Source organism: Paraburkholderia sp. SECH4, from assembly GCF_030511745.1.
Taxonomy (GTDB): Bacteria; Pseudomonadota; Gammaproteobacteria; order Burkholderiales; family Burkholderiaceae; genus Paraburkholderia; species Paraburkholderia madseniana.
The window spans coordinates 1-112,671 of the sequence record NZ_JALOCP010000025.1 but is presented as its reverse complement, the minus strand read 5'-3'; the positions used below and the strand labels follow the sequence as shown (position 1 = coordinate 112,671).

111 protein-coding genes and 2 pseudogenes (1 of these 113 only partly in view) are annotated in these 112,671 nt (G+C 60.7%); 62 read left to right on the top strand and 51 right to left on the bottom strand.

Features of this window, described 5'->3' with window-relative positions:
- Nucleotides 1-477, bottom strand: partial view of a LysR family transcriptional regulator gene (locus M0D67_RS28415; RefSeq protein WP_266240592.1) — the start only. The gene continues 477 nt to the left of window position 1, outside the view; 477 of the gene's 954 nt are visible here — the first part of the coding sequence; the start codon lies at nt 475-477; its stop codon lies off the left edge, out of view.
- Between the two features lie 99 nt (nt 478-576).
- On the opposite strand from M0D67_RS28415, the gene M0D67_RS28410 reads away from it, so the two are divergent.
- The 4 genes from M0D67_RS28410 (at nt 577) to wrbA (ending at nt 3,303) form a co-directional block, all read left to right on the top strand.
- Complete coding sequence (locus M0D67_RS28410) at nt 577-1,332, top strand: SDR family oxidoreductase (RefSeq protein ID WP_266240591.1); 756 nt, start codon at nt 577-579, stop codon at nt 1,330-1,332.
- Between the two features lie 102 nt (nt 1,333-1,434).
- Nucleotides 1,435-2,073, top strand: coding sequence for a glutathione S-transferase family protein (locus M0D67_RS28405; protein ID WP_266240590.1), 639 nt, complete (start codon nt 1,435-1,437; stop codon nt 2,071-2,073).
- Between the two features lie 81 nt (nt 2,074-2,154).
- Nucleotides 2,155-2,520 carry a nuclear transport factor 2 family protein gene (locus M0D67_RS28400; RefSeq protein WP_266240589.1) on the top strand — a complete coding sequence of 122 codons (366 nt, stop codon included), beginning with the start codon at nt 2,155-2,157 and terminating at the stop codon, nt 2,518-2,520.
- Nucleotides 2,521-2,703: 183 nt separating this feature from the next.
- A complete protein-coding gene (gene wrbA / locus M0D67_RS28395) occupies nt 2,704-3,303 on the top strand; it encodes an NAD(P)H:quinone oxidoreductase (protein WP_266240588.1) in 600 nt (199 codons plus the stop codon).
- Between the two features lie 100 nt (nt 3,304-3,403).
- On the opposite strand, the gene M0D67_RS28390 is transcribed toward wrbA, so the two are convergent.
- Nucleotides 3,404-4,756, bottom strand: coding sequence for an MFS transporter (locus tag M0D67_RS28390; RefSeq protein ID WP_266240587.1), 1,353 nt, complete (start codon nt 4,754-4,756; stop codon nt 3,404-3,406).
- Nucleotides 4,757-5,022: 266 nt separating this feature from the next.
- Between M0D67_RS28390 and M0D67_RS28385 the strand changes: the two genes are divergently transcribed.
- From M0D67_RS28385 to M0D67_RS28355, 7 genes are all read left to right on the top strand, one after another.
- Nucleotides 5,023-5,484 carry a MaoC/PaaZ C-terminal domain-containing protein gene (locus M0D67_RS28385; protein ID WP_266240586.1) on the top strand — a complete coding sequence of 154 codons (462 nt, stop codon included), beginning with the start codon at nt 5,023-5,025 and terminating at the stop codon, nt 5,482-5,484.
- An 18-nt stretch (nt 5,485-5,502) separates the two neighbouring features.
- Nucleotides 5,503-7,080, top strand: a complete 1,578-nt coding sequence (locus tag M0D67_RS28380; protein ID WP_266240585.1) for a class I adenylate-forming enzyme family protein — start codon at nt 5,503-5,505, stop codon at nt 7,078-7,080.
- A 29-nt stretch (nt 7,081-7,109) separates the two neighbouring features.
- On the top strand, nt 7,110-7,523 hold the full coding sequence (locus M0D67_RS28375) for a Zn-ribbon domain-containing OB-fold protein (protein WP_308112605.1): 414 nt from the start codon (nt 7,110-7,112) through the stop codon (nt 7,521-7,523).
- Between the two features lie 48 nt (nt 7,524-7,571).
- Nucleotides 7,572-8,669 (top strand): thiolase, encoded by a 1,098-nt coding sequence (locus tag M0D67_RS28370; protein ID WP_266240584.1) that lies wholly within the window; start codon nt 7,572-7,574, stop codon nt 8,667-8,669.
- A 19-nt stretch (nt 8,670-8,688) separates the two neighbouring features.
- Nucleotides 8,689-9,798 (top strand): CaiB/BaiF CoA-transferase family protein, encoded by a 1,110-nt coding sequence (locus tag M0D67_RS28365; protein ID WP_266240583.1) that lies wholly within the window; start codon nt 8,689-8,691, stop codon nt 9,796-9,798.
- A 141-nt stretch (nt 9,799-9,939) separates the two neighbouring features.
- Complete coding sequence (locus M0D67_RS28360; RefSeq protein ID WP_266240582.1) at nt 9,940-10,632, top strand: TetR/AcrR family transcriptional regulator; 693 nt, start codon at nt 9,940-9,942, stop codon at nt 10,630-10,632.
- Nucleotides 10,633-10,716: 84 nt separating this feature from the next.
- On the top strand, nt 10,717-11,421 hold the full coding sequence (locus M0D67_RS28355) for a nitroreductase (RefSeq protein WP_266240581.1): 705 nt from the start codon (nt 10,717-10,719) through the stop codon (nt 11,419-11,421).
- A 112-nt stretch (nt 11,422-11,533) separates the two neighbouring features.
- Here the strand turns inward: M0D67_RS28355 and M0D67_RS28350 are convergent, their stop codons facing one another.
- The 5 genes from M0D67_RS28350 to M0D67_RS28330 form a co-directional block, all read right to left on the bottom strand.
- The gene (locus M0D67_RS28350) at nt 11,534-12,625 is read right to left on the bottom strand and encodes a fatty acid desaturase (protein WP_266240580.1); all 1,092 of its coding nucleotides are present in this window, start codon (nt 12,623-12,625) and stop codon (nt 11,534-11,536) included.
- Nucleotides 12,626-12,837: 212 nt separating this feature from the next.
- Nucleotides 12,838-13,614, bottom strand: a complete 777-nt coding sequence (locus tag M0D67_RS28345; RefSeq protein ID WP_266240579.1) for a CDP-diacylglycerol diphosphatase — start codon at nt 13,612-13,614, stop codon at nt 12,838-12,840.
- A gap of 79 nt (nt 13,615-13,693) precedes the next feature.
- Nucleotides 13,694-15,148 (bottom strand): indoleacetamide hydrolase, encoded by a 1,455-nt coding sequence (gene iaaH, locus M0D67_RS28340; protein ID WP_266240578.1) that lies wholly within the window; start codon nt 15,146-15,148, stop codon nt 13,694-13,696.
- 175 nt (nt 15,149-15,323) lie between these two features.
- Nucleotides 15,324-15,539, bottom strand: a complete 216-nt coding sequence (locus M0D67_RS28335) for a transcriptional regulator (RefSeq protein WP_154558403.1) — start codon at nt 15,537-15,539, stop codon at nt 15,324-15,326.
- Between the two features lie 483 nt (nt 15,540-16,022).
- On the bottom strand, nt 16,023-16,682 hold the full coding sequence (locus M0D67_RS28330; protein ID WP_266240577.1) for an NADPH-dependent FMN reductase: 660 nt from the start codon (nt 16,680-16,682) through the stop codon (nt 16,023-16,025).
- 468 nt (nt 16,683-17,150) lie between these two features.
- Between M0D67_RS28330 and M0D67_RS28325 the strand changes: the two genes are divergently transcribed.
- From M0D67_RS28325 to M0D67_RS28315, 3 genes are all read left to right on the top strand, one after another.
- Nucleotides 17,151-17,828 (top strand): J domain-containing protein, encoded by a 678-nt coding sequence (locus M0D67_RS28325; RefSeq protein ID WP_266240576.1) that lies wholly within the window; start codon nt 17,151-17,153, stop codon nt 17,826-17,828.
- Between the two features lie 297 nt (nt 17,829-18,125).
- A complete protein-coding gene (locus M0D67_RS28320) occupies nt 18,126-18,326 on the top strand; it encodes a hypothetical protein (protein ID WP_266240575.1) in 201 nt (66 codons plus the stop codon).
- A gap of 211 nt (nt 18,327-18,537) precedes the next feature.
- Nucleotides 18,538-19,059 (top strand): low molecular weight phosphatase family protein, encoded by a 522-nt coding sequence (locus tag M0D67_RS28315; protein ID WP_266240574.1) that lies wholly within the window; start codon nt 18,538-18,540, stop codon nt 19,057-19,059.
- Between the two features lie 79 nt (nt 19,060-19,138).
- Here the strand turns inward: M0D67_RS28315 and M0D67_RS28310 are convergent, their stop codons facing one another.
- From M0D67_RS28310 to M0D67_RS28300, 3 genes are all read right to left on the bottom strand, one after another.
- On the bottom strand, nt 19,139-19,465 hold the full coding sequence (locus M0D67_RS28310) for an H-NS family nucleoid-associated regulatory protein (protein WP_093636065.1): 327 nt from the start codon (nt 19,463-19,465) through the stop codon (nt 19,139-19,141).
- A 137-nt stretch (nt 19,466-19,602) separates the two neighbouring features.
- Complete coding sequence (locus tag M0D67_RS28305) at nt 19,603-19,788, bottom strand: hypothetical protein (protein WP_154558406.1); 186 nt, start codon at nt 19,786-19,788, stop codon at nt 19,603-19,605.
- Between the two features lie 62 nt (nt 19,789-19,850).
- Nucleotides 19,851-20,042, bottom strand: a complete 192-nt coding sequence (locus tag M0D67_RS28300; protein WP_266240573.1) for a hypothetical protein — start codon at nt 20,040-20,042, stop codon at nt 19,851-19,853.
- Between the two features lie 204 nt (nt 20,043-20,246).
- On the opposite strand from M0D67_RS28300, the gene M0D67_RS28295 reads away from it, so the two are divergent.
- From M0D67_RS28295 to M0D67_RS28270, 6 genes are all read left to right on the top strand, one after another.
- Entirely contained in the window at nt 20,247-20,555 is a 309-nt protein-coding gene (locus tag M0D67_RS28295; protein WP_154558408.1) for a hypothetical protein, read from the top strand.
- 301 nt (nt 20,556-20,856) lie between these two features.
- Entirely contained in the window at nt 20,857-22,104 is a 1,248-nt protein-coding gene (locus M0D67_RS28290; RefSeq protein WP_266240572.1) for an MFS transporter, read from the top strand.
- Between the two features lie 170 nt (nt 22,105-22,274).
- Entirely contained in the window at nt 22,275-23,027 is a 753-nt protein-coding gene (locus M0D67_RS28285; protein ID WP_266240571.1) for an SDR family NAD(P)-dependent oxidoreductase, read from the top strand.
- A 107-nt stretch (nt 23,028-23,134) separates the two neighbouring features.
- Nucleotides 23,135-24,463: an MFS transporter gene (locus M0D67_RS28280; protein WP_266240570.1), complete on the top strand. Its 1,329-nt coding sequence runs from the start codon at nt 23,135-23,137 to the stop codon at nt 24,461-24,463.
- A gap of 49 nt (nt 24,464-24,512) precedes the next feature.
- Nucleotides 24,513-25,691: an L-rhamnonate dehydratase gene (gene rhmD, locus M0D67_RS28275; RefSeq protein WP_171928829.1), complete on the top strand. Its 1,179-nt coding sequence runs from the start codon at nt 24,513-24,515 to the stop codon at nt 25,689-25,691.
- Nucleotides 25,692-25,766: 75 nt separating this feature from the next.
- Nucleotides 25,767-26,549 (top strand): SDR family NAD(P)-dependent oxidoreductase, encoded by a 783-nt coding sequence (locus tag M0D67_RS28270; RefSeq protein ID WP_266240569.1) that lies wholly within the window; start codon nt 25,767-25,769, stop codon nt 26,547-26,549.
- 15 nt (nt 26,550-26,564) lie between these two features.
- On the opposite strand, the gene M0D67_RS28265 is transcribed toward M0D67_RS28270, so the two are convergent.
- Nucleotides 26,565-27,563, bottom strand: a complete 999-nt coding sequence (locus M0D67_RS28265) for a LysR family transcriptional regulator (RefSeq protein WP_154558413.1) — start codon at nt 27,561-27,563, stop codon at nt 26,565-26,567.
- 140 nt (nt 27,564-27,703) lie between these two features.
- On the opposite strand from M0D67_RS28265, the gene rhaM reads away from it, so the two are divergent.
- The 7 genes from rhaM to M0D67_RS28230 all read left to right on the top strand — a co-directional run bounded on the left by rhaM (nt 27,704) and on the right by M0D67_RS28230 (nt 34,361).
- Nucleotides 27,704-28,027 (top strand): L-rhamnose mutarotase, encoded by a 324-nt coding sequence (rhaM, locus tag M0D67_RS28260; protein ID WP_266240568.1) that lies wholly within the window; start codon nt 27,704-27,706, stop codon nt 28,025-28,027.
- Between the two features lie 41 nt (nt 28,028-28,068).
- Nucleotides 28,069-28,962: an amidohydrolase gene (locus M0D67_RS28255; protein WP_266240567.1), complete on the top strand. Its 894-nt coding sequence runs from the start codon at nt 28,069-28,071 to the stop codon at nt 28,960-28,962.
- Nucleotides 28,963-29,015: 53 nt separating this feature from the next.
- A complete protein-coding gene (locus M0D67_RS28250; RefSeq protein WP_266240566.1) occupies nt 29,016-30,545 on the top strand; it encodes a sugar ABC transporter ATP-binding protein in 1,530 nt (509 codons plus the stop codon).
- A complete protein-coding gene (locus M0D67_RS28245) occupies nt 30,542-31,600 on the top strand; it encodes an ABC transporter permease (RefSeq protein WP_200561909.1) in 1,059 nt (352 codons plus the stop codon). The genes M0D67_RS28250 and M0D67_RS28245 overlap by 4 nt, the downstream gene beginning before the upstream one ends.
- Nucleotides 31,593-32,609, top strand: a complete 1,017-nt coding sequence (locus M0D67_RS28240) for an ABC transporter permease (protein ID WP_093636042.1) — start codon at nt 31,593-31,595, stop codon at nt 32,607-32,609. The genes M0D67_RS28245 and M0D67_RS28240 overlap by 8 nt, the downstream gene beginning before the upstream one ends.
- Before the next feature lie 94 nt (nt 32,610-32,703).
- On the top strand, nt 32,704-33,711 hold the full coding sequence (gene rhaS / locus M0D67_RS28235) for a rhamnose ABC transporter substrate-binding protein (RefSeq protein WP_266240565.1): 1,008 nt from the start codon (nt 32,704-32,706) through the stop codon (nt 33,709-33,711).
- Nucleotides 33,712-34,013: 302 nt separating this feature from the next.
- The gene (locus tag M0D67_RS28230) at nt 34,014-34,361 is read left to right on the top strand and encodes a host attachment protein (RefSeq protein ID WP_266240564.1); all 348 of its coding nucleotides are present in this window, start codon (nt 34,014-34,016) and stop codon (nt 34,359-34,361) included.
- A 92-nt stretch (nt 34,362-34,453) separates the two neighbouring features.
- On the opposite strand, the gene M0D67_RS28225 is transcribed toward M0D67_RS28230, so the two are convergent.
- Nucleotides 34,454-34,792: a DUF6566 family protein gene (locus tag M0D67_RS28225; RefSeq protein WP_233464730.1), complete on the bottom strand. Its 339-nt coding sequence runs from the start codon at nt 34,790-34,792 to the stop codon at nt 34,454-34,456.
- Nucleotides 34,793-35,021: 229 nt separating this feature from the next.
- Here M0D67_RS28225 and M0D67_RS28220 point away from each other — a divergent pair, with 229 nt between their 5' ends.
- From M0D67_RS28220 to M0D67_RS28170, 11 genes are all read left to right on the top strand, one after another.
- On the top strand, nt 35,022-35,273 hold the full coding sequence (locus M0D67_RS28220) for a hypothetical protein (protein WP_154558420.1): 252 nt from the start codon (nt 35,022-35,024) through the stop codon (nt 35,271-35,273).
- Between the two features lie 28 nt (nt 35,274-35,301).
- Nucleotides 35,302-35,502, top strand: coding sequence for a hypothetical protein (locus tag M0D67_RS28215; protein WP_171928835.1), 201 nt, complete (start codon nt 35,302-35,304; stop codon nt 35,500-35,502).
- A 144-nt stretch (nt 35,503-35,646) separates the two neighbouring features.
- Entirely contained in the window at nt 35,647-36,027 is a 381-nt protein-coding gene (locus tag M0D67_RS28210) for a TraR/DksA family transcriptional regulator (protein WP_171928836.1), read from the top strand.
- 450 nt (nt 36,028-36,477) lie between these two features.
- On the top strand, nt 36,478-39,267 hold the full coding sequence (locus M0D67_RS28205) for an ATP-dependent Clp protease ATP-binding subunit (RefSeq protein WP_266240563.1): 2,790 nt from the start codon (nt 36,478-36,480) through the stop codon (nt 39,265-39,267).
- 251 nt (nt 39,268-39,518) lie between these two features.
- Nucleotides 39,519-41,801 (top strand): FdhF/YdeP family oxidoreductase, encoded by a 2,283-nt coding sequence (locus tag M0D67_RS28200; RefSeq protein WP_266240562.1) that lies wholly within the window; start codon nt 39,519-39,521, stop codon nt 41,799-41,801.
- Between the two features lie 120 nt (nt 41,802-41,921).
- Complete coding sequence (locus tag M0D67_RS28195; protein ID WP_171928839.1) at nt 41,922-43,310, top strand: cytochrome ubiquinol oxidase subunit I; 1,389 nt, start codon at nt 41,922-41,924, stop codon at nt 43,308-43,310.
- 4 nt (nt 43,311-43,314) lie between these two features.
- Entirely contained in the window at nt 43,315-44,322 is a 1,008-nt protein-coding gene (gene cydB, locus M0D67_RS28190) for a cytochrome d ubiquinol oxidase subunit II (RefSeq protein WP_154558426.1), read from the top strand.
- 37 nt (nt 44,323-44,359) lie between these two features.
- Complete coding sequence (locus M0D67_RS28185) at nt 44,360-45,271, top strand: bestrophin family protein (RefSeq protein ID WP_171928849.1); 912 nt, start codon at nt 44,360-44,362, stop codon at nt 45,269-45,271.
- 257 nt (nt 45,272-45,528) lie between these two features.
- Nucleotides 45,529-46,611, top strand: a complete 1,083-nt coding sequence (gene moaA, locus M0D67_RS28180; protein ID WP_266240610.1) for a GTP 3',8-cyclase MoaA — start codon at nt 45,529-45,531, stop codon at nt 46,609-46,611.
- A 45-nt stretch (nt 46,612-46,656) separates the two neighbouring features.
- The gene (locus M0D67_RS28175; RefSeq protein ID WP_171928841.1) at nt 46,657-47,208 is read left to right on the top strand and encodes a molybdenum cofactor biosynthesis protein MoaE; all 552 of its coding nucleotides are present in this window, start codon (nt 46,657-46,659) and stop codon (nt 47,206-47,208) included.
- A gap of 55 nt (nt 47,209-47,263) precedes the next feature.
- A complete protein-coding gene (locus M0D67_RS28170; protein ID WP_171928842.1) occupies nt 47,264-47,521 on the top strand; it encodes a MoaD/ThiS family protein in 258 nt (85 codons plus the stop codon).
- Nucleotides 47,522-47,611: 90 nt separating this feature from the next.
- Here M0D67_RS28170 and M0D67_RS28165 read toward each other — a convergent pair whose 3' ends face one another.
- Nucleotides 47,612-49,039 carry a PLP-dependent aminotransferase family protein gene (locus M0D67_RS28165; RefSeq protein WP_266240561.1) on the bottom strand — a complete coding sequence of 476 codons (1,428 nt, stop codon included), beginning with the start codon at nt 49,037-49,039 and terminating at the stop codon, nt 47,612-47,614.
- Between the two features lie 273 nt (nt 49,040-49,312).
- Between M0D67_RS28165 and M0D67_RS28160 the strand changes: the two genes are divergently transcribed.
- Entirely contained in the window at nt 49,313-50,302 is a 990-nt protein-coding gene (locus tag M0D67_RS28160) for a LysR family transcriptional regulator (RefSeq protein ID WP_266240560.1), read from the top strand.
- Nucleotides 50,303-50,372: 70 nt separating this feature from the next.
- Here M0D67_RS28160 and M0D67_RS28155 read toward each other — a convergent pair whose 3' ends face one another.
- On the bottom strand, nt 50,373-51,176 hold the full coding sequence (locus M0D67_RS28155; RefSeq protein WP_154558431.1) for a family 1 encapsulin nanocompartment shell protein: 804 nt from the start codon (nt 51,174-51,176) through the stop codon (nt 50,373-50,375).
- Nucleotides 51,169-52,227 (bottom strand): Dyp-type peroxidase, encoded by a 1,059-nt coding sequence (locus tag M0D67_RS28150; RefSeq protein WP_171928845.1) that lies wholly within the window; start codon nt 52,225-52,227, stop codon nt 51,169-51,171. Before M0D67_RS28150 ends, M0D67_RS28155 begins: the two co-directional genes overlap by 8 nt.
- Nucleotides 52,228-52,769: 542 nt before the next feature.
- Between M0D67_RS28150 and M0D67_RS28145 the strand changes: the two are divergent.
- The 3 genes and pseudogenes from M0D67_RS28145 to M0D67_RS28135 all read left to right on the top strand — a co-directional run.
- Nucleotides 52,770-53,636 (top strand): annotated as a pseudogene (locus M0D67_RS28145) (LysR family transcriptional regulator); the annotation flags it as partial.
- The gene (locus M0D67_RS28140; protein ID WP_308112606.1) at nt 53,631-54,239 is read left to right on the top strand and encodes a DUF1269 domain-containing protein; all 609 of its coding nucleotides are present in this window, start codon (nt 53,631-53,633) and stop codon (nt 54,237-54,239) included. The pseudogene M0D67_RS28145 and the gene M0D67_RS28140, both read left to right, overlap by 6 nt.
- A 29-nt stretch (nt 54,240-54,268) precedes the next feature.
- Nucleotides 54,269-54,709, top strand: a complete 441-nt coding sequence (locus M0D67_RS28135; protein ID WP_171928846.1) for an ester cyclase — start codon at nt 54,269-54,271, stop codon at nt 54,707-54,709.
- A 44-nt stretch (nt 54,710-54,753) separates the two neighbouring features.
- Here the strand turns inward: M0D67_RS28135 and M0D67_RS28130 are convergent, their stop codons facing one another.
- The 5 genes from M0D67_RS28130 to M0D67_RS28110 form a co-directional block, all read right to left on the bottom strand.
- A complete protein-coding gene (locus M0D67_RS28130) occupies nt 54,754-54,897 on the bottom strand; it encodes a hypothetical protein (protein WP_166618143.1) in 144 nt (47 codons plus the stop codon).
- Nucleotides 54,898-55,070: 173 nt separating this feature from the next.
- Entirely contained in the window at nt 55,071-56,147 is a 1,077-nt protein-coding gene (locus tag M0D67_RS28125; protein WP_171928778.1) for a porin, read from the bottom strand.
- Nucleotides 56,148-56,227: 80 nt separating this feature from the next.
- Nucleotides 56,228-57,295, bottom strand: coding sequence for an ABC transporter ATP-binding protein (locus M0D67_RS28120; RefSeq protein WP_154558435.1), 1,068 nt, complete (start codon nt 57,293-57,295; stop codon nt 56,228-56,230).
- On the bottom strand, nt 57,288-59,057 hold the full coding sequence (locus tag M0D67_RS28115; protein WP_171928777.1) for an iron ABC transporter permease: 1,770 nt from the start codon (nt 59,055-59,057) through the stop codon (nt 57,288-57,290). Before M0D67_RS28115 ends, M0D67_RS28120 begins: the two co-directional genes overlap by 8 nt.
- A gap of 100 nt (nt 59,058-59,157) precedes the next feature.
- Nucleotides 59,158-60,246, bottom strand: coding sequence for an ABC transporter substrate-binding protein (locus tag M0D67_RS28110; protein ID WP_171928776.1), 1,089 nt, complete (start codon nt 60,244-60,246; stop codon nt 59,158-59,160).
- A gap of 139 nt (nt 60,247-60,385) precedes the next feature.
- On the opposite strand from M0D67_RS28110, the gene M0D67_RS28105 reads away from it, so the two are divergent.
- Nucleotides 60,386-61,057 (top strand): response regulator, encoded by a 672-nt coding sequence (locus M0D67_RS28105; RefSeq protein WP_093635997.1) that lies wholly within the window; start codon nt 60,386-60,388, stop codon nt 61,055-61,057.
- On the top strand, nt 61,054-62,472 hold the full coding sequence (locus M0D67_RS28100) for a sensor histidine kinase (protein ID WP_171928775.1): 1,419 nt from the start codon (nt 61,054-61,056) through the stop codon (nt 62,470-62,472). The genes M0D67_RS28105 and M0D67_RS28100 overlap by 4 nt, the downstream gene beginning before the upstream one ends.
- Nucleotides 62,473-62,501: 29 nt before the next feature.
- Here the strand turns inward: M0D67_RS28100 and M0D67_RS28095 are convergent, their stop codons facing one another.
- From M0D67_RS28095 to M0D67_RS28075, 5 genes are all read right to left on the bottom strand, one after another.
- Nucleotides 62,502-63,653 (bottom strand): CmpA/NrtA family ABC transporter substrate-binding protein, encoded by a 1,152-nt coding sequence (locus M0D67_RS28095; RefSeq protein ID WP_171928774.1) that lies wholly within the window; start codon nt 63,651-63,653, stop codon nt 62,502-62,504.
- Between the two features lie 10 nt (nt 63,654-63,663).
- Nucleotides 63,664-64,239 carry an ANTAR domain-containing response regulator gene (locus tag M0D67_RS28090; protein ID WP_054036012.1) on the bottom strand — a complete coding sequence of 192 codons (576 nt, stop codon included), beginning with the start codon at nt 64,237-64,239 and terminating at the stop codon, nt 63,664-63,666.
- A gap of 178 nt (nt 64,240-64,417) precedes the next feature.
- Nucleotides 64,418-66,253 carry a tetratricopeptide repeat protein gene (locus M0D67_RS28085; RefSeq protein ID WP_266240559.1) on the bottom strand — a complete coding sequence of 612 codons (1,836 nt, stop codon included), beginning with the start codon at nt 66,251-66,253 and terminating at the stop codon, nt 64,418-64,420.
- A 91-nt stretch (nt 66,254-66,344) separates the two neighbouring features.
- Entirely contained in the window at nt 66,345-68,201 is a 1,857-nt protein-coding gene (locus tag M0D67_RS28080; RefSeq protein ID WP_266240558.1) for a S8 family serine peptidase, read from the bottom strand.
- A gap of 607 nt (nt 68,202-68,808) precedes the next feature.
- A complete protein-coding gene (locus M0D67_RS28075) occupies nt 68,809-70,047 on the bottom strand; it encodes a cyanate transporter (protein ID WP_266240557.1) in 1,239 nt (412 codons plus the stop codon).
- 270 nt (nt 70,048-70,317) lie between these two features.
- Between M0D67_RS28075 and M0D67_RS28070 the strand changes: the two genes are divergently transcribed.
- Nucleotides 70,318-71,061 (top strand): GntR family transcriptional regulator, encoded by a 744-nt coding sequence (locus M0D67_RS28070; RefSeq protein ID WP_171928770.1) that lies wholly within the window; start codon nt 70,318-70,320, stop codon nt 71,059-71,061.
- A gap of 244 nt (nt 71,062-71,305) precedes the next feature.
- On the opposite strand, the gene infA is transcribed toward M0D67_RS28070, so the two are convergent.
- The 3 genes from infA to M0D67_RS28055 all read right to left on the bottom strand — a co-directional run bounded on the left by infA (nt 71,306) and on the right by M0D67_RS28055 (nt 72,775).
- Complete coding sequence (infA, locus tag M0D67_RS28065) at nt 71,306-71,578, bottom strand: translation initiation factor IF-1 (protein ID WP_012427521.1); 273 nt, start codon at nt 71,576-71,578, stop codon at nt 71,306-71,308.
- Nucleotides 71,579-71,708: 130 nt separating this feature from the next.
- Nucleotides 71,709-71,990: a hypothetical protein gene (locus tag M0D67_RS28060; RefSeq protein WP_093635985.1), complete on the bottom strand. Its 282-nt coding sequence runs from the start codon at nt 71,988-71,990 to the stop codon at nt 71,709-71,711.
- A gap of 566 nt (nt 71,991-72,556) precedes the next feature.
- Nucleotides 72,557-72,775, bottom strand: coding sequence for a hypothetical protein (locus M0D67_RS28055; RefSeq protein WP_028194708.1), 219 nt, complete (start codon nt 72,773-72,775; stop codon nt 72,557-72,559).
- Between the two features lie 349 nt (nt 72,776-73,124).
- Here M0D67_RS28055 and M0D67_RS28050 point away from each other — a divergent pair, with 349 nt between their 5' ends.
- Nucleotides 73,125-73,769, top strand: a complete 645-nt coding sequence (locus tag M0D67_RS28050; RefSeq protein ID WP_266240556.1) for a transcriptional regulator — start codon at nt 73,125-73,127, stop codon at nt 73,767-73,769.
- Nucleotides 73,770-73,897: 128 nt separating this feature from the next.
- Here the strand turns inward: M0D67_RS28050 and M0D67_RS28045 are convergent, their stop codons facing one another.
- The gene (locus tag M0D67_RS28045) at nt 73,898-74,692 is read right to left on the bottom strand and encodes an SDR family oxidoreductase (RefSeq protein WP_266240555.1); all 795 of its coding nucleotides are present in this window, start codon (nt 74,690-74,692) and stop codon (nt 73,898-73,900) included.
- 197 nt (nt 74,693-74,889) lie between these two features.
- A complete protein-coding gene (locus M0D67_RS28040; protein ID WP_171928768.1) occupies nt 74,890-75,294 on the bottom strand; it encodes an OsmC family protein in 405 nt (134 codons plus the stop codon).
- A 244-nt stretch (nt 75,295-75,538) separates the two neighbouring features.
- Here M0D67_RS28040 and M0D67_RS28035 point away from each other — a divergent pair, with 244 nt between their 5' ends.
- Entirely contained in the window at nt 75,539-75,733 is a 195-nt protein-coding gene (locus tag M0D67_RS28035) for a DUF1653 domain-containing protein (protein ID WP_171928767.1), read from the top strand.
- 86 nt (nt 75,734-75,819) lie between these two features.
- Nucleotides 75,820-76,014: a YqaE/Pmp3 family membrane protein gene (locus M0D67_RS28030; RefSeq protein WP_028194701.1), complete on the top strand. Its 195-nt coding sequence runs from the start codon at nt 75,820-75,822 to the stop codon at nt 76,012-76,014.
- A 44-nt stretch (nt 76,015-76,058) separates the two neighbouring features.
- Here M0D67_RS28030 and M0D67_RS28025 read toward each other — a convergent pair whose 3' ends face one another.
- Nucleotides 76,059-76,358, bottom strand: coding sequence for a 2Fe-2S iron-sulfur cluster-binding protein (locus M0D67_RS28025; RefSeq protein ID WP_266240554.1), 300 nt, complete (start codon nt 76,356-76,358; stop codon nt 76,059-76,061).
- A 90-nt stretch (nt 76,359-76,448) separates the two neighbouring features.
- The gene (locus M0D67_RS28020; RefSeq protein WP_266240553.1) at nt 76,449-78,440 is read right to left on the bottom strand and encodes a sigma-54-dependent Fis family transcriptional regulator; all 1,992 of its coding nucleotides are present in this window, start codon (nt 78,438-78,440) and stop codon (nt 76,449-76,451) included.
- Between the two features lie 420 nt (nt 78,441-78,860).
- Here M0D67_RS28020 and M0D67_RS28015 point away from each other — a divergent pair, with 420 nt between their 5' ends.
- Nucleotides 78,861-79,151, top strand: coding sequence for a DUF1488 domain-containing protein (locus M0D67_RS28015; RefSeq protein ID WP_028194698.1), 291 nt, complete (start codon nt 78,861-78,863; stop codon nt 79,149-79,151).
- A 267-nt stretch (nt 79,152-79,418) separates the two neighbouring features.
- Here the strand turns inward: M0D67_RS28015 and M0D67_RS28010 are convergent, their stop codons facing one another.
- From M0D67_RS28010 to M0D67_RS27985, 6 genes are all read right to left on the bottom strand, one after another.
- Entirely contained in the window at nt 79,419-79,955 is a 537-nt protein-coding gene (locus tag M0D67_RS28010; protein WP_154567863.1) for a cytochrome b, read from the bottom strand.
- Nucleotides 79,956-80,231: 276 nt separating this feature from the next.
- Entirely contained in the window at nt 80,232-81,533 is a 1,302-nt protein-coding gene (locus M0D67_RS28005; protein ID WP_266240552.1) for an NCS2 family permease, read from the bottom strand.
- Nucleotides 81,534-82,025: 492 nt separating this feature from the next.
- Nucleotides 82,026-82,283 carry a DUF4148 domain-containing protein gene (locus tag M0D67_RS28000; protein ID WP_154567470.1) on the bottom strand — a complete coding sequence of 86 codons (258 nt, stop codon included), beginning with the start codon at nt 82,281-82,283 and terminating at the stop codon, nt 82,026-82,028.
- A gap of 139 nt (nt 82,284-82,422) precedes the next feature.
- On the bottom strand, nt 82,423-83,196 hold the full coding sequence (locus M0D67_RS27995; RefSeq protein ID WP_054036028.1) for a slipin family protein: 774 nt from the start codon (nt 83,194-83,196) through the stop codon (nt 82,423-82,425).
- On the bottom strand, nt 83,193-84,872 hold the full coding sequence (locus tag M0D67_RS27990; protein ID WP_266240551.1) for a nodulation protein NfeD: 1,680 nt from the start codon (nt 84,870-84,872) through the stop codon (nt 83,193-83,195). The genes M0D67_RS27995 and M0D67_RS27990 overlap by 4 nt, the downstream gene beginning before the upstream one ends.
- An 82-nt stretch (nt 84,873-84,954) precedes the next feature.
- Nucleotides 84,955-86,001 carry an AraC family transcriptional regulator gene (locus M0D67_RS27985; protein ID WP_266240609.1) on the bottom strand — a complete coding sequence of 349 codons (1,047 nt, stop codon included), beginning with the start codon at nt 85,999-86,001 and terminating at the stop codon, nt 84,955-84,957.
- Between the two features lie 298 nt (nt 86,002-86,299).
- On the opposite strand from M0D67_RS27985, the gene M0D67_RS27980 reads away from it, so the two are divergent.
- The 6 genes from M0D67_RS27980 (at nt 86,300) to M0D67_RS27955 (ending at nt 93,723) form a co-directional block, all read left to right on the top strand.
- The gene (locus tag M0D67_RS27980) at nt 86,300-87,433 is read left to right on the top strand and encodes an acyl-CoA dehydrogenase (RefSeq protein WP_171928760.1); all 1,134 of its coding nucleotides are present in this window, start codon (nt 86,300-86,302) and stop codon (nt 87,431-87,433) included.
- A gap of 107 nt (nt 87,434-87,540) precedes the next feature.
- Nucleotides 87,541-89,232 carry an AMP-binding protein gene (locus M0D67_RS27975; RefSeq protein ID WP_266240550.1) on the top strand — a complete coding sequence of 564 codons (1,692 nt, stop codon included), beginning with the start codon at nt 87,541-87,543 and terminating at the stop codon, nt 89,230-89,232.
- A gap of 70 nt (nt 89,233-89,302) precedes the next feature.
- On the top strand, nt 89,303-90,820 hold the full coding sequence (locus tag M0D67_RS27970; protein WP_266240549.1) for a CoA-acylating methylmalonate-semialdehyde dehydrogenase: 1,518 nt from the start codon (nt 89,303-89,305) through the stop codon (nt 90,818-90,820).
- A 37-nt stretch (nt 90,821-90,857) separates the two neighbouring features.
- Entirely contained in the window at nt 90,858-91,760 is a 903-nt protein-coding gene (mmsB, locus tag M0D67_RS27965; RefSeq protein ID WP_266240548.1) for a 3-hydroxyisobutyrate dehydrogenase, read from the top strand.
- The gene (locus tag M0D67_RS27960) at nt 91,760-92,578 is read left to right on the top strand and encodes an enoyl-CoA hydratase (RefSeq protein ID WP_266240547.1); all 819 of its coding nucleotides are present in this window, start codon (nt 91,760-91,762) and stop codon (nt 92,576-92,578) included. The genes mmsB and M0D67_RS27960 overlap by 1 nt, the downstream gene beginning before the upstream one ends.
- Nucleotides 92,575-93,723, top strand: a complete 1,149-nt coding sequence (locus M0D67_RS27955) for an enoyl-CoA hydratase/isomerase family protein (RefSeq protein ID WP_266240546.1) — start codon at nt 92,575-92,577, stop codon at nt 93,721-93,723. The genes M0D67_RS27960 and M0D67_RS27955 overlap by 4 nt, the downstream gene beginning before the upstream one ends.
- Nucleotides 93,724-93,774: 51 nt before the next feature.
- Here the strand turns inward: M0D67_RS27955 and M0D67_RS27950 are convergent, their stop codons facing one another.
- From M0D67_RS27950 to M0D67_RS27940, 3 genes are all read right to left on the bottom strand, one after another.
- Nucleotides 93,775-95,031 carry an MFS transporter gene (locus tag M0D67_RS27950; RefSeq protein WP_266240545.1) on the bottom strand — a complete coding sequence of 419 codons (1,257 nt, stop codon included), beginning with the start codon at nt 95,029-95,031 and terminating at the stop codon, nt 93,775-93,777.
- Nucleotides 95,032-95,108: 77 nt separating this feature from the next.
- Nucleotides 95,109-95,936, bottom strand: a complete 828-nt coding sequence (locus tag M0D67_RS27945) for a siderophore-interacting protein (RefSeq protein WP_266240544.1) — start codon at nt 95,934-95,936, stop codon at nt 95,109-95,111.
- 82 nt (nt 95,937-96,018) lie between these two features.
- The gene (locus M0D67_RS27940; protein WP_266240543.1) at nt 96,019-97,029 is read right to left on the bottom strand and encodes a PadR family transcriptional regulator; all 1,011 of its coding nucleotides are present in this window, start codon (nt 97,027-97,029) and stop codon (nt 96,019-96,021) included.
- Between the two features lie 596 nt (nt 97,030-97,625).
- On the opposite strand from M0D67_RS27940, the pseudogene M0D67_RS27935 reads away from it, so the two are divergent.
- Nucleotides 97,626-98,321, top strand: a pseudogene (locus tag M0D67_RS27935) (tyrosine-type recombinase/integrase); the annotation flags it as partial.
- 1,152 nt (nt 98,322-99,473) lie between these two features.
- On the opposite strand, the gene M0D67_RS27930 reads toward M0D67_RS27935, so the two are convergent.
- From M0D67_RS27930 to M0D67_RS27885, 10 genes are all read right to left on the bottom strand, one after another.
- The gene (locus M0D67_RS27930) at nt 99,474-99,683 is read right to left on the bottom strand and encodes a hypothetical protein (RefSeq protein ID WP_266240542.1); all 210 of its coding nucleotides are present in this window, start codon (nt 99,681-99,683) and stop codon (nt 99,474-99,476) included.
- Between the two features lie 34 nt (nt 99,684-99,717).
- The gene (locus tag M0D67_RS27925) at nt 99,718-99,882 is read right to left on the bottom strand and encodes a hypothetical protein (RefSeq protein ID WP_169490123.1); all 165 of its coding nucleotides are present in this window, start codon (nt 99,880-99,882) and stop codon (nt 99,718-99,720) included.
- Between the two features lie 54 nt (nt 99,883-99,936).
- A complete protein-coding gene (locus M0D67_RS27920) occupies nt 99,937-100,557 on the bottom strand; it encodes a plasmid pRiA4b ORF-3 family protein (protein WP_266240541.1) in 621 nt (206 codons plus the stop codon).
- 12 nt (nt 100,558-100,569) lie between these two features.
- A complete protein-coding gene (locus M0D67_RS27915) occupies nt 100,570-102,114 on the bottom strand; it encodes an IS66 family transposase (RefSeq protein ID WP_266240540.1) in 1,545 nt (514 codons plus the stop codon).
- A 54-nt stretch (nt 102,115-102,168) separates the two neighbouring features.
- Nucleotides 102,169-102,516: an IS66 family insertion sequence element accessory protein TnpB gene (gene tnpB / locus M0D67_RS27910; RefSeq protein ID WP_062093208.1), complete on the bottom strand. Its 348-nt coding sequence runs from the start codon at nt 102,514-102,516 to the stop codon at nt 102,169-102,171.
- Entirely contained in the window at nt 102,513-102,920 is a 408-nt protein-coding gene (locus tag M0D67_RS27905; RefSeq protein ID WP_266240539.1) for a transposase, read from the bottom strand. Before M0D67_RS27905 ends, tnpB begins: the two co-directional genes overlap by 4 nt.
- A gap of 497 nt (nt 102,921-103,417) precedes the next feature.
- On the bottom strand, nt 103,418-103,978 hold the full coding sequence (locus M0D67_RS27900) for an alpha/beta hydrolase (protein ID WP_266240538.1): 561 nt from the start codon (nt 103,976-103,978) through the stop codon (nt 103,418-103,420).
- A gap of 215 nt (nt 103,979-104,193) precedes the next feature.
- The gene (locus M0D67_RS27895) at nt 104,194-105,174 is read right to left on the bottom strand and encodes a quinone oxidoreductase (RefSeq protein WP_266240537.1); all 981 of its coding nucleotides are present in this window, start codon (nt 105,172-105,174) and stop codon (nt 104,194-104,196) included.
- A gap of 91 nt (nt 105,175-105,265) precedes the next feature.
- Entirely contained in the window at nt 105,266-106,324 is a 1,059-nt protein-coding gene (locus M0D67_RS27890; RefSeq protein ID WP_266240536.1) for a 3-keto-5-aminohexanoate cleavage protein, read from the bottom strand.
- A gap of 358 nt (nt 106,325-106,682) precedes the next feature.
- Nucleotides 106,683-106,955 carry a hypothetical protein gene (locus M0D67_RS27885; RefSeq protein ID WP_266240535.1) on the bottom strand — a complete coding sequence of 91 codons (273 nt, stop codon included), beginning with the start codon at nt 106,953-106,955 and terminating at the stop codon, nt 106,683-106,685.
- 498 nt (nt 106,956-107,453) lie between these two features.
- On the opposite strand from M0D67_RS27885, the gene M0D67_RS27880 reads away from it, so the two are divergent.
- The 6 genes from M0D67_RS27880 to M0D67_RS27855 all read left to right on the top strand — a co-directional run.
- Nucleotides 107,454-108,575 carry a porin gene (locus M0D67_RS27880; protein ID WP_266240534.1) on the top strand — a complete coding sequence of 374 codons (1,122 nt, stop codon included), beginning with the start codon at nt 107,454-107,456 and terminating at the stop codon, nt 108,573-108,575.
- Nucleotides 108,576-108,603: 28 nt separating this feature from the next.
- Nucleotides 108,604-108,987 carry a BON domain-containing protein gene (locus M0D67_RS27875; RefSeq protein ID WP_266240533.1) on the top strand — a complete coding sequence of 128 codons (384 nt, stop codon included), beginning with the start codon at nt 108,604-108,606 and terminating at the stop codon, nt 108,985-108,987.
- Nucleotides 108,988-109,029: 42 nt separating this feature from the next.
- Nucleotides 109,030-109,215, top strand: coding sequence for a hypothetical protein (locus tag M0D67_RS27870; RefSeq protein ID WP_266240532.1), 186 nt, complete (start codon nt 109,030-109,032; stop codon nt 109,213-109,215).
- 135 nt (nt 109,216-109,350) lie between these two features.
- Nucleotides 109,351-110,193, top strand: a complete 843-nt coding sequence (locus M0D67_RS27865) for a TauD/TfdA family dioxygenase (protein WP_266240608.1) — start codon at nt 109,351-109,353, stop codon at nt 110,191-110,193.
- A gap of 136 nt (nt 110,194-110,329) precedes the next feature.
- Nucleotides 110,330-111,190 carry a GntR family transcriptional regulator gene (locus M0D67_RS27860; protein WP_266240531.1) on the top strand — a complete coding sequence of 287 codons (861 nt, stop codon included), beginning with the start codon at nt 110,330-110,332 and terminating at the stop codon, nt 111,188-111,190.
- A gap of 916 nt (nt 111,191-112,106) precedes the next feature.
- On the top strand, nt 112,107-112,671 hold a 565-nt coding region (locus M0D67_RS27855), incomplete at its 3' end, for an MFS transporter (RefSeq protein WP_266240607.1).

Genomic DNA, 112,671 nt, shown 5'->3' with positions numbered 1-112,671 from the left:
ACGTGCAGCGAGTGACGAATCTTCCATGATGGCGATACGGAGGGCCGCGTCAAAGCCATCACCGATCAGATCAGCATGGGTGTCCGTGAGATGAAGTTCCACGGAAATATCCGGATAGGTCCGGAAGAACTCCGGCAGCAGTGGGGCAACCCAGCGCGCGCCGAACGACAGTGGCGCAGCGAGCTTGACCAGACCACGCGGCCGGCTTGACGTCTCACGCGCGATATTCTCCGCTTCTTCGGCGTCGGCGTAGATTTTCGCCGCGCGCTCGGCGAGCATATGGCCGTAGTCCGTGAGCGCAAGTCGTCGGGAAGTGCGGTTAAAAAGCCGTCCCCCCAATCGCTCCTCGAGGCGGGTGACGGCCCGGGAAACTGTGGCAACGGAGACGCCCATCGTCGCCGCAGCAGCAGCGAACGAACCTTCTTCGGCGACCTTCGCGAACATCGCGAATCCTTCAAAGTCAGGCAGCTTTGACATCGACAATCCTGCAACGATGGTTTTCAATCATTTCTATTTCGAAAATTAGCATGCTGCCATAGATTTGTCTCATCGCACAGCTGTGCATGGAGATAGATCATGGTACGTAAACTCGAAGGAAAGATAGCCGTCGTCACCGGCGGCACAACCGGTATCGGGCTTGCCACCGCCAGGCGTTTTGTGGGCGAGGGCGCGCGGGTTTTTGTGACCGGCCGTCGCCAGGCTGACCTCGATGCCGCCGTTGCGGCGATCGGGCCGAGGGCGACCGGTGTGCGCGCCGACTCCGCCAATCTTAACGACCTCAACCGGCTCTACGAGCGCGTAAAGACAGAAGCAGGCCGCATCGATGTGCTGTTCGTCAATGCAGGCGGTGGATCGATGTTGCCCTTGGGGGCGATCACTGAAGAGCAGTATGACGATACGTTCGATCGCAACGTGAAGGGCGTGCTCTTTACGGTGCAGAAGGCGTTGCCGCTTCTCGTCGATGGCGCCTCGGTGATACTCACTGCGTCGAACGTCAGCATCAAGGGCACGCCGGCGTTCAGTGTCTATAGCGCCTCGAAAGCCGCGGTGCGCAATTTCGCCCGGAGCTGGACGCTCGACCTGAAGTCTCGCGGCATCCGCGTGAACGTCATCAGCCCGGGCCCGATCAAGACACCAGGCCTTGTCGATCTGGCCGGCCCCGATACCGTGCAGCAGCAGAGCACGCTCGACTACATGGCGTCGACCATCCCGCTCGGGCGTCTCGGCGATCCCGACGAAGTCGCGGGTGTCGCTGTCTTTCTCGCTTCCTCAGATTCGAGCTTCATCGCCGGTACGGAGATCTTCGTCGATGGTGGACAAGCTCAGATTTGACGAGAGGTCCTGAAGCGGTCGGGTGATTCGATACCGGCCACTCAATTCCAACAGTACGCCAGACGCCGACCCAGGCGACCAATCCGCACAAAGGAAATGTTCATGAACACAATGTTCGAAGTTCACGCTTTCGCCACGCCCAACAGTCTCAAAGTCCCCATCGCGCTGGAAGAGATGGGGCTCGACTATCGGCTCGTGCCCGTCAACCTGCGCCAGGGCGAGCAGAAGACCGCAGCCTTCAAGGCAATGAATCCCAATGGGAAAGTACCGGTTCTCATCGATCGTTCTGCTCCCGAAGAAGGCGACCTGGTATTGGGCGAGTCCGCCGCGATTCTGGTTCACCTTGCAGAGAAGACTGGACGACTTCTTCCGAAGGGTGGCCCGCGGCGCGGCAAGGTCTTCGAGCAACTTTTCTTCCACGCGTCCGGCCTCAGCCCGGCGTTCCTGCAGGCCTTCCTGGTCGCGATCCAATCGTCGCCGCAACCCGAGGCGAAGGCGCGCGCGCTAGCGGAGGTTGAACGAACGCTGGGCGTGCTCAACCACGTTCTCGAGCGTCATCCGTACGCTGCAGGCGACGAGTACAGCATTGCGGACATCGCCCATTTTGGCTGGGTGTGGCGTCATCAGGCAATCGGCGCGAGCCTCGACAAGTTTCCGTTCGTCGCTAGTTGGCATGAGGAAATCGCGACGCGACCCGCTGTCGTCACCGCTATCGAACGAACCGTGGCGCTCGCTCAGTAGACCGATGCGACATCCCATCCTTTAAATATTCACCCAACGTAATCTGGCCCAGTTCGTAGTCAATCAGCAAGGAGAATAGTCATGACCGATCGCATCAATGAATTGCTCTATCGCAACCTTCAGGAAGTCTTCGGCGAGGGCGACGCTAAACGTCGTCGCGCGGCCATAGAGGAACTCTATACCGAGGACTGCGTGCTCTACGCGCCTCCGGGTGTATTCGTCGGGCACGATGCTCTCGACACATTCTCCGGGGAACTTCGCGCAACACACCCGCATTTCGCCTACTCGCCGCACGGTGAGCCTCAGGCTCTGCACAACGCTGGCCGCCTGGCGTGGGGGTCTGGCCCGCGGGACGAGGCCCCCCACTATACGGGCGTGGATGTGATCATCGTTCGCGATGGGAAGATTGCTGCGCTCTACGTCTTCCTTGATTCCATGCCTTCATAACCCGATGGTGATCCCCCCGGTCGTTCGATGCGCAGGCACCGTGCGGGTTGCCCGAAAGCGAATTCTCGTACGAACACACGCAGCCAAATGATGTTTGCATCCCGCAGCCGCGAAGTGCGCGCTGTCGGGTATACGCAGTTCCCCAGGGCGGCAACGCCGAATCTATATAAATAGGAATTCAAAATGTCGAAAGTTCTAGTGCTGTATTACTCATCATATGGTCACGTCGAAACACTGGCCGATGCCGTGGCTGAAGGTGCGCGCTCGACGGGCGCCACAGTCGATGTCAAGCGGGTACCGGAAACGGCGCCGGAGGAAGTGGCCAAGGCTGCCTACTTCAAGCTTGACCAGCAAGCGCCGGTTGCGACGGTCGCCGAGTTGGCCGACTACGACGCTATTGTTGTCGGTACGCCGACCCGTTTCGGGCGCATTTCCTCCCAGATGGCCGCATTTCTGGATCAGGCCGGCGGTCTATGGATGAGCGGCGCGTTGAATGGCAAGGTTGGCGGTGCTTTCACGTCGACCGCCAGCCAGCACGGCGGGCAGGAAACGACGCTGTTTTCGGTCATTACCAACCTGCTGCACTTCGGCATGGTCATCGTTGGTCTGCCATACAGCCATCACGGGCAGATGACGCTCGACGAGATTGTCGGCGGTGCTCCCTATGGAGCCACGACCATCGCCGGCGGAAAAGGTGAGCGCCAACCGAGCGCGATCGAGCTCGAGGGCGCACGTCACCAGGGCGAACTGATTGCCCATACGGCAAACAAGTTGTTCAGCTGACCGTCGGTCACTATTCGCGCCGTTGCGTGGACGGTGGGGCCAGGCGGATTCCCGCCTGGCCCATGCCGATCGAAGGCGTGTTCAAGGAGTTCTCCGCATATCAGGTCTTGCGCCAGAAAATGTGATAGGACAGAAGAATCGCCGCACCACAAAGTGAGCCCATTGCCATCATTGTGCTAACTGCGGCGTTACTCAGGTCGGACGCAAACAGAAATCCAGAAATTGCAGGCGAAGCGATACCTCCGAACCGCCCGACACCGGTGACGAACCCGGCGCCAGATGCACGAACTCGCGTGGGAAACGCACGCATCATGTACGCGTACAGGCTCGATTGGCCGCAATACAGTGCTACCCCAACCAGCCCGCTTGCGACAAAAAATTCGTTTGACATGCGATGAATGGTAGCGAGCAGGAGTACTGCGGCGGTGCTTGCAATCAGGGAGAAGGCTATAAGCGACTGGATTCGAATTCGGGTGGCCAGAAATGCGGCGAGCAAGGCGCCAACGAGTCCGCCGCCGCTGCACCACGCGAATGCGTGAGCTGCGCCTGCAGCCGTGTAACCAATGTCCGTTGCAAGCTTGGATAGCCAGTTCAGACAGTAGTAAAAGGTGGCACCATGCAATGCGTACGTCAACGTTACGACAGCGGTGATGACCAACAGATCTTGCTTGAAAAGTTCGACAATCGGCGCTTTCGCAGTGCTTACCTGCTTTGACTCGATCCGTGCAATGGACTCCTTTGCCATTCTGCCGAGCACTGAGTTGATTCGTGCGAGAGCGTTGACTGGGCGAGTGGCGACGATGAATTCAATCGATTCCGGCACAATCAGCGCCGAAATAGCGGCCGCCAGGAAGGTACCGATTGAGCCACACAGGAACACCGACCGCCAGGACCAATGAGATAGAAGCGCGGCTGCGAAGTTGCCGCCCACCAAGCCCCCGACTGAAAAACCGACGGTGATAAGAACCGTTACACGGTTCCGGACTCGATCGTTTGAGTATTCGGCTGCAAGCGCGGTAATACCTGGCAACAGCGCACCGACTCCCAGACCTGTAATAGATCGCCCCAGGACGAGCGCCATGGGACCGTTGGCAATCGTGCATATAGCCATCCCACAGCCGGCAAGGATGAGACTGGCAAGCATGATGGGTCGCCTGCCGAATCGATCACTTAGCGGAGCGATCAGGAAGGCTCCGGCGCCGCTTCCAAAAAGGCCGACAGAGGCAATGACGCCGAGTATGTTCGGTGGGAGCTTGAGGTCAGCTCGAATGCCTGGAAGCGCGAACGCCACGGCAAGGAGATCGTATCCGTCCAGGGCATATAGGCAAAACAATACGACAACCAACGCGACCTGAAATTTCCCCATAGGGCTGGTGCGAATGATGGTTACTGGATCGTTTCGCGAGTGATCCTCCGGCATTGATGCGCCTAGCGTCCTGTCGGTTTCATACATAGGTCTACTCCATTTGCAGCTGCTTATATCGGGTGGCTCATCTCGACGTGGTGCGACTGACCCCACCAGCGAACGAGCCCGAGTGCACACATTCCTACGGATCGGAAAACGATTAAATAGGTATATCTACTTAACAAATAGGTCTATTTGTTTCTTCGGATTTTGACTATGCTGTGTCTTGTCGACGCCTGTTGCGTCGCGAGGCTGACCCTGCTGGTGGTCGTTTGCCGCGAATGCGCGGCTATGGTGAGAAAGGAGAGAGTTAGATGGCTGCAGGACGATTCGCCAAGTACTGGCACGACTTTGAGGTAGGCGAGGTGATCGAAACCGCGCCGCGTACGATTGAGAGTGGTGACGTGGGCCTGTTTGCCGGGCTCTCGGGAGACTTCAATCCCGTGCACGTCAATGCTGTGGCGGCGGGAAAGGGCATCTTTGGTGAGCGAATCGCGCACGGGTTGCTTACCCTGGCTGTCACGTCGGGCCAGATCAATCAGACGGCGCTTTTCGTTGGCACTACGATCGGTTTTCTGGGGCTGGACAAGGTTCGCTTTTCCAATCCGGTGCGCTTCGGCGACACGATCTTTACCTCGGTCAAAGTCACTGAAGCCCGGGCCTCGAGCAAGGGTGACCGAGGTGTCGTCGCGATGGAGATCAAAGTCGTCAACCAGCGTGATGAGGTCGTTCTGACCTATGACCAGGCGTTGCTGATGGCCGGTCGGCCGGTCTGATCGAACGGAGACATGAGAATGAGCGGACTGGAGACATTTGGTACGGTCAGCGATGCGCTTGCGAGGCGCGCCCGGGACGCAGGGCAGTCGCTTGCTGTGTCATTTCCGCTCGAAGGTGAGCGACTTACCTTCGAGGATTGGGATAAGTACGCAACGCAAGTTGGAAAGGGCTTGCTCGAGAGTGGGCTTCAACCGGGTGACCGGTTGGCGCTATGGTCGCAGAATTCCATTGCCTGGCTGATTACCTGCCTTGCTGCGGCTCGCGCGGGGTTGATCCTCGTTCCCGTCAATACGTACTTTGGTGAAGGGGAGCTTGTCTATGCGCTCCGGCAATCGGGTGCAAAGGCGATTGCGCTGTCCAAATCGTTCCGCTCGAAGTCATATTTCGATGTGTTTTCGGCTGCGCGGCAGAAGGTTCCGGACGTTGGCCTTACGGTCGTGCTTGATGGTGAAGAAAGCGCTTGTCTAAGCCTTGCCGCGTTGCGTGATATCGGAAGGTCCAGTGACAGGGCGCTGCCGGACGTGCCGCCAGGTGCCCCGGCGGTCATCATCTACACGTCGGGTACGACCGGTTACCCGAAGGGTGCAACGCTTACGCACGAGGCGGTGATGGCACAGGGCGCGTTGAGCTCCCGGCGCCTTGGAATGCGAAGTGACGATCGGGTCACATGCGTCGTTCCAATGTTCCACAGCGCATCTTATTGCACGGCGGTGCCGGGATGTCTGTTCACTGGCGCCACGTATATCGGACAGGATGCGTTCAATGCTACCAGCATGCTACAGGTCATCGAGTCGGAGAAAGCGACCGTGCACTTTGCCGTACCGACTACCTTAAGCGCGTTGCTTGACCATCCGGATCGAGCTTCGTATGACCTTTCTTCCCTGCGGATCGGAACCTGCGGAGGCATGGATGTTGATGCCGCTGTTCTGCGCCGCTGTGCAGCGGAATTGGTCCCTGGGATCGTCCAGATTTACGGATTATCAGAGATCAGCGCCATTGCCGCGTGCGGCGATCCGAATGATCCAGACAGATTCGACAATTGCGGGCAAAGCCTGAACGGATACCGTATTCGTATCGTTGATCCAAACAGCGGGCTTGAGGTCGCCCGAGGGGTTTCCGGCGAAATCCAGATTAGCTCGCCATATGCGATGCGTGGGTACTTCGATATGCCTGAAGAGACGAAGACTACGTTCTCTGATGACGGCTGGGTCAAGACCGGCGATATCGGCTTCCTGAGAGAAGACGCAAAGCTGGTTGTCAGTGGTGGTCGCCTCAAGGACATGATCATCCGTGGTGGCGAGAACATCTATCCCGCGGAGATTGAACGTGTACTGACTGCATACCCGGGAGTCGAGCAGGTCGCTGTTTTTGGAATCAGGGACGCGTATTACGGTGAAATCGTAGCAGCTGCGATTATCGGAAAGGACGAACTCTCAGTGTCTGACCTGGATCGGCATTGCCGGGAACGACTGTCGAGTTACAAGGTTCCAGTCAAATATTTCCGCATGGAACGTTTTCCGCTTACCGCGAGCGGAAAGGTTCGAAAGGTTGAGTTGAGAGAAATGGCAACAAACGATCAACTTGCTGGCCTGTAAGCAAGGCTGCAGAATTGGATAGGAAACGCATGAACATGGAAACTTCGCGTCCAATGCCGGTCCCCACGCCGGAAACTGCGCACTTTTGGGAAGGTACCCGGCTCGGTGAGTTGCGGCTTCAGATTTGCGACGATTGTGCGCACACCTATTTTCCGCCGCGACCGTTTTGCCCTCATTGCGCGAGTCGTTCGGTATCGTTGAAGCGCGCGAGCGGTCGCGGGACTTTGTACAGCTATGCGATTTCGCATTTGCCAGCTCCGGGCTTCACTCCACCATACTCGATTGCCGTCATTGAACTCGAGGAGGGGCCGCGGCTCATGACGAATATCATTGGGTGTCCGCAGGAACCTGAAGCACTTCGGCTGGATACACCTGTCGAAGTGGTCTTCGTGAAACAGAACGACGACATTACGCTACCTTTGTTCAAGCTCGTGGAGGCATAAATGGCGCGACGTTCTGTAGCCGTCGTAGGAGCGGCGGAAAGTACCCGAATGGGTAAAGTACCCGAGATGTCGCAGATTCAGCTGCATGCAGATGCAGCACTGAATGCACTGGCCGATGCTGGTTTGCGTCCTTCAGACATCGACGGCATTGCAACGGCCGGGGAGCAGCCCGAGACTGTCGCGCATTACCTTGGAATCAAGCCGCGGTGGATTGATGGAACGGGAGTCGGCGGCTGCTCGTTTATGCTCCATCTTCGCCACGCGATGGCAGCGATCGAATCGGGTCTGTGCCGTACTGTCCTCGTAACACACGGTGAAAGCGGGCGCTCGCGAGTTGCGCCGACGGGTTTCCCGATTCCAGTCCCGGGTAGCCTGTTGCAGCAGTTCGAGACACCGTTTGGCACAACTTATCCGCCGACAATGTTTTCAATTCCGGTGCTGCGCTACCTGAAGAGGCACGGTCTCGACGAATCTGCGCTGGCGTCGGTCGCAGTGGTTCAACGACAATGGGCGGCGCTCAACCCGCGCGCGAGCCAGAAGGATCCGATTACGATCGAGGACGTCCTGGGGTCCAAGATGATCGTCTACCCCTTCCGTTTGCTGATGTGCTGTGTTGTGACCGATGGCGGCGGGGCTATTGTATTGACAAGCGCCGACAGAGCTCCAGATTTACATGAACACCCGGTTTACATCATTGGGACCGGTGAGAGCTGCGAGACCCCGATGATCAGCCAGATGGAGGACTTCACGACGTCTGCTGCGTTCCGGCGTGCAGGCCGCGATGCGTTCGCAGAGGCGGGTATCAGCCACGCGGACGTGGATCATCTGATGCTCTACGATGCTTTTGCGCACCTTCCCCTTTATGGACTGGAAGACCTCGGCTTTTGCCAGCCCGGTGAAGCGACAAGCTTCATCAGGGAGGGGAATACTGCTCCTGGCGGGCGGCTTCCCGTCAATACCAACGGTGGTGGATTGAGCTACATGCACTCAGGTATGTATGGGATGTATGCGCTGCAGGAGTCGATTCGCCAGGTCAGAGGTATCGCGGCGGCACAGGTGCCCGACGTGGAAATTTCTGTTGCACACGGGGTGGGCGGCATGTTCTACACGAGTGGCACGGTGGTATTCAGTAGAACGCGGCCTTGAGATGTGGTTGGAGTTGAAGATGAATTCATTTACAGATCAGAATCCACCTTTGGTGGGGCCGCTCAAAGGTATTCGGCTGTTAGAGTTTGCCGGTATGGGCGCAGCACCCTTTGCGTCGATGCTGCTTGCCGATCTAGGTGCGGAGATCATTCGCATCGAACGTCCAGAGTCTACAGAAGAGCCGGCGAGTCCAATTGCGGTGCGCGGTAGGCGCCGAATTCGAGCCAACCTCAAATCTCCGCTCGACGTTGCCCGAGTCATGGAGTTGACGGATCAAGCGGACGGGTTGATCGAGGCGTACCGGCCAGGCGTAATGGAGCGTGTCGGACTTGGTCCTGCGGAATTGCTCGCGCGTAACCCGAAGCTCGTGTATGGAAGACTCACTGGTTGGGGGCAAGGAGGCCCGCTGGCGTACTCTGCAGCGCATGATATCAATTACATCGCGATCACCGGCGCGCTGGCTGCAATCGGGTCGAAAGAGCGGCCGATACCGCCACTTAACGTTTTGGGTGACTTTGCGGGCGGGGCGCTCTATCTGGTTATGGGCATGCTGGCCGCAATTATTGCTGCTCAACGTACCGGCCTTGGTGACGTGATTGATGCAGCGATGTGCGACGGATCCGTGTCGTTGATGACGGCGATAATGGAAAAGACCGCGGAGGGCCAGTGGCGTGAAGAGCGGGAGGCGAACGTGTTCGATGGCGGGGCACCGTACTACCGGACCTACGAGTGTGCGGACGGTCGCCACGTGTCTATCGGTTCCCTTGAACCTGCATTTTTTCAGCAACTCTGTGAACTGACCGGTCTGAAGTCGTCGGTGCCTGCGAGTGAGCGGGAGCGCCCGGAGAACTGGGCGGCACTACACGCAGACATGGAAGAGTTATTTCGACGGAAGACGAGAGATGAGTGGACCGCGATACTCGAAGGCACGGACGTTTGCTACGCACCGGTCCTGACGCTTTCGGAAGCGCAACGGCATCGGCATTTGGTAGCGCGGCGGGTTTTCGTCAAGGAGGGCGGGATTGTCCAGCCGGCTCCGACACCACAGTTTTCGACTGGCGAGTTACCGGTTCGGCCTGTAGATCCGACACCGCTTGACATTGCATCTTTTGAAGGATTTGTCTCGTGACCACGGGTTGTCACGCGATATAGCATGAATCCAGAACGTTGAGACCTGTTGTGCCGTGTTCAGCCTCAGGTAAAGTATTGCGTTCGTGTTGCAAACAGACGAGTTGCAGCCCGTTCCAGACACTTTACAGAGGGGGGCGGCGTGAATCGCAAGCCTGGAAGGAATGTCGGCAAGACAAAGGAAAAGGCTGTCGAGCCGCTTGAGGAGATGGCCCCACGTGATCGGTTGATCGCTGCGGCCGTCGCGCTGTTTGCGCAGCATGGATACGACGCCGTTAGTACAGGAACCGTTGCGACGAAGGCTGGCCTGACGCAGTCGATGGTTCACTATCACTTTGGCAGCAAGCTAAAGCTCTGGGAGGCGACGATCGACCATATCATGAGGAAACGGGGTGCGGTTTTTCCCTTGGGGCAATTCTTGAATCTAGCGGACGTTGATCCCCTAACCCGACTGAAGATCATGATTCGGACGTTTGTTTCGAGTAATGCGGCCGACCCAGACCTCAATCGAATCTTGATACATGAGGGCATGCAAAGCACACCTCGACTGAAATGGCTCGCAAAGACCTATATGTCGCAAGGCTATCAAGTCTTCAATGATGCAATCGAGGAGGCGATGCAGGCAGGTTTGGTCCGCCGACTTCCGGTGCATGAGATAACCAACATCATTGTCGGCGCCTGTGCACTTACATTCAGTATTGGCGCTCTTTTGCAAGCGGTCTATGGCTCGGCAGTAGACGACCCTGCCTCAGTTGCGTCAATGACCGATACCTTGGTCACTGTACTTTTTCGTGGTCTGGAACTGTCTGGCGCCCCAAGCCCGGGGCAGGCCTAGAAGGGACGTGTTCGACGCCCTTCGTTCTGCCTTTTCAAGTCGTATTCATGCCGTACGATTTCAGCTAGTCGCGAGGAATTGGTAATGAAAGAGGCAGTAAACGTAGGCGTCACATCCACATACAGCGTTACCGAGGCAGTCGCGCAACGCCGTTCGATTCGAGCGTTCCGGGCGCAATCGGTAGATAAGGATCTACTGCGAGACATTCTGGTTCAGGCAGCGCGGGCGCCATCGGGTGGCAATCTTCAGCCATGGAAGATTCATCTGGTGGTCGGTCAGCGACTCGTCGATCTGAAGCAGGTGATGACAGCGCGGACACTGGATTCGTTTCAGGAGGATGCCCTTGATTACGATGTTTATCCAAAGTCACTAGGCGAGCCGTATCGCACCCGGCGGTTCAGGGCAGGGGAGGACATGTATCGTCTGCTCGGCATTGGGGCCGAGCAGAAGGCGGCACGGGGGCAGCGCTTTCGCGACAACTTTCAATTTTTTGGAGCACCGGCCGCGCTGTTTTGTTTTATCGACCGTAACATGGGACGCCCACAATGGGTCGACCTGGGAATGTATCTCCAGACTGTGATGCTGCTGCTGAAAGCCAATGGACTGGATAGCTGCCCTCAAGAAAGCTGGAGTCTCTTTCCAAAGACGGTTAGCAGCTTCCTCGGTGTTCCTGATGAGGAGATGTTGTTTTGCGGAATGGCGATAGGTTATGCTGATCCCGACGCACCGGTAAACGCGCTGGTGACAGAACGCGCGGCACCGGATGAATTTATTCGGATTCATGCCTAGGCCTTATGCACTTTTTCATGAATGGTCTGCCGCGTGAGTTGAGTAATGAACTGGGGGAAGACCGATCCGACGAGAGTGCAGTTGCGAATACATGGAGTCGCGGTCGCGGATCTTATAGGACTTGTCTTGCGGTTTGGCGTTCAGCAGTAGCGGGTAGGTTGGCTTCACGGAGTTCTCTTCGACGGACAACTGCCATGAAATTGCCGCGCAACGTACCCGCAAACCAGGCGGAAGCAGGCGGGTTCTTCTGAATGAAATCGGATAGATTGTCGCCGTGCACCGGAGTCGCAACGAGAGCGAATGCGTAAAGCCTCAACCATTCGCTGTAACCGTGTACGAGAAACCCTCCCGAGCGTTCTATATATTGCTGCCGGGACGTTTCATAAACCTCCCGGAGTGCAAACCACGGAACATGCGGCAAGTCGTGGTGAACCAGATGATAGTTGTTGTTCAGGAACAGCAGCCGCCAGAACCACCCCGCCTCATTAATGACGGTGCGATGCTCATAAGCATGTGCCACCCGATGTTCCTGAAACGAGCGGATCGAACCTAACGACAACGATCCATAACCTGCGCCGACGATAAAGGCCCAGGCTGGGATTCCGCAGACGCGTTGAAGCCACACCGTCAGCGCGGCTAACGCAACCAGATGCGCGACCCACATCGGCACATGACGCAAATCACCACGTTTGATACTGCGGAGTTCATCGACACCCGTTGCCGCTATGGCAAAAGCCGGCCCGACTAGCAGGCGGCCGATAAACGTATTGCGGAAGATCAGCAGCGCGCGAATCGTCAAACCCGCACGTTGCCACACGCGCTGACTGACGAAGTAGCTTTCGGGATCGCGCTCAGGAAGCGTCAGATGCGGATCGTCGTGATGCTGAAGATGCGAATCGTGATAGACGCTGTACGGAAACCACACCGCGAGCGGCGCGAATCCTAATAGTGCGTTGACGAACGGCCAACGCGTCGGATGGCCGTGCAGCAACTCATGTTGCAGGGACATGTACCACGCACCCAGCAACGCCAGCAGCACAGTGGTCAGCGGCAGGCCGAGCACACGCGCATGCGTTGCCACACCGAACCATCCACCGTAGATTGTGGCGATCAGCAGCCACGTCGGCCATTGCGTGCGCCATGTCCAGCTTGCAGCCTGTTTGGCGAGTGTTTTACGTTGCGTGTCGTCGAGATAAATCGCCATCGGCTGGATCGGTCGGAATGCAGGTTTAGACCGATCCTACGGACCAATTCACACGACTAGAACCATTTTGTTCAGCAATGCATCTGCGCATATGTGCAAAAGCGGGGGGGCACATCGCTAGCCCTTGCGCAGCGCCAAGCCGCCATTACCCGGCGCGCCGACCGCCGTGCAAGGTCCTCGCGGATCCTGTCCGGGCGATCGGTAACAGACGCTCATTCACCGTCCGCCACGCGGCAAGCGTGATCGAGCAAGCCTTCCGCCGAGCCGCTGCCGTTGCCGACGTCGAGGCCGCTATTCACGACGAGCCAGCCGTCTTTCTCCGCCGACGGCCCCGCACCCGTCACGAGGATGGTTTGCATGGCCATCGCCGCAGCGCCTCTGTTATCACGCGCGACGATGCGAAACGGATTACTCGCCTGAGTGAGCGAGGTGACGCGCATGATCCGGTAGCTCTGGCCGTCGAGCGTATCCCAGCGCCACTCGCCAGGCGTGTCCTTCGCGTGACGCGCCAAGGCGTCGCTCACCTTGCTGTGCATGCAATCGATATGGATATGCAACTGGTTTTGCGTGCGGCGGAATTGCGAGTTGATCTCGATGCCGAGTTGATTGTCGGGCAAGGATCGCTTGACGGACTTATCGACGTAGAGCCGCGACACCCACGCGTCGTCCCAGTAGTCTTGTGCATTCGGCGCAAGCACGAATGGGCTTTCTATGCCGGTGACGCGGTCGGTCGGAATCAGCAGATGCTGCGAGCGGCCGACGATGTCCTTCAGGATCACATAACGTTTGTCGAGATCGACGACCGTGCATTGGCCCGGCGTGCCGGTGGCCTGTTGCGAGGGCACGCAGCGCATATCGACAATTTTCCAGAGCGCGTTCGAATCGACTGCGGCAAGACGCGCGCAGGAGACGGCGGTGAAGGCGACCGCCAATGCGGCGGCGGTGCGCAGAATAGTTTGGCGAAGGCGGGCGGGTTTGGGTACGGTCATCGGCATGCGGATCGGCGGTTTTTTACTGGCGTGTTCAGCGACATCTTCATTGGCACCTTCGACGGCATTTTCAAAGCCGTCAGAGCACCGGCGCTGGCAGCACGCCGAGCAATTGTTCGAAGGCGACGCCGATCGCCAGCAGCCGCCGGTCCTCGCCGAGCGGGCCATCCAGTTCCAGGCCGACCGGCAGGCCGCCGGCAGTCATCCCAGCCGCCAGCGACAAGCCCGGAATGCCGGACGTGCTGGCCGGGTCGGTATTGCGCAGGAACGCGTCCATCGTATCGATTGGCGCGGCGCCATCGATCGATACCGTCGACGAGCCGTGCAGGTCGTCGATCGGCACCGCGGCGAGGCGCGTGGTGGGGAACAGCAGCGCATCGAGACGCTCGTCCGCGAAAGTCGCCGCGACATACTGCTGCAAGCGCGGCCGCCATTGCTTCAGCGCTGCGTCGTAATGAGCGCCGAGTACGTCGGCGAGCACGCCGTCGTAGATCGCGCGCACGTCAGGGCTCGCGATGCGGGCTGCGATTTCAGCGACTGTCTTTACCGGTGCATTATTGGCGACGAGCCAGGCGAGCACGTCCTCGCGCGGCTCGTGGATCGCGATCGGTCCGCCGACGTGGCTGTTCAAGGTCTCCAGTTCGCTCATCGCTACAGGCACGAAGGTGACGCCTGCTGCTTCGAGGCGGCGCAAGGCGGCGCGTGCAACGTCTTCCACCTGGTGTTCGAGCCCTTCCCAGAGCGGCTCGGGCAGGCCGATGCGCAAACCGTTCAGCGTGAGCGCGGGCAACGGTCCCGTTCCGGTGATCACGCCGTCGAGCAAAGCGATATCGGCAACCGTGCGCGCCATCGGCCCCACCGTATCGCGCGTATGGCTGATCGGCACGACCGCATCCGGGTCGTGATAACGCCGTTCGGCCCCACCGTTACCAACCGACGGACGAAACCCCGCAATGCCGGTCAACGCAGCCGGAATGCGAGTCGAGCCGCCAGTGTCGGTGCCAAGACCCGCGGGCACGATGCGCGCGGCGATCGCGGCAGCGGTGCCGCCCGACGAGCCCCCGGGAATCAGCGTGGGGTCGTACGGATTGCGCACCGGCCCGGCGTGCGTGGCGAAGTTCGTGCTGGTGATGCCGAACGCGAGTTCGTGCATGTTGGCTTTGCCGAGGATGATCGCTCCAGCATCGAGAAGCCGTTGTACCGAAGGCGCGTTCGTCGTCGGCACGAAGCCTTCCAACGCGGGCGTGCCCGCCGAGGTCTGCAAACCGGCCGTGTTGATGTTGTCCTTCACGACGATGGGCAAACCGGCGAGCGGCAATTGCGCTTTTGCTTCGGGCGGCAATGCATCGATGCGCTGAGCGGCGGCCAGCGCGCCGTCGAGGTCGAGCGTGGTGAGCGCATTGAGGCTCGAGAGTGACGCCGCGCGCGCCAGCAGCGTGGCCATATAGTCGGCGGCCTTGAGGCGCCCGGACTGGATCGCGGCGACCGCTTCGGTTGCGGTTAGGGCCAACTGTTGATCGACGGTCCATGTCATCGCAGGCGTCTCCTTTAACTGAGGTATCGCCTATTCTGGCACAGCCGCTTAAGAATCGACGCCGGGTGGCGCAAGGTGGCCCGCGTTTGCCGGCTCGCGGGGTGGACGGTCTTCTCCGGCTCTGCGCGCGAGACCGGCGTGACCGCCTGGGTGCTATCGGACGAGTCTGCCGGCGTTACTTGCGGCTGTCGATCCACATGCGTCCCCAACGGAACGCATAGGCGAGCGCGTGCTCTTCGTCGAAGAAGTAGTCGAGTGCGTCGAACGAATAAGCCTGGCCCTGGCTTGCAGACGTTTTCTCGATGGTCAGGTTGGCGGCGAACAGGCCGTTGGGCAGCAGTTGCGCGGCCGGTGCGACTTCGTAGCCCTTGTAGCGGATATTTGAATTCATGGTCGTGGCAGTGAGTGTGCCCGCGTGTATTGCTGAGGAGCCGGCGCGCGGGACGCAACCCTGTGCGTCAGGCAACCGGTGAGTGAGCGGGCAGGATCAAGCGTAGGCCGCGCCGCGCAGCGGGTGAACCAATCTTTCGTCGTAAGCAAATCAGCGAGGTTCGGGAACGGTCTTCAGGAGGCCGGATCGGACGATAGTCGCAGCGTTCGAACACACTATCCGGCGTTGTGGGCGTACGGTCTGTTGTGTGGCGCACGGTTTGGGCGAGCGGAAACACGAGCGCGTTCGAACGCGCATGGCGCGGCTTGTCGGCCTTGAAAGTATCGTTGGAGGATGCTGCGGTTGGCGGGGAGAGGAGGCAAACGCACGCATGCGTCGAATGGTTCGTCGAGGCAGCGGGATGGCCGCCGGTTCAGTGCAAACGCGAGTGCGTCGAGGACCCGCAAGTGCGAGCGTGGATCCTCGACGCCGTACGCAAAGGCGCTAAACCGCGTGCAGCAACCGGGCGGGTTGCGCTTCCTTGACTGCATTGCCGAGCGGCGCGGCCGTCGGCGTGCGATGCGCGTTGAACGCCAGGGCGAATTGCGCGGCCTGCTGGCCGACCGTGGCGAGCTGATCGACGACCTTGGCGTCGGAACAGGTGTCGACGGTGTCGAAGCGCGTTTCCAGCGTGTTGATCCCGGCACCGAACGGCGTCGGCCAGCCGCGCAACGCGTGGACGATCGAGCGCAGCGACGTCAGCACCGAGCCGGCAGCCTGCCAGCCATAAGCGGTGACGATACAGCCGACCGCGCGGCCATCCAGATACGGCCGCTCATCGGCGCGCAGCTCCTCGAGCGTGTCGAGTGCGTTCTTGACGAGGCCCGAAACGCCGCCGTGGTAGCCGGGCGTCGCGATGATCAGCGCGTCCGCATGGCGCACGGCTTCGATCAGCTCGAGCTGTTCGGCCGTGCGTTGAGGGTTTTCCGGAGCGTAGTGGGGCAGGCTATGCAGGAAGGTGCCGCCGAACATGCGGGTATTCGCGCCCGCGGCTTCCGCGCCACGCAGCGCAAAGCCGAGTGCGCGCTCGGTCGACGACGCCGCGCGTGTCGTGCCGCCGATGCCGATGACGAGCGGCCGGCGGTGATGGTCGAAACTGGTCAACGAAATGCTCCTTCGGTAGCGGCTCACGGGACGCTGGCGCGGGGCTGCGCGTAGACGAACCGGGGCGAACCGGACTTTGAAGTGTCATCTTAATGACCGCCGCGAGCCGGGCGAAGCGACTTTTTGTTCTAACGATATAACCGCGCGGGGTTATCGGCGGCTCAGTGGGTCGTCTGACGGATGCGTCGAAGCCGTTTTCGATCCACATACGCCGCCCGGTGCAATGCAGTTGAGGCCGCCCCGGATAAGCATATGGCGAACCATTGTTTGGGGGCGCGATGACACGCGGCTATGATCGAGTCGTCTCCTCCATGACATCTCCTTGACATGGGATTCGGCCTCGCCACTGGCGGGGCCTTTTTTTCGTCTGGCATTTCAGTGGCGCCAGCGCTTGCCGCTTCACGATAAAGCCGTTTTTTGCATGCTACGATGGACCGCAACGCGAATCACGGCGAGGTCGAACAAGCAATGGCAACCCTGTATGACACGCTTGGTGTGCACGCGCACGCCACGGACGAAGAAATCAAGCGGGCTTACCGCAAGGCCGCGATGAAATGGCATCCGGACCGCAACAACGGCGCCGAAGAAGTTGCGCGCGCTACCTTCCAGGAAATCAAGGACGCGTACGCGATCCTCTCCGACGCCGCACAGCGCAAGGTGTATGACGCGGTCTATGCCGAGCAGATGCGCGGCTGGGAAGCGCAGCGCACCCGCCAGCAAAAAGCGCAGGCCGAACGTGAGGCGGCGGCGCGTGCCGCGGACGAAGCAGCGTATGCCGAGATGGTCTCGCTCGCCATGCGTTTCGCCGACGACGGCCACAATCGCGATGTGTTATTCGGCGTGCTGCTAGGACGTCGATGCGAGGCGCAGCGGGCCGCGCAGATCGCGGACAGCGTGTCGGCCTTGCAGGCGGCGCGGCGCGAGGCGGAGAAGGCGGAGGTCGCGGCCGAGGCGGCAGCAAAAGCGAAGGACGTCCCCGACGTTTCAGCCAAAGCGGAGGCAACGACGGTGAACGCCGCCGCCAATCGTGACGCACCAGGTAAGCACGCCAACCCAGGCAAGCACGAAGAAAGTGCCAGCGATGCTCATCCGGCCGGCGTACTGGGTGGACTCTGGTTCCAGTTCCTGAACGGCTTGCGGTTTTGAACAGACAGTTCTGGCCGGTAGACCCGAGACGTAGGCCGAATTGATATGGAGAGCGGCCTTCGGCGTTGGGATATCCGCTTCTAGAATCAAAGACATGTCCGTGACATGTGTCGTTCGAGCGTCGGCGTGAAGCGACGGCTCTTCATTGCCACGCATGCGGGTGGCGGACGCATCAGCACGTCGGGCACAGGTTGTATGTGTGCCCGCTGCTCCTCTCCTTGTTGCTGACTCTATTTCCCCGCGAAAGACCCGCTTCGCTTGACCTCCACGTTGCAGATTCCGAGAGGCACGACGGCCATGGTTACTTTTATTTTTGTCGTTGCGATGGCGGCGTTTATCCCGTACGTCGCAGCGCCCGGCATTGCGAACGGCGTCAAGTCGATCAGCGCGCAGCCTGCGGCGATGCTGTTCGAACCGTCACCGGCGGCGTCTGACGGCGCAAGCGACGCCGCGAACCGGATCGTGTCCGAACAGCGCGACAGCAAGGCTTCCGTCTGAGGAGCCGCCGTCACGCGGTCGAAAGCATGTTGAAAGATTCGGCTTTGAGCAGTTGCACTTCGTCGCCAATGCAGCGCGCGATACCCGTGGGTCGATGGCCCTGGTACAAATTCTTGTGGCGCAACAAATTACGTCATCGTAGTGTCACGAGGACGCAAGACTAGGCCGGCAGAATTGCGCATAGAGAGAGATAAAAAAACACGGGGTGAGCGTGACCAAAAAATACAAGGTGCTGTTTCTCTGTCGCGAGAATTCAGCACGCAGCATCATTGCCGAAGCTTTACTGCGCGAACTGGCTGGGCACCGGTTCGAAGCGTTCAGCGCGGGGCCGGAGCCGGCCACGCGCGTTCATCCCATTGCGATCGCGCAATTGCGGCCCGGTATATCGGACCTCGGCGTACTCTGCCCGAAAAGCTGGCTGGAATTCACCGGCGAATGGGCGCCGCGGATGGACCTCGTCATCGCCATGGACGCGTGCGTCGCTGGGCATCATGCGCCGCGCTTTCCCGGAGAACCTGCGTTGTGTAGCTGGATCTTTGCCGATCCGCTTGCCGATGGCATGCTCGAGCCGGAGCGAGTCCGTTCGTTCGAAAAGGTGTTCTGGCAAATCGTCCGGCAGGTCAGCACGTTTATCGAATTGCCGCAGTACGCGGCGGCGCCGACTCGTGCCGGCGACGCATCGTGTGCATCGAAGAGCGACGCGCCGAGTTCCGCCATTCGGTGCAACGTGTGAACGGCCCCGGCGCGTCAACCAGTACGGGGTTATGCCTCGGGGTTATGCCTTTGCTCCAGCGGATTGGCGATCAGACGGCTTAGCGGTTGTTCGGGCGCGCAAGCGGACTTCCCGCGAATGGGTCGTTTAGCCAATCCACCTGTTTTTTCGGCTGCGGGGCGGGTGCCGGCGTGGCCGATAATTCGAAGTGGTCGATTGATTGACCAGCGCTAATTGCCTGTTTAAGCCATTGGGGCATTTCGCCCTGGCCATCCCAGCTATCTCCCGTTGCGCTGCGGTAGCGTTCAGCCTTTTGCCCCTTCGGTTCGGCCGCCAGCACGGCGGCGAGGTCTTCTGGTTTGATACCAAACTCTTCCATGCGGTGGCGGAGATACGCAATCATGCTATCTCGCTTCCTTTCGTCCATAAGATATTCGTCCTTCTAAAGCGTCCGGCGTTCTGTCAGTTACAGATTGCAAGGGGAAGCCGCGAAAGCATTGAGCCCACGTAGATGGGGTCCGCTCGCGGTAAGGTTATTGATCGAAGGAAATTCCAGCGGCAGCGTCAAAGAACGTCGCCCCATACATTGCGGTACAGCATATGCCCAACAAGCCCGCCTATAAGGCTGACTGTGCCAATCAGTGAATATTCAAGCGCTCCGCCGCGCGGCAGGTACGGCTGGGTAAGCCCTACGGCCGCAATGGAAAAAACGGTGATGACAATGCAATGATTGCGAACAGTCGGTCTCATGTCGACGCTCCGTCTCTCGCCGGTGCCTCGCGCGGGGCCGATTTTTGTGCGTTATGCCAGCATCATAACGCACTGTTCGGGTAACGCACGCGCCGGCCAGCCTGATTTTGTTGTTCCATGTCGCCGATCGAACGGCGGCCGGTGCCGCCAAGGCCGCCTGCACCGCCGGGATTGAAATCCTGAGTGGCCGACCTATAACGAAACAGCGGAGCAACAATCTGCGTTTCCAGCCTGGTGGCGACCGCTTCCGGCAAGCCGCGCGTGCACGCCCGACATCGGTTTCAGGCCTGGCAACTATTTACTCGTTTAGTTCGGTGACTCGCCGCAGCAGTCCCGCATAGGCATTCGCCCCTTTGTCAGTTCGTCAGTTCGATTTGATGACACGACGTTTTTTTCGCGGATTACTTCTTTTTTTGAAGGGGTTAAGCGCTGCTGCGCCGGATTCGAGGAGTCTGGACATGAAACTACGTTTATTGATGGCGTTGGCAAGCGCCGCTCTGTTTCTGGCGCCGAGCACAGCCGGCGCACTGGACAGCCAGCAGGGCGAAGCCGCGTCGGGCCGGGCGCTCATGCAGAACGCAAACGAATCGGTGCAGGACACCACCGACATGTCGTTTGGTGACACTGTGCGGACCGCGATGCCGGCCGGGCAACCGGTGCAGAACGCCTCCTATGGCGGGGTGGCCGCAGGCGCTACGGAAGTGGGAGGCCGACAGGAGCGGCCGTGCGCTTCCGGGCCGCAATGCAGGATCTATTTTGGCCAATAGCAGGCCGGCAGTTCAGGAGGCGGTGGGGGAGCAGAACGCACCGCCTCCAATTCCATTCGCGCACGGCATCCTGATCGGAATACCCACACGCCCGAGTGCAATTTTACGGAGTCGTCAGCGGGCGATTTAATACGATGTTAAGGTGTGTTCCATTCGGGTTTTCGCTCGCTGTCTTTTCCGATCGCAATCATAAGCAGGCCAATACCGCCTGCTTTTTTATTCATGATTTGCAGTCTGCGATTTGATTAGTCCGGTGACTGCTCCAATCCCACCCGTTGTTTAGTTACTCGCAAACAATACTATGTTGATGGAAGATAATCTGCCGGCGAGCATTGCCTCGCCGGACGATGGGGCTTCGTCGTCCCTGCGTTCCTGGCTCGCCGTTGTGGCCGTTGCAATCGGTGCGTTCGCGTTCGTGACCACGGAGTTTTTACCTGTCGGACTACTGCCGCATATAGCGGCGGATCTGGGTGTGCTGCCTGGCACCGCAGGGCTGATGGTCACGGTGCCGGGCGTGATTGCCGCCATCTCGGCGCCCGGTTTGATGCTGGTGGCCGGACGGATGGATCGCCGGCGTGTCTTTCTGTTGCTCACGGCCTTGCTGCTGGCGTCGAATCTGATTTCCGCCTTCGCGCCCGATTTCCTGTTCATGCTGGTCGGACGCGCGTTGCTCGGCGCGGCGCTGGGCGGCTTCTGGACGCTGGCAACGGCGGCATCGGGGCGCCTCGTGCAGCCGAAAGATTCAGCCAAAGCGATGGCGACGATCCTGACCGGCGTGACCTGCGCGACAGTGATCGGTGTGCCGCTCGGCACATTCATCGCCAGCTTCGCGTCGTGGCGTGCTTCGTTTATGGCAACCGGCGTGCTTGTCGCGATCGCGCTCGTGGCGCAGTTCGTTTTCGTGCCGTCGTTGCCGTCGACCACCGCCTTGCGGCTGCGCGATCTGGTGGCGCTGCTGCGCCGGCCGCATCCGCGTAGAAGCATGCTGATGGTGGCGCTCGTATTCGGCGCGCATTTCTCCTCGTACACGTACATCACGCCGTTCCTGCTGCATAACGCGGGTTTCACGATGTCGACGATTACGTGGCTGCTGCTCGGCTTCGGCATTATTGGGTTCTTCTCGAACTTCGCCGTTTCGTCGACGGTGACGCGTAATCTGAAAGTGTCTCTGGGCGTGATGGTTTCTCTGCTCATGTTCGCGCTGCTGGCAATGCCGTTGCTGGAACAATCGCCAATCGGGGTCGCCGCGCTCGTACTCGCGTGGGGTGTTTCGTTCGGCGCACTGCCGCTGTGTTTCAGCATCTGGATTCAGCGCGCCACGCCGGATTCGCCCGAAGCGGGCTCGGCGCTGTTTGTCAGCATCATTCAGGTTGCCATTGCTTTGGGATCGCTCATTGGTGGCGTGGTGGTCGACCATGTCGGTATTTCCGCCGACTTTCTCTTCGGCAGCGGTTTGGCGCTGCTGGGACTCGCGGCGCTCGCGAGCTTCGGACGAAGCAAGCAGGAAGTACCAGCGGAAGCGATGGCGTGTCCGGCGTGTACTGATTAGCCGGTAAGCGTCGAGCGCCACGTCAACCGATCCGATTTTGTTATCGGCCCCTCCAATACACGGATTGTTAGCGCATCGCACCGCTCGTATATTTGCTGGACGAAAGCACAGACAGCAGAAATACAACAACTGAACGGCAGGCCTCTCGGGCCTGCTACAGGAGCACAGCGATGAATCGAATCGATCTGGAGCGGCGTGTTGTCGCCATTACCGGCGGCGCGCGCGGCATCGGCTACGCAGTGGCTCAACGGGCGCTGAACTCGGGCGCGTCGGTCGCGCTATGGGACGTCGACACCGAGCGCCTCGCGCGCAGCGAGCGCGAACTCAGCGAACTCGGCAAAGTCACCGCCGTCACAGTTGAACTCACCCAGGAAGCGTCAGTGGTTCAGGCGGTGGCGCAAACGGTCGCCGCCCATGGCGCGATCGACGTGCTGATCAACTGCGCCGGCATCACCGGCGGCAACGGCACGACGTGGGAGCTGGACCCCGAGGTCTGGCGCCGCGTGATCGACGTGAATCTGATCGGCCCGTATCTCACCTGTCGCGCGGTCGTGCCGCAGATGCTCAAGCAGGGGTATGGCCGGATCGTCAATATCGCGTCCGTTGCCGGCAAAGAGGGCAATCCAAACGCCTCGCACTACAGCGCCTCCAAAGCCGGACTCATCGGCTTGACCAAATCCCTCGGCAAAGAACTCGCGACGAAGAACATCCTCGTCAATGCGGTCACGCCGGCAGCGGCCAAAACGGAGATCTTCGATTCGATGTCGCAACAGCATATCGACTACATGCTCTCGAAGATTCCAATGAACCGCTTCCTGCTGCCGGAAGAAGCGGCGTCGCTGATTCTCTGGCTCTCTTCCGAAGACTGCGCTTTCAGCACCGGCTCGGTATTCGACCTGTCCGGCGGCCGCGCCACTTATTGAGTCGTCTCAGCGTCGCCTAGGCCGTAGCCGTAGTAGTTGCAGTAGCAGTTGCAGTGCAAAAGGAAAAAACGCAGAGCGCGACCCGCATGCTCTGCGAAGGAGACGACATGAATCCGCATTCGCCCGCTTCACTGGAGGCGATCAACAGCAAGGTCATGCGCCGGCTGTTGCCGTTTCTCTTGCTGATGTACGTGCTGGCGTTTCTCGATCGCGCCAATATCGGCTTCGCGCAGAAAGCGTTGCAGCACGATACGGGCTTGTCCAATGAGGCTTTTGCGTTCGGCGCGGGCGTGTTCTTTGTCGGTTATGCATTGTTCGAAGTACCGAGCAATCTTCTGCTGCATAAGGTCGGTGCGCGCGCGTGGATGTGCCGGATCATGGTGACCTGGGGGCTCGTCTCGGCGGCGATGTGTCTTGCGCATACGCCGACTGCTTTCTACTCGCTGCGTTTTCTGCTTGGTGTCGCCGAAGCCGGTTTCTTCCCCGGCGTGATCTATTACCTGACGCATTGGTTTCCGCAAGCGGCGCGAGCGCGTGCGGTGGGCGTGTTTTATTTCGGTGCGCCGCTGGCGTTCATCTTCGGCAGTCCGTTGTCGGGTTCCTTGCTCGAACTGCATGGCGCGATGGGTTTGGCCGGCTGGCAGTGGCTGTTTCTGATCGAGGGGACGCTGGCATCGTTGGTCGGCGTGTGGGCGTTCTGGTATCTCGACAACCGTCCTGAAGACGCCCAGTGGCTCGACGCGCAGGAGCGCACCACCTTGCGCCGCGCGCTTGATGACGATGCGCTCGCCGCATCGGCGCATGGGCCGCGTCATATTCTCGCTGCGCTGGTGGACCGCCGTGTGTTGCTGCTTTCGGCGATCTATCTGCTGATTCAGATGAGCGTCTACGGCGTGATCTTCTATTTGCCGCAGCAGGCGGCGGCTTTGCTCGGCACGACGGTCGGTTTGCGCGTTGGCCTCGTCGGCGCGCTGCCATGGCTGTGTGCGTTGGCTGTCACGTGGTACGTGCCGCGTCGAGCGGATCGTACGGGTGCGCACCGGCGCTGGGCCGTTGCGCTGCTGGTGCTCGCGGGTCTCGGCATCGGCGCCTCGGGGCTCGCGCATAACCCGTCGATCGGCCTGATCGCGCTGTGCTGTGCGGCCAGCGGCTTCATCGCGGCGCAACCGCTGTTCTGGACATTTCCGACACGCTACCTCACGGGTGCCGCAGCGGCGGGCGGGATCGCGTTGATCAATTCGCTCGGCGGCCTCGGCGGATTTATTGCGCCGAGCCTGCGCACTGCGGCGGAACGGGCGTTTTCGTCGACCTCGGCGGGGCTGATCGTATTGGGCGTGTCGAGTCTGCTGGCGGCGCTCATGATCGGCACGCTGTTACGTCGTGACGGCGTCCAATCAAGCGGGTCTCTCCAACAATTACTGCACCGCGCCCGCTAGGCGCATTTTTTGGCTGCACGTTCGACGCACCCATAACGGAGCCCTTTTCATGGCCATGCCTACTATCCGGCACGTGCGTGCCTTCATCGTCCGCGGTGGCGGCGCGGACTATCACGATCAACCCGATGGACACTGGATCGACGATCACATTGCCACGCCGATGGCGCGTTATCCGGAGTATCGCGAGAGCCGGCAGTCATTCGGCATCAATGTGCTCGGCACGTTGGTGGTCGAGATCGAAGCGAGCGACGGCACGGTTGGTTTTGCGGTGACGACGGGTGGTGAGATCGGCGCGTTCATCGTTGAAAAACATCTCGCACGTTTTCTGGAAGGCCAGCTCGTCACCGACATCGAGAAGATTTGGGATCAGATGTATTTCTCGACGCTGTACTACGGCCGCAAAGGCGTGGTGCTGAATACGATCTCGGGCGTCGATCTCGCGTTGTGGGATTTGCTTGCGAAAGTGCGCAAGGAGCCGGTGTACCAACTATTGGGCGGCCCGGTGCGCGACGAACTCGTGTTCTACGCGACTGGTGCGCGTCCGGACTTGGCTAAGGAGATGGGATTCATCGGCGGCAAATTGCCGTTGCAGCATGGTCCTGCTGAAGGCGAGGCGGGTCTCAAGAAGAATCTGGAGAAGCTCGCCGAGATGCGTAGTCGTGTAGGTGATGACTTCTGGCTGATGTACGACTGCTGGATGAGCCTCGACGTACCGTATGCAACGCGGCTCGCGCAGGCCGCGCACGAGTACGGTCTGAAATGGATCGAAGAGTGCCTGCCGCCGGACGACTACTGGGGTTACGCCGAACTGCGCCGCAACGTGCCGCGCGGCATGATGGTGTCGACCGGCGAGCACGAAGCGACGCGTTGGGGTTTTCGCATGCTGCTGGAGATGCAGTGCTGCGATCTGATTCAGCCGGATGTGGGCTGGTGCGGCGGCATCACCGAACTCATCAAGATCTCCGCGCTCGCCGATGCCCACAATGTGATGGTGGTGCCGCACGGTTCATCGGTGTATAGCTATCACTTCGTCGTCACGCGGCACAACTCACCGTTCGCCGAGTTTCTGATGATGGCGCCGAAGGCAGATGAAGTCGTGCCGATGTTCACGCCGCTGCTGCTCGATGAACCGGTCCCCGTGAATGGACGGATGAAAGTGCCCGACACGCCGGGCTTCGGTGTGCGGCTCAATCCGGAGTGCGCGCTGGTGCGGCCTTATCCACGCTGAATGCTTATTGAAGGTGGGTTGGACTAGATTTCAACCCGCAAGACATCTTATCGATCCAGCCAACAGGAGAATGACGTGTTGCTCAAGGACAAGGTCGTGATCGTTACCGGCGGCTCGCGTGGCATCGGCCGCGCGATAGCAGTTGCGTGCGCAACCGAAGGTGCGGACGTGGCGATCAACTACTGGGGCGATAACGACGCATCGTATGGGCGCCGTTCGGCGGTCGCGGAAGTGGTCGGCGAAATTGAAGCCTTGGGGCGGCGCGTGATCGCGATCGAAGGGAATGTCGCCTTACGCGAAACCGGTCAGGAACTCGTGCGCCGCACTGTCGAAGCCTTCGGCAAAGTCGATGTGCTCGCGAGCAACGCCGGCATCTGCCCGTTTCACGCCTTTCTCGACATGCCGCCCGAGGTATTGGAGCCGACGGTGGCAGTCAATCTCAACGGGGCGTTCTACGTCACGCAGGCCGCCGCGCAGCAAATGAAAGCGCAGGGTACGGGGGGTGCGATCGTGGCGACGAGCTCGATCAGCGCGCTGGTGGGCGGCGGCATGCAAACCCACTACACGCCGACCAAAGCCGGTGTGCATTCGCTGATGCAGTCATGCGCGGTAGCGCTGGGGCCGTACGGCATTCGCTGCAATTCGGTGATGCCCGGCACGATCGCGACCGACCTGAACGCGGAAGATCTCGCCGACGAAGCTAAAAGAGCCTACTTCGAAAAGCGTATTCCGCTGGGCAGACTGGGCCGCCCGGAGGATGTCGCCGATTGCGTGGTATTCCTTGCCTCCGACCGCGCGCGTTATGTAACAGGCGCCGCGCTGCTGGTGGACGGCGGCCTGTTTGTCAACTTGCAGTAACGGGCGATGGCGACGTCAATGAATCGGTGCGGATACGATCACAGGCTCAGTCGCGGTCGCGGTGGGATCGTCGCGTGCGAGCTTGCGCGAGAAACCGCGCAGCAAATCGATAAAGCGCAACGCGGGTTCGGCGAGCGCTTCTTCCTTGCGCGTGAGAATGCCGAAGCCGGCGAGGCTCTTGCCGATCTCGAGCGGCAGCGCAACCAGCAGCTTGCCACGCACATGATCGCGCACCACGGACTCGGGCAGCATGGCCACGGCGTCGTAGTTCTCGAGCAATTGCAGCGTGGCGAAGATCGACGCGCACTCGGTCAGGTTGACGGGTGTCGCCAGACCCGCACGCGCGAGTTCCTCTTCGAACAGCACGCGCGCTGGACTGGTGACCGGTTGCGCCACCCACGGCCAGTCGATCAGCTCCCGCAACGTGATGCGCGAGCGCTGCGCCAGCGGATGCACCGAACGCACCACCAGCAGCAACGTCTCGCGCGCGAGCGGTTCGAAACTGAAATCGTTGTGTTGCAACGGACTGGTCAGCCGTCCAAGCGCCAGATCGACTTCGCGGCGATGCAGCAATTGCACGACCTGGTCGCTGGTTTCGCCAAGAATGCGCACGTTCAGCAGAGGGCTTTCGGTTTTCAGGGCGGCGACCGCCATGGCCAGCAGATCGGGCGCGGCGCCCATGATCGCGCCGACGGTCAACTGTCCATGCCCGCCGCGGCGTTTGACGTCGAGGTCTTCGGCGAAACGGGTCAATTCGGCGAGCGCGCGCCGCGCATACGCCAGCGTGACCACGCCGAGCGGCGTGGGCGTCATGCCGCGCGCGTTGCGCTCGAACAGCAGGAAGCCGAACGCTTCCTCGATATCGCCGAGCATGCGGCTCGCGCTGGGTTGCGCGACGTTGATGGCCTCGGCGGCCTGGTGAAGATTGCGCGCGTCATCGAGCGCGACGAGCAGCGCCAGATGCTTGAACTTGAGCCGATTGACGAGTGCGATGGCGGCTGAGTGTTGGCTCATGGTTCCGGGTGCGATTCGGTTTGTGGATCGCCCAATCCCAACAACGGATTGAGATGCTATCGACGCAGGAATTATAGTCGTACCAGACGCTTCTACGCTTCTCAGGGAAAGCGCCCGGATACGACGGGAGACAGGCCGCAATGGAAACAATCGCTTTCCGGATGGTGCTCAACCCCGGCATGCGCAAAGAATACGAGCGACGTCATGCGCAAATCTGGCCTGAACTGGTTGATGCATTGCACAACGCCGGTGTGCGCGACTATCGGATCTTCTTCGACGCAGACTCGGGTTACCTTTTCGCCATTCTGACGCGCAGCACGAATCACACCATGAACGCGCTGCCGCAACTCGACGTGATGCGCAAATGGTGGGATTACATGGCCGACATCATGCAGACGGCCCCTGACCATACGCCGCTTCAACAACCGCTGGAGCCGGTCTTTCATCTGAATTCGCTTAGCTAACGTAGCTGACTGTGCCTGGCCTGAAGGGCGGAGGATGTCGCATGCAGGTTGTCGATTCGCATATCCATCTGTGGGATCTGAAGACGCATCGCTATCCGTGGCTGGAAAACCCGGGCGTGTCGTTCGTGGGTGACGCGCGCGATCTGAAGCACGACTATCTGCTCGATGATCTGCTCGGCGAGGCGGGCGATATCGAGGTGCTGAAACTGGTGCACGTAGAGGCGAATCACGATCCTGCCGATCCGGTCGAGGAAACCCGCTGGTTGCAGTCCATTGCGGATCGTCCGGCCTCGCGTGGCATGCCGGATGCGATTGTCGCCGCCGTGGATCTGTCTGCGGCGAACGCACCCGAAATGCTTGAGGCGCACGCATCGTTTGCCAACACGCGTGGCATCAGGCAGATCCTGAACGTGCACGAGAACAAGTTGTTTGATTACGTGGGCCGTCATTTCATGCGCGAGCCGCAGTGGCGCGAACATTTTGCGTTGCTGAGCCGTTACGACATGTCGTTCGATCTGCAACTGTATCCGTCGCAGATGGAGGAGGCGGCTGGGTTGGCGCGCGCGCATGGGGATACGGTTTTTATCGTCAATCATGCGGGGATGTTCGTGGACCGCAGCAGCGTTGCCGGCTATCGCGCGTGGCGTGAAGGTATGCGGACGCTTGCGAGTTGCAGGAATGTCGCGGTGAAGATCAGCGGACTCGCCATGTTCGATCATCAGTGGACCATCGAAAGCCTGCGGCCTTATGTGCTTGAGACGATCGATACGTTCGGCGTCGAGCGCGCGATGTTCGCATCGAACTTTCCGGTCGATCGGTTGTTCGGCTCTTACCAGGATTTGTGGCACGCGTACGCGTCGATCGTCGACGGCGCGAGCGATGCTGAAAAAGAAGCGCTGTTTTGCCGTAACGCGGAGCGTTTTTATCGTATCTGACGTACCTGCCGCGTCTGACGCATTCCCAAAAGCAAAAGAGAAGGAGACACGTAGTGCAGCAATCCCCATCCGCTGTGCCCAGGCTCGAACTACGGCACGCGAGCAAATCATTCGGCCGGGTCCGTGCGTTATCCGACGGCGATCTCGCGTTGTGGCCGGGCGAAGTGCATGCATTGCTCGGCGAGAATGGCGCGGGCAAATCGACGGTCGTGAAGATTCTCGCGGGTGTGCATCAGCCGGATACCGGTGAACTGCTGGTCGACGGCGTGGCGCGCCGATTTGCAACGCCTGCGGAAGCACGCGACGCGGGTCTCGCGGTGATCTATCAGGAGCCGACGCTGTTCTTCGATCTCTCGATCGCGGAGAACATCTTCATGGGGCGGCAGCCGGTCGACCGGATCGGCCGCATTCAGTACGACGCCATGCGCCGCGAGGTGGATGGTTTGCTGGCCTCGCTCGGGGTCGATCTGCGTGCGGATCAACTGGTGCGTGGGCTCTCGATTGCCGATCAGCAGGTGATCGAAATTGCGAAGGCGTTGTCGTTGAACGCGAACGTGCTGATCATGGACGAGCCGACCGCCGCCTTGTCGCTGCCCGAAGTGGAACGGCTCTTTGCGATCGTACGCAAGCTGCGTGAGCGTGACGTGGCGATTCTGTTCATCACGCACCGACTCGACGAAGTGTTCACGTTGACGCAACGCGTGACGATCATGCGCGACGGCGCGAAGGTATTCGATGGGCTCACCGCCGATCTCACTACCGAATCCATCGTCGCGAAGATGGTGGGCCGTGATCTGGAAACCTTCTATCCGAAGGCCGACCGGCCACCGGGCGAAGTGCGATTGTCAGTGCGTGGACTCACGCGCATCGGCGTATTCAAGGACATTTCCTTCGACGTCCGCGCGGGCGAAATCGTCGCGCTCGCGGGGCTCGTCGGCGCGGGACGCAGCGAAGTGGCACGCGCGATCTTCGGCATCGATCCCCTCGATTCGGGTGAAATTTCGCTTGGCGGCAAACGTCTCACCGCAGGCAGTCCGGCCGCCGCTGTGCGTGCCGGCCTCGCGCTGGTCCCGGAGGACCGTCGTCAGCAAGGGCTGGCACTGGAGTTGAGCATCGCGCGCAATGCCTCGATGACGGTGCTTGGACGTCTCGTCAAACATGGGCTGATTTCCACGCGAAGCGAAACGCAGTTGGCCAATCAGTGGGGCACGCGTTTGCGCCTCAAAGCGGGTGACCCGAATGCGCCGGTCGGCACGCTTTCCGGCGGCAATCAGCAGAAGGTCGTGCTGGGCAAGTGGCTCGCCACGAATCCAAAGGTCCTGATCATCGACGAACCCACGCGCGGCATCGACGTCGGCGCCAAGGCCGAGGTGTATGGCGCGCTGGCGGAACTGGTGCGCGATGGCATGGCCGTGTTGATGATTTCGAGCGAATTGCCGGAAGTACTCGGCATGGCCGATCGCGTACTGGTCATGCACGAGGGACGTATCAGCGCGGACATCGCGCGCGCCGAAGCCGACGAAGAACGCATCATGGGCGCGGCGCTCGGCCAACCGGTTCCACCGTTGGGGAACGCGGCATGATGCGCCATTCGACGACCCATCCCGCGCCGGTTCAGGCGTCAGCCCCCAAGCGCACCGGCAGCGCGCCAGGCGGCTTCATCGCGGGCATTGCGAAGAGCCGCGAAACGACGCTCTTCGTCGTGCTGATTCTGCTGATCGTGGGTACGGGGCTCGCAAAACCGCAGTTTCTGAATCTGCAGAATCTGCGCGACGTGTTGCTCAACGTGTCGATCATCAGCTTGCTGACGGCCGGCATGACCGTGGTCATCCTGATGCGGCATATCGATCTGTCGGTGGGGTCGACGGTCGGTATCAGCGCGTATGCGGTCGGCAGCCTGTACGTTGCGTTTCCGCATATGCCGGTGATCGTCGCGTTGCTGGCTGGACTCGCGATCGGATTGGTGGCGGGCAGTATCAACGCATTGCTCGTTGCCGTGGGGCGCGTGCCGTCGCTGGTAGCGACACTCTCCACGCTCTACATCTTTCGCGGCGCGGATTATGCATGGGTGCACGGCGGCCAGATCAACGCGACCAGTTTGCCTGACGCGTTTTCCCGTCTCGCTACTGGCACTTTCTTCGGCATACCGACGCTCGCGCTGATCGCGATCGTCGTGCTCGCCGGTCTGGCTGTCTATCTAAAGCAGTTTCGCGGCGGACGCGAACACTACGCCATCGGCTCGAATCCGGAGGCGGCGCGGCTTGCCGGCGTGAACGTCGAACGTCGCGTGATGGCGGGTTTTCTGCTGTCCGGCGCGATTGCCGGTTTCGCGGGCGCATTGTGGCTCGCGCGCTTCGGCACCGTCGATGCAAGCACCGCGAAGGGCATCGAGTTGCAGGTCGTTGCCGCCGCCGTGGTGGGTAGCGTGGCGATCACCGGTGGTGTGGGCACCATCCTCGGCGCCACGCTCGGTGCGCTCGTGCTGGGTGTGATCAGCATCGCGCTCGTCGTGCTGCACGTCTCGCCATTCTGGGAGCAGGCGATTCAGGGCGCGCTGATCGTCGCCGCCATTACCGCCGACACCTTGCTGGCCCGCTCCGTCGCCAAACGCATGATGAGGAAACGCGATCATGGCTAAACCCGATTCCGCGCTGCTCACGCGCAAACGCGAAACGCCGTTGCAATGGGAAGTGTTGCTGGTCATCGTGCTGGCCCTGTCGCTCGTGCTCGGGCGCTTGTTGTCGCCGGTGTTTCTCACCGGTGCGAATGTCAGCAACATCCTCGCCGATCTGACCGAGATCGCGTTGATGGCGCTGCCCATGACGCTGATTATCGTCGCCGCGGAAATCGACCTGTCGGTAGCGTCGGTGTTGGGCGCCTCCAGTGCGCTAATGGGCGTGCTGTGGCACATGGGCCTGCCGATGCCGGTCGTGATCGTGCTGGTATTGATTGCCGGCGCGCTGGCAGGCTTGCTGAACGGCCTCGTGATCGTCAAGCTCAATCTGCCTTCGCTTGCGGTCACCATCGGCACGCTCGCGCTGTTTCGTGGCCTCGCGTACGTGCTGCTCGGCGATCAGGCGGTCGCGGATTTTCCCGCAGCTTATACAGCGTTCGGCATGGACACGGTCGGCTCGACTTTCATTCCATTGCCTTTTGCGATCGTAATCGTCGGCGCGGTGCTGTTTACCGTGCTGCTTCAGTCTACGGCGTTTGGCCGCAGCCTCTACGCAATCGGTGCGAATCCGACCGCGGCGGCTTTCTCCGGTATCGAAGTCGCGAAGATCAGGCTGCGTCTATTCGTGCTGTCCGGCGCGATGAGCGCGCTGGCGGGCGTCGTCTATACGCTGCGCTTCACCAGCGCACGCGGCGATAACGGCGAAGGCTTCGAATTGTCCGTGATCGCGGCGGTGCTGTTCGGCGGCGTGAGTATTTTCGGCGGACGCGGCTCGATGTTCGGCGTCCTGCTCTCGCTGCTGATTATCGGCGTGCTGAAAAACGCGCTGACGCTCGACGATGTGTCGAGCGAAACGCTGACGATCGTTACCGGCGTGCTGCTGCTGGCATCGGTTCTGATTCCCAATCTGGTTGCGCGCTGGCGTGCGGCGCGTGACCGGCGTTTCATCGCGAAGTCCGCTTCTTCTTTATAACGTTCTCTTAAAACCGGCTCCACAAGAAATACCCAATACCAAATACCGACAACCCGGACAGCATGTCGTCCAACAACAAAGCAGGAGACAGCTCATGTTCAATCCTCTACGTCACATCGGCAAGACCGCGCTTTGCATTGCGCTAGTCGCGATCAGTTGTGCCGCGTCCGCGGCGGGCCTGAAAAGCGGCCTGAAGATTGCCTTCGTGCCGAAGCAGATCAACAACCCCTATGAAGTGATTGCGGACGACGGCGGCATGGCCGCGATCAAGGAGTTCAGCGGGGTGGGCAAGGTCGTGGGACCGTCGGATGCGGGCGCCTCGTCGCAAGTACAATACATCAACACGCTGATCACGCAGCGGCAGGACGCGATCGTGATCGCGGCCAACGACGCGAACGCGGTCGTGCCGTATCTGAAGAAAGCGATGTCGCAAGGCATCAAGGTCGTGACCTTCGACTCCGACACGGCGCCTGAAGGCCGTCAGCTTTTCGTCAACCAGGCGAACGCGGAGGGTATCGGGCGGGGACAGATCCAACTGGTCGCGAAACTGATGGGCGGCGAGGGTGAGTTTGCCGTGCTGTCGGCCACGCCTAACGCGACGAATCAGAATACGTGGATCAAGTGGATGCAGGAGGAGTTGAAAAAGCCCGAGTACTCGAAGATCAAGCTCGTGAAGATCGCGTATGGCAACGACGACGACCAGAAGTCGTTCGTCGAAACGCAGGGCTTGTTGCAGGCGTATCCGAATCTGAAGGCGATTGTTGCGCCCACCACGGTGGGCATTGCAGCGGCGGCACGTTATATCTCGTCCTCGTCGAGCAAGGGCAAGGTACAGGTGACCGGCTTGGGCACCCCGAATCAGATGCGTGCGTTCGTGAAGAACGGGACCGTCAAGGCGTTCCAGTTGTGGGATCCGAATCAGCTCGGCTATCTGGCGGCTTATGCGGCAGCGGCGCTGTCCTCGGGGACGATTGCCGGCAAGGAAGGCGAATCGTTTGATGCCGGCAAGCTCGGCAAGCGCACGATCGGCCCGCAAGGCGAAATCATTCTCGGACCGCCGACCACGTTCGACGCGAGCAATATCGACAACTTCAATTTCTAGGCAGCGAGCGGGGCGCCGCAATTCGGGTACGGGATATGCGTGCCGGCCGGGCCAACCGGGAGCCGCTGCGGATATGCGCGGGAGGCGTTGGCGTGAACTTTAAGACCTATACTATGAATCGGTAAATCGACCGTGGGCGTAGCGGGTCCGAACTGCTATCTTGAGTGAGCGCCGTTCGGACCACGGATGATCATTGACGCAGCAGTTGGCGGCCGCGGTTTTCGGCGAGGACGAAGACGAGCAGTCTGAACGGATGCCGTACACGCAGATAAATCCCTGCTTAGAGGTGCATGATGATCGGAATGACGTGGCTTGTTGTGGCTGACGGAGGCCGTGCGCGTGTTTTCCAGACGCCGGGACTCACGCTCGACTTGCATGAAAAAGAAAGTCTCATCAACACTGAATATACCGGCACGATGCTGACGGAAAAGGACCGCGAGAAATTCGCGAAGCGCGTTGCCGAGTATCTGGAGGCAGGGCGGCTCCATCAACTCTACAATCGGCTAAGACTTGCCATCGAGCCGAAGTTTCTCGGCATGGTCAAAGCGGATCTCAGCGAGGAAACCCGTCGGTTGATATTCGAGCAAACCAGCGAGGATCTGTCGACGCTCAATGCCCGGCAAATTGAGGCGCACCTGCGGCGACACTGATCGGCTTCCTTCGGTGTGATATAGCCTTCACACAGTCAACCCGACCTGGCCACGGATCGTGGCCTCGCAGGGTTTCTGTGTTGATGTGTTATCTACACGCTGGTTTCCGAGCTACCCGATTCCTCGGCATCACGGAACCAGGTTTCCGCATGAGACCGCTCGGCAACCCATGAGCGAGACGGCGGCGTGTTGAACTCGCGATCGATGAACCGGCATCCCCATTCGACCCCGTCTCTTGCCGCCTCCTCTTCGGTTAGCCACTCGGGTTGAACGGTCATGGGACGAATATCGACGACTGTTCGGGTGCCGTGACTCACACTGACACTTGCGATCCAGGCGCCGAGCTTGTTGCGCTCAGGGCGCACGGCGATTTCGTATTCGCCGTAAGAAACAGTGCGTGTTGGCATCGTTTTCTCCTTTGCAGCGGTCATGATCGATATCCGCCCGCAACGCAGCGTGCGGGCCTCTCTTCTAGCGCCATCATGCCGTAACTCCAGCAGTCCGACACGCGGATTATTGAGGTTCAGTGACAAACCGGTAGGCGTATTTCACCAATATCTAGCATCGAAGAAACCCATGTTCACATGAACATGACTTGCTCATAGACTTCGAGTACAAAAGAATCGTGAGGCTCAAACTTTTCGGTTGACGGGAGGTTTCATGGCACAGAATGAACTTTCGTATCGGCGGTTCCAGATCGCCGCAACGATCTCACCGCTGCAGGGTAACCGGGGGATCGTCACGGTCGATGTCACAACCTCGGATCAGGAACGCATCGCCGATCTGGGAACGGCCCGCTTTCTCCATGTGGAACGATGGGTTGAAAGAAATGAGCCCGCTTTCCTTCAGGTCGTTGTGGACGAGTGCAAGGTCGCTATCGACCACTATGCGGACAACGTCGACGACAGTTGACTCTCCGTATCTCGCATGAGGTGTTGCCATGCAGCAGGAATTCGATTTCTACATCAACCTGAAGAAACCGACACTCGGTCTCTATGTGCGCGCCGGGGCGGGCCTTCCCGACCTCGTCGACACCAGTGACTGGCAACTCAATGGACACGTGTGGCAAAGCGAGCTGACGCCAGACATTCTGAAGGGGCTCGAGGCGAACGGCCATGCGTTTCAGGAACTGGGCGCCTGATCGTTCGTGCCACGGCGAATTGGTGAGTAGAGCACGCCGTTCCGAAACGGCCGAGATAGCACTTTGATCTCTACAAATTAGTACTATTCTTGCCTTAGGCTGGGTTAGCGCGCTGTCGCCTGATATAGGGCGAGGGAGAGAACCATGTCGGAGCAGCAGGGCACGTTGAGTGACGAGTTCATCGCGCAGCAGCGCAAGCGCCTCCTCGCGTTACGCCAGGAACTGTTGGGTGGAGAGGAGAATACGATCGCGGACGAGCGAACAGCCGAGGAGCAGCACGGCGACGAAGCGCACGAGTTCGAGGACGAGGCGCAGGGCATGGCGCAGAACGAGGTCAACCAGGCGCTGCACGACGTGAACGACCAGCGCATCAGCGATATCGAGCGGGCGCTGCAGAAGATCGACGAGGGGACCTACGGTCTCTCCGATGCGAGTGGTGACCCGATACCGAAAGCCCGGCTCGAAGTCGCCCCGGAAGCGATCCTGACTGTTGAAGAGCAGAGCCGTCGCGAGACCGGTAAATGAGGGCGTCCAACGCCGCTGTGCTGTCGGGAATGGCCGTGATGCGGTCCTGAAGCCGGGCCGCGAAATCCTGTTCCATGAGGCCCCGGTGGCAGATTGCGCCAATGCCTATCATCGGAAAAACCAATGTTCCATTATTCACAAACCCCTCATAGAATCCAAGGGCGGATTTGGGGTTTCGTTATGCTAATCATGTTGATATCGACGTTGTAACCGATCCGTATTGTTCAGACAGTGCTCGTCGAGCACGAACACCTGCTCCGCGCCGATGCTTAAACCGCGCTCGATGAGCTATCACTATCACGGGTCCCCGGTTATTGAGCCAGACAAACGGACCATGAACAGAAACTCAGCTGACCTGTTGGCGAAGCCCGCCAAGCCTTCGCAACTCATATGACCGCGCCCCATAACCTTTTACGTAGCCGGATGCCTTAACCGAAAAGGTGACTCCCGATGCCAGCCCTCTGCGAAATCTGTAATGCCCGACCCGCTGTCGCCCGTGTAACCGTTGTGCAAAACGGGGAGCGGAAATCCTTATCGATCTGCGACTACGACTACCGGCAACTAATGCGGCATCAAAGCATGCAGAATCCGTTCGATTCATTGCTGGGGGGCGGCGGCCTGTCGCGCTTCTTCGGCGGCATGGAGGATGGGGCCGAGGACGATGACGCTGGATACGCCGAAGTGCCGCGTGAATCGGTCGATGCCACGGATGCTTTCAGCGAGCAGACGCTCGAATTGTTGCAGCGCGCCGCGGAAAAGGCACACGAACTTGGCCGTAACGAACTCGACACCGAACACCTGCTGTACGTGCTCGCGGACACGGATGTGTGCGCGGCGTTGCTGAAGGAACTCAAGCTGTCGCCGCAGGACATCAAGGCTTACATCGATCAGCATGCGCAGAAGGGAAAGGGCGATCCTGACTCGCCGGTCGACAAGATGACCGTGTCGCCTCGTTTGAAAAAGGCGTTCCAATATGCGTTCCAGGCGTCGCGCGATCTGGGGCATTCATACGTTGGCCCGGAACATCTGCTCATTGGGCTTGCTGCCGTGCCGGACAGTATCGCGGGCACATTGCTGAAGAAATATGGCGTGACGCCGGAAGCGTTGCGGCAGAAAGTCGTGAAAGTCGTCGGTAAAGGGGCGGAGGACGGTCGCGTCGACGCGCCAACCGGCACGCCCAACCTTGACAAGTTCGGGCGCGACCTCACGGCGATGGCACGTCAGGGCAAACTCGACCCGGTGCTCGGCCGCGCGCAGGAAATCGAAAGCACGATCGAGGTGCTCGCGCGGCGCAAGAAGAACAACCCCGTGCTGATCGGCGAGCCGGGTGTCGGCAAGACGGCGATCGTCGAGGGCCTGGCGCAACGCATCATCAACGGCGACGTGCCTGAAGTGCTGCGCGGCAAGCGGCTCGTCGAAGTCAACATCAACTCGATGGTGGCAGGCGCGAAGTATCGCGGCGAATTCGAGGAGCGCGCCAAGCAGTTGATCGATGAGGTCACGGCCAAGAAGGACGAACTGATCCTGTTCATCGATGAACTGCACACGATCGTGGGCGCGGGACAAGGCGGGGGAGAAGGCGGCCTCGACATCGCGAACGTGCTCAAGCCCGCGCTTGCGCGCGGCGAGCTCAGTCTGATCGGCGCAACGACACTCAACGAGTATCAGAAGTACATTGAAAAGGACGCAGCGCTTGAGCGGCGCTTCCAGCCGGTGTTGGTGCCGGAACCGACGGTCGACCAGACCATCGTCATCCTGCGCGGCCTTCGCGACAAGCTCGAGGCACACCACCAGGTGACTTTCGCCGACGATGCGTTCGTTGCGGCGGCCGAACTGTCGGATCGCTACATTACATCGCGCTTTTTGCCTGACAAGGCCATCGACCTGATTGACCAGGCGGCGGCACGCGTGCGCATAGGCGCGACCTCGCGTCCCGCGGCCATCCAGGAGCTCGAAGCCGAAATCGCCCAGATGAAGCGTGAGCAGGATTATGCGTCCTCGCGCAAGCGATTCGATGAAGCGAAGGCTTTCGAGGCAACTATCGGCGAAAAGCAGGCGAAGCTCGACGAGCAGATGGAAGCATGGCAGCGCAAGACCGGTTCGGAGACGCTCGAAGTGACCGTGCAGTCAATCGCCGAAGTGGTGTCGCGTCTTACCGGCATTCCCGTCACGGAACTCACGCAGGAAGAGCGCCAGAAGCTGCTGGATATGGAGAAGAAGCTGCGCGAACGCGTGGTAGGCCAGGACGACGCGGTGATTGCCGTGAGCGATGCTGTACGCCTGTCACGTGCCGGACTCGGCCAGACGAACCGGCCGATCGCGACGTTCCTGTTCCTCGGACCCACGGGCGTCGGCAAGACCGAACTCGCGAAGGCGCTGGCAGAAACCGTGTTCGGCGACGAGCAGGCGGTTGTTCGTATCGACATGTCCGAGTACATGGAGCGTCACGCGGTTGCACGGTTGATCGGCGCTCCTCCGGGCTACGTCGGTTACGACGAGGGCGGGCAACTGACCGAGCGCGTCCGGCGGCGCGCTTACTGCGTGATCCTGCTTGACGAGATCGAGAAGGCGCACCCCGACGTGTACAACGTGCTGCTGCAGGTGTTCGACGACGGGCGGCTGACCGACGGCAAGGGCCGTGTGGTGGACTTCAGCAACACGATCATCATTGCGACGAGCAACCTCGGCGCGTCGATCATCATGGACAACCTAGAGAAACCCGAGGGGGACCGTCAGACCGAGAAAGCAATCCGCGAGGAATTGATGGGGGTGCTCAAGGGGCACTTCCGGCCGGAATTCCTGAACCGGATCGACGAGATCATCGTCTTCCACGGACTCTCGCGCGACAACATCCGCTCGATCGTGCAGATCCAGCTCGAACGGGTCGTGCGCACCGCCGCCGCGCAGGACATTACCCTCAAGATAGACGAATCGGTTGTCGATCACCTCGCCGATGCCGGTTACCGGCCGGAGTTCGGTGCACGCGAGTTGAAGCGCCAGATTCGTCAGGAACTGGAAACGCGGCTTGCGAAGGAGATTCTCAGCGACGCCTTGAAGTCCGGCGACAGCGTCGAGGTCAGTTACGACAAGGACAGCGGCGAAGTGAAGTTCAGCAAGAGCGAGGCGCCGCCTACGCCTAAGGCGACGGGCGCGAAGGGTAGCAACGGACGTGTGAAGAAGAAACCGTCCAAAGAGGTCAGTAGCCCCGAGGCAACGGAAAGCGCCCATTCGAAGGGATGAGGTGCGTAACCCTCTGGGAGACGCCGCTACGTCATTGCCGGTGGTGTGCGGGCTCCCAGTCTGGGCGACACAGGCGGTGTGACCGCACTTGTACTGCCTTTACTGTGCACGCTCGCCACGGGCCGATCTGTACCTTTCGCAGCGTATCAACCCAGCTAGACTGATTCCGTATTCACGCTTTATGCCGTGAGGCGACGTACCCTCAATCTGGATAGCCATCAGGCATCCTAATAAAGGCCATGGAGTATCAAATGACCACACGACGAGAAGTTCCTGGAATCCGACCATATGACGGACCCGCTGGCGGTTGGGGGGCGCTCCGGGCGACAGCTCAAGCCGTCCGAACCCAAATGGAAAGCATCGAGGCGCCGATCACGTTGATGCGGACCAATCAGCCCGACGGTTTCGATTGTCCGGGTTGTGCGTGGCCTGACAAGGAGCATAAGTCCACGTTCCAGTTCTGCGAGAACGGCGCCAAAGCGGTCACATGGGAAGCGACGACCAAGCGCGTGACGCCGGAGTTTTTCGAGAGCAACACGGTGTCGTCGCTGCTGCAACGGACGGATTACGAACTGGAGGATCTTGGCCGGCTGACGCATCCGCTCGTCTACGACCGCGCCACGGACAAATTCCGGGAGGTCGAATGGGAGGACGCATTTGCTCGCATTGGTGAAGTGCTGCGCGGGTTGTCCTCGCCCAACGAAGCCGAGTTCTATACCTCAGGCAGAGCGTCGAACGAGGCCGCCTACCTCTTTCAGTTGCTCGCGCGGGAATATGGCACCAACAATTTCCCGGATTGCTCGAACATGTGCCACGAGCCGACCAGCGTTGGCTTGCCCCAGTCGATCGGGATCGGCAAAGGCACGGTATCGCTGGATGATTTCGACAAGACCGAACTGATCCTCTCGATCGGCCACAACCCCGGCACGAATCACCCGCGCATGATGGGGACGCTCCACGAATGCTCGCGGCGCAACGTGCCGATCATCGTGTTCAATCCGCTGCGCGAGCGCGCGCTGGAGCGCTTCGCCGATCCGCAGAGCGTTTTCGAAATGGCGACCTTTGCGTCGACCCGAATCGCGTCGACCTATTTTCAGCTCGACGCCGGCGGAGACGCCGCCGCGCTCAAAGGCATCATGAAGGCGCTCCTGCAGATGGACGCGGAACAGGGCAACACTGTCCTGGACCACGAGTTCATTGCAACGCATACCCAAGGGTTCGACGCGTTTGCGGCCGATCTGGAAGCGACGTCATGGGACGATATCGAAAAGGCCAGTGGACTCACGCGTGAGGATATCGACGAGGTTGCGATTGCCTATGCAAAATCCAATGCGACGATTGTCACGTATGGCATGGGCGTTACCCAGCATAACAAAGGCACCGCCAATGTCCGTCTGATTGCGGATCTGTTGTTATTGCGCGGCAACATCGGTAAACCCGGTGCAGGCATCTGTCCTTTGCGCGGGCATTCCAACGTGCAGGGGAACCGCACGGTCGGTATCACCGAAAAACCGTCTGCCACCTTCCTCAAGCAGATCGAAGATGTATTCGGCTTCAAGCCGCCCGCCGCGCACGGACACGATGCCGTCCAGGCGATGCAGGCGATGATCGACGGTACGGCCAAGGCCCTGATTTGCCTGGGTGGAAACTTCGCAGTCGCGTTACCCGATTCCGAGCAGTGCTTTCCGGCAATGGGTAAGCTCGATTTGAGCGTTCATCTCGGTACCAAGCTCAATCGTTCGCACCTGCTGGTGGCAAAAGAAACGTACGTGCTGCCTGTGGTGGGGCGCACGGAACTGGATATCCAGGCGACCGGCCGGCAATCCATTACGGTCGAGGATTCCATGTCGATGGTCCACGCTTCTTCCGGCAAGCTGAAGCCTGCTTCCGAACACCTGCTATCCGAGCCGGCGATCGTCGCCGGTATTGCGCGAGCTGCGTTGCCGAACAGCAAGGTGGCATGGTCGGAACTGGTTGCCGATTACGACAAGATCCGGGACCTGATCGAGCAAACCGTGCCGGGATTCGAGGCATTCAATGCCCGAATCAGGGTGCCCGGAGGATTCCGTATGCCGCTTCCTCCGACGGAACGCGTGTGGCCCACGCCGTCAGGCAAGGCGATGTTCTCGGTGTACGGCGGGGTGAAGGAAGATGCAGACGTTTTCGGCGCTGAAAATGTGCTGCGTCTCATCACGATCCGCAGCCACGACCAGTACAACACCACCATCTATGCCATGGACGATCGTTACCGTGGTGTGTTCGGCCGGCGTGACGTGCTGTTTATGAACGAAGACGATCTTGCCGCACGTGGACTCGAGCATGGCGATCTGGTCGACATTGAAACGATTTCAGCGGGCAGGCAGCGTAGCTTGAAGAAAATAACGGTAATTGCTTACAACATCGCGCCGGGTTCAGTGGCGGCATACTATCCTGAAGCCAACGTGCTGGTGCCGCTCGACTTCATCGACAAGGAGAGCGGTACGCCTTCGTACAAGTCTGTTCCGGTTCATGTTGTGCGCTCGGCAGACGCCTGACTTTGAGCGATAGCGGGTCGATCAACCGGGCGTGCGCGTCCAGTTGACCGGCCTGCCGGATAGCGGGCGTGAACGCCGTTTTACGCAAATTCTGTTGTCACCTGGAGCCATTGATCGATCATGGAAATCTTCGATGCATTCCACCTTGCCAGGCTGCAGTTTGCGTTCACCGTTTCATTTCACATTATCTTTCCCGCGATCAGTATCGGCATGGCGAGTTTCCTCGCCGTGCTGGAATGGCGCTGGCTGCTCACCGGCGACGTGGCCTACAAGGACATGTTCCAGTTCTGGTCGAAGATCTTCGCGGTCGGCTTCGGAATGGGGGTGGTCTCGGGCGTGGTGATGGCCTACGAGTTCGGCACCAACTGGAGTGGATTTTCCAGCGTGGCCGGCAACGTCACGGGGCCGCTCCTGACCTATGAGGTGCTGACGGCGTTCTTTCTCGAGGCCGGCTTTCTCGGCGTCATGCTGTTTGGCTGGCAACGCGTCAGCCCACGCGCGCACTTCTTCGCCACGCTAATGGTTGCGGTGGGCACGCTCATTTCCACGTTCTGGATTCTCGCGTCGAATAGCTTTATGCAGACGCCGCAAGGATTCGCCATCGAGCATGGTCGGATCGTACCGGTCGACTGGATGAAGGTGATTTTCAATCCGTCGTTTCCGTATCGCCTCGCGCATATGACCATTGCCGCGTTCATTGTCGCGGGCTTCATCGTTGCTGCGTGCGGTGCGTGGCATCTGTTGCAGGGCCGGCGCGACAAACCCGTCATGCGTAGTTTTTCGATGGCGCTGTGGATCCTGCTGTTCCTGACACCGATACAGATTTTCGTTGGCGATGCGCACGGACTCAACACGCGCAAATATCAGCCGGCCAAAATCGCCGCAATCGAAGGCCTGTGGGAAACCGAGCACGGGGGCACCGCGCTCAACCTGGTCGGCCTGCCCGACATGAATGCGGAAGTGACGCGATATACGATCCAGATACCGCATCTGGGCAGCCTGATCCTGACTCACAGTTGGGATGGCGAGATTCGCGGCCTGAAAGAGTTTCCGCCGGAGGACCGTCCGTATTCGCCGATCGTGTTCTGGACTTTCCGGGTCATGGCGGGTCTCGGCATGCTGATGCTGTTGACGGCGCTGCTTGGCTTACTGCTCAGACTGCGTGGCCGTCTCTACGAGACGCGCTGGTATCAGGGTTTCGTCCTGTGCATGGGACCTTCTGGAATCGTGGCGCTATTGGCGGGGTGGATAACGACGGAGGTCGGCCGTCAACCCTGGACGGTCTACGGTGTCCTGCGTACAGCGGACTCCGTCTCGCCGGTCAGTTCCCAGCAAGTCGGCGTTTCCCTGCTGATCTTTGTGCTGGTGTATTTCCTGGTGTTCGGCATGGGTTTCTACTACATGATGAAGATGATGAAACGCGGACCAGAGGAGCACGTCGAGCGCCGCGAGTCCCGCCGGCATCCGGTCCTGCGTAATCGCCCGTTGGACGCACTGGAAGGGGAGTGACACCATGCAAATCGATCTTCCTGTTGTGTGGGCCGCGATCATCGGACTCGGCGTTTTCATCTACGTGATGCTGGACGGCTTCGATCTCGGCATCGGCCTGCTGTTTCCGTTTTTCGAGGAGAAAGGCGACCGGCAAGTGATGCTCAATACCATCGCGCCCGTCTGGGACGGCAACGAGACATTCCTCGTGCTCGGCGGCGCCGGGCTTTACGGGGCGTTCCCGGTGGTCTATTCGACGCTGCTGCCGGCGAACTATCTCCCGCTGATCCTGATGGTCATCGGCCTGATCTTCCGCGGGGCGGCCTTCGAACTGCGTGCCAAGGCCGTCAGGACCCAGCACGCGTGGGATCTCGCCTTCATTGGCGGTTCCGCGCTCGCGGGGCTTTGCCAGGGCATCGTGCTGGGGTCGCTGCTGCAGGGCATCAAGATCGTCGATGGCCGCTTCGCCGGTGGGCCGTTCGACTGGCTCTCGCCGTTCAGCCTGTTCTGTGGAATCGGCGTGCTCACTACGTATGCGACGCTCGGTTGCGGCTGGCTTGTCCTGAAGACCGATGGAGAATTGCAGCGCAAGATGCGCGAGGTGATGCGGCCGCTCGTGAGCATCCTGCTCGGGGTGATGGTTGTCGTGAGTCTATGGACGGTAATCGGCTTGCCGGCGGTTGCACATCGCTGGTTTGGAAGCGGCAATCTCGGCTGGTTCCTGCCGGTGCCGATTCTTGTTGTCGCCTGTGTGTGGGGCGTCTTCCGTTCGCTTCGCCAGAAGCACGAGGCGACGCCGTTCCTGCTCACGCTCGCGCTGTGCTTTCTCGGCTATAGCGGCTTGCTCATCAGTATCTGGCCGAACATCGTTCCGCCGTCGCTGACGATCTGGGAAGCCTCGTCGAGCCACTCGAGCCAACTGTTCGCGCTGGTCGGCACGGTGATCGTACTGCCGATCATCCTCGTCTACAACGTCATGCAGTATCGCGTGTTCCGGGGCAAGGTGCGGGAAGGGGATGCCGGTTACCACTGAGGGTGACGGCGAAGTCAGACCATTAAAAGAGCACATTATGATTGTGAGGCCAGGGCAGAACTGGTTCCGGCTGCTGTTTGTCTGGAACGGTTCCGTGTTGCAGTCGATTATTCCGCAGTTGGTTTTTATGGCGGCCGTCAGTAGTCTCGCTGTGATGACGCAAGGGCGCATTTTCGGCGAAAAGATCCCGCTCAATACGGCGCCGTTCACATTGTTTGGCCTGGCCCTTGCGATCTTCCTGGCGTTCCGCAACAACGCAAGTTACGAGCGGTTCAATGAGGCGCGCCATCTCTGGGGCAGCATCCTGATCTCGGCGCGGGCGCTGACTTCGCAGATGCTGTGTTATGTCCCGCGGAGCGATCACCACGTTCAAATGGCTCATACGCTGATTGCGAGTGTGTACGCGTTGAAACATCAACTGCGTGGGACCGACCCGACTTCCGATCTCGTTCGCTTTCTCGGACGCACGCGAACTGAGGCGTTGCAGCACACCTGCTACAAACCGACCGCGCTGCTCAATGAGCTTCGTCGCGCCTTTGCCGATCTGCAGGTTCGGGCCTTGATGTCGGATACCCAGCTCTGGATGTTGGACGCGCAGATCAACGAATTGGGAAGAACCGTGGGAGGCTGCGAACGGATCGCCTCCACGCCGATTCCATTTGCCTACAGTGTGTTGCTGCACCGCACCGTCTACGCCTATTGCGTTTTGCTGCCGTTCGGTCTGGTCGATTCGACGGAGTTCTTCACACCGCTTCTTTGCGTTTTCATTTCCTATACGCTCATTGCGCTTGAAGCGATCGCTAGCGAAGTCGCCGAGCCTTTTACAGTCGCGCCGAATGCGCTGGCGCTTGACGCCATGACCCGCAACATCGAGCGTTCTATTCTCGAACTGTGTGGCTGTGAACTTCCCGCCGAGGTCGTGCCGGTGCGCGCGTATCAGTTGACTTAGGGGGCGTTCTTCGACGCGTCCGGTCAATCTGCCCGGCAGGGCGTGCGCCAGCCTCGCCGTCATACCCGATACGGCGCGCGAACTGTACTCCTGAAATTCGGCACAGACTGTGCGTCCCGAGGACGAGTCTGACGCACTATCCTGCCACCAAGTCATTGACGGACCGGCGGCCGTCCCGGTCAGACAAGATCGACTGCCGCCAACGCCACATCCCGCCGCCCACCTTCGGATAGATCGTGAACATCGTCCACCAACCCATACTCGCCGACACAGCATCGCGCCATGGCGTATCCGCCGGTGATGTCACGACCACGCTCGACACGCTCAATCGTCCGCTGCGGGATCTACGTCTGTCCGTCATCGATCAATGCAATTTCCGCTGTACGTACTGCATGCCGCGGGAGACCTTCGGCGCAGACTACCGGTTCCTGCCGTCTTCGGAACGCCTGTCGTTCGAACAGATGCTCAAGCTCGCGAAAGCATTCGCGCTGCTCGGAGTGGAGAAGATTCGCATCACCGGCGGCGAGCCGCTTCTGCGGCGTGGGCTCGAATCCCTGATCGAACAGCTCGCGAAACTGACCACAGCCAGCGGCAAACCGCTGGAGCTCGCGCTGACGACAAACGGCTCCCTGCTTGCCGCAAAGGCGCGTTCGTTGCGCGACGCCGGCCTCGGTCGCGTGACGGTGAGCCTCGATGCCGTGGACGAAGCCGTATTCCGACGGATGAGTGACGTCGACATGCCTGTGTCGCGAATCCTGGACGGGATCGAGGCCGCGCGTGCGGTGGGACTCGACCCGGTCAAGGTCAACGCCGTGATCGAGCGAGGCGCCAACGACAGCCAGATCCTGCCGCTCGTGCGGCTGTTCAAGGGCACCGGCGTGGCGGTGCGCTTCATCGAATTTATGGACGTTGGCGGCGCGGGCGGCTGGTCGAACACGAAGGTGATCACGGCTCGCGAGACGCGCAACATCGTCGAATCGGCGTTTCCTCTCGTCCCCGTCGTCGTTCGCGAACAGACGGGCACCGCGGTCAACTATCGCCATGCCGACGGCACAGGCGAAGTCGGCTTCATCGCGAGCGTGTCCCAACCGTTCTGCGGGTCGTGTTCGCGCGCTCGCGTATCGGCCGATGGTCAACTTTATTCATGTCTTTTCGCCACACATGGCACGGACCTCAGGCCCTGGCTCACTGAGGCCGCTTCAGTCGAGCAGCTGGCTGGGGTCGTCCGCAGCCGGTGGATCCAGCGCGACGATCGCTACTCCGAGCTTCGCTCGACACCGCGCAGGCCAGGATCGGGGAAAGCCTATCCCACCGTCCGCATGTCGCTGGTCGGCAGTTGACGCCTGGCGAGTCCTTGCGAAGCAGACAGAGACCGGAGTTCTGCCATGACAACACCGTCGCCCAGCGATCGCACACAGCCTGACGCGGCGCATGCCGGCAAGCGTGCAATCGATCCAGCGCTTGTGCAGGCCACCATCGCGTCGGGCTTCGAAGTACGGGTCCAGTTTCAGCCGATCGATATCCAGTCGGAAATCATGCCGGTCACGCGCAATCCCAACGTGGGCGCCATCGTGAACTTCCTCGGCGTGGTGCGTCATTGCGGTGATTTCGACGACTTAGTCGCACTCGAGATCGAGCACTATCCGGGGATGACCGAGCAGTCGTTCAGCAGCATCGTCGAAGAAGCTATCGCACGATGGCACCTGGAGGCGGTGAAGATCGTGCATCGGGTGGGCCGCGTCGCGCTTGGCGAGGCGGTGGTGCTCGTCGTGGTCGCCGCGCCGCATCGCAGGGCGGCATTCGACGCGTGCGAATTCCTGATGGACTTCCTGAAATCCCATGCACCGCTGTGGAAGAAGGAAATCCGCCGTGACGGCGAGGTCAGATGGGTCGAGGCCAAGACGCGCGACGAACAGTCGATGCTGCGGTGGGGGTGATGCGCGATTCGCTCACAACGTGCGCCCACATCGTGCTGGCAACAGGAACAGACGAATGAAACTCACTATCAGATATTTTGCTAGCGTTCGTGAACAACTCGGCATCTCGCAGGAGATTGTGCACATTGACGCGCCCGAGCTCCCCGTGGACTCCCTGCGCGTCAGGCTCGCGTCGAGAGACGAGCGGATGGCCGAGGCACTGCGCGCGGGCCGGCCGCTTCGCACAGCCGTCAATCACGAGATGGTCGCCGACACGTTTGTCGTGCGCGAGGACAGCGAAATCGCGTTCTTTCCGCCGGTCACGGGGGGCTGAGGCTCCTCCCCTCAAGATCCAGATTGGGCCGCGCGGAGTTCACCCGCGCCCCACACGCGCTAAGGTCGTGGCCAGCGTATCAGCGTGCCGCTACCGGGCGCACATCGCGACGAGCTTGCCCACAGTAACCACCGCCTGTTCGATCTCGCTTGACCAGGGGCTGCTGTAATTGAGGCGGATGAAGTTCCGATAGGTCGTCTCCGAGACCGAGAACATGTAGCCCGGTCCGATGGTGATACCTTGATCGAGCGCGAGGTTATAAAGCCGCATCGCGTCGACCTTGGGCGGCAGTTCGATCCACAGCACGTATCCGCCCGCGGGATTGGACATGCGGGTGCCTTCAGGAAAGAAACGCGAGACGGTCGCCTTCATCAGATTGGCCTGCTGCGCATACGCTCTGCGAACCCTTCGCAGGTGATGCTCGTAGCCATCGCGCTCGAGGAATTCCGCAATCGCCATTTGCGGGATCGACGGAGAGGTCAGCGTATTCAGGAACTTGAGTTTCTCCACCTGATCGCGATATCGTCCCGGCAGCGCCCAACCAATCCGGTAGGCTGCCGTGAGAGTCTTCGAAAACGACCCGCAGTGAAGCACCAGCCCCTTCGTGTTGAATGACTTCAACGTGCTGGGATGCGTGTTGTCATAGTGAAGCTCGTTGTAGACACCATTCTCGATGACCGGAATGTCCCGCTTCGTCAGGAATTCCACGAGTTCGCGCTTGCGTTCGTCGGGCATCAGAAAACCCAGCGGATTCTGGAAGTTCGGCATGACCATGCAGGCCGTGATGGTCTGCGACTCCACGATGGCGGCGAGCGCTTCAATATCGATGCCGTGCTCCGGATGCGTCGACACCTCGATCGCTTTCATGCCCATCCGTTCGATCGCGTGGAGCATCGCGTAGAACGTCGGTGACTCGACCGCGATCACGTCGCCGGGCTTCGCGACCGCCTGCAGGCACAGATTGATCGCCTCAGTTGCGCCGACCGTGATGATGATCTCGTTCGGATCGACGGCCATGCCGTTCTCGAGGTAGCGTCGCGCGATCTGGCGCACAAGCGCCGCATTGCCGGGCGGTAGCGCGTCGGTCACGCCCCAGCGCGTCTTGCCGCGTCCCGCGTCGTAAGCGTAGCGGTTGAGCCTTTCGAAGGGGAAGAGGCCGGGGTCGGGGTAGGGCGAACCGAGCGGCACGGCATCGTCGACACCGATCGAGCGCAAGGTGGACAGCACCAGCCGGCTGACGTCGACCGGCGACGAGATCGGAATCGGCTTCGATGGCCTGAGTTCGAGCGTTTTCCGTTCGCCCCCTTCGCCCCTGAAATTGACGAAATAGCCCGACTGAGGCCTCGCCGTCAGCAAACCGCGGCTTTCGAGCAGCAAATAGGCGCGGATGACAGTCGTCACGCTGAGCCGATGCTGCTGGCTGGTCTGCCGTACCGATGGGAGGCGTTCGCCATGCCCGTACACGCCTTGCCGGATCAGCTTCTCGATGTCATCTGCCAGCATCTCGTAGAGATTCATCGGATGATTCCCTTAGCGTTCCGCAGCGGCACGTTGCATCGACCTCTCCCCTGGCTTGCACGCGCTCGCCTCGCCATGCCGCCGCCCGGTGCAAGGAGCGTAGCAGAACTGTACTGACCCGAGTCGGCCCGATGTGTGCACTCTGCGACTGATGGCCCGGCCTTAACCTGTTCTCCATCGAATACGCATTGCCAGGTCGCCCCGCAGGGGCCTGCCGATGCGTAAAAACTGGTTCGAATGATGCGAGATCGGTACAAAGGGAGGTTGGGCACTATGAATCTGCTAGAAGCCATGCGGATTTACGTCAGGGTGGTTGAGCGCGAGAGTATTTCCGGGGCGGCACGGGACCTCAATATCGGGCAGCCGGCCACAAGCGAGCGTATCGAGCGGCTGGAGAAGTACCTTGGCTGCCGGCTCCTGCTCCGTAGCGCACGCGCTTTCAATTGCACGCCAGAAGGCGTCACGTTCTACGAGCGTAGCAAAACGATTCTGCTCGCCGTGGAGCAGGCGGTCGCTGAAGTGTCGAACGACCAGCAGGATCTCAAGGGAACGATTCGCATCGCGGCGCCTCATTGCTTTGGCGAGACGGTCGTGCCGCAAGCGTTGACCCTGGTGCGCGCAGCCTATCCGCAACTGGATCTGGAACTGGTCCTGAACGACAGGATCGTCGACCTCGTGACGGAGGGCGTCGATATTTCGTTTCGTCTTGGGCAACTTGGGGAAGGGGCATTCATTGCCCGTCAACTGGGGCACGTTGGGCGTGTTCTCGTCGCCGCGCCAGGCTACCTGAGCCAGCACGGTCCGATCACCGAGCCGTCTGAACTGGTAAAGCATCCGTTCATCCGGGTCCAAGGTATGTTCGGCACGGAACAGTTGCCGCTCAGGCACATGGCGACTGTTGTGGAGAGCGCGCCGATCCGTACCGCAATCAAGACCAGTCATTGGCGGCCCATGTATGAAATGATCCTTTCGGGTGCCGGCATCGGAGTGCTGGAAGAGCCGGCATGCGTCGACGCGCTTGCAGAGGGCAGGCTCGTGCGCATACTGCCGGAATTCGAGGTGCTGCCCTTCGATCTGAATGTACTGATTCAGGCGCAACGTCCGGTGCCGCCACGGGTACGGATGATGGTGACGATGTTGAGAAAGTGCACGTCGGAAATCCTGGAGAGGGTGCAGGTCGACTGCGGCGAAGTGACGAGTCGCTTTGAAGTACTTCCCGACGATGATGTGTCTGCACTTCTAACACCATCGTTGCGGGCCTGAACACGCAACGATGGCTGAGGCTGGGAGATCTGGCAACCCCCAGCAACCGATAGCAGGAATCGGAAGGCGCTTACTCTGCCTGCGTCAACGACACCGACGCTTCGCTCGTCAGCATCAGGAATGTCAGCGTCTCGCACAGATAGAGGCGCACTACGGTGTCGGTATGGCTCACGTATCCGATCGACAGCTCTTCGCCAAGATGTAACTCGAAGTCGCCACCGCGCGTGGATAGCACGCTGCCGCCGGCAAGCGCGGGCGCCCAGATGATGTCGCCATTCACGATCCGCTTGATGTGCTCGATCACCGGATAGCCCTGATCGCGCGCCTCGCCGAGCGCTGTATATGCGTCGGCGCCGAGCAATACGGAATAGGGCCCGTCGACGCCCGCAAGCCGCAGCTCTTCGAGCGCGTTGCTGATCGTGTTCGGATAATCGCTGATGTCGGCCGGCAGCGCGAGCGCCGGATTCGACGAGCCTTCGCGAAGGCCACCTATGCCCGCAGCCTTATATCCATCGAAAATCGCACGGTCTTCGGCATAGGCGAGCTGCTTGGCTGCTTCCTTCGCGGGCTGCCAGTCGGCATCTTTCGCGCCGCGCACGACGCTGTCGATCGCTTCGCGCTGCAGCTCGAACGGCACGGTCAACTGCACGAGGCTCTTTACCTCAGCCAGTTTCGCCAAGACGCCCTGCTGCGGCGCGGCGATCGCGACCTGATGCCCCGTGCCGACGCCGGACAGTTCGGTTCCGCCGGGACCCTTGACGTCGACCACACGACGGCCGGCGACGCTGCGCTTGAACGTGCGAGCCACTTCGTCTTCGAGCTGCGACCAGGCGGCACGGGAGATGGGGGCAAGCTCGCGATGCAGATTATTCATGTTGAGAGATTCCCTTGAGAGAGCCAATATTCAGCGAGCCGTCGTGACGCGGCTCGGCGGATGAAGACGGTTCGGGTCGTTGCTCGACTGCGCCGGCAGCCGCTTGCGGATCGCGATCTGCGAGCGCCTCGAGCAAGGTGGCCGACGGGATGAAGAAGAGGCTGCCCGTGACCGCGCGGCTGTAGTCGAGCAGCCGGTCGTAGTTGCCCGGCGGCCGCCCGACGAACATGTTCTCCATCATCTGCTCGATAGGCTCGGGCGAACGGGCATAGCCGATAAAGTAGGTGCCGAACTCTCCCATGCCGGGGCGGCCGAATGGCATGTTGTCGCGGAGGATTTTCACTTCCTCGCCGTTCTCGGTGATCGTGGTGAGCGAGCTGTGTGAACACGACGGTTTGACCGCTTCGTCGAGTTCGATGTCGGCCAGTTTCGTGCGGCCGATAATGCGCTCCTGGGTCTCAACGGAAAGCGCGTTCCAGCCGGTCATGTCGTGCAGGTACTTCTGCACGATGACATAACTGCCCGCCTCGAACTCCGGGTCCTCATCGCCGATGCGGGTGAAATCGACGGCCTCACGACCCGCCGGATTCTCGGTGCCGTCGACGAAGCCCACCATGCTGCGCAGATCGAAGTTGCGAAAACCGTGTACTTCGTCGATGACTGAGACCGCCGTACCGAGCCGTCCTGTCAGTTGCGTGGCGAGCTCGAAGCAGAGATCCATCTGATCTGCGCGGATGTGCAGCAGGATATCCCCCGGCGTACTCACGGCGCGACGTTCGCCTGCGCCGAATTCGCGGAACCGATGCAGGCACGCTGGGCGCGGGGCGCCGAACAACGTGTCCCACACGTCGGAGCCAAAGCCGACAACGCACGACAGGTTGCCGGAGGGGACGCGCTTGCCGACCGAGCGTACCAGGGCGGCAACGTCCCCGCACCACGCGCGCACCTGTTCAGCGGGCTCCTGGCCTGGCGCGAGGGTCGCGACGATGAAGATCGCGCTACGTGTGATGTCATTACAGACGGCTTGCGATTCTGGGGTGTCTTTGGGCATCGGATTGAATATTGATGAACCGTTATTGATTCCGGGAATGGAGCGAATGTCTTTCCGCCTTTGTGATCATCTGTCTAAGGCGCGCGCAAATTTTTCGTGCGGATGATTGAAGCATGTGTGCTGTTACAGCCGCTGCAAGCACACGTGAAGAGTTGCTTCGTCATCAGGAGGTGCGCAGATATACGTGACATTGTCGATGTTCAACTATGCGTCCAGAGATGTTATACCGCCCAGGCACATTATGGAAACAGTGCAAAGGATCTGGGTGAGTCCGAATGCGGCATCCCGAGGCCAGACGGGCGACCCGATTGCGTTTTGCATGCTCGCCGGCCGGCAACGTATCAAGCGGCGTCAGGTGAGATCATGTGCCGATAATGTTCGACATTGTTTTGTCGCAAATCTCTGCTTCTCATTCGATACTTCATATCGGACCTGACGGTCTTCTATTCTCCTGTCATATCGTTACCATCCGTTCAGGCCTGTCTTTCGCAGCAAGAAAGGCGGCGCCAAATAATTCGCATTGCGAATGGAGGTAGCGTGCGGTGAATCTGTTCGAAGCCATGCGCATCTACGTCAGGGTGGTTGAGCGTGGGAGTATCTCCGGCGCGGCTCGGGACCTCAATATCGGGCAGCCGGCCGCAAGCGAACGCATCGAGCGGCTGGAGAAGTACCTTGGCTGCCGGCTCCTGCTCCGTAGTGCACGCGCTTTCAATCGCACGCCCGAAGGCGTCACCTTCTACGACTGTAGCAAGAGGATTCTGCACGCCGTGGAACAGGCGGTCGCTGAAGTGTCGAGCGACGAGCAGGGTCTCAAGGGAACGATTCGCATCGCGGCGCCCCACTGCTTTGGCGAGACGATCGTACCCGAGGCGTTGACGCTGGTGCGGGCAAGCTATCCACAGCTGGATCTGGAACTGGTCCTGAACGACCGGATCGTCGACCTCGTGACGGAGGGCGTCGATATTTCGTTTCGTCTTGGGCAACTTGGAGAAGGGGCATTCATTGCTCGTCAATTGGGGCAGGTTGGGCGCGTTCTTGTTGCCGCGCCAGGCTATCTGAGCCTGCACGGTCCGATCACCGAGCCGTCTGAGCTGGTCAAGCACCCGTTCATTCGGGTTCAGGGCATGTTCGGCACCGACCAGTTGCCGCTCAGGCACATGGCGACCGTTGTGGAGAGCGCGCCGATCCGTACCGCAATCAAGACCAGTCATTGGCGGCCCCTGTATGAAATGATTCTCGCGGGTGCCGGCATCGGAGTGCTGGAAGAGCCGGCGTGCGTCGATGCGCTCGCAGCGGGCAAGCTGGTCCGAATCCTGCCGGCTTTCGACGTGCCGCCATTCGAACTGAATCTCCTGAGTCAGACACAACGCCAGATACCCATGCGGGTACAACTGATTGTGACGATGCTAAACCATTGCACGCCGGAAATCCTCGGCAGAGCGCGCGCTGAGGTCAAAGCTCACTTCGACCGATACCATAAATCGGAAATAAACAAATGGCACGCGATGCGAAAGTCACTATCTTTGATAGACAACGTTGGCGAGTCAAGGAGCTATCAAATGGCACAACAGTTGATCGTCGCGGTTTTCGACAGTGTGGACGTAGCCGAAAGAGCCGGTCGGGATTTCAGGAATTTTGAGGAAAAAGACCTTGGTTTCAAAATCGAGAGCGGCGTGCTGGTTCAAAAGGACGCCACGGGTAAGCTGATCCTGCTCGACAAGCAAACCCGGCCGTTTTGGGGCACAGTGATCGGTGCGCTGACGGGCGGTTTGATCGGGATGCTTGGCGGACCGGCAGGGGCGCTACTTGGCTTCACGATAGGGGCAAGCGGTGGACTGGCCGAGCACGCGATCAAGGACACGTTCGACGACGATCTGGTCGCATCGATATCCGGCAAACTGACCCCTGGCCACGTGGCATTCATCCTCGAGGCGCAGGAGGCGTCACCGTTTGAAGTCGACAATATCGTGCTCGGTTACGGCGGGAGTGTGTTTCGCAAACCACTTGCCTGACCGGGTGCATTCTTCAGGAGTAACCGGACATGGCCGTATCTACCGACGAAGCTATCACCCGTGAAGCGATTGAAGGGCTCTATCGCGCCTTCGAGCAGAAAAGCGTCGCGTTGTTACGAAAGGTCGTTACGCCTGATTGGGAATATATTCCCGAGCCCGCCGGAGCGGCGCCGGGACCTGACCAGATGGTTCAAATATTCGCGAACATCGCCACAGCACTCCCGGATATGAAAATCACCATTCTCGACGTGTTGATTCATGGGGACCGGGTGGGCGTTCGCGCAGAGATCACGGGCACGCAAACCGGGACACTACTGGGCATTGCGGCCAGTTCCAAACACATCAGTTTCGCAATTCACTCTTTCCATCAGATGCGCGGAAATTTGATTGCGAAGACGTGGCATCTCGAAGACTGGCTATCGGTGTTCCGGCAACTTGGACAGTTACCACCAACGCTTGAGCAATCTTGAGTTGCGCGAGGACGGACGCATAAGCGCCGGGGAAGGTGCCGATGCTAGTGATGCATGGCGGCAGCGACTAGAAGATGAAACGGGAGCACGAGTAGTGCCGTTCCGCCGACGCCAAGCAGCCACAATGCAACGAACCACAGCAGGCCGTGGCGAGGCGTCTTACGGGTATCACGGCTTACCTGTGACATGGCATGGCTCCTGTCAGCTAGTGCTCTATTTGCCTGATTCATTCTAGGCGAATGGACTGCCCGAATCCATCTAAAAGCAAACGAGCGAGGCGCGCCGAAGGATTGACCTTCGCCGCGCCTCGCTCTGCTTTGGATGCCTGCACGCCAGGATGCGTTATCCGCATCCTGATGCGTCAGAACCGGTGCTGAATCCCCGCCGTGACACCCGCTTGCGTATCCGCCGCGCCAGTCAGATCACGCGACAGGCTGACCGCGTTGTCATGCTTGGCCATCGCATAACCGCCCGCCATATACAGCACTGTCCGCTTCGACAATGCGTACTGCGCCCGCAGAGAGAACAGTGTCGGATCGGCGTCGCTCGCGTCCTTGATGTCCTGATGGTAGACCGCGGCAAACAGCGAGAAGAACGGCGTCACATCGTATTGACCGCCGACCCAGTACATATCGCTGCGTAAGGTCGGCGCGGCGGTGTGGAAGGTGCGCCGATAGTTGCGATAGCCGGCCATCGCCTTCACCGTGCCGAAGTCGTAGCTCAAGCCGGCGTGGATGCCTTGAATGTAGTTGGTGGTATCCGCGGGCGTCACGCTGTCGTTCGCGCCGTTCTGCCGGTCGAAGGTGGCGACGACGGCAAACGGACCGTTCTCATAGCCGAGACCGAAGTCGTACTTGGAACTCGACTTCATGCTGCCCGGCACGTTGCCGAAGCCGTACATGGCGCCGAACTTGAACCCGGCGTACGTGCCGTCATAGCGCACGGCGTTGGCCGAACGCGAGAACAAACCGTCCTTACGACCACCGGTAGCGGTGGATGACGTCGCCCATGAGTAGTTCGGCGCGTAACCCATCGGGTCGAACTGCAGCATGTAGTCGTAGGTGGTCGTGAAATTGCGGCCGAGCGTGATTTGCCCGAAGCGATTTTTCAGGCCGATCGTGGCGCGGCGGTCGAAGATTGCGCCGGGGCCGTCGTCGAACTGGCCGTTCGCGACGTTGATGCCGCTCTCCAACTGGAAGACCGCTTTCAGTCCACCGCCAAGATCTTCGACACCACGCAGACCCCAGCGCGAGGTGTTCTTGCCGCCCGAGACGAGGCGCGCGGCGCCGCCGTCCTTGCTCGCGTGATTCACGTATTCGACGCCCGCATCGACGATCCCGTACAAGGTCACGCTCGATTGCGCATGGGCCGTTGCTGCCCATCCGGCGAGGCCGGCGCACGTCACGCCGAGGGTTGCCTTTGTCATGCTCCACTTCATCAACAGTCTCCTGTGCTTGGTTTATTCACTTCGGTTGGGGATACGGTGCGGCTGGGTCCATCAGCACGTTTGAACTCGCTTCAGCTCGCCTGTGCGAACGCCCAGCAGTCGTTGGCGGGGAATTCGATCCAGTGACGGCCGGCTGCGCGCGGCACATGGCCGAAGGCGCGCAGGCGCAGATCGCCGCAATGGAACAGGTATTCCCAGCGGTCGCCGAGATACATCGACGTGATGAGTTCCGCTTCGAGGCGGTTTGCACCTGGGCCATCGGCAACCTGCACGCGTTCGAGGCGAATCACGGCCTGCGCGTTTTGCCCGGTGGTGAGCGCTTCGCGCGCCTGGGCTTGCAATTGCCAGCCGTCGCCGGTCAGCGTCACGCGTTCGCCGTCGACCGCGGCAACGCGCGCGTCGATGCGGTTATTGCTGCCCATGAATTCGGCGGTATAGAGCGAGCGGGGCGCGCCATAGAGTTCGGCGGGCGTGCCTTCCTGTTCGATGCGGCCGTTGCGCAATAGCAGGATGCGGTCCGACATTGCCATCGCTTCGGTCTGGTCGTGCGTGACGCACAATGCGGACAGGCCGAGCGATACGATCAGCTCGCGCAGCCAGGCGCGCGCTTCTTCGCGCAGCTTGGCGTCGAGATTCGACAGCGGTTCGTCGAGCAGAATGACGGGTGGGTTGTAGACCAGCGCCCGCGCAATCGCCACACGCTGTTGCTGGCCGCCGGAAAGCTGGTACGGATAACGCGCGGCGAGGTGGCCGAGGCCGAGTTGATCGAGTGCAGCCTGCACGCGTTTTTTTTGCTCAGCGCTCGATACGCGCCGCAACTTCAATCCATAGCCGACGTTGTCCGCCACCGTGCGATGCGGCCACAGCGCGTACGACTGAAACACCAGCCCAAGTGAGCGTTGTTCGACCGGCAGATCGACTTTGGAAGCACCGTCGAAAAACACCTTGCCGTCCAGTTCGATACGGCCCGAGGAGGGCTGCTCCAGCCCCGCGACCGCGCGCAGCAGGGTGGTCTTGCCGCTGCCCGATGCGCCCAGTAGGCACACCACTTCGCCGGGGTTAAGTTCGAACGACACGCCTTTCAGGATCGGGTTGTCGCCATAGCTGAGAAACAGGTTGTCGACCGAGAGCTTATCCATGCAATTTCACTCCGAAGCGCAGGGCGACGCCGAGTCCGACGCCGACCATCGCGATGTTGACGACAGAAAGCGCCGCGACCTGATCGACCGCGCCGGTCGCCCACAGCGATACCAGTAGCGCGCCGATCACTTCCGTGCCGGGCGAGAGCAGATAGACCGCGGTCGAGTATTCGCGCTCGAAGATCATGAAGATCAGGAGCCATGCCGCGAGCAAACCGAAACGCACAAGCGGCAGCGTCACATCGAGACTGACGCGTGCCCGCGTGCCGCCGACGCTGCGTCCCGCTTCTTCGAGTTCGGGGCCGACTTGCAGCAGCGCGCTTTGAATCAGGCGCATGCCGTACGCGAGCCACACGACCGTGTACGCGATCCAGATGCTCCACATGGAGTTCTTCAGTTCCTTCAGGCCGGGCACGAAGAGGAAGATCCACAGGAACGCGAGACCGGCGAGCAGGCCGGGCACGGCGCGCGGCAGCAGCACGAGGTAGTCGAGCAGGCGCGTGGCCCAGTCGTTGCGGCGATGGCCGGCAAATGCGACCAGCGAATAGAAGCCCACTGCAAGCGCGCCACCGATCACACCGATGCCCAGCGTATTGAGAATTGCGCGGACCAGGTTGTCCTGTTCGAACAGTTCGGTGAAGTTGGCGAGCGTCAGCACTTCGGCGAGGTTCACGCCTTCGCCCCAGTTGGTGACGAACGCGCGCAGCGTGATGCCGGAGAGCGGCACGAACACCGTGAGCAGTAGCCACAGCGCGACGATCGCCAGCGCAACCCAACGCCATGCGCCGAGCGGCAGCACGGTCTGACGCCCCGCCTTACCCTTGACCGTGACAAAGCGGTTCGCGCTCTTCAGCAAGCGTCGTTGCAGCAGCACGAGCGGGAACGTGATCGCGACGATGCACACGGCGACGGCGGCCATCAGGTGATACGAGGGCACGCCGAGCTTGTTGGTGAGCTTGTACAGATACGTCGCCAGCACGAGGTGTCCTTCGGGGTCGCCGAGTACGAGTGGCAGGCCGAACACTTCGAAGCCGAGGAAGAACACCAGCACGCCGGCGAATAACAATGCTGGCAGCGTCATCGGCAGACTGACGTCGAGCGCGACACGGAACGGTCGCGCACCGGCGACGCGCGCTGCTTCTTCGACATCCGAGCCGAGATTGCGCAGTGCCGCCGACGAATACAGGTACACGTGCGGCACGTGTGTGAGTCCAACGATCACCGTGATGGCGAGAATCGAGTACACGCTCCATGGCGCCTCGGCGGTGCCGAACAGTTCCTTCCACCAGACTGAATAGAAGCCGACCGGACCGGCCGCGACGACATAGCCGAATGCGAGCACCATCGGCGAAACGAATACGGGGGTGAGCAGCAGCGGTTCAAGCCAGCGGCGGCCGGGCAGGTCGGTGCGCACCATCAGGAACGCGAGAATGCCGCCGAGCGGGATCGAGATGAACAGCATCCCGGCCGCGATGATGAAAGAGTTCTTCAGCGCGGACCAGAAGTCGGGGTCGCTGAAAATGAATTCGAAACCGGCAAGACCGAGCGTGCGTTTGGCGTCGAAGAACGGCGCGTTCAGCACGCTCTGGAACAGAATGAAGCCGAGCGGCAGCGCCACCGCGACGGTCAGCACCGCGATGACGAGCCAGCGCAGCAGCCCCGCAAACGGCTGCAGACCGCCGCGCGGCAGTGCGCCTATCGTGCCGCCGTCGGCCGCGAAAGGTGGGGCATCGCGGTGTCCGGTTGCGCTAGTGGAAAGCATGAGTGTCCCCCTGCAGCGTGAAAGCCGCATATCGACAGGTAATGAAGGAAGGCGCGGCGCCCGCGCGTTTCAGCGCAGACGCCGTCAAGTCAGCCGAGGCTTAGCGCTTGATCGACTGTTGCCATTGCTTGAGGAATTCAAGCCGCTTGGACTGGTCGAGGTAGACCAGCAGGCCCGAACCGATCGGGATCGGCTTGAGCGAATCGCCGAGTTGTTTCGTGAGACCTGCCATCGACGTTTCGCCGTCGACGTCCGCACGAATCGAGAACAGGCTCGCCTGGTTCGCGAGCAAGGTCTGGCCGCGTTGCGACAGCAGGTAATCGACCCAGAGCTTCGCGGCGTTCGGGCTTTGCGCCTTCTTCGAAATCGTCACGAGGCGGCTCACTACCAGCGTGTAGTCCTTCGGATAGACGTAGCCGATCGACGGGTCTTTCTTCGCTTTGGTGAGCGCGTAGGAGCCGAGAATGTTGTAGCCGATCAGGTTTTCACCCGAGGAAATACGCTCCATCATCGCGCCGGTACTCGATTGCAGTTTCGGGCCGGTGGCGCCCATTGCTTTCACGAGGTCCCACGTGACTTGCGGATTGACGCGCGCGTCTTGCGTCAGATAGTTGAAGCCGACGCCGGACTTTTCGATGTCGTAAGTCGTGACCTTGCCCTTGAACTGATCGGGCTTGCTTTGGAGCAGCTTGATCAGATCGGCACGGGTTTGTGGCACTTCGCTTGGCGGCAGAAGGCGCTTGTTGTAGACGATCGCAAGCGGCTCGTACGTGGTGCCATACGCCTGCTTCTGGTACTGCGCCCATTGCGGCAACTGCTTCGCTTCAGGCGATTCGTAACTCGCCATCAGACCGTCGTTGACGAGCTTGACCTGCAGGTCCATTGCCGAACTCCACAGGACGTCGGCGCTGGTGCTGCTGGCCGCGTTTTCGCTGATGTAGCGGTTGTATAGCTCGGTGCTGTTCATGTCGTTGTATTCGACCTTGATGCCATACAAGCTTTCAAAATCCTTGATGAGTGGGCGCACGAGAGCGGTGTCCGTGACCGAATACACGATCAGCTTGCCTTCCTTCTTTGCCCCGTCAACGGTGGCCTGGTAGTCGCCGGGATAACCGGCCGGAAAGGCCGCCCATGCTGAGTTTGCGGCGAATGCAACGGCTACGGCGAGATACTTCAAAGAGATTTGCACGTCTTCCTCCAGAAAACATTGTGTTTGTTTTGTGTAGGCGAATGGTAAGAGACGCGTGCTTTCTGAATGCTTTCAGTTTTCGAGGAAAATGCGTCACAATGGTCGAATTCGCCTCATGGATTTCCCTGGGATTCTGTTTATGCGTGTGCTGCTCGTCGAAGACAATCCGATTCTTTCCCGCTCGCTAACCGATGCGCTGACCAGCGCAAAACTCACCGTCGATTGCATGCACGACGGCGAGTCCGCCGACCATGTTTTGCGCACGCAGGACTACGCGCTGGTGATTCTCGATATCGGGTTGCCGAAGCTCGACGGCCTCGAAGTGCTGCGTCGTCTGCGCGCGCGGCGCAATGCGGTGCCGGTGTTGATGCTGACCGCGCACGGTTCGGTGGAAGAGCGTGTGCGCGGACTCGATCTCGGCGCCGACGATTACCTCGCCAAGCCCTTTGCGCTCACCGAACTCGAAGCGCGTGCGAGGGCGCTGCTGCGCCGCAGTCACGGCCAGGAACCGCTGCATGCGCAATGCGGCACGCTGCTTTACGACAGCGTCGATCGCGGCTTCACGCTCAATGGCGAGCCGCTCGCATTGACGCCACGCGAACGTTCGGTGCTCGAAGTGCTGATCCTGCGCAACGGCCGCGCGATCAACAAAGACACGCTCTCCGAGAAAATCTTTGGGCTCGATGAATCGGTGAATGCCGATGCCATCGAAATCTACGTACACCGCCTGCGCAAGAAACTCGAGCGCAGTTCGGTCGGCATCGTGACGCTGCGTGGGCTTGGCTATCTGCTGGAAGCGAAAGACGCATGACGCGGCCGAATCTGCGCGTTCGCGTCGCGCTGTGGTTACTGCTGCCGCTGCTTTTGCTGCTTGCCTTCGATGCATGGCTCACGTATCAACGTGCAATGAACGCGGCGCACGCGGCCTTCGATCGCACGCTGGAGTTTTCACTGCGTTCGATACGCGACGGCATCCGTTTGCGCGACGCTCAGATCGAAGTCGATCTGCCGTATCTCGCGCTGGAGATGTTCGAATCCAACGGCGGCGGCAACATCTACTATCAGATCCGCGAGGAGGGCGGCCGGGTGGTGACCGGTTATCCGGATCTGCCGTCAGGCACGAAGGCGCTTGCCGGGCCCTACAGTGTGCAGTTTTACGACGACGTGTTTCGCGGACGGCCGTTACGCATCGCCATGCTGAGATTGCCGGTCCACGACGTGCCGTCAGCGCAGACGCGTGTGGTGCTGGTGCGGGTCGGCGAAACGATCGAGCAGCGCCAGGCGTTGGCGCGCGAGATTCTGATCGGCTCACTGCAACAGGAATTCCTGCTGGTGGTGCTCGCGCTAGGCATCGTGTGGCTGGGGGTGGCGCGCGGCTTGCGGCCGCTGAACCGCCTGTCGGCCAAAGTCGCCGCGCGTGCCGAGGACGATCCTACGCCGCTCGATACGGTGGGCCTGCCGAGTGAAGTTGCGCCGCTGGTCGATTCGATCAATCAGTACATCGGCCGCACGCGGTTGATGCAATTGTCGCGCCGGCGATTCTTTAACGACGCCGCGCATCAGTTGAAGACGCCGCTTGCGGTCATTCAGGCGGAGTCGGAGCTGGCGTTGCGCGATATCGATGGTGGTGATGAGCCCCCGAACGGTAATGGCCGGCAAGGCGTGCATTTGCGGCGGCTGAATCGCGCGGTGCAGCAGGCGGTGCGTATAGTGCAGCAATTGCTGTCGCTCTCGCGGCTCGATGCGGACAGCGGTTATACGGTCAAGCATGCCGCCGTGCCGCTGCATAAAGTGGCGTGCAGCGTGACGCTCGACTGGTCGCCGGTGGCGCGCTCGCGTGGCATCGATCTCGGTTTTGAACAGGACGTGCGTATCGACGTGATGGGCCAGACCGATCTGCTGGCGGAACTGGTCGGCAATCTGATCGACAACGCGATTCGTTATTCGGGCGATGGGGCGGTAATTACCGTACGCGTTGCATGCGAAGGTGAGCAACCGTTGCTGCAGGTGATCGATAACGGGCCGGGGATTGCCGTCGGCGAACGCGATGCGGTGTTCGAGCGGTTCTATCGCAGTGAAGCGACGCAGACGGTCGAGGGCAGCGGGTTGGGTTTGTCGATCGTGCGGGAAATCGCGCGTGTGCATGGCGCGGTGATTGCGTTGAGCGATGCGTCCGGTGGTGGGCTGGTGGTTAGCGTGCTGTTTCCGACGTTAAAGTCCGCGTGACGATCACGCTGCAACCGCAACCGCAACCGCTAAGCGCGGATCTCGAAGCTCTGCGCGTAAGCCATGGATGCCGTGTCGCTACCCCACACCTTACCGTCGATCAGCACTTGAGAGCGCTCATCACCCGGCACCACGACGCCGACGCGTGCTGCCGCCTCACGATACAACTGCGTCTGATTGATGTGCGCCGCGATTTCCGCGTAATCCGCGCGTGGGTCGATCATGCCCCAACGTTCGAACTGCGTGAGGAACCAGGCACCGTCGGTTGCTCGCGGATAATTCACCGCGCCGTTGTCGAAGAACCGCATGGGCAGGCCCCGCGGCGCTGAGGCCGCGATCTCGCTGCCGAGCCGCGCCGCAATCAACGCTTCATCGATGCCGATAAATTCGGGCCGCGCGAGCCAGCGGGCAATCTCCTCGCGATGCCCCGCGCCGTCGAGCCAGCGGCACGCTTCGAGCATGGTCTGCACCAGCGCTCGCGCCGTATTCGGATTCGCGCTGACAAAATCGCGTCGGCACGCCAGCACTTTTTCTGGATGATCGGGCCACACTTCGCTCGTGTAAGCGACCGTTCTGCCGACGCCTTCCGCTTCTGCCATTGCATTCCACGGCTCGCCGACACAGGAGCCATCGAGCCTTTCTTCCGCGAGCGCGGCGACCATTTGCGGCGGCGGAATCGCGACGCTCTCGATATCGCGTAACGGATGCACGCCTTGCGACGCGAGCCAGTAGTACAGCCACATTGCGTGCGTGCCGGTGGGGAAGGTCTGCGCGAACACCGGCTTGCGTCCGAGCGTCGCCAAAGCCTTGGGCAAGGTGCCGTGTTCCGCTAATGCATCGGCGAGACGATTCGAGAGCGTGATCGCCTGGCCGTTGCGATTGAGCACCATCAGCACGGCCATATCCGTTTGCGGGCCGCCGAGCCCGAGTTGCACGCCGTACACGAGACCGTAGAGCACATGCGCCGCATCGAGATCGCCCGACAGCAGTTTGTCGCGCACGGCGGCCCATGACGGCTGGCGGCACAGCTCCAGCGTCAGTCCGTGGGCGTGGCCGAATTCGAGCAGCTTTGCGGCGACGAGCGGTGCGGCATCGGCTAGTGCGACGAACCCGAGCCGCAAATGGGTTTTCTCGAGCGGCACAGGCGCGGACGATGGGGCGAGGGAGCTGGAAGAGTTCATGTGCGGCGCTTCATTTGAGCGAGTCGGCCGCCGCGACGACGGCGCGCGCGACTTCGGCGAGTTTGACGCCCTGGTTCATTGCGCGCTTGCGCAGGTTGGCGTAGGCGGCGTGTTCCGTGATCTTCAGTTGATCCATCAGCAGACGTTTGGCGCGATCGATCAGCTTGCGTTCGGCGAGTTCGTTTTCGACTTGCGCGAGGCGTTCGCGCAACTCCGATTCCTGTGCGAATCGTGCAAGTGCGACTTCGAGGATCGGCGCCAGTCGTTCCGTGGCGAGCCCTTCGACGAGGTAGGCCGTGACCCCGGCGCCGACCGCGTCGCGGATCAATTGCTGATTCGCGTCGTGACTGAACATCAGCACCGGACGTGGCGCGGTGGCGTTCATGACCGCGAGTTGTTCGAGCGTGTCGCGCGACGGCGATTCCGTATCGATGATGATGACGTCGGGCCGCTCGCTCTGGACCACGCGGTGGAGCGCTTGCGGCGTCGCCGTGCCGGCCAGCATCTCATAGCCGAGTCGTGCGAGGGCGTCGCGCAGATCGCCTATCGGCTTGTCGGTATCGGTTACGAGGAGAACGCGCAGCATGAGGTGTGGTTTATCGACGGCTGGCTACTGTTAAAGCAACGTGTATGCCAGTGCGAGACGATTGCGATGAAGACAACGCAATCATGGGCTTACAAACAGTGTAAGCCACAGGAGCTGCACCCGTACGGGGCATGCACAAGGCATGCACCGAAGCGGCGCATGAGGTATGAACATTGTTTTAATGAACGCAAAGGCGGGCTGCCGGGGCGTCACGCCACACTTGCAACGCGGCCCGCACTTCATTGACAACGGGATCCCACTTGCCCAGTTCCTGCTGCCGGAATAGACGCATTGACGGATACCATGGGCTATCGGTTCTGTTGGTCAACCATCGCCACTCGGAGTAGGCGGGTACCAGCACCCAAACGGGAAGTCCGGCCGCACCGGCAAGATGCGCGACCGACGTGTCGACGGTAATCAGAAGATCGAGCGTTTGCAGTATTGCCAGGGTGTCAGTGAAACCGTTGATTGAAGGGCCCAACGTGTGCAGGTCGTATTCATGCGCCAGGCTTTCGCTTTCACGCTCGCGGTTGCCTTTTTGCACTGAATACCAGGTCACCCCGGCAAGCCCAAACAGGGGCCTTAGCGCATCGAGCCGGATTGACCTGTAACGGTCAAGAACATGGTTCGGGCTACCTGCCCAAACGACGCCGACGCGTCTGTTATTGGAATGTCTTCTGCTCGATGAAATAGCATCGATACGAGCCCGCCATTGGCGCGGTTTATCGGGTGGCGCCGTCAGATACGGCATAGCGACGGGGAGCATCGATATATCGAGTTTCATATGCTCCGGCATCCTTAGCATGTAGCACCAGTAGTCGTAAGGTCCGGACGGCATCGTTGTGAATACGGCATGCACGCCCGTCATGCTGATCGCCAATTCCGCTATCGGCCCGCTTACCAGCACATCAACTGTTGCCTGCTGGCGATGCAGCCATTCGGCAAATCTGATGAACTGTATTTCGTCGCCGAGCCCCTGTTCACCAACGAGCAGGAACCGGCAACCCGCAACGGGTTCCCCGTTCCATTCGCGGAAGATGGGCCGGACTTGTTCGTTTTGCCTGTCCGGCAGATCGTAGAACCATCTGTACCGCTTCCAGCCTTCTTCGAATTCCCCGAGCCCAAGCAGCACGCCCGCAAGATGGAATTGCATGTGGGGGTTATCCGGCAGAAGCCGTGCTGCTTCCATACTATGCGGCCGACTTTCGGCGATTTTTCCGCATATGCTGAGTGCGCGTGCCGCGTTGTGATGCAGGAGCGGATGGTGCGGATCGATGGCGAGACCTTGTCGGGCGACACTGAGCGCGTCATTGAAGCGATCGCTTGTGTTCAGTACGAAGGCCAACGCTTTTAGAGCGTTGGCATCGCCGGCAAAGCGGATTCTTATCTGCGTGATCGCATTGGCAAGCTCGTGCATACGGCCGGATTTTGCGAGTACGGCGATCAGGCCGAGTCCATCGTTCAGGCTGGCCGGTTCGAGTGTCCATGCGCGGCGCCAGTAATGCGCCGCGCTATCAAGCTGCCCGAGTTGCGCATGGATGCGGGCCAGGGCGCGAATCGCGTGATGCAGCCCCGGTTCGATTTCAATCGACTTCTCGTAGTGAGTTATCGCCTCCGTGATGTGGCCGGATAGCCGCAGGCAGTCGCCGAGGTTTCTGTGGAGACTGGCCGTACTGCCAGCCAGGCTGATTGCGCGACGATAGAACGCTTCAGCCGATTCGTGCTTGCCTGCCAACGCTGCAAGCAGGCCCGCGTGCTCCCATAGTTCAGCCCGGTCAGGGGCGGCGTGCAGTGCCTGCTCGAGGTAGCCGTGGGCTCGCTCCATGTCGTTCGTATGAACGCAAGCGAGTCCCACGCGGTGCAGCGCGTGAGCGTCGCGTGGACGCACGCTTAGCACCTGCCGGTAAGCGACGATCGCCTCTGTCATCCGTCGCGCGGAAAAATGCACGTCTGCACGTGCGATGAGCGCGTCGACGTCTGGGTCATCGTTATTGAAACGGGGGATTCTGAACATCGACAGGAGGTCCTGGGGCAAGTTTGTCGAGCGCGGGAAGTCGCCCCTGCGATCCGCAGCAGGGGGACAGTGTCATTCCGTTGGCAGAGGCTTATTGTGTATAAGTTGCCAGAATGGAAGCACCCCTGACGGTTGAGTTAGGGACACTCACTATGCCGTAGTAAGTCCCGGGCGCCGGGTTGGAGAGCGTGCAAATTGCATTCGCACCTTTGGTCCAGGCGTTCCCGCAGTCAGGGCGGAGCAAGGAAGGCGTGCCGGCCCTGAGATACAGCGTTCCGGTTTCGCCGTTGGCGCCGGGTGACAGGCTAAAAGTGAGGCTCTTCACGCCCGCTGGAACGTCCAGTGCGAAATACCGCATATCGCCCGGGTTAGCCGAAAACGTCGCCGGAGCATTGGGACTGATATCCGTAATAGCTGGTGGTAAGACCTGGAATGGGCGCGTCAGCCGGCTAATGGCCCCGGTGTTATCCGTCACGGTCAGTGTGATTTCGTAAATGCCAGGATAGTCATAGTTCACGGTCGGATTGACTGATTGCGTACGCGTGAAATCAGGGGCGCCGGCACCGAAATTCCAGGACCATGACTTGATGGGCACACCCCTCGCAGTAGAGAGGTCGGTACATGACACCTGCATCACCGCTGTATGCTCAGAGCATTTGAAATCCGCCGCGGCTGGAATCTTTCCGGACCTGGCTGCAACGACGGTTGCGTTCGCATCCAGAATGCCCTGCCCGAGCGGTCGATCTGGCTGACCGGTGGGAAAGGGCTGTGCATTCTGCGAGAGCAGGGTTCGCATTTCAGCGGCGCTTAGGGGCGAGGGAGCGGCTGACTGGGCGAGCGCGATCACAGCGCTTACCATCGGTGTCGCCATCGAAGTGCCGTTCATGAAGGCATACGCTTCGGCCCCCGGCGCAGTTGTTCCGCTGTTGTAGGTGGACCAGATCGAGTCGGCCGGCGCAGCGATATCGACCCCTGCGCCGAAGTTTGAACCGATCCACCTCGCACCATAGCGATTGCTACCGCCGACATTGATGACGTTGCGGCAGTTAGCGGGCTCAAAATTTGTTGCGCTGGCCTGATCGTTGCCCGCCGCCGCGGCGACCACAGCCCCCTGACTGACTGCATAGTCGATCGCGTTCTGAAATGTCGTTTCGCAGAATCCGCTACCGCCGAGGCTCACATTGATGATCCTGGCCGGGTGGGCGTTGGCGGGGACGCCCGGAACACTCCCGCCAGCGGCCCATACGATGCCGTCGGCGATATCGGACGTATAGCCTTTGCCGCACCCGTTCAGCACCCGGACCGGGACGACCTTTGCAGCAGAAGCAATGCCGGCGATACCCAGGCCGTTATTGGCGGGCGCGGCCATGATGCCCGCGACATGCGTGCCGTGCCACTGGACCGAGCACGTCTCTGTTGTGATTCCCGGATTGCTGCCATTGCCGCCCCGGTTATACGCGGTGAAATCGTACCCAGGCAGGATATTGGCATCCAGGTCGCTATGACTCGTTACGCCGTTATCCACCATCGCGATCACGGCCCCCGAACCGCTAGCAATATCCCACGCGCCCTCGGCCCGTATTCCCGGGTAGGGGGTTGTGGGCTTCAGGTTCGAGGCCAAACTCCACTGCCTGAAATACTCCGGATCGTTCGGAACCATGGTTGTCGACATTTCCGTATCCGGTTCGACAAATTCGACGTTAGGGTCCGATGCGATGGCGCGCATGAATGCTTTCGCCTCCTTCGCCGTCAGCTTGCGCTCCGTTGTCACCACGTCAGCGCCGATGCCCATGCGGCGCATGTGGCGCGCCTTCGACGGGAAAGCATTCGCCAGCCGGTTAAGTTTTGATTGCACCGCCGATGCTGCTCCGCGCTCGGCGGTGCCGGTTTTGTACTTGATGATGAAGCGGTCGCTGGACACATCTGGCGACAGGCTGGTCGTATTCATCTTCAGCGCTGTTTGCAGTGGAACGGTGTTTGAGTTGGCGGCGTTTGCCGCAGCAGCGACTGGCTCCTTAGCTTCGGAAGTCGCGTCGCTGGCGTTGCTTCCGCCACATGCTACGAGTACCAGCGAAAGCGAAATACAGGCAGCGCATGCCAACGCATAGCGCGCTCCGGCTTTGGACCGCAGCGCGCTAATGGAGGCGGTTGTTCTACGAGAGTCGTTCCGCACGCTCTCATCTGTCTTTTGATTCACGGTTTTATTCCCGGTACGACATACAGAAATGATTGCCCCTGTTTTTGTGAAGTAGTCGTACTGCGGTCATCAGCGGTGCCAAAGCCATAGGTCGTCATTTGGCCAGCCGGCACAGGTTGTTTTTTTGTACCGAGTTAAGATTCCTAACTAATGACCGTTGGTGACGGCTGCCTGGTACGCGACCTTCTGCGGCTGTTAGTCAGCCGGTCAGGTTCTTATGTTTGAACGCTATAGATAGCTTGATGAAGAGAATAAATAGCCTGATTAATATAAACAATCAGGGCTTTCTATTTTTCGGTCAGATAATTTACCTGCCGTGTAAGGCCGTCGACGCGCGTACACGCAGCATGCCAACGCATCAGTTCCATTTCGCGTAACTGCGGGGCGAAAAGAAGACACTCACGACGATCATGGCGGCAACGCTGCCGGCCAGCATGATCCAGGCGGCGCCGAACCCGCCAGTCCAGCCCCGGACCATGCCGGCAAAAACGGGCGTAATAGCCGCTACAACGAAGCCGACACCTTGCGTAAACGCGACAAGCTTTCCGGCCACGCTGTGGTGTGCCGAATGATCCATAGCGGTAACGAGCGTCAGCGAGAAGGTCCCGCCAAGCCCGGCGCCGGCAATGCCGACCCACACCAGCGGCGCGTCATCGGGCCAGAAGATCAAGCCAAGCAGGCCGACCAGTTGCGCCGACAATCCGAGGATCAGCCACGGGCGTCGATCCCGGAACGGTGCGGCAGCAAGAGGCAGCAGTAAGGCCGCGGCGGCCTGAAACACCGTCATGCCGGCAAGGAGCGAACCGCTCTCCGCGGCACTCGCGCCATGCTGTTGATAGAACGCCGGCAACCACGCGACGAGCGTCGTGTACCCGCCGTTAACGATCCCGAAGTACAAGCCAAGCGTCCACGCGCGCCGCTTGCGCCAGAGCGAAAAAGCGATTGCGTTTGCCGGAGCGGGTTGTGCCGCAGGGCCGTGCGAAGGTCCGCGGTTCAACCCCAGCCAGCACAGCAGGGCCACGAGAGCGGGAATCGCCCATACCGCGAGCCCTGCATGCCACGACCCCATCGCTGCGCTCACCCACGGACTCAAGCGTGCCCCGAGGCCGCCGCCACCCATGATCGATGCCGAGAAAACCCCCATCGCAAGCGGCACGCGTGCAGGGAAACGCTGCTTCAGGACGGCGGGCAGCAGCGCCTGAATCGCCGCGACACCGACGCCCGCGAGCGCCGCCGTCGCAAGAAGCGCAGCGCCGCCGGCGGTCGACCAGCGGTCGCCGCAGGCAAGCGCGATCGCCAGCAAACCGAGCGCAACGCCGCGCGTTTCGCCGATCGACCGGGTTAGCGCGCCCGCGCCGAATGCGCCGATGCCCATCGCGACGACCGGCAGGCTGGTCAACAGCGACGCGCCGTAAAAACTCAACCCGGTTGCGTCGCGGATCGTCGTCATCAAGGGGCTGATCGACGTCAGCAAGGGCCGAAGATTGATGCCGATCACGACAATCGCGCCCAGCCATAGCGCGTCTCGCCACGTGAGCGCGTGGGATACGGCGTTGGCATGGGCTGGGATCGGGCTTGCGCTGGAGTGCGAGTTCACAATGGACCTGAATGCGAGAGTGGGCGACACCTTGCAAGCGGGAAGAGGACGCTGCGGGGCGCTGCGCGACCAGCGGCGGCAAGGCGGATGACGAGGCGCGAGCAGGGTGAAAAAAGACCGTGCGCGACTATTTTGGTTAACCATAGTAACATTACATGGTTAACCATTTTCCTGATGCCCGGTATAAGTCCGAGCGCCCGCAAATGGCGCTAGCCACCCCGCGTCGCTACAATGCCGGGCGATATCGCTCTGTTCTCCATTACTGAACCCATGGTCTCCCGTTCCTCGCGTACGCCGTCCGCCAACGCCGGCACACCCATCCGCAGCGCGACCGAAGACGACTCGATCAGCGTCGAAGAGCGCATTTATGCGTCGATTACCGTGGCATTGCTGCAAGGTCGTCTGCGGCCGGGCGCGCAACTGGTCGAGCGCGATCTCGCCGCGGCGTTCGGTTGTACGCGCGGTGCGTTGCGCAAGGTGCTCGCGCGGCTGGGTTTCGAGGGCAAGCTGGTGCTCGAGGCGAATCGCGGCGCGTTCGTGCCGTCGCCATCGGAAGAAGACATTCGTCAGGTGTATCGCGCCCGGCAGATTGTCGAGGCGGGCATCGTGGCGGCTTTATGCGGGAATTTGAGTGCGGCTCACAAGCGCCGCCTGCGCGCCCATGTGCGCAGCGAAGAGAAGGCGTCACACGCCGGCGCAGTCGAAGAATCCGTGCGGCTCGCAGGCCAGTTTCATGTGCTGTTGACGGAACTGGCGGGCGGGACGGAATTGCTCGGACTGGTTGGGCAACTCGTCGCAAAGACCGAGTTATACAAGGCCTTGTTCGACCCGTCGAAGGGTTCGGCCTGCTCCGCGGACGAGCATATGCAGATCATCGAAGCGCTCGATGCGGGCGACCTGCATGCGGCCCTGGCGGCGATGCGCGAGCATCTGTCGGAGCTGGAGGAGCGGGTGGTCGAACAGGTGCGCAAAAGCGCCGCCGGAGAGGATCTCGGTGCGGTGTTCGGGGTATGAAAAGGAAGCAACGGAAACTGCGCAAGGGTGCGAGACACCCGACTGCGGCAGGACGGGTCGAGGCGCCAGGCGTGCTGCAAAGCGCGTAACCCATGCGACGCCGCGGCGCGCCGCTCAGGCTCGAGTCAACGAATCAAGCCGGAGAAGGCGCGCGAAAGGCTTCGCGAACAACCAGATAGCAACAATTGACCACGCCCGGACCGGTCATGAAACAACTCAGGAAGCGGTCAGCGTGCCGCCAGCCTTAACGGCGACGGAATTGGGTATTGCGTGCGCCGCCGCCACCGGTGGCGCGTTCGTCTTTGTGACGGAAATTGATCCGGCCTTTGGTCAGATCGTAAACCGACAGTTCCAGCGTCACGCGGTCGCCCGCGAGAATACGGATGTGATTCTTGCGCATGCGCCCGGACGCGTAAGCGCCAACCACGACGCCGTTGTCGAGCGTCACGCGGTAACGACTGTCCGGAAGTACTTCGTCGACGATACCGTCAAGTTCAAGCAGTTCTTCTTTCGCCATGCATAACTCCTGGTCGATGGGATAAGTGGGTGTTGGCCGCGCGGTTAAGCCTGGCGCAACATCTGATACGGTTGACAGTTGGCTTTCAGGCCAACTGCTGCGGCACCAGCGGATTCGCTGATAGTACCGCTCAAAGATCGGCGACGGACTGGCCGTCTACACGGCCGTCGATCAATTGCTCGGCGTGGGCCATGCACGCAATGCGCGCCTTGCCCGTGCCGTCGAACGGAAACAGATACTGCAGACGGAACACACGCCCGTCGGCTGCCGGATTGGCGCCCACGCGGCAGATGCGCACCGACGCGTCGTAACCTGCGTCCGGATTGCGGCCCGTCTGACCGTCCGCCGGGCGGCGCGGATAGACGAGCGGGTGAATTTCGTAACCCTTGTACGTCTTGACAACTGAATTCATGAAGCACGTGTCCTGTATTACGTGGCCGCCGTGTCACGCGTGTTACGCGCGGCACGACAGACCCGGCAGCGCAGCACCTTGGGGCGCGCCGCCATGGAAAAAGGTTGGCACAGGCCCGATGGCAAGGGCATGAGCGCGGCCGCGCAAAATCGCGGATTCGATGGAGAAGAAACACGCTGATGTCGCGCAGACATCGGGCGCGTAAATGAACCACTCAGCTGCACAACTCGCGACGGCGAATGCAGGCGGCGCATTGCCGGAGTGACGGGATCGCTGACAGGCAGCGGTCGAACAGTCGGGGGTGGTGCGGAGACGCCGATTGATACTGTGCTTGGTACTGCCGCTTGTATTCCCGCGCTGCATTCCCGATAGTGCGGATGCGGAATACAGCTATTCCAATATGATGCACTAAATGGGGCTAATTGGATAGCAAAAAGTTCCGCGCGCGGGCAAACCGCCCAGCCGGCGGGGCTTTGGGCGAAAAAGGGCTGCCGCGAACGGAGCGCCGGGGCATGAGCGGCACGCCGTGTATGAGACCGCGCCGCGAGGGTGAAGGCGGGCGAGCTTCAGCGGGTGGTTTCGGCGACGCGCTTTTGCAGCTCGCGTGAAGCGGCGAGCGGGATGCGCGCATCATCCCAGCCGGCGAGCCATTCGACTTCCTTCGAGGTAAAAATCTGCCCGTGATTGCGCAGCGTGTATTGCAGTGAATCGATGATGTGATTGCGGATGATTTCGGGCGTGCCTTCGTCATCGAGCACGGCGCGAAACGCTTCGAGCGTAGCCATCTGTTGCTCCGTGAAATAGTTGGTTCTTTTATCGCACGAAAAAAAATCGCCCGCCAAGCGAACAAAAATCGGCGGGTGCGGATGCAACAACCGGAACAAGGCAGCTGCATGTCGTCGAGCGCCCATCAAGGCCCCGCGCGCGATGCGGCCCCGCAATAAAAAAGCCGCTGCGCTGGCGCCGTGCCGTCGCGGTCGTCGCTGGCGATTGGGGTCGTTACAATGGCGAGTTGCAGCGCGCGGCTGTCCGGCGTTGTTGTGCTTGCCTCGGCTGCCGGCCATAACCTCGGCGTCCCTTTTTGCTCAATCAGGCTAAAGCGGCGCCGCCTCCCTGGAACACTGCGATTTCTCAATGCGCAAGACAACCGTCTCTCCTGTGAAAGACCTGCTGCTGGACCGCTACGCACCCATCGCAGACGGCATTGCGGCCTTGTTCTATCCGTGTGCCGAAGTCGTGATTCACGACCTGCGTGATCAGACCATCGCGTATCTCGTGAACAACCTGTCGAAGCTCGAAGTCGGTGGCCCTTCGGTACTCGATGAAGTCCACTACGCGGCGCGCGGCCGGACGATCGGGCCGTACGAGAAGCTCAACTGGGACGGCCGTCGCATGCGCTGCGTGAGCAGCATCCTGTTCGACGACGAGGGCAAGCCGGCCGGCATGCTGTGCGTCAACTTCAACATCGCGGTGTTTGAAGATGTGCGCTCCACGCTAGATCTGTTCATCAAGGGCGGCAATCTGACAGACGCGCCCGCGGAAGAGCTGTTCCGGGATGACTGGCAGGACCGCATCAACACGTTCCTGCACACCTGGCTGCGCGAGCGGCAAATCGGCATCAATGCACTCACGCGCGAACACAAGCGGGAAATCGTCGAGGCGCTGCATGCGCAGGGCGCGTTTCGCGGCCGCAGTTCGGCGAACTATGTGGCCGCTGTGTTGACGATGGGGCGCGCCACCGTCTATAAGATTCTGAAGCAGATGAAAGAGGGCGGCTGACGGTTCTTCAGATCGCAGTGGGCTGGCGCTGCCCAGCGCCGGACCCGGCAGTGAGCCGATGATCAAGCTGATCAGTGTGCCGATGCGCCCGGGAGATTGTGGCCGCACCGCTGGAAGAATCACTGCGTTCAGCTATGCAGTCCCATTTTGCTGCTCGCCATGGCGGCGACACGGACCACGAGCCCCCTGGGAAGCAAGCGTGACAGCAAGGTCGCGGCTCGCACGCTGGTCCGCCCCGGATACGCAACCGCCTTTCTTTTGTCGAAGGCCTTGAGCGTTTCCTGAACGACGGACTCCGAGCTGTCCATGTCTTTCGGCGACACATTGGTCGACACCCCGTCGAAGAAGCTCGTTGCCGTAGGTCCCGGACAGGCCGCCATCACATGCACGCCCGTGCCGACGAGTTCGAATTGCAGCGCCTCGCTGAAGAAAAGGACGAAAGCCTTGGTCGCCGCGTAAGTGGCCATATGCGGGAGGGGCTGAAAGCTCGCGTTGGACGCGAGGTTGATGATGCCGCCCCTGCCGCGTTTCGCCATGCCGCTGCCAAACCGATGACTGAGAGCGACGAGCGCCTGAACGTTGACCTGAATCTGCGACTGCTCTTTCGTCGGATCGTGCGAGAGGAAACTACCGGTCAGACCTAGCCCGGCATTGTTGACGAGCAGATCGACCTGAATGCCGCGGCGCTCGAGTTCCTCGCCGATCTGGAGGGCGGCGTCGGGATGGCTCAAGTCGATATTCAGCGCAACGGTTTGCACGCCGTGTCTGGCGGAAAGTCCTTCCGCCAGAGCCTGCAATGTGTCAGCAGAGCGGGCGACCAGCACAAGGTTCATGCCGCGTGCGGCCAGCGTCTCCGCAAAGACCTTGCCAAGTCCTTTTGAGGCTCCGGTAATCAGGGCGGTCGAGCCGCGATAGACAAACATGTTCTGCTCCTTGCTGCGGGGTGAGCCTGCATTTGCGTTGCGTGCGTCATCTCAGGTCGCCGGTCAACAGCATCGACTCGATGCTGAACGCCGGACTGTTCTGAGGACGTGACGCATTGTGCGAGCTGGAGCGTTTTTTGATAATTGGCGTGTCTTTTGAATCATTTTCAAAAAAAACGGAAAGATCGTGGGCCGCCTCACCACTGCATCGTCGTGTCGATTCGTGTTCCCCGTTTGATGAACAGGGTGACCGGCGTCTTCTCGCAGATTTCGCCAAGGCGCTTGCGCTGGCTATCGTCGAGAGGCCCATCGACGGATACAGTGCGCCGAATATATTGACCGCCGTCGCGCTCGACGTGCAATTGCGTGTCGACCTTGATCCGGCCGCCCGGCCATGCTTTCTTCTGCATGTACATCCTGAGCGTTGCTGCGGTGCATGCCGCGAGACCCGAGAGGACGAATTCGAAGGGGGCCGGGCCGCTATCCTGTCCCCCTTCGCGCGGCCCTTCATCACCGAGCAGGCTGTGTGTGCCCGCATCGATTTTGACGACATAGTTGGGTGAATCTGCGTCCGAGGTGGCGGTTGCGATCGCGAGAGTCATCATTGTCCTCATTGGTGTCACGTCAAAAGATTGAGCGCATGCCCATGCCACTGGCTGGGCACGCGGCGAAATGCGCGGGCGAAGGTTTCTCTGCAAGTGTTGGCGATAGCGTAAGCCTGCATCAGTGATCTTTCGGGGTCCAGCACAGGTTTACAATGACAGCCGCAATAAAACCACGTGCTCTGCTTCGGAGGACGTCGGCCCGTTTATAAAAGATTCCGTTGATCGGGACAGGAGTAGTTGAATGGTGCGTTATCGACACTACAAAGGCGGCATTTACGAGCTGGTTTGCGAGGCCACGCTGGAGTCCGATCCGACGATCACGATGATCGTCTACAAAGCCAGCAATGGTACGATCTGGACCCGTCCGGCTTCGGTGTTTTTCGAGCTGGTCGAAGTCGAAGGTATCAAGGTGCCGCGCTTCGCACCGATCAACTAGGCTGCCTCGTTCAGGCAGTCGTTATCGTCATCACGATTGCACTCGAAGAACGTGTGCCGCCAGGTCAATACAAACAGGAAATCTGAATGCGTCTTTTGCTTGCCATCATTCTGCCGTGGTTTCAGTTCTTCACGATCGGCCGGCCTTTTGCCGGAATCATCTGCCTGATTCTGCAGATCACACTGATCGGCTGGATTCCGGCTGCGATCTGGTCGGTGTATGCACTGAGTCAGTACAACACCGACAAGAAAATCGCCCGGGCGATGGGCAACGGTCGGTAAGGCTGAATGCAATGCGGGCAGCGCGAGGCGCAGTCCTCGCGCTGCTATATTTCGACCGCGTCCGGAGCCTCGATCACCACGTCGGCTTCCGCGATCGCCACACACGGCAGGATGTAGCCTTCCGCTTTTTCTTCCCGGCTGAGACCCGGCCATTCGATCGTGTAGCGCACGCGTCCCGCCGTCATTTTGCATAGGCAGGTGCGGCATGTGCCGTTGCGACACGAGCGCGGCAGACGCAGATTCGCAAAGCCGGCGGCCTCGAGGATCGTCAGCGAATCGGGCGCTTCGAAGCTTTGGCCAAGTGGCTCGACGCGAACGAGGGGTGGGCGGGTGGAGTCGGACATCGTGTGAATCGGTGACGGATTGCGCCACACTTTACACGCTGCACAGAGTGCTCACAGCACGCCACCGAACTCGCAGGCATCTTCGCCGTTTCAATGCGTCGTGTTCCCACGCCGCAGATACCGATACACCGTATTTCGCGCAAGCCCCAACTCGCGTGCCGCTGCGGACACGTTACCGTCGAGTCGAGCGAGCGTTTGTGCAATCAACGTAGTCTGCCAATCTTCCATCCGCGCGGGCGACGCATTCGTAGGCGCGGCCGGTTTTTCGCGCTCGCCACAGCCATCGCCGTTGCTCGAAAGCGCCACTGGAGGTTGGGCGCTTTCGTCGACCGCCGCATCCCCACAATCCTGCAGAAAATCGTCCGGCAAATCCTCGAGTTCGATCTGCTGCGCGCCTTCGGCCATGATGCTGGCGGTGCGCAGCACGTTAGCCAATTGCCGCAGATTGCCTGGCCAGCGGCATTGCGCAAAGCGCTCCAGCACCTCATCGGACACGCGAGGCGGTAACCGCTCGCCATCCGGCTGCAATGCCAGCATGCGCTCGACGAGCGCCGCCAGATCGCTGCGCTCACGCAGCGCCGGCAGGGTGACGACGAGGCCGTTGATCCGGTAATACAGGTCTTCGCGGAAGGTGCCGGCTTCGATCATCGCGCGCAGGTTGCGGTGAGTTGCGCAGACAATGCGCAGATCGACCGGAATCGCCCGCGTGCCGCCGAGCGGCACGACGGTGCGCTCCTGCAACACGCGCATCAGGCGCACTTGCTGGGTGAGCGGCATGTCGCCGATTTCGTCGAGAAAAAGCGTACCGCCATCGGCCTGCACGATCTTGCCGACGCTGCCGCGTTTCTTTGCGCCGGTGAACGCGCCGTCTTCGTAGCCGAACAACTCCGCCTCGATCAGCGTGTCGGGCAACGACGCGCAATTCAGCGCGACGAAGGGCGCGGCCCGCCGCGGCGAATCGTGATGGATGGCGCGGGCGAGCCATTCCTTGCCGGTGCCGGTTTTGCCGAGCACGAGAATGGGAATATCGCGTCCGCGCAGCTTGGCGACTCTTCGCAGGATCGCCGCGACCGTTGCATCGCCGGTATCGAGCGTTTCGAGAGTGGCGAGCGGTGCCATCTCGCAGGGCTGGGCCGCAGCACGCGCGCCGTTGGACGTGGCCGTACGCGCTGCGTCAGCAAAGCCTTCTGATGAACCGACATAACGTGGCGCAGCAAATTCGCCGCGTGCGACTACGCGCACGCCGCTCGGCAGCGTCAGCTCGATACTTTCGCCTGGCGCGCGGGCGACCTGCTGCAACACTCTGGCAAAGGTGACCCCGAACAGTGCGTCGAACGGTTGCCGTAACAGCTCGCCAAGCGGCTGCCCGAATTGAAACAGTGCGCTGCGATTCGCGGACAGGAATGTGCCGTCCGGCGCGAACGCCGCGAGCCCTTCATACAGCGTGCCGATAAATTCCGCGCGCGCGTGAAAGTGAATGCGAATGGCGTCGACGAATTGATTGGAGAACAGATGATTTTCGATCATCTGCGCCGACATCCGTACAAGCGCAAGCGTGTGCTTGTGGAAGCCGCGCGTGTCGCCACTGACGTCGAGTGCGCCGATAGTGCGCCCGAACGGATCGGCGATGGGCGCGCACGAACAGGTGAGAATCCGGTTCGCGTGCAGGAAGTGCTCGCCGGCATGCACGACGGTCGGCTGCCCGTCGATCAGGGCGGTGCCGATCGCGTTGGTGCCGCGATCCGCTTCGGCCCATGACACGCCCGGGCACAACGCGACGCGATTGGCTTTTTCGACAAAGTCGCTGTCACCGAGACTGTGGAGAATCACGCCGTGATTGTCGGTGAGCAGCACCATGCTTTGCGTGTCGACGATCTGCGCGTGCAGCGTCTCCATGACAGGGAGCGCGTGGGTATAGAGCGACTGGTTGCGTTCGACGAGTTCACGCAGGGCGGGGCGGCGCAGCGGATGAAAGTCCGGCGTTTCCGACGCTCGCAGGCCGACTTCGAGCGAGCGGGCATGAGCTTGCGCGATGACATCTGGCCGACCGATGATGGGTGGCGTGGCAGAACGATGGACCAATGCATGTCTCCGGTTATCGGATCCGACGGGTGCGTTGCCCGCCGTTGCGTTCCGCAGTGCAACATACGCGTCTGCGGCCGAACACCGATATTACAGGACGAAACCGGCCCCTGGCGAAAGCCGCGCAGCACGAATAAAACCGGGTCGCGCGAGAGAGAAAAAGCGCCTCAAAAGACCACGTCAGGCACCAAAATCAAGCAAACAAAAAGGAAAACTTGCGCAGCGGCCGAACTCGTCTACAGTGAATCAAATCACCTCCGCGGGGCGCGAAGTACGGCGCTCGCGAAACTATGGGGTGACGGACCCGCGCCACCAGCATTCGACAAGGAGGAAAAAGCGCTGCAGGTGCGACCAGTGTTAACCAGCGTGCGCAGTACCAATCGACCCATGCGCAGCACCCAACCTTTAAGGTGAACACCCATGCAGATACTATTCCCGAACGAAACTCCTGAATATTCAGGTCGCGAACTTACCTTGGCGTTCCCGGCGATGGTTGATGGGCAAAGGGTGGAGTGCATGATCACCGCTGAGGCGCTGGAAGATCACTTTGGCGCCGCATCGCCACGTCTGGAGGACATGGTCGGCGCATTCGACGCGCACCGGGCCCGCATCGAAGCGGCCACGAGGCGTCTGCTATCGGAAACGCGGGCGCAATGTCTGGTGCTGAGGAGCGGCTACGTGCGCTTCTATGAAGCGAACTGGCGCAACTGAGCGAATCCGCGCCTGCCGGGTGTCAGCCCGAAAACAGGCCACGAAGTCAGCCCAAACGTAAGCCCAACGAGCGGGCACAGCAGAAAAGCAGAACCAGCCGCGCAAGAGCAACACGAGACGCAAACCCAGGCGCGGCGTCCGCACCTCAACGGGTCCACAACTGGCCGCGGCCGTTCGCGCCGCCCAGGTCTGCACTCGCGCGGCTGTAAGTTCCAGATACCGCGAAGGCAAGCGCCAATGCCGCATGCGCCGGAGACTGGAAGCCGATCAAACCATCCGCCGCAGCGTCCGATCCTTGAACACCACGTGATGCGCAATCGCCGCGAGCGCGTGTAATCCGATCACCCAGTAAAACGCATTGCCGAGCCACTCATGTGCTGTCTTGAGCAATGGCCGCGCAAGCGGATCCGCGCCGACCAGCGTGAAGCTGAAGTTGATCCAGGCCAGCGTGACCGGATGCCCGCCGGTATTGACCAACAGCATGCCCAGCAGCGGCTGCGCGAAGATAAAGATGTACAGGGCGAGATGCGCGGCGCGCGCCAGGAAGGCGAGCAGGCGATTACCTTCGACTTCCGCAGGCGCGCCGGCCCACAGACGCCATAGCACGCGCAGGACCGCCAGTCCCAGCACGAGGGTACCGGCGCAGAAATGCACGTTGCTCCAGAAGACCCTGCTGTCCGAGCCTTTCGGTCCGCGGATTTCGATTGCCAGATAAGCGAGCGCGATCAGCAGAAAGATCGCCCAGTGGAAGAAGATGGCGGGCGACGTATAACGGTCCGTGGTGCGGCTGTGGCTGTAGGACATGCAGGGAACTCCCGTGACCGGTTGGTTGTTTTTTATCAATCATCAGATGATAAAGGGTGCCCAACCAGAACGGGCACCCTCAATCAAATGATTGTTGATCCAGACTGAACCGTGACCGGACGCAGCGACGATGCCTCAGTGCTTTCAGTCAGGCTGCGAAGCGATGCGCGTTGCGCGTTGCAGCATCGCGCAACGCTTCGCAATGTCATGCCACGGCATGTCACGTGTTGTCCTGCGCTTTCACTCCCGTGCCTTCACGTTAATTGCCGCCGCAGCTTATTCGCTGCCGAGGTAGAAATAGCGGAACAGGAAAATCGCCGCGATGATCCACACCACCAGTTTCACTTTGCGCGCCTGGCCGGTCAGCAGTTTCAGACCGGCATACGAGATGAAGCCGAACGCGACGCCATTGGCGATCGAGTAGGTGAACGGCATCAACAGTGCGGTCAGGGCGGCCGGCACGACTTCGGTGGCGTCGTCCCACGGCAGATCGAGCATTTCGCGCAGCATCAGGCAGGACACGTACAACAGGGCCGGCGCCGTCGCGTAGCCGGGCACCACGCCCGCCAGCGGCGCAAAAAACAGCGCTGCGAGAAACAGCACGGCGACGGTGATCGCCGTCACACCCGTGCGGCCGCCGGCCTGCACGCCCGAGGCGCTTTCGATATACGCCGTGGTCGACGAGGTGCCCAGCATCGAGCCGGCCAGAATCGCCGTGCTGTCGGCGAGCAGAGCGCGGTTCAGCCGGAACATCTTGCCCTCGACCAGCAGCCCGGCGCGATTGGCCACGCCCATCAGCGTGCCCGTCGCGTCGAACAGTTCGACGAGGAAGAACACCAGAATCACGTTCAGCACGCCGCCGGAGAGCGCGCCGCGAATGTCGAGCTGGAACAGCGTCGGTGCAATCGACGGCGGCGCGGAGACGATGCCGTGAAACTGATTGCCGCCGAAGAAAAAGCTCAGCACCGTCACGCCGACAATGCCGATCAGGATCGAACCGCGCACCCGCAGATAGTCGAGTGTGACGATCGCGAAGAAGCCAATCACCGCGAGGATCACGTGCGCGTTGTGCAGATCGCCGAGCGTGACGAGCGTGGCCGGATTGCCGACCACCACACCGGCCGACTTCAGCGAAATGATCGCGAGAAAGAGGCCGATACCGCCGGTGATGGCAATGCGTATGGAATGCGGAATCCCGTTGACGATCACCTCTCGCACGCGAAACAGCGTGACGATCAGGAACAGGCAGCCGGAGATGAACACCGCGCCGAGCGCGGCTTGCCACGTGAAGCCCATGCCTTTCACGACGGTGTACGCGAAGTACGCATTCAGACCCATACCGGGTGCGAGCGCGATCGGGTAGTTGGCGTAGAGACCCATGATCACCGAGGCCAGCGCGGCCACGATGCAGGTCGCGACGAACACCGCGTCCTTCGGCATGCCGGCGTCGCCGAGAATCGCCGGGTTGACGAAGATGATGTAGGCCATCGTCAGGAAGGTGGTCAGCCCGGCGAGCACTTCGGTGCGCAGGTTGGTGCCGGCGGCTTCGAAGCCGAAGTATCGTTTTATGGAGTCCATGAGGCGGGTCTCTTGTTGTTCAAAAGCGTTTCTTGTGGTTGATACGGGCAATGCGTCGCGAATAAGCGGGCGACTCTGCCGTCCGACACGGCACCGATGCACCAAGCGGCGAAGCCTACGGGCGGATTGTAGTCATGATTGGCGGTGGCGCACCGGTTTGCGTGAGTTTGCGTGACTGTGGGCTGTGCCGAAGGGGCGAGATGATACCTTGCCAGCGCGCGGGGCGGCGCGGCAAGCGAATTTACGATGTTGCGGCGGGAAACGGCGGGCTTGCGGGGGCGTGGGGACAGGCGGAGCCTGGCGGGGCGGCGTGAATTGAAACGATTCGGCCAGAAGCCAGCCGTAAAAATGCAGATAGAAGGCGCAGGAGGGGAAAAGAGCGCGGCAGGCGATTCATGCGTGGACGTGCAGGGTATCCAAGGCCGGCGCCGCCTGCGACCTTTGCAGTCGCGAGCAGTCCGGCCTGCCGCTTCAAGGCCAGGATGAGACTGATTACTGCGCCGTGCTCCCATTCATCTGCTGCGCCCGCCGCGCGGCGACGATGCGGCCCGCGCGTTGCGCGTTGTCCGGATAGTCGATCCAGTCGAGCGGATCGTAGCCGGCGGCGCGCCAGGCGGCCAGATCGGCTTTCACCTGGGCGCGCGTTAGCGGCGCCGACGGGTCGTAAGGTCGCGAAGTCTGTGCAAACGCGCTGCTTACACTCATGGCGGCTAACAGCGCGCCGAGTCCAACTAGAGAAGCGATTTTCATGATTGGCTCCTATGGAGCGGTTAAAAACGACCCCTAAATTTTAAATTTCATGGTCATTCCGAGTAAGTCGATTGCAGGCAATGCACCATTTCACCCCGTGATCCAAAGCGGGCTAAAGTGAAGCGGCGCGCCCCCCGGTTCAGGAGGCCGATGGCTTGCTGAAGCGATCCAGCACCGCGCTCAGCAGATCGATCGGCAGTGGGAAAACGATCGTCGAATTCTTGTCGGCGGCGATCGTCGTGAGGGTTTGCAGGTAACGCAACTGCATGGCCTGCGGTTGTTTCGACAGCGTCTGCGCCGCCTCCAGCAGATGCTGCGAGGCCTGCAATTCGCCTTCCGCATGAATCACCTTGGCGCGCCGTTCGCGCTCGGCTTCGGCCTGACGGGCGATCGCGCGGATCATCGTTTCGTTGATGTCCACATGCTTGATCTCGACGATCGCCACCTTGATGCCCCACGCGTCGGTTTGTGCATCGAGCACCTTCTGGATATCGGCGTTCAGTTGCTCGCGAGCCGCCAGCAGGTCATCGAGTTCGTGCTTGCCGAGCACCGCGCGCAGCGTGGTTTGCGATAACTGGCTGGTCGCCTCGAAATAGCGCGCCACCTGGATCACCGCCTTTTCCGGATCGACGACGCGGAAATACACCACCGCGTTGACCTTCACCGACACGTTGTCGCGCGTAATCACGTCTTGCGGCGGCACATCGAACACGACGGTGCGCAGATCCATGCGCACCACCTGCTGCACGATCGGGATGATCAGTACGAGACCCGGTCCCTTGACCTTCCAGAAGCGCCCGAGCATGAACACCACGCCGCGTTCGTACTCGCGAAAAATCCGTATCGATGAAGCAATCAGTGCGGCCACCAGCAGAATCAGAATGCTGCTGAAGCCGAATGTGAAACCGATCATGAGCGTTCTCCTTGTTGTTGTGCTTCCGCGGGCACCACGGTCAGCGTCAGTCCACGGCGCGCCGTGACGCGCACCGTGTGACCGGCCGCGACGGGGGCCGTGCTGGACACCCGCCAGCGTTCACCATGCACCTGCGCCCAGCCGGCCAGCGTGCCGCCGCCCGCTGCTGCGTCTGCTGTTGCGTCCCCCTGCAGCGGACCACCGTCCGGCGACAGGCCGCCGTCGAGCACGACGCCGAGACTGCCGATCAGCCCTTCCGAGCCCGTCACCACGGGCCGGCTGCGCGCCCGCAGGGCGAGTCTCGACACGCCGAACACAAACACGACGCTGAACACGGTCACGGCCGCGATCAGGGGCAGCGGAATGCCATAACCGGGCACGTCGGTATCGATCAGCATCAACGAGCCGATCACGAACGCGACTATGCCGCCGAAACCGAGTGAGCCGAAGGTCGGCAGAAACGCCTCGCCGATCAGGAATGCGATGCCGAGAAAGATCAGGCCGAGTCCGACGTAGTTGACCGGCAGCATCTGCATCGCGAAGAGACCCATCAGCAGACTGATGGCGCCGACCACGCCTGGCAGCACGAAGCCGGGATTGGCGAACTCGAAGAAGAGGCCGTACATGCCGATCATCAGAAGAACCAGCGCGACGTTCGGATCGGTGATGACCGCGAGAAACTGGCTGCGCCAGTCGGCTTCGAGCGTGACTACCGATGCGTTGGCGGTGCTGAGTTTGACGTCGCCTTGGCTCGTGTTGATGGTGCGGCCGTCCACCTGGCGCAGCAGGTCGGGAATGTCGCGCGCATTCAGATCGACCACGTGCTGCGCGAGCGCCTCGCTGGCCGACAGGCTGACGGCTTCGCGCACGGCGCGCTCGGCCCAGTCGGCGTTGCGTCCGCGCATTTGCGCGAGGCCGCGGATGTAGGCGGCCGCGTCGTGGACCTGCTTGCGCAGTTCGGTGGATTGGGTGTCGAGCGGAAGGGTGGCGCTGGCGGCGTTGCCGGCGCTCGCCGGGGTCGCTGAGCTGGCTGAGTTGGCAGAATTCGCTGGCGCCGCTGGGCTCGCCGAATCCCCCGAGGCAGGCGTTCCGGGCCCGTTCTTTGGTGCGCCGCCGCCGGCTCCCGTGCCGGGTAATCCGGGCATACCGCCGCCGCCCGCAGGCGGTTCCGCACCGCCGATACCCATCTGAATCGGCGTCGCCGCGCCCAGATTGGTGCCCGGCGCCATCGCCGCAATATGGCTGGCGTAGATGATATAGGTGCCGGCGCTCGCCGCTCGCGCGCCACTCGGGGCGATAAAGGTGGCGACCGGCACCGGCGAGCCCAGAATCGCCTTGATGATCTGCCGCATCGACGTATCCAGTCCGCCGGGCGTATCGAGTTGCAGCACGGCGAGTTGCGCGTGTTCGTCGGCGGCGCGCTGCAGGCTGCGCACGATGAAGTCGGCGCTGGCCGGACTGATCGCGCCGTTCACCGGGATCACGACAACGCTATTCGGCGCGCCGGCGGCCTCGGCGACGCCAACCCGCGGTGCGTTTTCACACAATGCAAACCCGAGCGCCAACAGTACGCCGAACGCGGTCATGCCGCGCATCAACCGGCCCACGACTCCGCCACGGATAAGCGCAAAGCGCGGACCAGACTGCCGGAACGGGAGGCGCGGATACGTGCTCATCGCTGACGGCTGCCGCGCCATGCCGACGGGTATCGACCGGCGCGGGCCGATACCCCAAAAAGGCTGGCCTGCTCCTTACAGCTTAGTCCGATTCCGCGCGGCGCGTGAAATCCGCGCGTGCCGGCCGGTAGTCGGTCGGCCGCATCCCGGTCCATTTGCGGAACGCGCGATGAAACGCGCTCGGTTCGGCAAAACCCACGGCAGTGGCGATGTCGGCGATCGTGCGATCGGTGTCCTGCAGTTCGCCGATTGCGATGTCACGCCGCAAGTCGTCCTTGATCGACTGATAGGTATAGCCTTCCTGTTTCAAACGCCGCCGCATCGTTGCCTCGGCGACGTGCAGGCGCAGCGCCATCTGGTCGGCGGCCGGCCAGCCGGCCATCGGCAGCGCGCGCAGCATCTTGCGCACGCGCGCGGCAAGCGAGCCGGGATTGCGGTATTTGACGATGAAGCTGCCGGGCGCATCGCGCAGGAACGGCTTGACCGATTTCGTGGTCTGGATCACCGGCAGTTCGAGAAACGCCGGCGACAGGTCGACGTACGACTCGGTTTGATCGAACGCCATGTCGTCGCAGAACATCAGACGGTATTCGTGCGCGGCAGGCGGTTCGGCGCAGCGAAAGCGCGCCTCGATCAGCGGAATGCGCCGCCCGACCAGCCAGCACAGCAGGCCGTAAACAACGATGAAGTAGGTCGCATAAGCGAACATGGCCGGCGGCCTCGCGCCTTTGCGTTCGACAAACCGCAAGCGCACGCGCTGCGCATCCGTTTCGATCTCTGCGCCAAGATCGTCGAGTACGAGCCGCATGAAACCGACCGCCCGCGCGAGCGCTTGCGCGCCGTTGCGCGCGCTCAGCGCCGTCTGGGTCATTGCGATGAAGCTGCCGCTTTTCATGCGGTGCGAGTCCTGGCCGAAGAACTCGTCGTCCAGCGCGCGGGCGATACCGGCCCACAGCGTGCCGTACTGCGTCGACGAGACCCGGCTTTTCGGCGACGCCAGCATCGTTGCCGCGATGCCGGCGGCTTCGGCGAGCGGCAGCGCCTCGAACCCGCGCGCTCGCGCGAGCGTCAGGGTCTCCTCGACGAGACTGACGGAAATCGTGCCCTTGTCGTCCTTGGCGTTTTTCATGTTTTTCATGGTTCTCTGGCAAATGCGCTCAACATTTTCCTTGGGGCGATTCGCTAAGCCTTTGAAAATGCGGTTGGAATCGGGTTTGCATGATACCGGTATGGCAAATGCGCTCAATCAGAATGATCGGGCTGAGCATCGAACCTGTCCAGTAGCTTCCCTACACTTGGCCTGAACCCATCGCGGGACGCCTCGCCCCGGAGACACCACGGCGAGGCCGGTCATCCCCCCGCGATGAGTCGCAAATGACGAGCAGCGCCTCGTCGCCGCGACGCGATGCATACAACAGGATCGAGCCATGGATAGCTTCTACACCGACGAACAGCGGATGATCCGCGACGCCGCCCGCGACTTCGCCACCGAGCGTCTCGCGCCGTACGCGGGGCAGTGGGATCGCGACGCGAAACTGCCCTCCGAAGTCGTGACGCAAATGGGTGAGCTGGGCTTTCTCGGGATGATCGTGCCGTCCGAGTGGGGCGGTTCCTATACGGACTACGTGGCGTACGCGCTCGCGCTCGAGGAGATCGCTGCGGGCTGCGCCGCCTGCGCCACGCTGATGAGCGTGCACAACTCGGTCGGCTGCGGGCCGATCCTGAACTTCGGCACGGACGCACAAAAAGACCGCTATCTGCAAGACCTCGCCACGGGCCGCCGCATCGGCGCGTTCTGCCTGACCGAGCCGCAAGCCGGCTCCGAGGCAAACAATCTGCGCACCCGTGCGGTGCTGCGCGACGGCAAATGGATTCTCAACGGCAACAAGCAGTTCGTGACCAACGGGGCGCGCGCCGACATCGCGATCGTGTTTGCCGTCACCGATCCCGACCGCGGCAAACGCGGCCTGTCAGCCTTCATCGTGCCGACCGATACGCCGGGCTTCAACGTCGGCAAGCCCGAGCATAAGCTCGGCATTCGCGCCTCGGACACCTGCCCGATCTCGTTCGACGATTGCGCGGTGCCCGAAGCCAATCTGCTCGGCGAACCGGGCGAAGGCCTGCGCATCGCATTGTCGAATCTCGAGGGCGGGCGCATCGGTATTGCGGCACAGGCGGTCGGCATCGCGCGGGCTGCATTCGATGCCGCGCGCCTCTATGCGAACGAACGCGTGCAGTTCGGCAAGGCGCTGAAGGACCACCAGACCATCGCCAATATGCTCGCCGACATGGCGACCCGCCTGAACGCCGCGCGTCTGCTCGTGCATCACGCTGCGCGTCTTCGCACGGAGGGCAAGCCGTGTTTGTCCGAGGCGTCACAGGCCAAGCTGTTTGCGTCGGAACTCGCCGAAGAGATCTGTTCGAATGCGATCCAGATTCACGGCGGCTACGGCTATCTCGAGGACTATGCGGTGGAACGTCACTATCGCGACGCCCGCATCACGCAGATTTACGAAGGAACCAGCGAAGTGCAGCGGATGGTTATCGCGCGGCATGTTTAAACGCAAGTTAGACGGCGTTTGAGCGCAAAATAGCCTGCCGGCAAGGCAAATGCACAGGCAAAAATCAGAGCGCATACCGCGCCACCAGCATGGAATTGGAGACGACGATGACTGCAGCGAAGGGCTTTCTCGAAGCGCGCGACCTGTTATTGCGCCATCGAACCGACTACGACCGCGCCTACCGCGAATTTGCGTGGCCAACACCGGGCCAGTTCAACTGGGCGCTCGACTACTTCGACGTGATCGCGCGCGACAACGACAACCCGGCGTTGTGGATCGTCGACGATCCGGCCAGCGACGGCCTGCGCCTCTCCTACGCGCAGATGTCGGAGCGTTCGTCGCGCATGGCGAACTTCCTGCGCGGCCTCGGCGTAGGGCGCGGCGACCGCTTGCTGCTGATGCTGCCGAACCGCGTCGAACTCTGGGACGTGATGCTCGCCGCCATGAAGCTCGGCGCGATCGTGCTGCCGGCCACCACCCAGCTTTCCGCCGACGACGTGCGCGACCGCGTGCAGATCGGCGGCGCGCAATTCGTGGTGGTCGATAGCGCGGAGCTCGCCAAGTTCGATGCACTCGACGTGCCGCTCACGCGCATCTCGGTCGGCACGCCGCGCGACGGCTGGATCGATCTGGGCGCGGCCTATGACGCATCGCCGCAATTCACGCCCGACGGCGTCACGCACGCCACCGATCCGATGCTGCTGTACTTCACCTCGGGCACGACCTCGAAGCCGAAGCTGGTCGAGCATACGCATCAGAGCTACCCGATCGGCCATCTGTCGACGATGTACTGGATCGGCCTGCAACCGAACGACATCCATTGGAACATCAGCTCGCCGGGCTGGGCCAAGCACGCGTGGAGCTGCTTCTACGCGCCGTGGAATGCGCAGGCCTGCGTGTTCGTTTTCAACTTTCCGCGCTTTGTACCGAAAGACACGCTCGACGTGCTGGTGCGTTTCAACGTCACCACGCTGTGTGCGCCGCCGACTGTGTGGCGCATGCTCGTGCAGGAGCATCTCACCGACTATCCGGTGAAGCTGCGCGAGATCGTCGGCGCGGGCGAGCCGTTGAATCCGGAGATCATCGAACGCGTCAAGCATGCGTGGGGTATCACGATACGCGACGGTTTCGGTCAGACCGAAACGACCTGCCAGATCGGCAACCCGCCGGGCCAACCGGTTGTGCCGGGTTCAATGGGCCGTCCGTTGCCGGGCTACAAAATCGAACTCCTCGATGCCGACGATCAACCCGTCACCGAAGGCGAAATCTCGCTGTCTCTGGCCGAACGTCCGCTCGGTTTGATGACCGGCTACGCGAACAACGCCAACGCGACCGCGCAAGCCATGCGCAACGGGTTCTATCACACCTCCGACGTCGCATTGCGCCGTGATGACGGCTACTACGTCTACGTCGGCCGCGCCGATGACGTGTTCAAATCGTCCGATTACCGGCTGAGCCCCTTCGAACTCGAAAGCGTGCTGATCGAACACGAAGCGATCGGCGAAGCCGCTGTGGTGCCGAGCGCCGATGCATTGCGCCTGGCGGTGCCCAAAGCGTTCGTCACCGTGCGCCAGGGCTATGAAGCAAGCCCCGAACTCGCGCGCGCGGTCTTCGCGTTCTCGCGCGAAAAACTCGCACCGTACAAGCGGATTCGCCGCCTGCAATTCAGCGAGCTGCCGAAAACCATCTCCGGCAAGATCCGCCGCGTCGAATTGCGGCGCCGCGAAATGGAGCGCGAAGCCGAACCCGCGCGCCTGCCGGGCGAGTACTGGGAAGAGGACTTCCCGGATCTGCGTTGATTCTGCTTTGATTCTCTTTATTCCACATCACTGTCCGGCCGCCACGCGGCCACTGCACAGGAGTTCCAGCATGAGCGCAACTGCATCGAACAAGGCCGCCACCGTCAAACTGCTGATCAACGGCGAGTTCGTCGAATCCAAAACCACCGAATGGCGCGACATCGTCAACCCGGCTACGCAAGAGGTGCTCGCACGCGTACCGTTCGCCACCGCCGATGAAGTGAACGAAGCGATCCGCTCCGCGCACACCGCGTTCAAGACGTGGAAGAACACGCCGATCGGCGCGCGCATGCGCATCATGCTGAAGTTCCAGGCGCTGATTCGCGAGCATTCGCCGCGTATTGCCAAGACACTGAGCGCAGAGCAGGGCAAGACGATCCCCGACGCGGAAGGCGATATCTTCCGCGGGCTCGAAGTGGTCGAACATGCCTGCTCGATCGGCACCTTGCAGCAAGGTGAGTTCGCCGAGAATGTGGCGGGCGGCGTGGATACCTACACGTTGCGTCAGCCGATCGGCGTATGCGCCGGCATCACGCCGTTCAATTTCCCCGCCATGATCCCCTTGTGGATGTTCCCGATGGCGATCGTTTGCGGCAATACGTTCGTGCTGAAGCCTTCGGAGCAGGATCCCATGTCGACGATGCAACTGGTCGAACTGGCGCTCGAAGCCGGTGTGCCGAAGGGCGTGCTGAATGTAGTGCACGGCGGCAAGGACGTGGTCGATGCGCTCTGCACGCATGATCTGGTGAAGGCGATTTCCTTCGTCGGCTCGACCGCGGTCGGCACGCACGTTTATCGCCTCGGTAGCGAACACGGCAAGCGCGTGCAATCGATGATGGGCGCAAAGAATCACGCGGTGGTGCTACCCGATGCGAATCGCGAGCAGACCTTGAATGCGCTAGCCGGTGCAGGGTTCGGTGCAGCGGGACAGCGTTGCATGGCGACCTCGGTGGTCGTGCTGGTCGGCGCGGCGCAGCAATGGCTGCCCGAGCTGGTCGCGAAGGCAAAGACGCTGAAGGTCAACGCGGGTAATGAGCCGGGTACGGACGTCGGCCCGGTCGTCTCACGCGCCGCGAAGCAGCGCATTCTCGGCCTGATCGAAACGGGCGTAAAAGAGGGCGCAACGCTGGCGCTCGACGGCCGCGATGTGAAGGTGCCGGGCTACGAGCAAGGCAACTTCATCGGCCCGACGGTGTTCGCGGACGTCACCACGGAGATGGAGATCTATCGTCAGGAAATCTTCGGCCCGGTTCTGGTGGTACTGAATGCCGCCACGCTCGATGACGCGATCGCGCTCGTTAATAGCAATCCGTTCGGCAACGGCGTGGGTCTTTTCACGCAAAGCGGCGCGGCGGCGCGCAAATTCCAGAGCGAGATCGATATCGGCCAGGTCGGCATCAATATTCCGATTCCGGTGCCCGTGCCGTTCTTCAGTTTCACCGGCTCGCGCGGCTCGAAACTCGGCGACCTCGGGCCGTACGGCAAGCAGGTCGTGCAGTTCTACACGCAGACCAAGACGGTTACCGCCCGCTGGTTCGACGACGATACCGTCAACGACGGCGTCAACACGACCATCAGCCTGCGCTGAGGCCTAAGGTCTATTGCTTTGCATGGGAAATGACATCATGAAAATAGGCTTTATCGGACTCGGCAACATGGGCGCACCGATGGCGCTCAACCTGCTGAAGGCGGGTCACGCGATCAATGTATTCGATCTCAATGCGCAAGCGGTGCAGGCACTCGTCGATGCGGGTGCTAAAGCCGCAAGTTCGCCGAAAGCCGCGGTGACCGACGTCGAATGTGTGGTGACGATGCTGCCCGCTGCCACTCACGTGCGCAGCGTGCTGATAGCGGATGACGGTGTTTTCGCCGGCATCGCGGAAGGCGTGACGATCATCGATTCGAGCACCATCGATCCCGCGAGTGTGAAGGCGTTTGCCGAACTTGCCGAGCAACGCGGTAATACCTTCGTTGACGCGCCCGTCTCGGGCGGCACCGGTGGCGCGGCGGCGGGCACCTTGACCTTCATGGTCGGCGGCAGCGCGGATGTGTATGAGCAGGTCAAGCCGGTGTTGTCGGCGATGGGCAAGAACATCGTGCATTGCGGCGACACCGGCACCGGTCAGGTGGCGAAGATCTGCAATAACCTCGTGCTCGGCATCACCATGGCGGGCGTGGCCGAGGCGATGTCATTGGGCGAGGCGCTCGGCATCGACGCGAAAGTGCTGGGCGGCATCATCAATACCTCGACGGGCCGCTGCTGGAGTTCGAACACGTATAACCCGATGCCCGGCGTGATCGAAACCGCGCCGTCCACGCGTGGTTACACCGGCGGCTTCGGCACCGATCTGATGCTCAAGGACCTGGGCCTCGCCACCGACGCCGCAAAATTCGCGCGTCAACCGGTGTATCTCGGCGCTCTGGCTCAACAGCTTTATCAGACGATGAGCACGAAGGGCGCGGGACGTCTGGACTTCTCGGCGGTGATCAAGCTCTATCGCAAGGACGGCAAGGACGGAGACGCGTGATGATCGAACTCGACTACGCACACGACGGCGCCGTTGCGTTGCTGACACTCAAACGGCCGCCCGCGAATGCATTCACACCGGACGGTTTGCTGCAATTGCAGCAGACGGTGGAGCGTCTGAACGGCGAAGCGCGCGTGCGCGCCATTGTGATCACGGGCGACGGCCCCAAGTTCTTCAGCGCGGGCGCCGATCTGAACACGTTTGCTGACGGTAATCGCGAAGTTGCGCGCACGGCGGCGACGCGTTTCGGCGCGGCGTTCGAGACCCTGCAGAATGCGCGGCCGGTGGTGATCGCCGCGATCAACGGTTACGCGATGGGCGGTGGACTCGAATGCGCGCTGGCCTGTGATATCCGCATCGCCGAGCAGCACGCGTTGATGGCTTTGCCTGAAACGGCAGTGGGCTTGCTGCCATGCGGCTGCGGCACGCAGACACTGCCGTGGCTGGTCGGCGAAGGCTGGGCCAAGCGGATGATCCTGACCGGCGAACGCGTCGACGCTGCGACCGCATTGCGTATCGGTCTCGTCGAAGAAGTGGTGGAAAAGGGCGCCGCGCGCGAGGCCGCGTTGACGATGGCAGCGCGTGTCGCGAGCCTCAGCCCGCAAGCGGTCGGCTTCAGCAAAACCCTGATTCACCAGGGCCGCAACGGCGTGCCGCGTGCGGCGGCGTTGGCGGTGGAGCGGGAACGCTTTGTCGATCTGTTCGACGGCGCCGATCAGCGCGAAGGCGTCAATGCGTTTCTCGAGAAGCGCGCGCCACGCTGGCAGGTGACGCAGGCTGAGCCGTCCGCTAAAGCCGGGCAGGAGACGCATCGATGAGCGCCTTACAGAGCGTCGCGGTCGATACGGGCGTCGAAGCGGAGCGCGAGATTCTGTTTCGCGTCGTCAACCGCGTGGCGATCATCACGCTGAACCGGCCGGCCGCGCTCAATGCGCTATCGCACGCGATGGTGCGCGAGCTTGCCGTACTAGTCGAACACTGCCGTACCGACGACGGCATCGTTGCCCTCGTGCTGAAAGGTGCGGGCGCCAAGGGCTTTTGTGCCGGCGGCGATGTGCGCGAGGTGCACCGGCTCGCGAAGAATGGCGACAGCCGGTGGCTTGCGTTCTTCGTCGACGAATACCGGCTCGACTACGCGCTGCACAATTTTCCGAAGCCGGTGGTCGCCTTGCTCGACGGTATCTCGATGGGCGGCGGGATGGGGCTCGGTCAGGCGGCGCGGCTGCGCATCGTCACGGAGCGCAGCAAGATCGCGATGCCGGAGACGCGCATCGGCTTCCTCCCTGACGTCGGTGCGACGCGTTTCCTGAGCGTGTTGCCGGCGGAGGTCGCGTTGTATGTCGGGCTCACCGGCGTGACGCTATCCGGCGCCGATGCATTGCGCCTGCAACTGGCGGATCTGTGCGTGCCGGCCGAGTGGCTTGGCACCTTCGAAGAGCGCCTGCAGCGCATGTCGCACGCGGGAGACTTGATGGCTGCATTGCGCGGCGTGTTCGAGCCGCCGTGCAACATCATCCCGCATGCTGCATTGGGGCCGTTTACCCAGTTGATCCTGCGGCATTTCGACCGGCGGTCGAGCATCGAGCGGATCGTCGCGACGTTGCGCCACGATCTGGAGCGCGAGCCCGCGCGTGAGGTGAAACAGTGGCTGCAATCTGCTTATGACGCGATGGTTGGACACTCGCCCACGATGCTGTATGTCACACGCGAGGCACTCCTGCGCGGCCGGCAGATGACCTTGGCGGAGTGCTTCCGGATGGAGCTGGGCATCGTCAAGCGGGTGATCGAGGAAGGCGACTTCTGCGAAGGCGTGAGGGCGCACTTGATCGACAAGGATCGCAAGAGCCGCTGGGCGCCGGCGACGCTTGCGGAAGTGCGCTCGGAACGCGTCCGCCATTTTCTGAGCTCACCGTGGAAGCGGGAAACGCATCCGCTGGTTGGGTTGGGGGTTGAGGAAGGTTGAAGGCAGCGCGCGCCGACGCGGTGTTTCAGGCTGCGTCGGCGTGCGTGAACGTCAACCTTCTCCTACTGTGTCGCCCCTGAATACACCTGGTGGCGGCACTGTACTTTGCGCCCCCCGAACCCGGGAAACCCAAAGCACCCCAATCAACGCGACGGCGACTGCCACCCATCCAACGGTCCCATATCCCTCGATCTGTCCCGTCGGCGAACTGCTCAGCATCAAGCCGCCGATCCATGCGCCACACCCCGTGCCCAAGGCCTGTAGCGCACTGTTGGCGCTAAGAAATGCACCGCGGCGCGCAGGCTCGGGTACGGTCGTCAGCAGTGCCTGCATCGGCACCATCCGCCCGGACATCAGCACCATGAAAAACGGGAAAAACATCACCAGCGCGTAGAACGGCAAATTCGGCAGATGCGTCACAAGCAGGACGGGCAGAAACGATAGTGCCGCCGCAATCTGGAATACGAGCCGCGTGCCGAACCGGTCTGCCAGCCGGCCGACCCGGCGCGACGTGAAGAACGTTGCCGCGCCACCTGCCATATACAGCCACGACAATTGCGCGGGGGCCACGCCATGATTGGCGACCAGAACCGGTGAGATAAAGGGGATCACCAGCATGTGGGCGACCATCATCATGAAAGTCAGCGCAAACGCATTCATATGCCGTGGGTTGCTCAGCAGCCGCCACCAATCAGGCAGCACCTCGCCGAGCGCCGGCTGGCGACGGCTTAAATGCTCCGCAAGCGATGGGACCAGTTGCCACCCCGCAACCCAGACGGCCACCGACAACACCACCAGCAAATAAAACGGTGCTGCCCAGGTGAAGTGCGCGCCAAGCATCACGCCAGCCGGCACGCCGGCAATCGCGGCCAATGAAAAGGCGGTCATGATCGTGCCCGTCGCGGCGCCGCGGCGTTGCACTGGGATCACGTCGCCGACAATCGCCATGATCACTGAGCCCAACACGCCACCCGTAATGCCGGCAAACGCGCGCGCGACAAGCAGAAGGGGGAAGCTGCTCGCCAACGCGCACGCCAGGTTCGACAGCGCGAACAGCGCGTACATCGTCAGTAACAGACGACGCCGGTCGAAGCGGTCGATATAGGTCGCGGCGAATAAGCCCGACAGGCCGGAACACCATGAATAGGCCGATACGGCTGTCGCAAACGCGGCTGGTGTGATACTGAACGAGTGCATGATCTGCGGGCCGAGCGGCATCATCACCATGAAGTCCATGATGATGGTGAACTGAGTCAGCGCAAGCAGCCACAGCAAACGTCGCTCGTGCCTTGTGCTAATTGAATACATCGGTCAATTCCTTGTTTTTGTTCGACGCACGCCGTTTGCAAGGCTCGCGCAGTTCATTGCGCGCAGGCTGCGGACAATCAGTCGTCGAGCGTTTCATGGACCGCTTCGGTGCCCTGTTTCCAGTAGCTGGCCGCGCGAATGCGCGACTTGTCGACGCCACGTTCGGTGCACAGGTGGTAGCGCACCGCACGCATCGTCGCGGATTCGCCGGCCGCCCATACATAGCCTTCACCGTCTTCGGGCAAGTAGATTTCGCGTACCGCTTGCAGCAACGCCTCGCCGCGATAGTCAGATTCGCTGCGATGGCGCCAGACCATGTGCAATTCGGCCTGCGTTGCGAATTCGATCTGTGCCGACGGATCGGCCACTTCGATCACCGCAGCGACGCGTGTGCCGGCAGGCAACTCTTCGAGGCGGCGAGCAATCGCCGGCAAGGCAGTGTCGTCGCCGATCAGCAGATGCCAGTCGAAGCCGGTCGGTATCACCAGCGAGCCGCGCGGGCCGCCGATGCCGAGGTACTGGCCCACTTTGGCTTGCGCCGCCCACGTTGCAGCCGGGCCGGCCTCGTGCATGGCGAACTCGATGTCCAGTTCGCGCGCTTCAGCGTCGAAGCGGCGCGGCGTGAAATCGCGGGCAATCGGCCGCGGCTGGCCGGCGGGAAACACGGGGCCGTCAGGGCCGGCTTCCGGCAGCACGGGTTTGTCGGCGCCGGGTTCGGGGAAGAACACTTTGATGTGATCGTCGAACGAAGCGGAGACGAAGTCGTGCAGATCCTCGCCCGTGAAGGTCACGCGAATCAGATGCGGGTTCAGCGCGTGGACCTTTTTGACCTGCAACAGACGGAACTTCAGCGGATGCCGCACGCGATGGACTGCCAGATCGGCTCGGTTGTCATTTGTCAGCATAAGGGTGCCACTCCTGTCGGTTTGATTGGCGCGCGAAGGTGCACATGGGCGCCTTCGAACGCGGGTGTCGGATAGCGCGATCTCAAGCGGCCGGTTCGCTGCCTTGATCGCCGCCTTGATCGCTGCCGGGCTTGCCTTCGCCTTCGATCTCATTCGCCGCACGCATCAGGATCGCGGCGATGCGGCGCTGTTCGGCGGCCGGCACGTTGTCACGGCGCAGGAGCGCATGCTTCAGCGCGCGGCGCGCTTCGCTCAGTTCGGGCAGCCAGCCGCCTTCGCTGATGTCGGCCGGCTCCTCGCCGGCAAACGCGCGGCGCACGGAATCCATCTTGCGGGCGATATGCGACAGTTTGGCGAGCATCAATTCGACGCGGTCGCGGTTGGTGGCCAGGTACTCGCGGCCCGCTGCCGACAGTTCGTAACGCTTGCGATTGCCTTCGAGTTGCACGGTCACGTAGCCGAGTTCTTCCAGATACGTGAGCGCCGGATAGACCATGCCCGGGCTCGGACTGTAGAAGCCGTTCGAGCGCGTTTCGAGCGCCTTGATCAGCTCGTAGCCGTGGCTCGGCTGCGCGTTGATCATCGAGAGCAGCAGCAATTGCAGATCGTCGGAGCTGAATTTGCGGCCGCGCGGAAAACCGTCGCCGTCGCCGCCGAAGCCGCCCGGGCCACCGCCGCCGAAGCGTCCGCCGCGACCGCCGCCGCGATGGTCGTCATGGCGGCCGATTGCGTGCCACAGTGCGTGAAGCGAGAAGCGGTCGTAGCCGTGATGGCCGAAGCGGTGACCGTGACCGAAACCGTCGCGGTCGCTGTGGTCATTGCGTCCGCCGTGGCGGCCATGGCTACGCTCGTTGCCGTGGAACTCGTGCCGGTCGCCGCGGCTACGCTCTTCGCCATGAAACTCGTGCCAGTCGCCGCGGCCGCCATGACGGCGTTCGAAGTCTTCGCCGCGTTGTTCGCCGCCGCGCTCGCCGCGGAACTCGTAATGACGGGCGAAGGCATGCCAAAGCGCATGCAGCGACGGGCGGTCATGCCCTGCGAAGAAACCTTCGTCCGCGCCACGCGAACGGGAAAAACGATGGTGATGACGCATGTTGGGGACTCCCATTTGTGTCTTAAGATGTGTCGTAAGATATATATCTAAAGATAGTTTGTCAAACCTATTTTTTGCACCTATCGGCAGACAACAAAGTCCGCGGGAAGCCGAAAAGGGCCGTTCAGAGTCAACAAAGTCTGCGGCAACGCGAATTTTCGTTGTGCGGCGCACAATTTTTAGGGGCGATTGGCCTGCAGTGCGCCCTGCGGAGACGCGAGTTGCCAATACACAAAACTGGCCACGATCGCAAAGTGCGAACTTGCTCTCGTATCGCCGCTTTTTCCAATCGGGTGGGAACTCAGTCGGAAGTGTGCGAACGGGTATTGCGGAGCTTCGCAATAGATCGCGCACTAAAGCGCCGTCAGTTAGGCGGAGATTTCAGGGCGGTATGAAAACTCCTGTGGGCTAAGGACGTTTCCGAGCCCTTTCATCAAGGCTCTTTGGAGCTATACGAATAAGCAGTCAGTTGTCGAAGCGATGCGTCCTTGGAGACTCATCGCCCGGCAGGGATATGCAGTGGAGGCACGACGCTCGTGCCAGAGGCTAATCAACATGTTAGGTAATCCGCCTCGTTCTTCAACAGGAGCCGAGTCATGACCTCCTTACCGGCAAACGCCAGCCCACTGCGCCAGCGCATGATCGACGACATGCGCATGCGCCAGCTTGCCCCCAAGACGCAGGACATTTATCTGCACATCGTGCGTGAGTTCGCCCGGTTTCTCGGGCGCTCACCGGACACCGCCACCGTCGAGGACCTGCGCCGCTACCAGTTCTATCTCGTCGACCACGGCACATCAGCCGTGTCGCTGAACCACGCGATCACCGGCCTGAAGTTCTTCTTCACAGTCACGCTCGACCGCCCCGAGCTGAAGGTCAGAATGCAACCGGTGCGCGTGCCCCGCATATTGCCCGTCGTGCTCAGTCCCGATGAAGTGCGGCGACTCATTGAGGCGGCCGGCAACCGGAAGCACCAGACCGCGCTGTCGGTCGCGTACGGCGCGGGGCTACGCGCCAGCGAAGTGGTCGCGCTGAAGGTCACCGACGTCGACAGCGAACGCATGACACTGCGCATCGAGCAGGGCAAGGGTCGCCGTGACCGCTACGCAATGCTCTCGCCCGTGCTGCTCGAGCGCCTGCGCGTGTGGTGGCGCGTGGCCCATGCGCAGGGCAAGATGCTCGATGGTGGGTGGCTGTTTCCCGGGCTCGATCCGCTCGATCAGCTAAGCACGCGACAGTTGAACCGTTCCATTCATGCCGCCTCCGAGGCTGCGAATATCGGTGAACAGGTGCCCGATGTGGCAAAGCAGTGCTAGGTCTAATGTTTGTCGAGGCGTGCAAAGACTACTTCCTCAAATCCCGCACAGAAGATACCAAAGCTACGATGGCTGTCACCGCGATACGGCGCGTCGTCACAGTCGGAACTAGGATGGCAGGAGCACCGCAAATTTTCGAGCTGCTGCGGCCAGTGGCGCAGAAGCCATTTGAGAATTGCCCGAAGCCATCCTTTCCTCACCGGGGTGTGTTCGATTGACTCCGATGCTGGAGGCTCGATCCCGGCCTCGCGGTTCCATTTGCGCACGACGTGGTCGGGAGCATACTCGCGGCGCTCTTGTGCGAGGCGGTGCTCATCAGCTGTCGCCTGCTGTCCTGTGCCCAACTGATGCTCCGGCTAATGTGATCCCAAAGCGGATTCCTCGATCGCTACCCATGCAAGTAGCGCCAGGGCTTCGTGGGAGTCAAACCAAAGGAGTTCGCATTGCGGAGGGGCGGGAGCTGCGCGTGTTTCCAGCACCGTTCCCGGTTTTGGAATCCGCATCGTTAGTGCAACACGGGCCACGTCGTGTCTCGAACTCGGGTCACACAGATCGCGCCCTCGCATTGGCCCCGACCGAATACAACGTGCGAGTAATGGCGCTAACGTGTAGTCGGGCCCTATTTTTAGGTGAGTTTTGCCTGAAGACGGCATGCATGGTGCGCCGACCGATCTCTAGAACCGATGCTGGATACCTAGTTGTATGCCTCTAGGGTTGGCACCGGGGTACGCAACCGGGATCTACTTTCATATCGCGCGCCGCACGATGGGACGCTGCGTAGGCGACGGCTACGGTGCTCCCTTAAGTGGACACACATTCGCTCGGGACTTGCAACGGTGTGAGTGGAGGCCGACGCGATTGCAGATGGCGGACGCGGCTCACCGGCAAGCGGGCCTATCTGAAGGGAGGAATTTGAACGCCAGCGTTCTGAGTGGGAGACCGCCGCGTTGTGCCCCAAGGGGCGTTCCACAGGGTAACCGTACACAGCCAGGTTCGCTGCTAGCCCATCTGCTCAGACGGATCGAGACTAACGCGGACAGTCTGCTGCCCGAGATGGGTTAAGCCAACTTCAAAGATCGATACAGTTCAACGCTGCGATCGCTCAAAACCGTCGCCCTTGTAAATCGTTCAATGAATCGAGTCCCGGGTGTTGAAGAGACTATGCGAGTCCATCCAGTCGTACGATTCGTTGCTGCGCGCCCACGCCCAGTTCCTTGCTGTCTCACGTTTCTTGCCGACCGCCTGCGCGACCTCATCGGAGGGTGAACCTCCGTCGTACTTGTCGTTCGTGCACTTAGCGCGGCCGATGTTTCTGGATTTCGATGAGTCGTAGTTCATTGCGGTTCCTATTTGAGATTGTTGTCAACGCGTATCAATCCTGCTCCACCAGCTCATCGTGCATCGACGCAGCGAGAAGCTCGGCGAAGCGCTCAAGCGCTGCGACTGAGCCGTGCACTGTGCGATACTCCTGACGTCCAATCTTCGCGTCAAGAACCACAGTCATTCCCGATTTCCGAGCCAGGTCAAGGATGTCCATCTGATGCTCCACATCGTTGAATCGTAAGCGTCATGCAGAGGCCGCGCCGACCGTTCAGAACTCAAATTCCGATAGTCGTTCGTTGACGGCAGCGACGTCAAAAGTATCGGGATCGAAGCTGCCGCCACACCATTCGAGCAGTTGCTCATGGTCTTCATGAGACGGGTCGGTTATAGCTTCTAAGAATTCGATGTACCCGGGTCCACCACCGACGTCTTCGGGCGGACAGGCGTTGCGGCCGGCCAAGCAGATCGGCGAGCGTAAGTCGGGATCAGGCGGCAAGATTTTTTCGACTTTGACGCGATGTTGCCAATTGTCGCCAAAGTCGTAGATATAGGTGAACAATTTCCGGTCACCAAGTACCACCGCGAGGGTTGCCTTGGCTTCGTCTAACACAGGCGGGTCGTCGGGGACATCGGGTCGGAAGAACGGATCGACTTCCCCATAGTTTTTGTCTCCAATGACGTACTCATGCACGTGGCCACCGTCCCACCCCATGGTCATGAGCAAGATGACGTGAAGCCTGGAAAGCTCAACGGACCCTCGAACGAGAATCTGCCGCCAAATCGCCGGTCTGAGACCCAGTAGTTCAACCCGCAACTGATAGACGAACTCTGGAGAGCTGACCATTCGCAACGTGGGTTTGCGACTGCTTGATTTGCGTGCTTGAGCCATCGTGATGGTCCGTTAAGCTGCGAGCTGTGTGGCCTGTTCAACGGGCATCAGGCGCCACGGCAGCAGTTCGTCGACGCGGTTGATGGGATGATCGGCGATTCGTTCGAAGACAGCACGCAAATACGCAAATGGCTCCACATCGTTTAGGCGTGCCGTTCCGATCAGGCTGTAGATTATCGCAGCGCTCTCGCCGCCGCCGTCGGACCCTGCGAACAGATAATTCCGGCGTCCAAGAACTAGAGGGCGAATTGAGCGTTCTGCGGTGTTGTTGTCCACTTCGATGCGCCCATCTTCGCAGTAACGCGTCAGCGCCTGCCAATGTGTCAACGAGTACTTGAGCGCCTTGGCTATGCCGGACTTCACCGATACCTGCAAGAGCGTTCGTTCCAGCCAGACCTTCAGGCTTATGAGAAGCGGCATCGCACGCGTCAGGCGAACCGATTGACGCACGGCGGGCATTTGTCCGCGGATATCCCTCTCAATTGCGTACAGGGCTCTGATCCGGAGCAGCGCCTCCTCGGCGATCGGAGAGCGGTCTAACTCGAACAAGTCATAGTACTTACGCCGAGCGTGGGCCCAGCAAGCGGCTTCGATAATCTGGCCATCGCGATATAGCGCGGAATACCCGCTATAGGCATCCGCTTGCAGGATTCCGCAATAGCCGTCGAGATGTGCTCTGGGCCTTTCGCCTTTGCGGTCAGGCGAGTACTGGTACCAGACCGCTGGCGGCGCCTGGTTGCCTGCTGGCCTATCGTCTCTCACATACGTCCATAGTCGCGCCGTGCGTGTCTTTCCGCGACCCGGATCTAACACTGGCACCGGCGTATCGTCGGTATGGATCTTTTGCGCCTGCAGGACATACTGGCCTATGGCGTCGGCCAGGGGTTCAAGGAGGCGACCCGCTTCGCGCACCCAAGAAGCCAGCGTTGCGCGATCAAGTTCGATGCCTGCACGGCGATAGATGCTTGCTTGTCGATACAGCGGGGTATGGTCAGCGTATTTGGAAACCACTACTTGAGCCAGAAGACCCGCCCCGGCCATACCCCTTGCGATTGGGCGGGAAGGAGCAGCAACCTGCACGACTTTGGAACAGCGACCACACGCTAGTTTGGGACGCACGTGCCGAGTCACCTTGAAGTAACCCGGCACATAATCGAGCATCTCTGAAACGTCTTCGCCGAGCGCACGCATATGGGTTCCGCATTCGGGACAGTCACAAGTCGCGGGCGCATGAACCAGGGTCTCACGTGGGAGGTGGTCGGGAAACGTGCGTGGTTTGCGGCGACGAGCGGCGGCCTTGTCTGTTTCCTTCGAATCGACCGTTTCGCCTTCGACGGGCAAGTCTGTAGTTGGAACGCTCGGCACCTGCTGTACGGGCAAATCTCCAAGCGCCAGTTCGAGCTGATCCATCAGCTCAGTCATACGCTCCGATGAACGACCGTACTGCCAGCGTTTAAGACGTGCAATCTCGGCCACCAACTGGGCAATCGTCTCATCGCGCGTGGCCAGCATGCGCTTGAGTGTGGCGATGTCGTCAGGAAGGGAACTAGCGAGCATGTCTGTTATTTTAAAACATGCCCGCCGTTTCTGAACGCTTGCGCAGAGGCTTTTTTACGCTGCTCGAGTAGGCTGCCAGGTCCGTTCGGGTCGCCGCCAATCGATGCCCTCTAGGAGCATCGAAAGCTGCGCTGCGGAGAGATGAATGCTGCCTGATTCGGCCTGGGGCCAGATAAAACGGCCGCGCTCAAGACGCTTCGCATAAAGATTCATGCCGTCGCCGCTCCACCACAAAATCTTAATGATGTCGCCACGCCGTCCACGAAAGGCGAAGACGTGACCAGAAAACGGATCAAGTTCCAGAGTGGATTGAACAAGAGTAGCGAGGCCATCCATGCCGCGACGCATGTCCGTAATGCCAGCGGCCAGCCAAATACGGGTACCGGAAGGAGGTGCGATCATACGGGCATCAGACAACGCAGCACTAAACGCAATTGAACGGGGTCGACCCTGCCAGTGAGCCGAACGCACGCGCCATTGAGCTCGATCTCGATGCTTGCTGCATCACGCGCAGGCCCCTCAGGATTTGCAGCTACCGCCGGGGCCGTGGAGGCCTCCGCTTTTACCTCCGTTGGCAAGGTCACAGGGAGTAGCACTGTCGCTCCAGCGCCGCCGTTGCTAAGCAACCCGGCGCGGTATTCGCGGCGCCATTTGAAAACCATATTTGGATTGAGTCCATGGGCCTGAGCAAGTTTAGCCACGGAAACATTGGATTCACAGGCCGCGATCGCGACCTGTCGTTTGTAGGCCGGATCGTAGTTCGGTCGGCCCTTGCGATTCGAAATCTGCATCTCATCTTTAGACAAAGTAGTCCCCATCACTTATTTGGTGGGGACTACTTTGGACACTATCCAGCTGTCTGTACATGCGGCCTTCAGATGACGCTTACGTTGAATCATGCGATTCTGATAGCACTCTGATGCGCGTGAGCGGTTTGTCCACACAATCCATTCTAAGCACTACGCGCTGGGCATCAACGCAGCCACGGTGAATTCACAGTTTTCAAAACGACAACAATAGAGACGGCGACCGGATACTGTGAGGTCCCGTCCGCTTTCCGAATACGATGAAATTCAAATCGTCGGAAGATTGACCGCGAGGTTAATCCGTGATTGCGTTGGCCACACGGACCCGATTGCAGGCAAATGAAATCCAGGAAAACCTCGATCTCCAGAAAAGGTTTGTGGCCATCGGCTTCACGCTCTCTCACTGTCTGCAGAGGTTCAGAGGCACTAATGGTGCGCGCCGTTCGCTCTTTCTCACAAGCCATGGAGGGAATGTTTTGACTGGCCACGTTAGCTCCTCAACTGAGTTCGCTCACGAATTCCACGGCACGTGGCCACTCCCCGAACCCCGAGGAGGGGTTGAGATGGCCGACAGCGCCGACGTCAACTAAACGACTGCCCCAAGCGTTCGCCAGTTGTGTGACCTGTTCGATCCGCGCGAGCGGGTCATTCGTACTGGCCGCCACGATGCTCGGAAACGGTAGCCTGGTTCGTGGCGTAGGCAACCAACCGTGCTGACGCAAGACATCCATCGTCGGATAGCCGTCCGGCAGCGGCGATTCGAAATCCGGCGGCGCCGCGAGCAGCGCGCCCTTAATTTCGCGCTGATGATGTTGCGCCCAGTGCACAGTGATCATCACCCCGGCACTGTGCGACACGAGCACCACGGGGCCGGTGATGCTGGCGAGTGCCTTGTCGAGCGCCTCGATCCGGGCTGCGCAACTGAGCTTGTCGTGCTCCAGCGGCGGTACTGCGCGCACATTGGGCAGCTTGCGTGCGAGTATCGTCTGCCAGTGATCCTCGACGTGGTCCCGTAGGCCGGGAACGATCAATATGGTTGGTGGCGAAGAAGACGTCATTGGCCAGGGTCCGTGAAAAATATCAATTGGGTATGGGCTGGTCGCGCACTCCGTCGAGGCGGTGATCTTCTACGACACACTGCGCTACGGCATGGAATATGTGGATCCCGGCGCTGCGTACTACGAAGAGTGCTATCGGCAGCGAGTCCTGAACGACTTGACCCGACGTGCCGAATCACTGCGCTACGTTTTGAAGGACAAACAGCCTGGCACACTCAAATCACGAAAATGGAGGAGCCAGTAGTTTTTCGAGCCTCAAGGTCCTGATGTGCCTGCACCGCGTCCTGCAAGGCGTACCGCTGATTGATCTCGATGCGGATGCGGCCTGCCGCCACATGGCCGAATAGCTCATCGACCAGTTCCGCCTTTTCGACCGGATCGGCAATGTAGTCGGCAAGACCCGGACGGGTCAGGTACAGCGAGCCCTTGCGGGCCAGAATTTGCGGATCGAACGGCGGGATTTTGCCGGAAGCGGTGCCGACGCAGACCATTAAGCCGCGGCGCTTGAGGGAGTCTAGCGAGGACATGAAGGTATCCTTGCCCACGCTGTCGAAGACTACGGACACGCCCACTCCGTTGGTGAGTTCCCGCACGCGCTTGGCCACATCCTCATGACTGTAGTTGATCGTGTGATCACAGCCGTGGGCGCGCGCCACCTCGGCTTTGGCGTCAGTCGAAACCGTGCCGATCACCGTCAGCCCGAGCAATTTGGCCCACTGCGAAACGATCAGGCCAACACCGCCTGCTGCGGCATGAAGCAGCACGGCGTCCCCCGCCTTGAAAGGGTAGATTCGGCGCACCAGGTAGGCGGCGGACAAGCCCCGCATGGTCATGGCCGCCGCAACCTCGCAACTGATCGCCTCCGGCAGCTTGATCAGCAGCGCGGCAGAAATCAGCCGCTCAGTGCTGTAGGCGCCCAGCGTGTTGATGAAGCCCGTGTAGGTCACACGGTCGCCGACCGCCAGATGGGTCACTCCGGCACCGATGGCCTCGACCACGCCGGCTGCCTCGTTGCCGAGGCCGTTGGGGAGCGGAACCGCGTAGGTACCTCCGCGGAAGTAGGTGTCCGCAAAGTTAAGACCCACTGCCACGTGCCGGACGCGTACCTCTCCCGGTCCCGGCTCTCCAACGTCAACGTCCTCAAAACGAAGGACCTCGGGACCGCCGGTTTCGTAGAATTTAACGACTTTCGCCATGTTGTCTCCTGATATACATTGACTGCCGCAGTTCGCCTGCGGCTCGCTAGCGCTTACTTCACCCTTGATATATCAACTCGCCACAGGGGTTTCAGGTCGGCTTGCGCAGGAATCCCTGATTGCCACCGTTACGATTGGGCGCGAAGCCATTGGCCTGAAGCGTCTCTTCCGCCGTGTCGTAGAAGACCCCAATCTTCATGATCTCCCGTGCCTGCTTCGCTGTCGCTATGGGGCGGCCAAATTCGCCTGCGATACGCACCAATTGCTTAATCTGCTCGACGGAGCTCATCTTGCCCGTGCGGGTCTGATTCCAGAGCACATCCTCGATGCCACACCGCACATGCAAGCCCAAGGCAATGCCAATCATGTTGACCGGCAGCACATTTAGCACCGAACTCTCCACCGTGACCACCGCGCCGTCGGGCGCGGCGCGCAGGAAGTTAGCCAGGTTGTAGATGTTCGCTTGATCCATGCCGCCGCTGATAGCCACCCAGTTCATCACCAGTGGCCCCTTGTAGATGCCACGGCGAATCATCCGCTCAATCGTTTCAAAGCTGTTGATGTTGTAGCACTGAAACTCACTTTGGATTCCAGCGGCTGTCAGGCGTCCGATGTGCTCTTCGGCCCAACTGGGATTCGAGGGCACGATCATGTCCTTGTAGGTCGCATAGAGGTGCGGGAATCCCCGTGAAACTCCCTTGAAGTCGTCTATACCGGCATGCTCTGTCACATTCATCTGCGTAGTGTTGACAGTGACAGTCACCTGGTCGGGCTTCGGATCGAGTTCGGCCAGCATATGCCGCGTGTCATCGCTTAGCCATTGGGCGGCCTGGCCCTCGGATTCAGGCGCGAAGCTGATGGATCCGCCCACCTGAATAACCATCTCGGGTACGCGAGCTCGCACCCCGGCAATCAGCTCATTGAACATGGACAGGCGCTTGCTGCCCTTGCCATCGGGTTCGCGCACATGCAGATGCAGCACGGTGGCGCCGGCTTCGTAGCAATCCACCGCCTTCTGGATCTGCTCCTCCATTGTGACGGGGATATCTTCCGGGAAGTCTGAGGGAATCCAGCCCGGCGCATAGGGAGCGGCTGTGATGATCAGGGGCGGCTGGTTCTCAGGATACAGGTGGCCGTCAAGGAAGTTCATGATGGATCTCCAAGTTGAAATGTGAATATTGAGAATGTCGAACTGGATGAGAAAGCTTTAGATCCCCATCTTCTTTAAGCGGTTGTTGTCTGAGTGTCTGAGGCGACCAGTGAATCATCTGGCCTGGCGCCACTTCCTGCTTTACATTGCATGCCTTGCACTTGACTTTTCATGACAGTAATCCGCTGACGCAGGCGCGCCGGATCATCGACTACCGCATCCACGATCGCCGACGGCGACGGCAGGACAAAACGGGATCAAGTGCACAACATGCAGGCCAATTGGGTTCATTGTCAGCGCCTATCTTTCATCGGGGTCCTGATGAACCCCAGGCATGCCGCGCGATCGTGGCAGCTGTTCATCGTTTTCCACCGGAATTGTGTAGTTCAGGCATAGCAATGGAGTCGTCGTTCAGTTCGAGGCTCCGGTTGTCATGACCACGATCCCGCAGCGTGATGTCATGGTGGGGCGGCATCACAATGCCGGTCATGCACACATAGCAAAGCGCTTCATGAGTCATTGGAGTGAGATTCCCCCTCGGGACAAACTCCGACGCAATTCGCGCCGCAATCCGTCGAGCGGCATGAGTTTTGTTCACCCATACCTTCGCAAGCGGCAGCGTCGACAGCATTGGAATCCCTCAGTTCATTGACTTCGCATCGGCCGCAGCAGTGCTAGGCCACTGTGATTTGCAGTGTATCTTCATAAAACAATAATGTCGACAAAAATAGAGGTGCGGAATTTGTCGCTAGGTGTGGCAGACGGCTGTTGACTCCGTCGGCGCGAATCTGGGGTTCCGAGCGCGGTTGCTTGTCGCGAAGCCATATACCGTTCTGCCTGTCAGGTCGACTCGGTATAAGTATTAATGTCGACATCAACAATTTTAGTGGATGATCGGTATTGTCAGTGTTCCGTCGGCAAACTGGGCCGTTGCAGGAAGGCCCCGGAATCGACGGGTGATCGTCAAGTCACGCACCCCGTCCAAAATAGCGGGAGGATCTTTCGCTACAAGGACCTGCGCATGCGCCGATTGCGACGGAAGTGGGGGGCGACGTCGCCGCGCCATTCGGTAACAGTCAGGTATCCGGCCGGGCTCGCTCGGTCATCATAAAAAGCAGAGGAAACGTCAATGAAACTGAAGTGGAGCGGAGTAGCGGTACTGGCGGTATTCGTTAGCGCGTCGCATGCGCAGTCGTCGGTCACGTTGTACGGCGCAATCGATTCGGGCGTTTTCTATCAGAGCACGGCGGCGTCGTCGTTCGCGCCGACCGCCCGCAACAACGGGCACGTGTACGGCATCAAGGACGGCAGCCTCTACGGGAGTTTCTGGGGCATCAAGGGGGCCGAGGACATCGGCGGTGGCTACAAGGTCAACTTCAGGCTGCAGGGCGTGTTCAACAGCAGCAACGGCAAGTTCGGGCTGGCCGACACGACGGGCGGTACCGCTATATTTAACCAGCAGTCGACGGTCGGCCTCTCCGGACCGTTCGGCACGTTCGACGCCGGGCGGCAGTACACGCCGATGATCTACGCGATGGCCGATACCGACGTCCGCGCGGCGCAGTACTTCGGCAGCATCCTGGGCGCTTGGCTCGGGCTGAACCAGGCCGCCGGCTGGCCCGGGACGAACACGAACGTGCCGATCGGTGCGCTGTACGACAGCAACGCGCTCGTCTACCAGACGCCGAAGTTCTACGGCGCGTCGGTCGCGCTCGAGTACGCGCCGGGCGGCGTGCCGGGCCAGATTCAGGGCGGCACGCGCGAATCGGCGGTGCTCAGGTATTCGAACTACGGCCTCAATCTGTCCGCCGTCTACTACAACGCACACGACACGAACCTCGCGGCGGCCGCACCGACCGGGCTCGACAACAACCGCTTCTACTATTTCGGTGCGAAGTACACGTTCCGCGGTGCATCGGTGTCGGCGTCGTACGGGATCGGCAAGAATCCGTCGAAACCGAGCCTCGCGGACTACGAAATGATTTCGGGTGGCCTCGGCTATCAGTTCACACCGTTCTTCAAAGTCACGTCCGGCTTCTACTATCTGAAGGACCGCAACAACTCGGCGAACCATTCGAGTGAATACGCGGTGGGCGCGGAATACAGCTTGTCGAAGCGCACAATCGTCTCTGCGCAGGTCGGGTACGTCGCGAACCGCGGGACGATGAACCAGACAATCATGTACGGCCAGATCGTCGCGCCGGGCGTGTCGACCACGGCCGCGATGATCGGCTTGCGTCACAGCTTCTGATGAATTGAAATCGAAACGGAGAACAACGATGAAAGCGATGAATGGACTCAGGGTGGCGTTCGGCGTTGCGGTTGCTGCGGTGTCGATCGGCGCGTGGGCGCAGGACGGCGCGCCGGAGGGGGCATCGGCTGGCACGGCTAGCGCGGCGGTCACCGCGTCCGGCGGCGTGACGGCCAAAGCCGCGCGGCAGGCGAATCGCGCGCTGCGACGCAAGGTGTACGCGGCGCTCGCGAAGCACAAGGAGATCGATGCGGGCGACATCAGTATCACCGCGAAAGGCGGCGCGGTGCTGATCACCGGCACGGTCCCGGACGCGTCGCAGATTAACACCGTTGCCGAGGTCGCGAAGGGCGTCGCGGGTGTGACGTCGGTGACCAGCAAGCTCACGGTGCAACGGCCGTTCGGCCAGTAGTGCGGTGCGCAGGGCGGCCGTTCACGTAACGAGGATCCTGTCATGAAGGTCATCTCTCACCTCGACAAGGTGAGACGCCTGGCGGTGCTTCGACAGCACCTCGACCCGTTGGCCGACTTCGAATTGTGGTTCTGGAGCACGCTGACCGCGAGTATCAACGTGTTCAATGCAGCGCTTCATCTCACTGGTCTGACCAAACTAGAGGTAGTAAAATTAATGTCGACATAAATACAGTGATCTGCTATCTTATTTGTACAGATGCAGGGCAACAATATTTCACGGTTTCGTAAAGCTGCGTCGCCACGCGGCGACGGTGGGTGAGTTGGTGAAATGCCTGCCAGATACAAGGAGATATCGATCATGATTAAAGTAGAGAGACTGACCGCTTGCATTGGTGCTGAGGTGTCCGGTGTGAGCTTGGGGGATGCGTCTCGAGATGCATCGCTGTTCGCAGAGATCAAGGCTCTGCTGCTTAAGCACCGGGTCCTCTTTTTTCGGGATCAGGACATTTCCCGGGAAGAACATGTTTCCTTTGCGCGCCGTTTCGGGAAATTGGAAGATCATCCAGTTGCGGGAAGCGATCCGGAACACCCGGGTCTCGTGCAGATCTATCGATCGGAAGCAAAAAATCCTTACGAGAACAACTACCATAGCGATGGGCTTTGGCGGCCGAACCCATCTATGGGCGCCGTGCTGCGCTGCGTCGAGTGCCCAGAGGTCGGGGGTGACACCATCTGGGTCAACATGGTAGAGGCCTATAGGCAACTACCAGAAGACATCAAGAAGCGCATCGAGGGATTGAGAGCAAAAAGCAGCATTGAGCACTCGTTCGGTGCGGCAATGGATCCGGAGGAGCGAAGAAAACTGGCGGCGCAGAACCCGGAGGTGGAGCACCCTGTTGTGCGGACGCACCCAGAGACCGGCGAAAAGATTCTATACGTCAGCAGCTTCACGACGCATTTCGTCAACTACCATACGGTTGAAAATGTGCGTTACGGATTGGACAAGACGCCGGGTGCGAGCCTTCTGCTGAGTTATCTGCAGAGCCAGGCATCGATCCCTGAGTATCAGGTTCGTTTCCGGTGGAAACCGAACAGTATTGCAGTCTGGGACAACCGGCCAACGCAGCACTACGCGGTAATGGATTATTGGCCGGCACCGCGTAAGATGGAGCGAGCAGGAATCGAAGGCGACAAACCATACTGACAGTTTGCTTGTCCTCGCGAGGTTTGAAGTGTTCGCGCGCCAGCCGGCGGCCTGGGAGTTTTTGTCGACATTACAATGCCGGAGACTATAATGATCAAAGGATTAAATTCGACCAAAATTGATTCCGCTATCCGCCATGGCCCGAAATAAAACGCAAAACCTTCCCGATCTTTCCGCGCTCCTTACGCCCAAGAATTCACTGATGCTGGCAGTCGAGAGGGCGGTGCTGCGTGGGCAGGACTGGGCGTATGCCTCGGTGCCGATTGCCGAGCAGATCGCTGCCCGGCTGGCCGGGGTCATTACGCTCGACCTGGTGAAGTCGGGGCAACGCTTGCTGGAGAAAGATATCAGCGAGGTGCTGCACGTCAGTCGCGCTCCGGTGCGCGAAGCGATGCGTATACTGGAGCGGGACCGCCTGGTTGAGTTTCAGGCCAGGCGTGGGGCGATCGTTACGGCGCCCGACGAGAATGAGCTTCGGGACATTTTCCGCGTGCGCAGCGTGCTTTACGTCACGATGTTGGAGCAGGTCGCGCGCGAAAGCCCGGCCGAGTTCGAGGCGTTACTGACCGCGCATATGCCCAAGCTAACCAAGGCGGCCGAGGAGTCGGTAGACGCCTATGCCGTGGAAAGCTTCCTCCTGAATTTCAACACGGTCGATCTGTGCCGCAACCGGCTTCTGGTTGACGTCCTGCACTCCATCTCATTGCGAACCCTGCGTTACGTCCGGCTAGGATTTGTGGCCAAGCCTCAATCGGTTCGCACATCTTTAAAAGTCTGGCACGCGCTGCAGAAGGCCGCGATCAAGCGGGACAACGAACTACTGCTTTCACTTGCGGCCTCGCGCCTGGACGACGCCAGGGATGCTGCCATTCGCGCAATCGCTGCAAAACCGGCGGACAGTCGACGTGCACATGCCCCAAAGGCGGCACCGCCCGAAGTAGCGGCCGCCTCTAAAAAACGAGTCGCTCCCCGCGTGCTTAGGACGGTTGAATCCTGATTGCTCGGAGTTCCATCTTTTGGAGCGCCGCGTCGAGTTTTCCACTGGCAGCGGCCCGTCTATCGTGGCGGCGATGTCGGACGAATTGATTGGGACGTTCGCTGCATAGTTGGATCGAGGTGGGATGTCATGTCGTCGGAATCGACTTCGCTTCCCGCTCATCCATCCTCTCCTCGACGCTGGGTACGCTCACCCAGGGGCAGACACCGCAGGCCAGCACCTCCGGTTGTTTCCTACGCGCCGCTGCGGGGATCTTGCGCCCGAGTCGTCCATCTGCTGGTTGGCGCGTAGCGGGCAATAGTCGTTCTTCTTCAGCGATTCGATGAACAGTATCAGATCGCACGTGACATACCAGACGTCCATCAGGACCCGACGAAACGGCCGGCGTTGAAAATCCCCCCAGATTGGTCAGCATGTCACGCAGGTGATTGCGTTTCGTCGTGCCCTCAATATTGCGAACCTTAGCTTCGCTTCCGGTTTACGCCGCTTCGCAACAATTTGTCTCTACGTTCAGACGTGATGCTTCGCGTGCGCCTAATAATTAATGTCGCCAAAAATAACTCTCAGTGCTATCCTGAAATCAGTGTCCATCGTCTGGAGCTTTGCGGCCGCAAGGGAGGCTCTGGCGTAACACTTTCATCAAGACGCCTGAAATAAGCGTCGAAATCCAAAGCGCGCACGGCGACACAAAGAAAGCGTCCGGCGATGCTGACGGTCAGCAGAAACCACTGCCGGTCTTGCCGTAGAGGTCTTGCTTCACACGGGCCAGACGACATCAAGCGGCACGATTCAGTATGAATTTAGTGAATCATCGGAGGAGACAGAATTGAACCTTTATACAAGTAACGTAGTGCCGGCCAAGTCGGCGGCGGTTACCAGTGGCGCCCGACCCTACGCGTGGGTGGTATTTGCATTGATGTTTTGCCTCTTGCTGTCCGACTACATGTCGCGGCAGGCGCTCAATGCGTTGTTTCCGATCCTGAAAGTGCAGTGGCAGCTGACCGATACAAAGCTCGGTTCGATTAGCGGCGTGGTGCCGTTGGCGGTCGGCGTGCTGACCCTCCCATTTTCAATAATCGCGGACCGTTGGGGACGTGTCAAAAGCATTGCACTGATGGCTGCGTTATGGAGTGTTGCCACGCTCGGGTGCGCGATTGCCAGCAGCTACAACGAGATGTTCATCGCGCGCATCTTCGTTGGTGTCGGCGAGGCCGCTTACGGAAGTGTCGGACTCGCGATGCTCATGAGCATCTTTCCAAAGCGTCTGCGCTCTACCATTGCCGGCGGCTTTACGTCTGCCGCTGCCTTCGGATCCGTGCTCGGTGTTTCGCTTTCCGGCGTCGTTGCGACTCACTTTGGCTGGCGCTGGTCGATGGGTCTGATGGCGATCTTTGGTTTTGTCCTGGTGATCATTTACTTCTTCGTCGTCACGGAAAAAAGGCTCGCGCGTTCGCAGCCGGACAATGCGAGCGGAACTCCGA

What these genes read in the sequence shown, in the direction of transcription:
- M0D67_RS28030 (WP_028194701.1), top strand. Translation starts at nt 75,820, where the DNA reads ATGCGTCTTTTGCTTGCCATCATTCTGCCGTGGTTTCAGTTCTTCACG.
- M0D67_RS27880 (WP_266240534.1), top strand. Translation starts at nt 107,454, where the DNA reads ATGAAACTGAAGTGGAGCGGAGTAGCGGTACTGGCGGTATTCGTTAGC.
- M0D67_RS28060 (WP_093635985.1), bottom strand. Translation starts at nt 71,990, where the DNA reads ATGAATTCAGTTGTCAAGACGTACAAGGGTTACGAAATTCACCCGCTC.
- M0D67_RS27930 (WP_266240542.1), bottom strand. Translation starts at nt 99,683, where the DNA reads ATGAACTACGACTCATCGAAATCCAGAAACATCGGCCGCGCTAAGTGC.
- M0D67_RS27920 (WP_266240541.1), bottom strand. Translation starts at nt 100,557, where the DNA reads ATGGCTCAAGCACGCAAATCAAGCAGTCGCAAACCCACGTTGCGAATG.
- M0D67_RS28085 (WP_266240559.1), bottom strand. Translation starts at nt 66,253, where the DNA reads ATGTTCAGAATCCCCCGTTTCAATAACGATGACCCAGACGTCGACGCG.
- M0D67_RS28310 (WP_093636065.1), bottom strand. Translation starts at nt 19,465, where the DNA reads ATGGACGAAAGGAAGCGAGATAGCATGATTGCGTATCTCCGCCACCGC.
- M0D67_RS28070 (WP_171928770.1), top strand. Translation starts at nt 70,318, where the DNA reads ATGGTCTCCCGTTCCTCGCGTACGCCGTCCGCCAACGCCGGCACACCC.
- M0D67_RS27950 (WP_266240545.1), bottom strand. Translation starts at nt 95,031, where the DNA reads ATGTATTCAATTAGCACAAGGCACGAGCGACGTTTGCTGTGGCTGCTT.
- wrbA (WP_266240588.1), top strand. Translation starts at nt 2,704, where the DNA reads ATGTCGAAAGTTCTAGTGCTGTATTACTCATCATATGGTCACGTCGAA.
- M0D67_RS28215 (WP_171928835.1), top strand. Translation starts at nt 35,302, where the DNA reads ATGCAGCAGGAATTCGATTTCTACATCAACCTGAAGAAACCGACACTC.
- M0D67_RS28345 (WP_266240579.1), bottom strand. Translation starts at nt 13,614, where the DNA reads ATGACCGTACCCAAACCCGCCCGCCTTCGCCAAACTATTCTGCGCACC.
- M0D67_RS27975 (WP_266240550.1), top strand. Translation starts at nt 87,541, where the DNA reads ATGACTGCAGCGAAGGGCTTTCTCGAAGCGCGCGACCTGTTATTGCGC.
- mmsB (WP_266240548.1), top strand. Translation starts at nt 90,858, where the DNA reads ATGAAAATAGGCTTTATCGGACTCGGCAACATGGGCGCACCGATGGCG.
- M0D67_RS28225 (WP_233464730.1), bottom strand. Translation starts at nt 34,792, where the DNA reads ATGACCGCTGCAAAGGAGAAAACGATGCCAACACGCACTGTTTCTTAC.
- M0D67_RS28130 (WP_166618143.1), bottom strand. Translation starts at nt 54,897, where the DNA reads ATGTCACAGGTAAGCCGTGATACCCGTAAGACGCCTCGCCACGGCCTG.
- M0D67_RS27915 (WP_266240540.1), bottom strand. Translation starts at nt 102,114, where the DNA reads ATGCTCGCTAGTTCCCTTCCTGACGACATCGCCACACTCAAGCGCATG.
- M0D67_RS28200 (WP_266240562.1), top strand. Translation starts at nt 39,519, where the DNA reads ATGACCACACGACGAGAAGTTCCTGGAATCCGACCATATGACGGACCC.
- M0D67_RS28335 (WP_154558403.1), bottom strand. Translation starts at nt 15,539, where the DNA reads ATGAATTCAAATATCCGCTACAAGGGCTACGAAGTCGCACCGGCCGCG.
- M0D67_RS28370 (WP_266240584.1), top strand. Translation starts at nt 7,572, where the DNA reads ATGGGTAAAGTACCCGAGATGTCGCAGATTCAGCTGCATGCAGATGCA.
- M0D67_RS27875 (WP_266240533.1), top strand. Translation starts at nt 108,604, where the DNA reads ATGAAAGCGATGAATGGACTCAGGGTGGCGTTCGGCGTTGCGGTTGCT.
- M0D67_RS28290 (WP_266240572.1), top strand. Translation starts at nt 20,857, where the DNA reads ATGTTGATGGAAGATAATCTGCCGGCGAGCATTGCCTCGCCGGACGAT.
- M0D67_RS28405 (WP_266240590.1), top strand. Translation starts at nt 1,435, where the DNA reads ATGAACACAATGTTCGAAGTTCACGCTTTCGCCACGCCCAACAGTCTC.
- M0D67_RS28105 (WP_093635997.1), top strand. Translation starts at nt 60,386, where the DNA reads ATGCGTGTGCTGCTCGTCGAAGACAATCCGATTCTTTCCCGCTCGCTA.
- M0D67_RS28035 (WP_171928767.1), top strand. Translation starts at nt 75,539, where the DNA reads ATGGTGCGTTATCGACACTACAAAGGCGGCATTTACGAGCTGGTTTGC.
- M0D67_RS28295 (WP_154558408.1), top strand. Translation starts at nt 20,247, where the DNA reads ATGAAACTACGTTTATTGATGGCGTTGGCAAGCGCCGCTCTGTTTCTG.
- M0D67_RS28115 (WP_171928777.1), bottom strand. Translation starts at nt 59,057, where the DNA reads ATGCTTTCCACTAGCGCAACCGGACACCGCGATGCCCCACCTTTCGCG.
- M0D67_RS28380 (WP_266240585.1), top strand. Translation starts at nt 5,503, where the DNA reads ATGAGCGGACTGGAGACATTTGGTACGGTCAGCGATGCGCTTGCGAGG.
- M0D67_RS28175 (WP_171928841.1), top strand. Translation starts at nt 46,657, where the DNA reads ATGACAACACCGTCGCCCAGCGATCGCACACAGCCTGACGCGGCGCAT.
- M0D67_RS27895 (WP_266240537.1), bottom strand. Translation starts at nt 105,174, where the DNA reads ATGGCGAAAGTCGTTAAATTCTACGAAACCGGCGGTCCCGAGGTCCTT.
- M0D67_RS28195 (WP_171928839.1), top strand. Translation starts at nt 41,922, where the DNA reads ATGGAAATCTTCGATGCATTCCACCTTGCCAGGCTGCAGTTTGCGTTC.
- M0D67_RS28230 (WP_266240564.1), top strand. Translation starts at nt 34,014, where the DNA reads ATGACGTGGCTTGTTGTGGCTGACGGAGGCCGTGCGCGTGTTTTCCAG.
- M0D67_RS28220 (WP_154558420.1), top strand. Translation starts at nt 35,022, where the DNA reads ATGGCACAGAATGAACTTTCGTATCGGCGGTTCCAGATCGCCGCAACG.
- rhaS (WP_266240565.1), top strand. Translation starts at nt 32,704, where the DNA reads ATGTTCAATCCTCTACGTCACATCGGCAAGACCGCGCTTTGCATTGCG.
- M0D67_RS28375 (WP_308112605.1), top strand. Translation starts at nt 7,110, where the DNA reads ATGAACATGGAAACTTCGCGTCCAATGCCGGTCCCCACGCCGGAAACT.
- M0D67_RS28000 (WP_154567470.1), bottom strand. Translation starts at nt 82,283, where the DNA reads ATGAAAATCGCTTCTCTAGTTGGACTCGGCGCGCTGTTAGCCGCCATG.
- M0D67_RS28150 (WP_171928845.1), bottom strand. Translation starts at nt 52,227, where the DNA reads ATGCCCAAAGACACCCCAGAATCGCAAGCCGTCTGTAATGACATCACA.
- M0D67_RS28255 (WP_266240567.1), top strand. Translation starts at nt 28,069, where the DNA reads ATGCAGGTTGTCGATTCGCATATCCATCTGTGGGATCTGAAGACGCAT.
- M0D67_RS28090 (WP_054036012.1), bottom strand. Translation starts at nt 64,239, where the DNA reads ATGCTGCGCGTTCTCCTCGTAACCGATACCGACAAGCCGATAGGCGAT.
- rhmD (WP_171928829.1), top strand. Translation starts at nt 24,513, where the DNA reads ATGGCCATGCCTACTATCCGGCACGTGCGTGCCTTCATCGTCCGCGGT.
- M0D67_RS28170 (WP_171928842.1), top strand. Translation starts at nt 47,264, where the DNA reads ATGAAACTCACTATCAGATATTTTGCTAGCGTTCGTGAACAACTCGGC.
- M0D67_RS28390 (WP_266240587.1), bottom strand. Translation starts at nt 4,756, where the DNA reads ATGTATGAAACCGACAGGACGCTAGGCGCATCAATGCCGGAGGATCAC.
- M0D67_RS28320 (WP_266240575.1), top strand. Translation starts at nt 18,126, where the DNA reads ATGGTTACTTTTATTTTTGTCGTTGCGATGGCGGCGTTTATCCCGTAC.
- M0D67_RS28400 (WP_266240589.1), top strand. Translation starts at nt 2,155, where the DNA reads ATGACCGATCGCATCAATGAATTGCTCTATCGCAACCTTCAGGAAGTC.
- M0D67_RS28210 (WP_171928836.1), top strand. Translation starts at nt 35,647, where the DNA reads ATGTCGGAGCAGCAGGGCACGTTGAGTGACGAGTTCATCGCGCAGCAG.
- M0D67_RS27885 (WP_266240535.1), bottom strand. Translation starts at nt 106,955, where the DNA reads ATGCTGTCGACGCTGCCGCTTGCGAAGGTATGGGTGAACAAAACTCAT.
- M0D67_RS28050 (WP_266240556.1), top strand. Translation starts at nt 73,125, where the DNA reads ATGCGCAAGACAACCGTCTCTCCTGTGAAAGACCTGCTGCTGGACCGC.
- M0D67_RS28135 (WP_171928846.1), top strand. Translation starts at nt 54,269, where the DNA reads ATGGCCGTATCTACCGACGAAGCTATCACCCGTGAAGCGATTGAAGGG.
- M0D67_RS28025 (WP_266240554.1), bottom strand. Translation starts at nt 76,358, where the DNA reads ATGTCCGACTCCACCCGCCCACCCCTCGTTCGCGTCGAGCCACTTGGC.
- M0D67_RS28015 (WP_028194698.1), top strand. Translation starts at nt 78,861, where the DNA reads ATGCAGATACTATTCCCGAACGAAACTCCTGAATATTCAGGTCGCGAA.
- M0D67_RS28080 (WP_266240558.1), bottom strand. Translation starts at nt 68,201, where the DNA reads ATGAATACGACCAGCCTGTCGCCAGATGTGTCCAGCGACCGCTTCATC.
- M0D67_RS28280 (WP_266240570.1), top strand. Translation starts at nt 23,135, where the DNA reads ATGAATCCGCATTCGCCCGCTTCACTGGAGGCGATCAACAGCAAGGTC.
- M0D67_RS28240 (WP_093636042.1), top strand. Translation starts at nt 31,593, where the DNA reads ATGGCTAAACCCGATTCCGCGCTGCTCACGCGCAAACGCGAAACGCCG.
- M0D67_RS27955 (WP_266240546.1), top strand. Translation starts at nt 92,575, where the DNA reads ATGAGCGCCTTACAGAGCGTCGCGGTCGATACGGGCGTCGAAGCGGAG.
- iaaH (WP_266240578.1), bottom strand. Translation starts at nt 15,148, where the DNA reads ATGACATGGACCGTCGATCAACAGTTGGCCCTAACCGCAACCGAAGCG.
- M0D67_RS28100 (WP_171928775.1), top strand. Translation starts at nt 61,054, where the DNA reads ATGACGCGGCCGAATCTGCGCGTTCGCGTCGCGCTGTGGTTACTGCTG.
- cydB (WP_154558426.1), top strand. Translation starts at nt 43,315, where the DNA reads ATGCAAATCGATCTTCCTGTTGTGTGGGCCGCGATCATCGGACTCGGC.
- M0D67_RS28095 (WP_171928774.1), bottom strand. Translation starts at nt 63,653, where the DNA reads ATGAACTCTTCCAGCTCCCTCGCCCCATCGTCCGCGCCTGTGCCGCTC.
- M0D67_RS27870 (WP_266240532.1), top strand. Translation starts at nt 109,030, where the DNA reads ATGAAGGTCATCTCTCACCTCGACAAGGTGAGACGCCTGGCGGTGCTT.
- M0D67_RS28245 (WP_200561909.1), top strand. Translation starts at nt 30,542, where the DNA reads ATGATGCGCCATTCGACGACCCATCCCGCGCCGGTTCAGGCGTCAGCC.
- M0D67_RS28045 (WP_266240555.1), bottom strand. Translation starts at nt 74,692, where the DNA reads ATGTTTGTCTATCGCGGCTCGACCGCCCTGATTACCGGAGCCTCAAAA.
- M0D67_RS27960 (WP_266240547.1), top strand. Translation starts at nt 91,760, where the DNA reads ATGATCGAACTCGACTACGCACACGACGGCGCCGTTGCGTTGCTGACA.
- M0D67_RS28205 (WP_266240563.1), top strand. Translation starts at nt 36,478, where the DNA reads ATGCCAGCCCTCTGCGAAATCTGTAATGCCCGACCCGCTGTCGCCCGT.
- M0D67_RS28155 (WP_154558431.1), bottom strand. Translation starts at nt 51,176, where the DNA reads ATGAATAATCTGCATCGCGAGCTTGCCCCCATCTCCCGTGCCGCCTGG.
- M0D67_RS28410 (WP_266240591.1), top strand. Translation starts at nt 577, where the DNA reads ATGGTACGTAAACTCGAAGGAAAGATAGCCGTCGTCACCGGCGGCACA.
- rhaM (WP_266240568.1), top strand. Translation starts at nt 27,704, where the DNA reads ATGGAAACAATCGCTTTCCGGATGGTGCTCAACCCCGGCATGCGCAAA.
- M0D67_RS27890 (WP_266240536.1), bottom strand. Translation starts at nt 106,324, where the DNA reads ATGAACTTCCTTGACGGCCACCTGTATCCTGAGAACCAGCCGCCCCTG.
- M0D67_RS28305 (WP_154558406.1), bottom strand. Translation starts at nt 19,788, where the DNA reads ATGAGACCGACTGTTCGCAATCATTGCATTGTCATCACCGTTTTTTCC.
- M0D67_RS28125 (WP_171928778.1), bottom strand. Translation starts at nt 56,147, where the DNA reads ATGAAGTGGAGCATGACAAAGGCAACCCTCGGCGTGACGTGCGCCGGC.
- M0D67_RS28160 (WP_266240560.1), top strand. Translation starts at nt 49,313, where the DNA reads ATGAATCTGCTAGAAGCCATGCGGATTTACGTCAGGGTGGTTGAGCGC.
- M0D67_RS27940 (WP_266240543.1), bottom strand. Translation starts at nt 97,029, where the DNA reads ATGCGTCATCACCATCGTTTTTCCCGTTCGCGTGGCGCGGACGAAGGT.
- M0D67_RS27945 (WP_266240544.1), bottom strand. Translation starts at nt 95,936, where the DNA reads ATGCTGACAAATGACAACCGAGCCGATCTGGCAGTCCATCGCGTGCGG.
- M0D67_RS27990 (WP_266240551.1), bottom strand. Translation starts at nt 84,872, where the DNA reads ATGAGCACGTATCCGCGCCTCCCGTTCCGGCAGTCTGGTCCGCGCTTT.
- M0D67_RS28265 (WP_154558413.1), bottom strand. Translation starts at nt 27,563, where the DNA reads ATGAGCCAACACTCAGCCGCCATCGCACTCGTCAATCGGCTCAAGTTC.
- M0D67_RS28140 (WP_308112606.1), top strand. Translation starts at nt 53,631, where the DNA reads ATGCTAAACCATTGCACGCCGGAAATCCTCGGCAGAGCGCGCGCTGAG.
- M0D67_RS28365 (WP_266240583.1), top strand. Translation starts at nt 8,689, where the DNA reads ATGAATTCATTTACAGATCAGAATCCACCTTTGGTGGGGCCGCTCAAA.
- M0D67_RS27995 (WP_054036028.1), bottom strand. Translation starts at nt 83,196, where the DNA reads ATGATCGGTTTCACATTCGGCTTCAGCAGCATTCTGATTCTGCTGGTG.
- M0D67_RS28350 (WP_266240580.1), bottom strand. Translation starts at nt 12,625, where the DNA reads ATGGCGATTTATCTCGACGACACGCAACGTAAAACACTCGCCAAACAG.
- M0D67_RS28355 (WP_266240581.1), top strand. Translation starts at nt 10,717, where the DNA reads ATGAAAGAGGCAGTAAACGTAGGCGTCACATCCACATACAGCGTTACC.
- M0D67_RS27900 (WP_266240538.1), bottom strand. Translation starts at nt 103,978, where the DNA reads ATGACGTCTTCTTCGCCACCAACCATATTGATCGTTCCCGGCCTACGG.
- M0D67_RS28325 (WP_266240576.1), top strand. Translation starts at nt 17,151, where the DNA reads ATGGCAACCCTGTATGACACGCTTGGTGTGCACGCGCACGCCACGGAC.
- M0D67_RS27860 (WP_266240531.1), top strand. Translation starts at nt 110,330, where the DNA reads ATGGCCCGAAATAAAACGCAAAACCTTCCCGATCTTTCCGCGCTCCTT.
- M0D67_RS28185 (WP_171928849.1), top strand. Translation starts at nt 44,360, where the DNA reads ATGATTGTGAGGCCAGGGCAGAACTGGTTCCGGCTGCTGTTTGTCTGG.
- M0D67_RS27970 (WP_266240549.1), top strand. Translation starts at nt 89,303, where the DNA reads ATGAGCGCAACTGCATCGAACAAGGCCGCCACCGTCAAACTGCTGATC.
- infA (WP_012427521.1), bottom strand. Translation starts at nt 71,578, where the DNA reads ATGGCGAAAGAAGAACTGCTTGAACTTGACGGTATCGTCGACGAAGTA.
- M0D67_RS28285 (WP_266240571.1), top strand. Translation starts at nt 22,275, where the DNA reads ATGAATCGAATCGATCTGGAGCGGCGTGTTGTCGCCATTACCGGCGGC.
- M0D67_RS28120 (WP_154558435.1), bottom strand. Translation starts at nt 57,295, where the DNA reads ATGGATAAGCTCTCGGTCGACAACCTGTTTCTCAGCTATGGCGACAAC.
- tnpB (WP_062093208.1), bottom strand. Translation starts at nt 102,516, where the DNA reads ATGATCGCACCTCCTTCCGGTACCCGTATTTGGCTGGCCGCTGGCATT.
- M0D67_RS28385 (WP_266240586.1), top strand. Translation starts at nt 5,023, where the DNA reads ATGGCTGCAGGACGATTCGCCAAGTACTGGCACGACTTTGAGGTAGGC.
- M0D67_RS27925 (WP_169490123.1), bottom strand. Translation starts at nt 99,882, where the DNA reads ATGGACATCCTTGACCTGGCTCGGAAATCGGGAATGACTGTGGTTCTT.
- M0D67_RS28165 (WP_266240561.1), bottom strand. Translation starts at nt 49,039, where the DNA reads ATGAATCTCTACGAGATGCTGGCAGATGACATCGAGAAGCTGATCCGG.
- M0D67_RS27980 (WP_171928760.1), top strand. Translation starts at nt 86,300, where the DNA reads ATGGATAGCTTCTACACCGACGAACAGCGGATGATCCGCGACGCCGCC.
- M0D67_RS28055 (WP_028194708.1), bottom strand. Translation starts at nt 72,775, where the DNA reads ATGGCTACGCTCGAAGCGTTTCGCGCCGTGCTCGATGACGAAGGCACG.
- M0D67_RS28010 (WP_154567863.1), bottom strand. Translation starts at nt 79,955, where the DNA reads ATGTCCTACAGCCACAGCCGCACCACGGACCGTTATACGTCGCCCGCC.
- M0D67_RS28005 (WP_266240552.1), bottom strand. Translation starts at nt 81,533, where the DNA reads ATGGACTCCATAAAACGATACTTCGGCTTCGAAGCCGCCGGCACCAAC.
- M0D67_RS27985 (WP_266240609.1), bottom strand. Translation starts at nt 86,001, where the DNA reads ATGAAAAACGCCAAGGACGACAAGGGCACGATTTCCGTCAGTCTCGTC.
- M0D67_RS28040 (WP_171928768.1), bottom strand. Translation starts at nt 75,294, where the DNA reads ATGACTCTCGCGATCGCAACCGCCACCTCGGACGCAGATTCACCCAAC.